Source organism: Micromonospora fulviviridis (assembly GCF_014648395.1).
Lineage (GTDB): Bacteria > Actinomycetota > Actinomycetes > Mycobacteriales > Micromonosporaceae > Micromonospora > Micromonospora fulviviridis.
The window spans coordinates 89,129-204,471 of the sequence record NZ_BMRA01000012.1 but is presented as its reverse complement, the minus strand read 5'-3'; the positions used below and the strand labels follow the sequence as shown (position 1 = coordinate 204,471).

The window sequence follows — 115,343 nt, the reverse complement described above, 5'->3', positions numbered from 1 at the left end:
GTCCTCGGTGGCGCCGAACTCGGCGTTGTCCAGCCCGTCGAGGCTGACCACCTCGGCCGCTCCGACCGGCCGGGCCGGCACGTCCGGCCCCTGTGGACGGACGCCGCTGCCGGCGATCGAGGCGGCCGCCATCAGCGCGGCGATGAATCCGAATTGTCGCAATCTCATGCAATCCCCCAGTCCCCAACGGGACCGGAGCGATGAGGTTGCTGGTGCTGGTCGGATTGCCGCAGTTCCCACTCCTCGGCCAGCTCGTCCCAGTAGTCCGCGGAAAGTCCGCGCCGCCCGTGCGCCAGCCAGCCGGCCGTGTCGCGCTCCAGGTGCAGGCCCAGTTCGGCGAACGGGTCGATCCACGGCCCCGGCTCGGCGCCGAGGCGGGCGAGCGCCGCGTTGATCGGCCACTCGGCGCGCGGCCGGTCCAGCCGGTCGTCGAAGCAGGGCCCCCAGCTCGGCTCGCCGCCCAGCCAGACCGCCGCGGCCTGGTGGCCCAGCCCGCCGGCGAACTCCGCCTCCAGGTACGCCACCGGCCCCCGCCGGGACCAGCGGGCCAGCAACTGGCTCAGGGCGGGCGAGAGGACGAGCTGGAACGGCTGCTCCGCCGAGGGCTCCCCGGTGGCGAAGTCCGGCAGCCGGCCGGTCAGCTCCTCGACGAGCTGCGAGGTGACCGGCAGCAGCGCGAAGTCCTGGCGGAGCGCCGCGAGCACCGCGTGGTCCAGGCCGGCGGTCTGCTCGCGGAGCAGTTCGATGTCGGCGACCACCGCGCTGAGCTGGTAACTCATCCGCTCCCCTCGGCGTCCACAGGCTGTGGATGGAACATGTGTACGACGGCTGGTCAGTCCTCCTCGGCGGCCGGTGGCGGGTCGGTCATCTCGAAGGCCATGAGGGTGGCGCCCACCCGGACCGTACCGGGCGCGTGCGGCGGCTGGGCGGCGTCGTGCAGCTCCGTCATGATCGCGTGCAGCCGCCGGCGCGCCGCCGCCCAGGCGTCGGGGGAGACCCACAGCTCCGCGTCGGTGGTGACGCCGGCCGTCCCCGGGGCGCGCCCGGCCACCCGGTCGAGGAGGTTGCGGGCGAGCGACTCGGCGAGCAGTGGCTGCCCCTCCTGCTGCTCGGTGAGCCAGGGTCCGCGTACCGCCCGGTAGCGGCGTTCCCGGCCGCCGCGCCGGGCGCGCACGTCGGCCAGCTCGACCAGGCCGGCGGCGTCCAGCCGGCGCAGGTGCTGGCTGGCGAGGGCGTGGGAGATGGCCAGCTCCCGGGCGAGCGCGGCGGCCGAGAGCGGCGCGCTCCACAGCAGCGAGAGCATGCGCAGTCGTACCGGATGGGCCAGCGCGCGCAGGCGCGGGTCGGTGGTGCTCACGGCCGCCATTGAACCGTACCCGCCCGCCGCATCCACCCCCAAGCATTGACTTGGGGGTCGGGTGTGGACAGAATCGCACCGCACGGGGGAGGTGCCATGAGCTGGGGTACGACGAGGGTGCTGGGCAACCGCGACGCCGGGCGCTACCTGGCCGGGGTGCTGGTGTCCGGCTTCGGCACGGCGGCCATGCTCCTCGTGGCCGGGATCTGGGTGAAGGACCTCACCGGGTCGAGCAGCCTGGCCGGCCTCGTCACCCTGGGCACCTGGGGGCCCACCCTGGTCGCCCCGCTGATCGGGGTGCTGGCCGACCGGTTCCGCCGCCGGCCGCTGCTGATCGCCCTGCACCTGGCCATGGCCGCCCTGCTGCCGGTGCTGCTGCTGGTCGACACCGCCGCCCGGGTCTGGCTGATCTTCGCGGTGATGGTCGCGTACGGGGTCAGCTTCGTGCTCATCGACTCGGCCGAGGCGGCGCTGGTGCCGGCCGTGGTCCCCGGCGAGTTGCTCGGTGACTTCAACGGGCTGCGGATGACGGTCAACGAGGGCATGAAGCTGGTCGCCCCGCTGGCCGGCGCCGGCCTCTTCGCCGCGTACGGCGGGCACCCCGTGGTGCTCCTCGACGCCGCCACCTTCGCCCTCGCCGCACTGCTGCTCACCCTGATCCGGGTCCGCGAGGCGCCCCCGCCCCCGCCCGAGCCCTGGACCCGCCAGCTCGCCGAGGGACTCGGGCACCTGCGCCGGCACGCCCTGCTCCGGCACCTGGTTGCCTGCACGGGGGCCGCCATGCTGCTGATCGGGATCAACGGCGCCCTCGCGTACGCCGTGGTGGACGACGGCCTGCACCGGCCGCCGGAGTTCAACGGGGTGCTCGGCACGGTGCAGGGCGTCGGGTCACTGGTCGGTGGTCTGGCCGCCGGCGCCCTGTTGCGCCGGCTCGGCGACCGGCGGGTGACCGCCGTGGCGGCCGCGCTCCTGGCCGTCGGCCTGGCACTGCGGGCCGCGCCCGGCCTCGTGCCGGTGGTCGCCGGCACCCTGGCGGTCGGGGTCGGTGCGCCGCTGGTGCTGATCACCGTCTGGACCGCGGTGCAGCGGGAGACGCCGAACGCGCTGGTCGGGCGGGTGTCCGCCACCGTGAACACGCTCACCTTCGGCCCCGGCACGCTCGCGGTCCTGGCCGGCGCCGGCCTGCTGGAACTGGTCGACCACCGGGTGATCCAGCTGGCCGTCTGGGCGCTGCGCGGCGGCCCGCGTCCCGCTGCATCGGAGGGCCCGCCTGCCGCCGGCTTGGAGGAGGCCGCGCCGGCACCGGCCACCCCGCATGCCGCCGCCCCGGCCGCCGGGACGGCGGAGCGGGGCTGACGGCGTACCGCGGCAGGGGCCGACCCCGGTGGAGCCGGCCCCTGCCGCGGCGCCGGTCAGCCGGTGAAGCCGCCGTCGGCGTTGATCGTCGCGCCGGTGACGTAGCCGCCGTCCGGCCCGGCCAGGAAGGCCACCACGGCGGCGATCTCGGCCGGCGCGGCGTAGCGACCCAGGGCGGTGAAGCCGCGGATGGCGTCCGCGTTCGGCCCGTCCGCCGGGTTCGCGTCGGTGTCGGTCGGCCCGGGATTGACCAGGTTCACGGTGATCCCCCGGCCGCCCAGCTCCCGGGCGAGGCCCCGGGTCAGGCCGAGCAGGGCCGTCTTGCTCATCGAGTAGAGGGCGAGGCCGGGGAACACGGCCCGCTCGGCCACGTTGCTGCCGATGTTCACGATCCGGCCGCCGTCGGTCAGGTGCCCGACCGCCGCCTGGGCGAACACGAACGGCGCCCGCACGTTGACCGCGATGGTCCGCTCGACCTCGTCCGTGCCCAGCTCCGTCACCGGGCCGGTCAGGAACACCCCGGCGTTGTTGACCAGCACGTCGAGCCGGCCGAACTCACCGGCGACCCGGTCGACCGCCGCGCGCGCCGCCGCCGGGTCGGCGCTGTCCGCCGGCACCGCCAGGGCGCGCCGGCCCACCGCCTTGATCTGCTCCACCAGCTCGGCCGCCCGGTCGGCGCGCCGCTCGTAGGTCAGTGCCACGTCGGCGCCCTCCTGCGCCAGCCGCAGTGCCACCGCCGCCCCGATACCCCGGCTGCCGCCGGTCACCAATGCCACTTTTCCGTCCAGAACTCCGGTCATGCCACCAGCCTGCTCGGCGGCGGGCGGGGAGTCTGGCGGCGATCAGACGCCGCGTTGGGGGAAACGGCGAAGGGCCGGCCCCCGGACGGACGGGTGTGGCTGAACCGGCCGACGGGAGCCGTGCCGCTGGTGTTTTGCGTAACATCCATGCACTTCGGAGCGCCTTCTGGTCGGCGGGCCAGGGTCCGATTCCGGCCCGCGTCGCGTATCGGATCACGAACGGGGAACGATGAGCCGAACAGCACACAGGGGCCGGCGCGCACGAGTCTGGATGGTGGGGGTGGGCGTTCTCGCCCTCCTGGCCGCCGGTGCGGGCACCGCCGTGGCGGGTGGCGACCGGCCCGCCGACGGCAGGACCGCCGCGCCGCAACTGGTCGCCGCCGGTGGCACCACCGCCAAGGCCGACAAGACGACCAGGTCTCCGCAGCCGGGACGGAAGCCGCGTCCCACCGCTTCGCCGACGTCCAGCCCGACCACCAGCCCGACGCCGACGCCGACCCCGACCGCCACCACCCCACCGCCGAGCACCGACGTGAACGTGCAGATCCCGATCCCGGGTTACGTCACCAACTTCCGGTTCGGCGACATCGTCGTGGACGAGGCGCGCAGCAGGGTCTACATCACGGGAGGCAAGGGCACCGACGGTCTGATCGTCACCGACCTGGCCGGCAACGTCCTGCGTACCCTTCCGGGCATCGCGCCGGGGGCCGCCGGGATGACGCTGAGCCCGGACGGCAGGAAGCTCTACATCGCCGCCGGCGACCAGGACTGGCTCCGGATCGTCGACCTGGACACCTGGGAACTGGACGGGCAGTTCGCCGGGAAGACCGACGGGACCATGACGTGCCCGAAGGACATGGCCTTCGCGGCCGGCCAGCTCTGGGTCTCCTGGGGGTGCGAGAACGAGCCCACGGCGGGCATCGGCCGGGTCGACCTCGCGACCGGGAAGTTCGACGTGTACGCCGTCGACGCCATCGACCAGCGGATCACCTCGGCGATGCTGCTGGCCACCTCGCCCGCTCAGCCCGACATGCTGATCGCCGGGGCGACGGGCACCAGCCCGGCCCTGCTGGTCCGCTTCGAGGCCACCGCGACGGGGCTGATCCAACGGGCGATCAGCCGGACCGACGGTGGCTCGGTCGCGCAGCTGGCCCTCACCCCGGACGGCACCGAGGTGATCGTCCCCTCGGGCGCGCCGTACTACCACCCGGTCCTGCGCACGTCCGACCTCGTCGAGGTGCACCGGTACCCGACCGTGCCGTATCCGAATGCCGTGGCGATCCGGCCCGACGGCCTCGTCGTCGCAGGCACCGACTCGTCGTACGACAAGGACGTCTGGGTGTTCGAGTCGGGTGCCACCACGCCGACCGCCACGTACGAGTTCGGGCACCTGCCGAACCAGGAGACGTGGGCGCACAACCTGGTCAACGGCGGGCTGGCCGTGTCCGGCAACAAGATCTACGCGGTCACCGACCAGTTGGCCGAGCCGGAGATGGTGACCCTGCGGATCCGTACCCTGCCGTGACTGTGCCCTGAGTGACAGCGGAAGGGCCGGTCCCTGATGGGGCCGGCCCTTCCGTTTGTCCTGCTCAAGAGAGCGGAGGATACGAGATTCGAACTCGTGAGGGTGTTAACCCAACACGCTTTCCAAGCGTGCGCCCTAGGCCTCTAGGCGAATCCTCCGCGAGCCAGGATACAGGTCCCCGACGGCCGGGACACCCCACCACCCCCTGAAGATCCACCCCGGGTCGGGTAGGCTTGGCGGCACCCCCCGTGCGGCGTGCATCTCGTGAACCTCCCCAGGGCCGGAAGGCAGCAAGGATAAGCGGGCTCTGACGGGTGCACGGGGGGCCTTTCTGTCTCCGGGTGCCGGTAACGTCCCTGCGGGTCAGGTCACGGGGTGGTGGGTGGTCACCCGCGGCCGACCGGCGCAGAATGGCTCGGTCGAGAGGAGGCGGGACGGGTGGCACTGGCCCTTTACCGCAAGTACCGGCCCCGTACGTTCGCCGAGGTCATCGGCCAGGAGCACGTCACCGAGCCGCTGTCGCAGGCGTTGCGCAGCGGGCGGTTGAACCACGCCTACCTCTTCTCCGGCCCCCGGGGCTGCGGCAAGACCTCCAGCGCCCGGATCCTGGCCCGCTCGCTCAACTGCGAGCAGGGGCCCACCCCCGAGCCGTGCGGGCAGTGTGAGTCGTGCCGCTCGCTGGCCACCGACGGCGCCGGGTCGATCGACGTCATCGAGATCGACGCGGCCAGCCACGGTGGCGTCGACGACGCCCGTGAGCTGCGCGAGAAGGCGTTCTTCGCGCCGGCCCGCAGCCGCTTCAAGATCTACGTCATCGACGAGGCGCACATGGTCTCGTCGGCCGGCTTCAACGCCCTGCTCAAGCTGGTCGAGGAGCCCCCGGAGTACGTCAAGTTCATCTTCGCCACCACCGAGCCGGAGAAGGTCCTCGGCACGATCAAGTCGCGGACGCACCACTACCCGTTCCGCCTGATCCCGCCGAAGGTGCTCCGGCCCTACCTGGAGCAGCTGACCGAGGCCGAGGGGGTCAAGGTCGAGCCCGCGGTGTTCCCGCTGGTGGTGCGCGCCGGTGGCGGCAGCGCCCGGGACAGCCTCTCCGTGCTCGACCAGCTCATCGCTGGCGCCGGCGCGGAGGGGGTCAGCTACGCCCGGGCCGCCGCGCTGCTCGGCGTCACCGATTCCGCGCTGATCGACGAGATGTGCGACGCGCTCGCGGCCGGGGACGGCGCGGCCGCGTACGCCACCGTCGACCGGGTCGCCGAGGCCGGGCACGACCCGCGCCGGTTCGCCTCCGACCTGCTGGAGCGGCTGCGCGACCTGATCGTCCTGCAGCAGGTGCCGGACGCCGCCGCCAAGGGCCTGATCGACGGCCCCGCCGACCAGATCGAGCGGATGACGGCCCAGGCCCAGCAGCTCGGTCCGGCCACCCTCTCCCGCTGCGCCGACATCGTGCACAACGGCCTGGTCGAGATGCGCGGCACCACCGCGCCCCGGCTGCTGCTGGAGCTGATCTGCGCCCGGATGCTGCTGCCCGGCCTGGACGACTCGGCCGGCGGCCTGCTCCAGCGCCTGGAGCGGATGGAGCGCCGGCTGACGCTGGGTGGCACCGAGCCGCCGTCGGCCGCCGCCGGCTCCGCGCCGGTCGCTCCCGCCCCGGAGGTACGCCCGGCCACTCCCGCCCCGACGGCGGCTGCCGCCGCGCCCGACCCGGAGACCGCCGGCACGCCGGCGGGTGCCGGCACCCCGACCGGGGCGGCCGCCGCCCGCGCCGCCGCTGCCGCGGCGGCCGGTACCCGCTCGGTGCCGGCCCGCCCCGCCGACCCGGCCGCGACCGGCCCCGCCCAGCCCGGTCCGGGCGCCCGCCCCGGCTCGGCCCAGCCGGCCCCGGGCGGCTCCCCGACCGACCGGATGCCCGCAGGCCCTTCGGCCGACGGTCCGGCGTCCGGCGCTCCCGCCCGGCGTCCGGTGCCGGCCTCGGCGGTGCTGCCCGATCCGGCGACCCCCGAGCCGCCGCGCCCCGGCGCGGCCCCGGCCGGCGCGCTGGACGCCGTCGCGGTGCGCCGCGTCTGGCCGGAGGTGGTCGGCAAGGTCAACCGGAGCAACAAGCGGATCGCGGCGCTGATGCGCGACGCGGTGGTCCGCGACCTGGACGGCGACACGCTGGTGCTGACCGTGAAGTCGACGGTGCTGGCGAAGATGATGGCCGACCACGCGGCCGTGCTCACCGATGCGCTCTACGAGGAGCTGGGCGGCCGCTGGCAGATCCGGTGCGAGGTGGCCGGCGAGCGGGGCGCGGCCTCGCTCGGCGGTCCGTCCCGCCCCTCCGGTTCGTCCCGTCCGACGTCCTCCGATCCGGCCCCGGCGAGCCCGGCGTCCGAAGCGGTCCCGGCCCGTCCGCCGTCCGGACCGGCCGGCGCGGACGCCGCACCGGCTCGTCCGGCAGGGGGCCCGGCCCGCCCGGCCGATCCGTCCGACGCGCCGGGGAACCACGCCGGTGGCTCGGCCGGGAGCCGGCCCGGGAACGCCGCCGGCCTGTCCGGCTCCCCGGCGAGCGATGCCGGGGGCCGGCCCGGGAACGCCGCTGGCCCGTCCGGTGGAGACGCCCGCGCGTCGGAGCCGTCCGGTGGTCCGGCCCGGCGGCCGGCCGGTCCCGCTGCGGGGACGGCTGGCGGCGGGGACGACGACGAGGAGGACTGGCCGGAGCCGGCCCGACCGGGTGGCGCCGGGGAGCCGGCGGGTGCCGGGGCCAGCCCCACGGCCGCCGCCGGCGGGGACGACTGGCCCGAGGCCGCCCGTCCGGGCGGGGCGGCAGGCGTGACCACGCCCGCCGCGCCGGCCGCCGTCTCGACGACGGTCGCGGCACCGGCCGTACCGAAGCCGGCCGGACCACCGGTCGTGGCGCCGTCACCGGCGGCCGGTGGCACGCCGAAGAACAGCGCGATCGCGGCGGCCCGCGCGGCCGCCGCGGCGGCCGCCGCCGGTGGCGGGCCGAGCAAGGGCCCGCGGGCGGCGCAGGCGACCCGGAAGACCGCGGACGCCGACTGGGCCGGGGAGCCGCCCTACGACCCGGACTACGACGGGCCGGTCGGCGGCCGGTCGGCGGTGGCGGCCCCGGCGGCGCCCGCGTACGAGGGCTTCGATCCGGGCGACGAGCCGCTCGACGACGTGATCGACGAGCGGACCGCCCGGCAGTCCAGCGAGGAGCAGGCCGTGCAGCTGCTGCGCGAGGCGTTCGGGGCCGAGAAGATCAACGAGGTCGACGCGCGCTGAGCGCGCGTCGACCGCCGAGGAGCAGTGCCGCCGCCCGACTAGGCTGGGCGCGGCCGATCAGACGAGTGCGAGAAGGAGCCATCGTGCGCCCAGGTGGACAGCCGAACATGCAGCAGATGCTGAAGCAGGCGCAGAAGATGCAGCAGCAGATCGCCAAGGCCCAGGCCGAGCTGGCCGAGACCGAGCTGACCGGCACCGCCGGTGGGGGCCTGGTCACCGCCACCGTCGCCGGCACCGGTGAGCTGAAGTCGATCAAGATCGACCCGAAGGCGGTCGACCCGGAGGACGTGGAGACGCTGGAGGACCTGGTCGTCGCCGCCGTGCACAACGCCGCCGAGGCGGCCCGGGAGCTGACCGAGAAGAAGATGGGCCCGGTCGCGGGCGGGATGGGCGGCCTCGGCCTGCCCGGGTTCTGAGCCGGCAGATGTACGAGGGTGCCATCCAGGACCTGATCGACGAGCTGGGCCGGCTGCCGGGCGTGGGCCCGAAGAGCGCACAGCGGATCGCGTTCCACGTCCTCTCGGCGGATCCCGCCGACGTGAACCGGTTGGCCGGCGCGCTGCGCAAGGTCAAGGAGCTGGTGCGCTTCTGCACCACCTGCTACAACGTGGCCGAGTCGGAGCAGTGCCGGATCTGCCGCGACCCGCGGCGTACGGACGAGGTGCTCTGCGTGGTCGAGGAGCCGAAGGACGTCGTGGCGATCGAGCGGACCGGTGAGTTCCGCGGTCGCTACCACGTGCTCGGCGGCGCGATCAACCCGCTGGAGGGCATCGGCCCGGACAACCTGCGGATCCGGGAGCTGATGACCCGGCTGGGCGGCGGCGCGGTCCGTGAGCTGATCCTCGCCACCGACCCGAACACCGAGGGTGAGGCGACCGCGACCTATCTGGCGCTGATGGTGAAGCCGATGGGCATCGCGGTGACCCGGCTGGCCAGCGGCCTGCCGGTCGGCGGCGACCTGGAGTACGCCGACGAGATCACGCTGGGCCGCGCGTTCGAGGGCCGCCGAGCGGTCTGATCGCGGCGACGACCATGCCGGCCGGTCCCGTTCGAGGGGCCGGCCGGCGTCGTTCGCCCATCCGGAATGTGGGACGAGTGTGATTCGCCACCGGCTCACCGCCCGATCGGCGACTGACCTGTTTCGCCCCGATTCATCCGATCCCACTATCTGCTCCCGGCTGTGACAGTCCTGTTTGTCGGGAGATCCGCCGCTGTCAGACCCGGCCACTTGGTGTCGGCTTGGTAGCGATTGCCTAACGGGCGTTCCGCATTCTGTGTGTCGTGTCATAGCCTCCCGCACACGGACTGAGTCACAGCTCGGCGTGGACACATGCGCATGACAGAGGTGAGAGATGCAGGCGAGCAGGCTTAAAGCGGCCGTGGCCCTCGCGGCCGCCGCCGCTCTGGCGGTCGGGGCGTCCGGCTGCGCGAAGAGCGAGCGCGACGACGACAGCGGTGGGGCCAAGACCGGCGGCACCTTCGTCTTCGCGGGCGCCGGTAACCCGAAGAACTTCGACCCGATCTTCAACGACGACGGTGAGTCCTTCCGGCCGATCCGGCAGATGTACGACACCCTCGTGCAGAACAAGCCCGGCACGGCCGACCTGCAGGGTGCCCTGGCGGAGAGCTGGGAGCACGACCCGGAGGGCAAGGTCTGGACCTTCAAGCTGCGCAAGAACGTGAAGTTCCACGACGGCACCCCGTTCAACGCCGCCGCGGTCTGCTTCAACTTCGACCGCTGGTTCAACATGAAGGGCGCCGCCGCCCAGTCGCAGATGATCTACTACTCGGACGTCTTCGGTGGCTTCGCCAAGAACGAGGCCGAGGGTGTCGGCGAGCCGGTCTACAACAAGTGCGAGGCGAAGGACGACGGCACCGCCGTCGTCACGATGAACCGGTACAAGGGTGCCTTCCCGGGCGCCTTCGCGCTGACCGCGCTCTCGATCGCCAGCCCCGAGGCGCTGAAGAAGTACGACGCCGACACGGTGAAGCAGAACGGCGACTCCTTCGAGTACAGCGCGTTCGCCAACGAGCACCCGGTGGGCACCGGCCCCTTCACCTTCGGTGGTTGGGACAAGGCCAAGGGTGAGATCACCCTGAACCGGAACCCCGACTACTGGGGCGAGAAGGCCAAGGTCGACAAGCTCGTCATCAAGGTCATCGAGGACGAGAACACCCGCAAGCAGGAGCTGCGGGCGGGCACCGTCCAGGGCATCGACTTCCCGGCCCCGGCCGACCGGAAGGCGCTCTCGGGCGAGGGCTTCCAGGTCCTCGACCGCCCGGCGTTCAACATCCTCTACCTCGGCTTCAACCAGAAGAACCCGAAGCTGAAGGACCTGCGGGTGCGCCAGGCGATCGCCTACGCCCTCAACCGCCAGCAGCTCGTCCAGACCAAGGGCCCGGGTGGCACCAAGGTCGCCGACGAGTTCATGCCGGACACCGTGCTCGGCTACGCGCAGGACGTGCAGAAGTACGACTACAACGTCGACAAGGCCAAGCAGCTGCTCAAGGAGGCGGGCGCCGAGAACCTGACGCTCAACTTCTACTACCCGACCGACGTCTCCCGGCCGTACATGCCGAACCCGCAGGAGATCTTCACCGTCCTGGCCAACGACCTGCAGGCCGTCGGCATCAAGGTCAACGGTGTGGCCCGCCCGTGGAACGGTGGCTACAAGGACGACGTGCAGCAGTTCGGCAAGCACGACCTGCACATTCTCGGCTGGACCGGTGACTACAACGACCCGGGCAACTTCGTCGGCACCTTCTTCGGCCGCGCCAAGGTCGAGTTCGGCGACCAGGCGATGACCGAGATGTTCGACGCCATCACCAAGGCCGACGCCACGGTCGACGAGGCCGGCAAGAAGGCCGCGTGGGAGCAGGTCAACCGCGACATCGCCGCCAAGTGGCTGCCGGCCGTGCCGGTCTGGCACGCCCCGCCGGCCATCGTGGTCACCAAGGACGTCAAGGGTCTGGTCGCCAGCCCCCTGACCGACGAGCGGTTCAACACCGTCAGCGTCGGCTGAAGCGCTACTGACCGCTGACGCCGTACGCGGAATCGGCCCGGGCCGGGCTCTCTCTCCCGGCCCGGGCCGACCCGCTGTTTACCGAGAATCTGGTGTGTGAGAGATGTTGCGAGTCATAGTCCGCCGCCTGCTGCAGCTGGTGGTGACCCTGATAGGGCTGTCCGCGCTGGTCTTCGTCTGGCTGCGGAATCTCCCCGGCGGCCCGATCGAGGCGCTGCTCGGTGAGCGGGCCACGCCGGAGCGGCGCGCCCTGCTGGTCAAGGCCCTCGGCTACGACCAGCCGATCCTGGTGCAGTACGCCAAGTTCATGCAGCGGCTGCTGACCGGCGACTTCGGCAACTCGATCCGGAGCGGTGACCCGGTCACCGAGGTGATCGGCCGCGCCTTCCCGGCCACCATCGAGCTGGCCGCTGCCGCCATGATCATCGCCATCGGGCTCGGCGTGCCGCTCGGCTACCTCGCCGCCCGGCACCGCGGCCGGCTGCTCGACAACCTGAGCATCGCCGGCACCCTGCTCGGCATCTCGATCCCGATCTTCTTCCTGGGCTACCTGCTCAAGGACGTATTCACCCAGAACATGCACTGGTTCCCGCCCTCGGGCCGGATCAGCACCGGGGTGGACAACACCGACGTGACCGGGTTCTTCGTCCTCGACGGGCTGCTCACCCGGGAGTTCGACGCCGCCGGCGACGCGCTGTGGCACCTGATCCTGCCGGCGCTCACCCTGGCCACCATCCCGCTCGCGGTGATCGTCCGGATCACCCGGGCCAGCGTGCTCGACGTGCTCAACGAGGACTTCGTCCGCACCGCCGAGGCGAAGGGCCTGCGGCACAAGACCATCCGGGGCCGTCACATCCTGCGCAACGCCCTGCTGCCGGTGGTCACCACCATCGGCCTGCAGACCGGCGCGCTGCTCTCCGGCGCGGTGCTCACCGAGCGGGTGTACAACTGGGGCGGCCTCGGCACCCTGATCTACAACTCGATCAGCGGCGGCCGCGACTACCCGGTGCTCCAGGCGCTGATCCTGCTGGCCGCGTTGGTCTTCGTGGTCGTCAACCTCCTGGTCGACCTCTCCTACGCCTTCATCGACCCGAGGGTGCGTGTGCGATGAGTGATCCGATCACCCGGCCCGTCGTGGGCACCCCGCGCGAGAGCGTGGACCCCGCCGCCGTCGAGGAGAAGCGCGAGGGCACCCTGCCGCGCGGCCTCGACCGGCTCGGCGAGCGCAAGCGCGCCCGGCTGGAGCAGCTCGCCCAGGCCACCGCCGACAAGGGCGGCGTGAGCCTGGTCCGGGACGCGTTCCGTCGGCTGCGGCGCAACCCGACGGCGATCGTCGGCGCGTCCATCGTGGCGCTGTTCATCCTGGTCGCGATCTTCGCGCCGCTGCTCGCGCCGCACGACCCCGCGCAGCGCTTCGACGAGCTGACGAAGAACCTCACCGTCGACAACATCCCCGGTGCCAGCAGCGAGTTCCCGCTCGGCTCCGACCCGCTCGGCCGGGACTTCCTGTCCCGCATGATCCACGGCAGCCGGCAGACCCTCTTCGTCGGCGTGCTCGCCACGCTGATCGGTTTGGCCCTCGGCGTGCTGATCGGCGCGATCGCCGGCGCCTTCGGCGGTTGGGTCGACAACATCCTGATGCGCTTCACCGACGTGATGCTGGCCCTGCCGGCCCTGCTGCTGGCCATCAGCCTGGTGGCCATGGCCAGCCGGTCGAGCCAGTGGACGGTCATCCTGGCGGTGGCCATCGTCAACGTGCCGATCTTCGCCCGGCTGCTACGCGGTTCGATGCTCGCCCAACGGGAGAGCGACCACGTGCTGGCCGCCCGGGCGCTCGGCGTCAAGCAGGGGTCGATCGTGCTCCGGCACATGCTGCCCAACGCCATGACCGCCGTGATCGTGCAGGCCACGCTGACCCTCTCCACCGCGATCCTGGAGGCGGCCTCGCTGTCCTTCCTCGGTCTCGGTGACCCCGACATCAACCGCGCCGAGTGGGGCCTGATGCTCGGTGTGGACGGTCAGCGCTACTTCGAGGTCCGCCCGGAGCTGGCCTACTACCCGGCCGTCGCGATCATCGTGGTCGCGCTGGGCTTCACCCTGCTGGGTGAGGGCATGCGCGAGGCGATCGACCCGAAGAGCCGGCGGTGACGGCGATGCGGACCAAGGACCTGCACGATGAGGAAGTGACCCGATGAGCCTGCTCGACGTACGCGATCTGAGCGTGGTGTTCCAGCGTCGCGGTGAGCGGCCGTTCACCGCGGTCGACAAGGTCAGCTTCAGCGTGGAGCCGGGGCAGACCGTGGGCCTGGTCGGCGAGTCCGGCTGCGGCAAGAGCGTGACCAGCCTGGCGATCATGGGCCTGCTGCCCCGGCGGGGCAACAAGGTCACCGGCGAGGTCAACTTCGACGGCGCCGACCTGCTGAAGCTGCGCCCGGACGACATGCGGGACCGGCGCGGCCGGGACATCGGCATGATCTTCCAGGACCCGCTCTCCTCGCTGAACCCGGTCGTGCCGATCGGCACACAGGTGGCCGAGGTGCTGGAGCGGCACCGCGGGATGGACCGCAAGGCGGCCATGAAGGAGTCCCGGGAACTGCTCGACGCGGTCGGCATCCCCGACCCGATGCGGCGGCTCAAGGAGTACCCGCACCAGATCTCCGGCGGCATGCGGCAGCGCGCGCTGATCGCCATCGCGCTGGCCTGCAAGCCACGGTTGCTGATCGCGGACGAGCCGACCACCGCGCTGGACGTGACCATCCAGGCGCAGATCCTCACCCTGCTCAAGCAGCTCGTCGACGAGACCGGCACCGCGCTCATCATGATCACGCACGACCTGGGCGTGGTGGCCGGCCTCTGCGACACGGTCAACGTGCTCTACGGCGGCAAGGTGGTCGAGCGGGCCGCCCGCCACGAGCTCTTCGCCCGGCCGCGGCACCCGTACACGCACGGGCTGTTGAGCTCGGTGCCGCGGCTGGACTCGCCCCGGGGCGAGCGGCTGCACGCCATCCGCGGCTCGGTGGCCGACAACATCCCGTGGGTCGAGGGGTGCGCGTTCGCCCCCCGCTGCGACAACGTGGTGGACGCCTGCCTGGAGGGCACGCCCCCGCTCGACCCCACCGCGACCGGCGGCGACCTGCGCTGCAACAACCCCGTTTCCGAGGAGGTGGCGGTGCCGTGACCGAGTCGACCGAGCGGACCGGACCACTTGTCGAACTGCGCGACGTCAAGGTCCACTTCCCGATCAAGAGCGGTGTGCTCTTCGACCGCACCGTCGGCTACGTCTACGCCGTCGACGGCGTCTCGCTCTCCATCAACAAGGGCGAGACGTATGGGCTGGTGGGCGAGTCGGGGTGTGGCAAGTCCACCCTCGGCCGGGGCCTGCTGCGGCTGGTCGAGCCGACCGACGGCGAGATCGTCTTCGACGGCACCGACATCCGCGCACTCAAGGGCGAGTCGATGCGCCGGATGCGTCGCCGCATCCAGATGATCTTCCAGGACCCGCTGTCCAGTCTCGACCCCCGCCAGTCGGTGGAGTCACTGCTGGTCGAAGGGCTCAAGGCGCACGGCCTGGCCAAGGACAAGGCGGCCACCGACAAGCGGCTCCGGGAGGCGCTCGCCGCGGTCGGCCTGCCCGCCTCGGCGCTGAGCAAGTACCCGCACGAGTTCTCCGGCGGGCAGCGGCAGCGCATCGGCATCGCCCGGGCGCTGGTGCTCGACCCGGACCTGATCGTCGCCGACGAGCCGGTCTCCGCGCTGGACGTGTCCATCCAGGCCCAGGTGATCAACCTGCTGGAGGAACTGCAGAACGAGCACGGCCTGACGTACCTGATCATCGCCCACGACCTGGCGGTGGTCCGGCACATCGCCGACACGGTCGGGGTGATGTACCTCGGCGGACTGGTCGAGGAGGCGTCCAGCGACGACCTCTACCGGGAGCCCATGCACCCGTACACCAAGGCGCTCATGTCGGCGGTGCCGGTGCCGGACCCGCAGGTGGAGGACCGCCGGGAGCGGATCCTGCTCGCCGGCGACCTGCCCTCGCCGACTAATCCGCCGGCCGGCTGCCGGTTCCACACCCGCTGCCCGTGGGCCCAGCCGACCCGCTGTGCCGAGGAGCGGCCGGCGCTGCGCGAGGTGCTCGGCGGGCACCGCGTGGCCTGCCACTACGCCGAGGACATCGCGGCCGGCCGGATCCGGCCGCACGAGGTGGAGCCGGAACTGGTCCGGCCGGACGACGGCGCGGCGCCCGGCGACACCGGGGAGCTGATCCCGACCCCGTGACGTGACGACGCGAGGCCCCTTCCCCGGCGCGGGAAAGGGGCCTCGTCGCGTTCGGAGCGGTCAGCCCTCGGGACGGTTGAGCAGGGCCACCGCGACGGTGTGTACGGCGTCCAGCGCGGCCGGGTCGGCCAGCGGCACCCGGCCGCCGGTCACCGCGTACCACTCGTCGGCGTCCTTGTACTGCACCCGCAGTGTGACCTGGCCGTCGGCGTACTCGGTGCGCAGCGTCAGGTCGCCGGTCACCACGCCGGCCTCGTCGGTCATCACCCCGCCCGCGCCGGCGGTGATGTCGCTGGTCCGCTCCTGCGGCCCGGGTGCCGGCGGGGCGCCGGCGGGCGCGGGCGGGGTGGCGTCGGCGGACATCCCGGCCCCGGAGACGTCGGCGGGGGCGGCCGGCGTGCCGTCCGCCGTCATCCCGGCCGAGGTCGGGCCGGGCGCGGTCGCACCGCCGGCCGCCGCCGCGGCGTCCTCGCCGGTGGCGTCCGGCGTCCTCTCCGGCGCCGGTGTGTCGCCGGCACCGGTCACGGCTTGTTCGCCCATGTGCAGCCCTCCAACATGTCGGTGAGAGCGGCCTTCTCGGCACTGGTCACCGTCAGCCGCCAGTAGTGCTTGACCGTCACCCAGTCCGCGGCGTACTGGCACCAGAACGAGCGGTTCGCCGGCTTCCACTGGGACGGGTCCTGGTCACCCTTTGCCCGGTTGGAGCGGAGGGAAACCGCCATCAGCTGCGGCCGGGTCAGGTCGTTGGCGAAGTCGCCGCGCTTCGCGTCGTCCCACTCGTCGGCGCCGGAGCGCCAGGCGTTGGCCAGCGGCACCATGTGGTCGATGTCCACGTCGGCCGGATCGGTCAGCGCCTGCCCGTCGTACGGGCTCTCCCAGCGGCCACCGACCACGTTGCAGCCGGAGAGCTTGATGCCCTCCCCGTCCCGTTGCAGCACGGTGTCCCGCACGTCGCAGTTCTTGCCGGTGTCCCGCCAGTGCGGGAAGCGGGTCCGGCTGTAGCCCTTCATCGACCCGGCGGCGGCGACGGTCAGCTCACCGAGCTGCTGGTTGACGTTGCCGGCGCTGCTGGGTGGCGTGTCCGGCTCGTCGACCGGCACGCAGCCGGCCACGCCGAGGGCGAGCACCGCGGTGAGCGCGACGGCCATCCCGGCACGGGCTCCTGATCTCGTACGCACAGACGACACCTCTCCAGCTTGCGTGCTCCGGGCGAGTCCGCACAGTACCCGGCGACGGTTTCCGTGATTCGTGGCGTCGGAAGTGGAGCGCCGGGCAGAGTGGTTACCCATGACCGCACCCGCCCCCGCGCTGCGTATCGGCTCCACGGCCGGACGCGGCACGCTGCTCGCCGCGATCCTCGCCTCGGGCATGGTCTTCCTGGACAGCACCGTGGTCAACGTGGCGCTGCCCCGGCTCGGCGCCGAGCTGGGCGCCACCGTGGCGGGTCTGCAATGGACCGTCAACGGCTACCTGTTGATGCTGGCCGCCTTCGTGCTGCTCGGCGGCGCGCTCGGCGACCGGTTCGGGCGGCGGCGGGTCTTCCTGGTCGGGGTGGTGTGGTTCGCCGTGGCGTCGGTGCTCTGCGGGCTGGCCCAGGGCACCGGCTGGCTGATCGCGGCCCGGTTCCTCCAGGGCGCCGGCGGGGCGCTGCTCACCCCCGGCTCGCTCTCCGTGCTCCAGGCCAGCTTCGACCCGGACGACCGGGCCAGGGCGATCGGCACCTGGTCGGGGCTCTCCGGGGTGTCCACCGCGCTCGGCCCGCTCCTCGGTGGCTGGCTGATCGACACGCTCTCCTGGCGGTGGATCTTCTTCGTGAACCTGCCGCTGGCCGTCGGGGTGGTGCTCGCCGCGCTGCGCTGGGTGCCGGAGAGCCGGGACGAGGCCGCCTCGCGTACCGGGGCGGGCCGGCGGTTCGACGTGGCCGGCGCGCTGCTCGGCGCGCTGGGCCTCGGCGGCGTCACGTACGCCCTCATCGACGCCCCGGCGCGCGGCGCCGGCTCCCCGACGGTGCTGGTCGCGGCGCTGCTCGGGGTGCTCGGCGCGGTGGTCTTCGTGCTGGTCGAGCGGCGCCGCGGCGACGCCGCCATGCTGCCCACCGGGCTGTTCGGCAGCCGGCTCTTCTCGGTGCTGAACATCTTCACCGTGGTGGTGTACGCGGCCCTCGGCGGGTTCACCTTCTTCCTCGCCGTCTACCTGCAGAACGTGGTCGGCTGGTCGGCCCTGCTCACCGGCCTGGCCACCGTGCCGATGACGCTGCTGCTGCTTGTCGGCTCGGCCCGTGCCGGGGCGCTCGCCGCCCGGATCGGCCCCCGGCTGCCGCTCACCGTCGGCCCGGTGGTCGCCGCGGCCGGACTGCTGCTGCTGCGCCGGGTCGGCCCCGGGGCGTCGTACTGGGTGGACGTGCTGCCCGGGGTGGTCCTGTTCGGGGCGGGGCTCACCCTGGTGGTCGCCCCGCTGACCGCGTCCGTGCTGGCTGCGGTGGCGGACCGGTTCGCCGGGGTGGCGAGCGGCTTCAACAACGCCGCCTCCCGGGCGGGCGGCCTGCTCGCGGTGGCGGCGCTGCCGCTGCTGGTCGGCCTCTCCGGCACCGGGTACGAGCAGAAGACCGCGCTGGCCGACGCGTTCCGCGGGGCGATGCTCTGGTGCGCCGGCCTGCTGCTGGCCGGGGCGGTGCTGGCCGCCCTGCTGATCCACCGCCCCCGGCGGGAAGGGCCCCCGTCGGCGGAGGGCCCTTCCCGGAGCGGGATCAGGCGCGGGCGCGGTTGACCGCGCTGGTGACCGCCTTGATCGAGGCGGTCACGATGTTGGCGTCCACCCCGACGCCCCAGGCGGTCCGGCCGTCGACCTCGCACTCCACGTACGCGGCGGCCTGCGCGTCCCCGCCGGAGGAGAGCGCGTGCTCGTGGTAGTCGAGCACCCGTACGCCCACGCCCACCGACTGGAGCGCGTTGACGTACGCGTCGATCGGGCCGTTGCCGACCGCGGTGAGGGGGCGGACCTCGCCGTCGTAGCCGACGCGGGCCTCGATCTCGACCTTGCCCTCGGCGGTGCCGATGGCGTAGCCGGCCAGCGTGACCGCGGGGTCGACCTGGTGGTCGGCCAGGTAGTTGCGGGCGAAGATCTCCCACATGGTGCCCGGCTCGACCTCGCCGCCGTCGTGGTCGGTGACCTGCTGGACCACGCCGGAGAACTCGATCTGGAGGCGGCGCGGCAGGTCGAGCTGGTGCTCGGACTTCATGATGTACGCGACGCCGCCCTTGCCGGACTGCGAGTTGACCCGGATGACCGCCTCGTAGGTGCGGCCCAGGTCCTTCGGGTCGATCGGCAGGTAGGGCACGGCCCAGGTGAACTCGTCGACGGGCATCCCGGCCGCCGCCGCGTCGGCGTGCAGCGCGTCGAAGCCCTTCTTGATGGCGTCCTGGTGGGAGCCGGAGAAGGCGGTGTAGACCAGGTCGCCCGCGTACGGGTGGCGCTCGTGCACCGGCAGCTGGTTGCAGTATTCGACCGCGCGCTTGATTTCGTCGATGTTCGAGAAGTCGATCATCGGGTCGATGCCCTGGGAGAACAGGTTCAGCCCCAGGGTCACCAGGTCGACGTTGCCGGTGCGCTCGCCGTTGCCGAACAGGCAGCCCTCGATGCGGTCGGCGCCGGCCAGCAGGCCCAGCTCGGCGGCGGCCACCCCGGTGCCCCGGTCGTTGTGCGGGTGCAGGCTGAGCACCAGGCTGTCCCGCCGGGGCAGGTGCCGGTGCATCCACTCGATCGAGTCGGCGTAGACGTTCGGCATGGCCATCTCGACGGTGGCCGGCAGGTTGACGATCAGCTTCCGGTCCGGGGTGGGGTCGACCACGTCGATGACCTTGGAGCAGACCTCCAGCGCGTACTCCAGCTCGGTGCCCGTGTACGACTCCGGCGAGTACTCGTAGTGGATGTCGGTGTCCGGGGTGTGGATCTCCGCGTACTTCTGGCAGAGCCGGGCGCCGGTGGTGGCGATGTCGGTGATGCCGTCCCGGTCCAGGCCGAAGACCACCCGGCGCTGGAGCGTCGAGGTCGAGTTGTAGAAGTGCACGATGGCCCGGCGGGCGCCGCGCAGCGACTCGAAGGTCCGGTCGATCAGGTGCTCCCGGCACTGGGTCAGCACCTGGATGGTGACGTCCTCCGGGATGAGGTCCTGCTCGATCAGCTGGCGGACGAAGTCGTAGTCGGTCTGGCTGGCCGAGGGGAAGCCGACCTCGATCTCCTTGTAGCCCATCTGCACCAGCAGCTGGAACATCCGGCGCTTTCGCTCCGGGGACATCGGGTCGATCAGGGCCTGGTTGCCGTCGCGGAGGTCAACGGCGCACCAGCGGGGCGCGGTCTCGACGCGGCGGGTGGGCCAGGCGCGGTCCGGCAGGTCGAACCGGAACTGCTGGTGGTAGGGCAGGTAACGCTGGAACGGCATCCGGCTGGGGCGCTGCCGGGCGATCGGATCGGTCTCAGCGTCGGTGACAGGTTGAGCCATCTCGGAGTGCTCCCTGGGAACATGTGGCGTCAGCAGATCGGAAGGTGTCGGCGGAGTGCCGGGCGACGGTGCGCGGCGGTGCCGAGAAGAAGTTCGGATGTGCTGGACGGCGCGGTTCAACTCCGCGACGAGGTGCCGGCCGGTCAGGCCTCGTCGCGGCAGCCAAGGAGAAGGTACGCCCGCCACATGACAAGGTCACCCTACGTGGTGAGACCGGTGGTGGGAAGCCAGGTCCGGACTATGGGACCGGCGTCACGGCCTCGTCCGGCGTCACGGCCTCGTCCGGCGTCGCGGCGCCCAACCGCGGCGTCTGCCCGGCCCAGGCCACCACGGGTACGATCGCCAGCCCGATCAGCGCGAAGATCGCCGCGGTCGGGAACCAGCCCCAGCCACCGGTGGTGACCCCCAGCGCGGTCAGCCCCGCCGGGGCGATCAGGTACTGCACCTGCGTACCGAGCCGGAACGCCCCCACGTACGCGCCGCGCTGGGCGGCCGGCGGCAGGGTGGCGGTGAGCCCCCAGCTGCCGGCCGACTCGACCAGCTCGGCGACGATCAGCAGCGTCGCGGCGGCCACCAGCACCACCATGGTGAGCGCGCCCCGGGTCACCCCGGAGATCGGCAGGACCAGGCAGAACAGGGCGATCAGCAGCGCGCCCCGGCGGGACGCCCGGGCCGCGCCGGGCGCGGTGTCGGCGCCCCGGCTGGCGCGTACCTGGAGCAGCACGATCAGCACCGTGTTGAGCAGCACCAGCCCGGCGATCACCGTCTTCGGGGCGTCGGTGTGGGTGAGGATCCAGAGCGGCATCACGGTCAGGTAGAGCGTCTGGTGCGCGGTGAGCAGACCGGAGAGCAGGGCCACCGCCATGAACGGCCGGTCCCGCAGCACGGCGAGCCGGCTCATCGGCTCGGCCGGCCGGGCCACCTGCGGCAGCCGGGGCAGCCGCCGCACGAACAGCGACGTCACCAGGAACACCGCCGCGATGAACCAGACCATCCCCCGGTAGGCCGTGATCGTGTCCACGGCCAGCACCAGGCCGCTGATCACCGCGCCCAGCCCGAATCCGACGTTCAGCGACGAGCGCTGGTACGCCATCGCGGTGACCCGTTCGGCCGGGGGGAGCGCGTTGATCGAGTAGACCTGCCGGGCCACCCCGGTCGCGGCGTCCACGGCGGCCAGCGCCACCACCACGGCGAGGAACCCGGCGAAGCCGCCCACGAAGGGGTAGCTGGCGAAGAGCGCCGCCTCCAGCACCAGCCCGAGCACCCAGACCCGCTGCGGTCCGTACCGGTCGGTGAGCCCGCCCAGCGGCACCGTGCCCAGCAGCGACACCCCGGCCGAGACGGACAGGCCCAGCCCCACCTGGGCGGCGCTGAGCCCGAGCGCCCGGGTGAAGAAGACCGCGCTGCCGGCCTGGAACAGGCCGCTGCCGACGGCGTAGACCATGGCCTGCACGGCCAGGGCGCGGGTCAGCCCGGCGGGCGGTACGACGTGCCGGACGGCGGTGCGGATGGTATCTCTGGCCCCCATGGCCGGTGTGAACCGTGCCCCCACGGCCCCGGTCGAGCCTTTTAGTCTGAGGCGAATCCTGCGTCCGGGGGTGCGCGCGTGTCCGAGTTGCGGTTCAGCCTGGCCGATGTCGCGGGAGTGCGGCTCGCCGTCTCGCCGGCCAACGAGACGGTGATGAGCATGTGGGCACTGGCCGATCCGGTCCGCTACGCCGTGCATCTGCCGTGGATCGACCGGGCCCGGCTGACGCTGCGCCGCCCGGAGGTGTTCGACCGGGTCCGCCCGCTGGTGGAGCTGACCCGTCCGCGCCGCTGGCTACCCGACTTCCTCACGCCGGCGGCCCGGCCGGGCGTGGAGATGACCGAGCAGCTCGACCAGATCGCGGCGACGCCGCCGCACGTGGTGGTCCAGGACCTGTTGGCGACGACCCCACGAGGGCCGCTGAGTCCGTTCGGGCAGGCGCTGCTCGCCGATCCCCGGGGGCTGCTGCCGCAGGTCGTCGACGCGCTGCGGGTCTGGTACGACGAGGCGATCGCCCCGGACTGGACGCGGATGCGGGCGCTGCTCGACGCCGACGTCGCCTATCGCGCGGCCCAGCTCGCCGAGGGCGGTGCCGGTCGGTTGTTCGCGCAGCTCCACCCGAGCCTGCGTTGGCTGGGCGACCGAGTGGTCAGCGACGACCCGTTCGAGCGGGACTTCGACCTCCGTGGGCGCGGGCTGGCACTGAACCCGAGCGTGTTCACCGACCGGCGGGTGTTGTGGAACCTGCTGGAGGACTCGCTGCCGGCCGGCGCGTACCCGGTCCGGGCGGTCGGGACGCTCTGGGAGCCGGTTCCCGCCACGCCCGGGGATCCGCTGGCCCGGGTGGTGGGCGCCGGCCGGGCCGCGCTGCTGCACCTGCTCTCCGCGCCGGCCACCACCACCGACCTGGCCCGGCGTACCGGGATGTCGGGCGGGAACGTGTCGCAGCACCTGGCCGCGCTGCACGCCGCCGGCCTGGTCTCCCGGTCCCGGGAGGGCCGGCACGTCCGCTACCGCAACACCGAGGCGGCGACGGTGCTGCTCCGGGCCAGCGGCGGCGGCTGAGCCCGGCCGGGGCGGATCAGGCCAGGAGCAGGTCGGCGAGCGGCCGGCGGCGACGCAGCCCGGTCTCCCGGTCCCGCAGGTCCTCCTGCAGGGCGAACGGGTCGCCGAGCCGGCCGATCGCGACCACGACGGTGGGCCGGATGCCGACCGGCAGGTCCAGTTCGGTGGCGAGGCCGGCCCGGTCGAAGCGGGTGAGCTGGTGCGCGTGCAGGCCGAGCGCGGTGGCCTGCACGGTCAGGTGGGCGACGGCCTGACCCAGGTCGTACGCGGCCCGCTCGGGGTCGCCGCCGGTGTGCGCGCCGAGCAGCAGCGCCGCGGCGTGCCGGGCCCAGCGCTGGTCGTCGTCGGGGAGGCTGACCAGCAGCCGCTTCCAGGTGTCGTCGTCCCGGTGCCCGAGTGCGAACCGCCACGGCTGGGCGTTGCCCGCCGAGGGAGCCCAGCGGGCGGCCTCCAGCAGCGAGGTGGCCTCGTCGCCGGTGAGCTCGGCGGTCGGGTCGAAGGCGCGCGGGCTCCAGCGGAAGGCGAGCAGCGGGGTGAGGTCGAGCATGCGGAGAAGTTTCCTTGATGGGTGTTTTGCACCCTCGACCGCCCCCGGCCAGATGTGGCCAAGAGCACCCGTAACGGACATCGGGGTCAGGGCGTTCCCGCGCTCGGGCTGTCGGTCGGCGACGCCGCCTCCCGGCTCACCGGCTCGCCCTCGGTGACCGGCCCGGCCAGCTGCACGGTGGCCGGCGCCGCGCCCGGCTCGCCGGCCAGCCGCAGGGTGCCGAAGGCCGCCCGGACCGCCGCCGGGGTGCCGTCCGGCCGGTAGCAGTAGATGCCCACGTCCAGCGGGGCGTTCAGCGAGGCCGAGGTCGACTCGACCGAGTAGCACTCGCCGCTCACCCCCGGCAGCGCGCCGGCCGGCGAGACCGCGAGCGGGGCACGCCGGTCGGTGAGCACCTCCAGCCAGTCGGTGAACGGGTGCTGCACCCGCGGGTCCAGCTTCCGGGGCACGGCGTCGTCGGCGTCGCCGAGGCGTACGCAGCCCGCCGGCTGCGCCCAGCCGGCCGAGGGCAGGGCGCACTGGAAGAGCCCGTCGGCGTTCGCGGCGAGCGAGACGTCCACGGCGCCGCCCTGCCCCCAACCGGGCACGTCCACCCGCCAGGTGCCGTCGTTCGCGCTGGTCACCGCGACCGTCCGGGCCGCGCCTCCGGCTGGCTCGAAGGTGTACGTGGCGGTGAGGTGCCGGTCCTGCGCGGCGGCGGCCAGCGCGGCCAGCTCGTCGCGGGCCGCGTCCACCTCGGCCGGGACCGGATCGGCGGTGCTGGTCGGGGCCGGGCTCGCCGGGTCGGCGGTGCAGGCGGCCAGGAGCGCCGGCAGGGTGAGCGCCAGGGCGCCGGTCAGCCGCCGGGCCGCGCGTCGGTGTGCGTGCACCGGGTCATTCTGCGGTGCCGGCCCGGGTGCGGGGAGCCCGCCGTACGGTGTTCCGGCCGGCGTGTCGCGCGGCCGGGTCGGCCCCGGTGAGCCGCCCCACGCCGGGCCGGATGGTGGGATCACCCGACCCGGCGCCGTGCGGCGCCCGATACCCTGGGGTGGTCTGACACGCGCCGCCGGACCGAAGAAACCGGCGGCGCCGGCACGCTCAGGGTCGTCGCTGGGAGGGAGTGCACCGTCGTGGCACTCGTGGTGCAGAAGTACGGCGGGTCCTCCGTCGCCAACGCCGAGCGGATCAAGCGGGTGGCCGAGCGCATCGTGGCCGCCCGAAAGGCCGGCGACGACGTGGTCGTGGTGGTCTCCGCCATGGGGGACACCACCGACGAGCTGCTCGACCTGGCCAACCAGGTCAGCCCGCTCCCGCCCGGCCGTGAGCTGGACATGCTGCTCACCGCCGGAGAGCGGATCTCCATGGCGCTGCTCGCCATGGCCATCCACAACCTGGGGTACGAGGCCCGCTCGTTCACCGGCTCGCAGGCCGGCGTGCTCACCACCTCGGTGCACGGCAGGGCCCGGATCATCGACGTCACCCCGGGTCGCCTCAAGGGCGCGCTCGACGAGGGCGCGGTGGTCATCGTGGCCGGCTTCCAGGGCGTCTCGCAGGACACCAAGGACGTCACCACGCTGGGCCGGGGCGGGTCGGACACCACCGCGGTGGCCCTCGCGGCCGCCCTCGACGCGGACGTCTGCGAGATCTACACCGACGTGGACGGGGTCTTCACCGCCGACCCGCGGATCGTGCCGAACGCCCGGCACATCAAGCACATCACCTACGAGGAGATGCTGGAGCTGGCCGCCTGCGGCGCCAAGGTGCTGCACCTGCGCAGCGTCGAGTACGCCCGGCGCGCGGGGTTGCCGATCCACGTCCGTTCGTCATACTCGACCAACACCGGCACGATGGTCACCGGATCGATGGAGGACCTTCCTGTGGAACAGGCACTGATCACCGGGGTCGCCCACGACCGCAGCGAGGCGAAGATCACCATCGTCGGGGTGCCCGACGAGCCGGGCGCCGCCGCGCGGATCTTCGACACCGTGGCCGGTGCCGAGATCAACATCGACATGATCGTGCAGAACGTGTCCACCGAGGGCACCGGCCGCACCGACATCTCGTTCACGCTGCCCAAGACCGACGGCCCGACCGCGATGGCCGCGCTCAGCAAGATCCAGGAGTCGGTCAAGTTCAAGGGCCTGCTCTACGACGACCACGTCGGCAAGGTCTCCCTGATCGGCGCCGGCATGCGCTCGCACCCGGGTGTCGCGGCCGGCTTCTTCGCCGCCCTCGGCGCGGCCGGCGTGAACATCGAAATGATCTCCACCTCGGAGATCCGGGTCTCCGTGGTCTGCCGGGACACCGACCTCGACAAGGCGGTCCGGGCCATCCACGACGCCTTCGACCTGGGTGGTGACACCGAAGCCGTCGTCTACGCCGGCACCGGGCGGTAGTGCGGATGTCGTCGCTGCCCACCCTCGCCGTGGTCGGAGCGACCGGTGCCGTCGGCACGGTGATGTGCCAGATCCTCTCCTCCCGCCGCAACGTGTGGGGCGAGATCCGGCTGCTCGCCTCCGAGCGCTCGGTCGGCCGCCAGGTGCAGTGCCGGGGTGAGATGCTCACCGTCCAGGCGCTCACCCCCGAGGCGTTCGACGGGGTGGACGTGGCCATGTTCGACGTCCCGGACGAGGTCTCGGCCGAGTGGGCGCCGATCGCGGTCAGCCGCGGCGCGGTGGCGGTGGACAACTCCGGCGCGTTCCGCATGGACCGCGACGTGCCGCTGGTCGTCCCCGAGATCAACCCCGAGCAGGTCCGCAACCGGCCGAAGGGGATCATCGCCAACGCCAACTGCACCACGCTCGCGATGATCGTGGCGATCGCCCCGCTGCACCGCGAGTACGGCCTGCGCGAGCTGGTGCTCGCCTCGTACCAGGCGGTCTCCGGGGCGGGGCAGGCCGGCGTGGACGCGCTGCACGCCCAGCTCGGCAAGATCGCCGGGGACCGGGTGCTCGGCTCCCGGCCGGGCGACGTCCGGCAGGCGGTCGGCGACGAGCTGGGTCCGTTCCCGGCGCCGCTGGCGCTCAACGTGGTGCCCTGGGCCGGCTCGCTGGCGGACGGCGGCTGGTCGTCCGAGGAGCTGAAGATGCGCAACGAGTCGCGCAAGATCCTCGGGCTGCCCGACCTCAAGGTCTCCGCCACCTGCGTCCGGGTGCCGGTGGTGACCGGTCACTCCGTCGCGGTGCACGCCGTCTTCGCCACCGAGGTGGACGCCGAGGGGGCCCGCGAGGTGCTGCGCAACGCGCCCGGTGTGATCCTGGTCGACGACCCGGCCGCCGGCGAGTTCCCGATGCCGATCGACGCGGTGGGCACCGACCCGTCCTGGGTCGGCCGGATCCGCCGCGCCGTCGACGACCCCCGTGCCCTGGACCTCTTCGTGACGGGCGACAACCTACGCAAGGGCGCCGCCCTGAACACAGCCCAGATCGCCGAACTCCTGGCCAGGGAACTGACCCACTGACCCCCGCCCCTCCCGTCGATCTTGCACTTTGTGCCCGGGTGAACCGGGCCGAAAGTGCAGGATCGCGTGGGTGGGGTGGGGGGTTACGCGGCGGAGAGGTGTACGCCGTCTCGGCCCTGTTGTTTCACGGCGTAGAGGGCCTGGTCGGCGCGGCGTAGGGTGCGCTCCGGGGTTTCGCCGGGGCGGGGGAGGGCGACGCCGACGCTGATGGTCCGGCCGACGCGGCGGGCGGCCTCGGTGAGCCGCTCGGCGATCCGGACGGCCTCCTCGGGGCGGCTCACCTCGATCACCGCGACGAACTCGTCGCCGCCGGTGCGGTACAGCTCGTCGCCCTGGCGCAGCGCCGCCTCCAGCGCCCGGGCCAGCCCCACCAGCAGCCGGTCGCCGGCCTGGTGGCCGTACGTGTCGTTGACGTTCTTGAAGCCGTCCACGTCGATCGCCAGCAGGGCGGTACGCCCCGGCGTGGCGCTCGCGATCCGCTGCCCGAACGGCCCGGTGTGGCGCAGCCCGGTGAGCGGGTCCGAGCTGGCCTGCTCGCGCAGCCGGGCGAGCGTACGCAGCCGGTCGAGGCAGGTCCACGCCTGCCCGGCCAGCAGCTCGATCAGGTTGACCGTGGTCGGGTCGGGGCGCAGCAGCCGCTCGTCGGCGACCAGCAGCACCCCGCCGCCGTCCGGCGGGCCGACCGGCACCGCCACCAGGGTGCGCGCCCCGGCCCGGGTCAGCGGCAGGTAGTCCTCGGTCGGCGGGTGCCCCGCCTCGCCCAGCGTGTACGCCGAGCCGTGCCGGTGCGCCCGGGCGATCATCCGGCCGAGCGCCGCCGGCCCGGCCTCGGCCAGCTCGGCCCGGATCCGGGCCTCCAGCGGGCCGGGGGTGCCCGTCGGCGCGCCCAGCCGGGGCTCGCGCCGGCCGGCGAGGATCAGCACGGCGGCGGAGAGGGCCGAGACGTCCCGCGCCGCGGTGATCGCGGCGGTCATCAGGTCCCAGTCGGTGGGGGCGGTGGTCATCGCGGCGGCGTGCCGGAGCAGCTTCTCGCTGCGGCTCTCGGCCGGCGGACCGCCGAGCGCCCCGATCCGGGCGCCGAGCCGGTCGGCCAGCCGCTGTGCGGTCGCCCGCCACCGGTCGGTCTCGACCGGGCCGCTCCACTGGAGGTCCAGCACGCCGAGCGGCCGGCCCGCCCGGTCCCGCACCGGCACGCAGATCTCGGCGGTGACGTCGGGGCGTACCGGGAGGTAGTCGGGGTCGGCGGTCACGTCGGGGACGGTGGCGGGCTCGCCGGAGTCGTACACGCGGGCCACGATCGACGGCTCCGGTTCCCGGCGCGGGGTGCCGGCGTTGTCGGCCGCGGTCTTCAACGGCACGGTGGAGAAGACCTGCCAGGCGCCGGTGGCGGCGACGCAGCGGAGCCGGCCGTGGACCTGGAGCAGGATCGAGATCGTCGCCGGGGTGTGCCGGGCCAGCGCCGCGACGGTCCACTGGCACGCCTCCAGCGCGGTCGACGCCATCGGAAGGCGGACCGTGACGTCTCGGACGACTCGCTCGTGATCCACGTCGTTCCTGCTCGGAGGGGGCGGGGCGCGATCAAGGGTACTCATCGTGGGAGCCGGCGACCTTCGTACACATGTGCTATCCACAGGCTGTGGACGGGGCCTGTGGGTGCGCGGGGCCCCGCGGCGGAGGTCGGCGGCGATAGCGTGGGGGTCCCGGGCTCGTCAGGAGGCGCCGATGCTCATCGCCCAGCTCAGCGACCCGCACGTGACCACCGGCCCGCTCGCCGCCGAGCAGGCGTCCGGGCTGCACCGGGCGCTCGGCCGGGTGCTCGCTCTGCGCCCCCGGCCCGACTGCGTCGTGATCACCGGCGACCTGGTGAGCAACGGTCGCCCGGACGAGTACCTGGCGCTGCGCGAGATCATCGCGCGCTTCCCGCTGCCCGTCCACCTCGCCGCCGGCAACCACGACGACCGGGAGTCCCTGCTCGACACCTTCGGTGGCACCCCGTACCTGGGTGGCGGCTTCTCGGCCCACTACCACGTGGACCAGTCGGACGGGACGCTCGTGGTGCTCGACTCGCACGCCCCCGGCGACGACGCCGGGCGGCTCGGCGACGACCAGCTCGGCTGGCTGGACGGCGTGCTCGCCGGCCGCCCCGAGGCACCCGCCGTCGTGTGCCTGCACCATCCGCCCGTCGCGGTCGGCGTCCCGGCCATGGACGCCATGGGGCTCACCGACGCGGACGCCCTCGCCGAGGTGATCGGGCGCCACCCCCACGTGGTCCGCGTCGCCGCCGGCCACCTGCACCGGCCGGTGACCAGTGCCTTCGCCGGCACGGTGCTGACCACCGCGCCGAGCACCTGGATGCAGGTGAGCCTGGCCATGGCGGACGACGCGGAGATCGGGTGGGTCGCCGAGCCGACCGCGTTCCTGCTGCACCTGGTGTCGGCCGGCGGCTGCGTGACGCACACCGTCCAGGTCAGCCACGCCGCCGGGCGGACCTGCTGGTTCTGACCGAGCGGCTCCTCTGGTACGTCGCGTACGGCTCCAACCTGCACGCGGCGCGGCTCGACCGGTACCTGCGCGGCGGGCGCCCGCCCGGTGGGCTGCGCACGTACCCGGGCTGCCGGGACTGCCGCCCACCGCGCCGGACGGTTCCCGGGCTGATTCCCGGCGGCGTCTACTTCGCCGGCGAGTCGCGCGCCTGGACCGGCGGGATGGCGTTCTACGACCCGGACCTGCCCGGCCGGGCGGCCGTGCGGGGCTACCTGGTGACGGTCGAGCAGTTCGCCGACGTGGCGGCGCAGGAGATGTACCGGCCGCCCGGCGCGGACCTGGACCTGATCCGGGTGGCGGTGGAGACCGGCCGCGCCACCCTCGGCCCCGGCCGCTACGAGACCCTGCTCCGGGTCGGTACGCGCGACGGCCTGCCGATGCTCACCTTCACCGCCCCGCACCGGGCGTCCGAGGTGGACTGGGCGTCGCCCGCCCCGGTCTACCTCGGCATGCTCGCCCGCGGGCTGCGCGAGGCGCACGGCTGGGGCGTCGCGAGGATCACCGGCTACCTGGCGGCCCGGCCCGGGGTGCGGGGCAGGTGGCCCCGGACGCGGGTCCGGCACCTGGCCGTGGAGGCGGTCGCCGAGGCGGGACGCGGCGGAGGCCACCGGGACCGGGTCCCGATGGCCTCCGCCCTCAGCTCCGTGAGGTCGAGGTGGATCAGAGCGCCCCGAGGATGCGGTTGAGCAGGGCGACCAGCCCGTTCAGGGCCCCACCGGCACCGCCGGTGTTGTCGAGCAGGCCGGCGACGGCGCAGAGCAGGTTGCCGAGCAGGTTGCCCGGGCCCTGCTGCGCGGTGATGTCGAGCACCACCTCGTCCAGGTGCACCTGAAGACCGAGCAGGTTGAGGTCCAGCGGGCCGAGGTCCAGGTTGAGGATGTCGCAGGTGGCACTGGCCTGGACCGGCACGGTGATCTGCTGGCTGATCGCGCCGAGCGACGTCCCGGCGGAGTTGGTCAGGGTGCCGGCCAGCGTGCCGACGGCGGCCAGCTGACCGTCCTGGTTGACGAACCGGGTGGGCGTGAAGGTGCCGGCGAAGCTGCCGGCTCCGCCCAGCGCGTCGGTGAAGCTGCCGGTGACGGGCGTGCTCACCGCGGGTGCGGCCGCGGGTGCGGCGGCCGGTGCCTGCTGGCTGACCGGCGCGGCCTGCGCGACACCCGTCGTGGCGAGGACCATTCCTACGCTCGCGGCCAGGGCGACGGAGGCGGTTCGGAGACGTGCTGCATGCATGAACTCTTCCTTCCTCTGGGTCTCTCGTGCGTCCACCCGGTACCCCTGACCGACCCAGCGAATCGAATAAAATTCTTCACTTTCGATCTGTTTCGGACAGCTCGCCGCAGGTCAGGCGCCTGTCGACTCCTCGCTCCGTGCGCCCGCTCCGTGCGGTGCGGGTGATGGTCGAGAGCGGACAGTCGGCCTCTGCCGACCGGCCGTCGGTCGTGGCCCACCGATCGGTCACGATCGGCTCGTCCGGCGATATATTTCCGCCGGGGAAGGTTGTGCGGGCAAGCGTCTCCGCATGACATGGACGGTGTCCTCGCCCGTGGGGTCACCGGAGGCCGCTCCACGCACCAGGTGCGGCTCCGGCTTCGGCCCGTACGCCGACAATCGGGCCAGCCCTCCCGGCTGGCGAGTGGCGGCGGACAGCGGGGACGGCCACACCGCCGGCGGGTCCGCCCGGCGCACGGCGCCGGCTCCCTGGTCCCTGGGAGTCGGTGCCGTGGGCGCACCGCGATCGCGGCGGAACGGTCGGGACGGGTGGCTTCAGCCGAGCAGGGCGTCGCGCAGCGCGGGGGCCAGCACCTCCGGCGGCACCTCGTGGAAGCCGCCCGCCAGGCTGAGGTGGGTGGCCCCGGGGATCGCCCCGGCGGTCGCCACGGCCGCGTCCCGCAGCCACGGCGGGCTGCCGGTGCTGTCCAGCACCACGGTGGGCACGGTGATCGTCTTGAGCCGGTCGGCGGGCAGGCCGGCGTAGCCGGTGACCGTGGTGTCGTAGGCCAGGGTGTGTGCCAGCCCCGCCATCCAGGCCCATTCCGGGGCGCCGCGCATCCCGCCGACCGCCTCGGCGGGCACGCCGACCGCGTCGGTCAGGAAGAGGGCGACGGCGTCGTCGCGCCGGCCGGCCGCGACCAGTTCGCTCAGCCGCTCGGCCAGCCCCGGCTTCGCGCCGCCGTGCGGGCCGGCCTGGAACGGCGGCTCGAAGAGCGCCAGCCCGCTGACCGGCACCCCCTCGGCCACCGCGTACGCCGCGAGGATCGCGCCGGACGAGAGGCCGTAGAGGTGGGCGCCGGGGCCCGCCCGGTCGATCAGGGCGGCCACGTCCTCGATCTCGCGCTGCACCGCGTACGGACCGGTGTCGCCGCTGTCGCCGCGACCCCGCCGGTCGTAGCCGTAGACGGTGAAGTCGGCGGTGAGCGCGGCGGCCAGCGGGCGCGTGGTGCTCCGGTCGTTGAAGGCCCCGCCGACCAGGAGGATCGGCGGCCCGTCGCCGGCCGTCTCGTACGCGATCGTGGTGCCGTCGGCGGACCGCACCGAGTCCACCGTCCAGTTGGTCCCGCTCGACTCCATGGCTACATTCCTAGCCCATACCTCCGACAGGGGCGCGGCGTGAAGGAATTCATCCCCCGGTCATGTCCGACTAGTCGGACGTACCGGCGCAGGTTGCTGTCGATATCCACAGTTGAGATGCACTGCCCCGGTCGACCGATCGCTTGACGGGTGGCAAGCTTGCTTCGGCAGGCGGCGTCCCCCCGACCGCCGTCATCCGCGATCGACCCCTGTCACGGCACGTCCAGGGTTACCGGTGCGAACCATCGCCCGGACAGCCACGCGCCGAGTCTCACGAGGAGTTCCATGTCCGTCCCCGGGATGCGCCGGGCCGCCGTCGGCCTGGCCGCACTCGCCGCGACCGCGTTCACCGCGGTCGCCGTCAACCCCAACCAGGCCGAGGCCGGCCCGAAGCCGGTCGACGTCAAGCTGCTCGCCATCAACGACTTCCACGGCAACCTCGAGCCGCCGACCGGCTCCAGCGGCTCCATCGCCGGGCAGCCCGCCGGTGGCGCGGCATACCTGGCCGCCCACCTCGACGCGCTGCGCGGCACCACCGAGGAGGAGCGGGAGCGCACCATCACGGTCGCCGCCGGTGACCTGATCGGCGCCTCGCCGCTGCTCTCCGCCGCGTTCCACGACGAGCCCACCATCGAGGAGATGAACCTCGCCGGGCTCGAGTTCACCAGCGTCGGCAACCACGAGTTCGACGAGGGCGCCACCGAGCTGCTCCGGATGCAGAACGGCGGCTGCCACCCGGTCGACGGCTGCGCCGACGGCACGCCGTTCGCGGGCGCCGAGTTCCAGTACCTCTCGGCGAACGCCTTCAAGACCGCCACCGGCAAGCCGCTGCTGCCGCCGTACGGCATCAAGAAGGTCGACGGCGTCAAGATCGGCTTCATCGGGATGACCCTGGAGGGCACCCCGCAGATCGTCAGCCAGCAGGGCGTCGCCGGCCTCTCCTTCGCCGACGAGGCGGACACCGCCAACAAGTACGCCCGCATCCTGCGCGCCCAGGGCGTGCAGGCCATCGTCGTGCTGCTGCACGAGGGTGGCGTGCAGAACGGCGGCGGCATCAACGACTGCGTCGGCTTCAGCGGCCCGATCGTCGACATCGCCAACCGGATGGACCCGTCCATCGACGTGATCGTCAGCGGGCACACCCACGCCGCGTACAACTGCAACATCAACGGCAAGCTGGTCACCAGCGCAAGCTCGTTCGGCCGCCTGGTCACCGACATCGACCTGAAGGTCGACCGGCGCAGCGGTGACATCGTCAGCGCGTCGGCGAACAACGTCGTGGTGACCCGGACCATCGACCCGCACGGTGCCACGAACGACCTGATCACCCACTACAAGACCGCCCTCGGCCCGGTGGCCGACAAGGTCGTCGGCGAGACCACGAGCGTGATCAACAAGACCCAGGAGAACCTGTACCAGACCGGGGTCGACGTCAACGGCAAGCCGACGTACCAGACCGGTGAGTCGCCGCTCGGCAACCTGATCGCCGACGCCCAGCTCCTGGCCACCGACAACGAGCAGAACGCGGTCGCCGCGTTCATGAACCCCGGTGGTGTCCGCGCCGACCTCGACGCCGGCCCGGTCACCTACGCCGAGGCGTTCACCGTCCAGCCGTTCGCCAACAATTTGGTGACCCTGGACCTGACCGGCGCTCAGCTCTACTGCCTGCTGGAGCAGCAGTTCACCACCGCCAAGGTGCTGTACGCGTCCTCGACCGTGCACTACGTCGTCGACGTGAACGGCACCACGGCGCCGGCCGGCACGCCGTGCAGCGGCACCCGCGTGGTCCGGGGCAGCCTCACCATCAACGGCACCCCGGTCACCGACACGGCGACCTACCGGGTCACGGTGAACAACTTCCTCTCCGGCGGTGGTGACGGCTTCAGCGTCCTCACCGGCGGCACGAACGCCGTCACCGGCATGATCGACCTGGACGCCTTCACCGCGTACCTGACGGAGAAGTCGCCGGTCTCCGCGCCGGCCCTGGACCGGATCCAGACCACCGCGGAGGTCCCCGCCGCCTGACGGCCGACCGCACGACGACGGGCCCCCGGAATGCTCCGGGGGCCCGTTCGTGTGCTGACGACGGCCGCTATGCGTGCGCGGGCTCCGGCTCCCGGACAAGGGCGGCGGCGCGGCCGTCCTGGGCGGCGGTGAGCAGCGGGCGCAGCGACAGGGCCAGCACCGAGGCGGCCAGGCAGCCGCCCACCACGACCGCCACCCAGAGCCGGCCGTGCGCCGCGCCGATCAGTGGGCCCGCGGTGACCGGGCCGATGACCCCGCTGATCCCGAAGATCATCGAGCTCATGGCGTTGTACCGGCCGCGCAGCTCGTCGGTGGCGAGCGCGTTGGTCAGCGCCGGCATCACCGGCGACAGCATCGTCTCGCCGAACCCGAAGATCGCCGAGCAGGCCACCACGCCGAGCGCCGCGAGCAGCGCGTTGCCCGTGCCCACCACGCCGGCCGCGCCGAGGACCAGCCAGGCGGTCGCGAAGACCGCGCCCACCGCGGCGAGCGCGCCGGTCCGGCTCCGCCCCTCCATCCGGCGGATCACCAGCAGCTGGGACAGCACGATCATCACGGTGTTGCCGGCGAGCGCCCAGGCCACCACCCGGGGCGACACCTCCACCACCCGCACCGAGTACGCCGCGAAGCCCACCTCGATCTGCGCGTAGCCGCAGGTGGTGAGGACCAGGCCGAAGAGGACCAGCCGGCGGAACGGCCGGTCCCGCAGCACGGTGAGGTAGCCGCCGGGCGCCGTTCCGGTGTCCGCCGCCCGGTCCTGGGCCAACCGGTGCCCGACGTGCGGCAGGGTGAGCAGGATGAGGCCCGGCATCAGGTAGCTCACCGCGTCCAGCACGTAGATGGCCTGGAAGGTGACCGGGCGGGCCACGTCGACCACCGCGCCGGAGATCAGGCCGCCCACGCCGATGCCCAGGTTGAGCAGGGCGAAGTTCAGCCCGAACACCCGCTGCCGCTCACCGTCGCCGGTGAGCGAGGCGAGGATGGTGTTCTGGCCGGCCCAGATCGCCGAGCTGCCGATCGCGATCAGCGTCATCACGCCGAAGGCCGACGCGGTCGAGTCGACCAGCGCCAGTGAGCCGGTGCCTATCGCCTCCACGAGCAGACACGGCAGCACCACCCGACGGGCGCCGAACTTGTCGATCAACGTGCCGCCCAGCGGCGACAGCGCCAGTGTCACCGCCCCGAACCAGCCGATCACCAGGCCGGCCCGGGCATCGCTCAACCCGCGTACGTCGGTGAGGTAGATGAAGAGGAAGGGCAGGGTGAGGCCGCGCCCGACGGCCGACAGCAGGGTGCCGATCATGATCCGGCGGGCTTCGGGACGGGCGGGCAGGGCGCGGCGCAGCATGGCTGCATTCTTGGCGGCGGGTACGACGACCCGCGACCGGATTTGGGCCGGCCACGCGCTCGGCGGAGCCGCCGGGTGACCAAGCTAACCCCGTCTGCCATGCTGGCGCGGTGACCAGCACCTGGCGCCACCTGCCCGCCCCGGCCCGCGAGATCGCGCAGGCGGCCACCGAGGCGGTCGGGGCCGCGCAGGCCCGGGACGCCGGGGCGTACCAGCCGGCCGTCGAACGGCTCGCCGCCGCGGACCGGGCCGGGCTGGTGCTCGGCGGCGTGGTCCGGTTGCTGCTGGAGGAGGGCCACCCGGACGGGCTGGACGGCGACGACGTCCGCCAGGTGCTGGAGCGCTGCGTCCGGTCCACCGCGGCCTGGCTGCCCGACGTCGACCCGCACGTGCTGCTGGTGCTGCTGGCAAGCGCGCTCGGGGTGTACGACCCGGGCGACGACGACGCACCACCGGATCCGGCCACGATCGCCCGGCACGCCCCGCTGCTCGTGGCCGACCTGCTGGCGGCCACCGGGCGGCCCCTGGCCGACTACCTGTCGGCGGCGTTCGCCGAGGTCGCCCGCACCGAACTGCAGGACTGACCGCCGCCGCCGGCGCCGGTCACGGGCTGGCGGCGAGGAAGACGAACGCGGCGAGCAGCACCAGGTGCACCCCGCCCTGGAGCACGGTGGCGCGACCCGGCACGACGGTGAGCACGCCGGTCACCGCGGTCAGCGCGAGCAGCGTCAGCTGGGTGCCGCCGAGGCCCAGCAGCAACGGGCCCTCCAGCCAGATCGAGGCCAGCGCTATGGCCGGGATGGTCAGGCCGATGCTGGCCATGGCCGAACCGAGCGCCAGGTTGAGGCTGATCTGCACCCGGTCCCGGCGGGCCGCTCGGGCGGCGGCGAGGGTCTCCGGCAGCAGCACCAGCAGGGCGATGACCACGCCGACGAACGCCTGCGGGAGGTTCGCCGCCTCGACGCCCGACTCGATCGCCGGGGAGATGGTCTTCGCGTCGCCGACCACCGCGACCAGCGCCACGACCAGCAGCGCCAGGCTGGCCAGGGCGGTACGTGTGGACGGCGGGTCCGCGTGCCCGTCGCCGTCGGCGTCCTCGGGCATGATGCTGCCCTCCTGCGTCACCGGCAGGAAGTAGTCGCGGTGCCGGCCGGTCTGCACCATCACGAACAGGCCGTACAGGGCGAGCGAGGCGACCGCCGCGAAGGCGAGCTGGGCGGGGGAGAACTCCGGTCCGGGCCGGCTGGTGGTGAAGGTCGGCACCACCATGCTGAGGGTGGCGAGCGTGGCCACGGTGGCCAGCGCCCCGCCCGTACCCTCCGGGTTGAACACCGCCACCCGGCGGCGCAGCGCGCCGAGCAGCAGGGACAGGCCGAGTATCCCGTTGCAGGTGATCATCACGGCGGCGAAGACGGTGTCCCGGGCCAGCGCCTGCGTCTTGTCGCCGCCGCTGATCATCAGCGTGACGATCAGCCCGACCTCGATCACGGTGACCGCCACCGCGAGCACCAGCGAGCCGAGCGGCTCGCCGACCTTGTGCGCCACCACCTCGGCGTGGTGCACGGCCGCCAGCACGGCCCCCGCGAGCAGCGCGGCCACCACCACGATCAGCGGGCCGGGCAGGTGGCGGCCCCAGGTGGCCGCGAGCACGAGGACCGCGATCAGGGGTAGGAGGGTGGTCCAATCGGTCAAGCGGGATCGAATCAGTGCCGGCATGCTGTCAACTGTGCCAGCCCGGACATTCTCGGAAGCCTCTGCGTCGCCATGGCACATCAACCATGACGGCCGGAGGGAGGCCGCCCCTCACGCAGTGGTCCCTGAAACGGGTGGACCATGCCCGCATCCCCCGGTTCGGACAAGCAGGATCGACGAGATCGGGACGGCCCACCACTGTCCTCGATAGAGCTGCTCGAAATGACAATGAAATTGGACCGCCGATTCAGCTTAATCCGATCGGCGGTCCAATTCATTGTCGTTATCGGTAGGCCGACACGATCAGCAGGTCGCCGAATCCATGATGCGAATCTTGTCGACGGTCCAGAACCCCGTCGGGGTGTTGCTGTTGTTGACGCCCGAGTTGGGACGCAGGCAGTAGGTGTAACCGTTGGTGTAGTGCAACAGGGCTCCGTCGTCGTTGCGGGTGTTGTAGACGTAGTAGGAGCCGTAGGCTGATGAGCTGAGGGTTTGGTACGAGCTGGTGATGTCCTTGTAGGCGGCCGTCCACCTGCGAGCGTCCCAGTCGGCCTTGGTCTTGTAGAAACAGACCTGGGGATAACCGCAGCCGTTGGCCGTTCCCGCGCTGGCTGGCGAGGCAGTCACCACGCCTACTGAAATTGCCGCAAAGGCCCCCGCCGCCAGGGCGCCGACGATCCGCTTGACCCTCATTCTTTCCCCCGCTTTCGTAAGAGCAACTGCAGTGAACATAGCCGATGTCGCTGCTCTTGAGAAGGGTTCAAATGACGGAACCTTGTCCCCGCTGCTAAGGCCCGGTCACAGCTGTTCGGCGTCGGCAAAAGTGTCGCCCCTTTGTGGAGGGATGGGCGGGGCGGCGGCCCGCCTCGTCCAACGAGGTGCGGTGGGGCGGCGGCGTAGGTGAGGCGAAGGTGGGGTTGGGAGTTCGGCGGCACACCAGAGGTGGCCGGGAAAGGGGATGGCTGCCTTCGGCGGCTGCAGCGGCTGGTCAGTCGGATGCCGGCGCAGCTCGACGTGATCGACGCCACAGAGTTCCGCGGTCGTTGCTACCTTCTCGCCGCGTCCGCCGAGTGATGATCCCGGAAACGGATCAAGGCCCTTCCGCGGAGGGGCCTTGACCTGCTGTCACCTCTGGTCGGGGTGGCCGGATTCGAACCGACGTGGCGGTGGTGGTCCCGGAAACGCCGGAGGCCGCACCCGGTGGAACCGGCTGCGGCCTCTCACCACCTGATGCCGAGGGCGCGCTCGCGAGTCACTGGCGGCGGACGTACATGCCGAGGAGGACGGCGAGGCCCGCCAGGGCGACGAGGCCGGCCAGGACGATGAGGACCACCCCGATCAGCAGAAGCGGCGAGAAGACGGCGTTCCTTACGACCGCCGCGGTGTTGGCGTCGGTGTCGTTGGCGGAGGTGTTGCCGCTGCCGGCGGCGGCGGCGCTCGGCGTGCTGGTCGGCGTGGCGCTGGGCCTGCTGGTCGGCGTGGCACTGGGCCTGCTGGTCGGCGTGGCGCTGGGCCTTCCGGTCCCGGCGTTCGGGCTGGTGGTCGCGGCGCGCGGCCTGGTGGTGGCGGGCTTGGGCGCCGCCCCGGATGGGGGTGGCCGGTTCGAGATGTGGACCTCACCACGCGCCGCCGGGTCCCCTCCCTCGCAGTGCTGTTCGAACGTAGCGTCGAAGGTCTGCACATAGCCCTGGGGACCGAAGACCGCTTTGATGATCGTGAAGGAGCCGGTCAGCTCGTTGCATCCCCGCCCTTCGCCGCTCAGGTCCAGGCCTGGGCCGGTCCCGTTGAACGGGTGCCGGTGCGCGGCGGTATAGGTGCGCGGGACGAGAACCTGCGTGCCGGGTGCGTCGAAAGTGAGGGTCCACCAGTCGCCGTTGTAGGCGTTTACCGAGATGCTGACCGTGCTGCCGGTCGAGCTGGAGACGGTCAACCCGTCGCCGTTGCCGGTGGAGTACGAGTACGACTTACCTTGGCTGATGTAGTCACCGCTGTCCCCCCTGAAGCTCAGGGACCCGGTGGAAACCGTCTGCGCCTGGGCCGTGCCGGCCACGAGTAGGCCGCCGACGGCCGCCGTGAGCGACAGGGCAGCGGCCAGGACGCGCCGCCGCCAGAGCACCTTCATGGTCTGTCTCCCCACCGGCCCAACCGGCGCTGCGCACGGTCCAGCCGTCCGAATATGATCCAAACCAGCACTAGATCAGACACTCCAGCGAGACCCGGTGTCAACGATCGTGTGAGGTCTTCGTCAAGGATCATGTGGGACGGGACCGGCGAACCGCTCAAGCGCGGCACTCGCGTGACCGGGATCGCAGGGCACCTGCGTGGTTTGCTGCCTTCTCGCTGTCTCCGCGAGCGCACTGATACCCCGGAACGAATCAAGGCCCCTCCGTGGAGGGGCCTTGACCTGCTGTTACCTCTGGTCGGGGTGGCCGGATTCGAACCGACGACCTCTTCGTCCCGAACGAAGCGCGCTACCAAGCTGCGCCACACCCCGAGGCGTGCCGACAAATAGTAGCCCACCCGGTCCGATGGTCAAACTCGGTACCCCCCGCCCCGGGACGCGGGTCGCTCAGCGCGAGATCAGGGTGAGCACGCTCGCCTCCGGGGGGCAGGCGAAGCGCACCGGCGCGGTGGGGTGGGTGCCCAGGCCGGCCGAGACGTGCAGCCAGGAGTCGGAGCCGGGCCAGCGGTGCAGACCGCGCGCCATCGACCGCGGCAGCCCGCAGTTGGTGACCAGCGCGCCGTAGCCGGGCACGCAGACCTGCCCACCGTGGGTGTGGCCGGCGAGCAGCAGCCCGAAGCCGTCGGCGGCCATCCGGTCCAGCACGGCCGGCTCCGGGGAGTGGGCCAGCGCGATGGAGAGCGCCGCGCCCGGGCTGACCGGCCCGGCCACGGCCGCGTAGTCGTCCCGCTCGATGTGCGGGTCGTCCACGCCCACCAGCTCGATCTCCCGGCCGCCGGCCTTGAGGGTGGTCCGCGCGTTGTTGAGGTCCACCCAGCCGGCGCCGGTGAAGACGTCGCGCAACTCCTCGTACGGCAGTGGCACGCCCTCGGTGTACTCCCGGTCGGGCAGGAAGTAGGTGAATGGGTTCTTCAGGACCGGTCCGGTGTAGTCGTTGGAGCCGAAGACGAAGGCGCCGGGCAGGTCGAGCAGCGGTTGCAGGGCGCGCAGCACGCCCGGCACGGCGTCCGGGTGGGCCATGTTGTCCCCGGTGACCACCACCAGGTCCGGGTCGAGGGCGGCCAGCGAGGCCACCCAGTCCTGCTTGCGCCGCTGGTCGGGCATCATGTGCAGGTCCGACAGGTGCAGTACGCGCAACGGCTCGGCGTCGGTCGGGAGCACCGGTACGTCGTACCGGCGCAGGGTGAACATGTTGCGCTCGATGAGCGACGCGTAGGCCAGGGTGGCCGCCCCGGCGGCGACGGTCCCGGCCGCGAGCCGGAATAGTGTGCGCTTTCGCATGGCGTTCAGGGTAGTTTGACCGTCCATGAGCACGCTGAAGGACCGTCTCACCGCCGACATGCGCGCCGCTCTCAAGGCGCGCGACGAGCTGACCACCTCCACGCTGCGGATGGCCCTCGCGGCCGTCGGCACCGCCGAGGTCGCCGGGAAGGAAAAGCGCGAGCTCAGCGACGACGAGGTGCTCGCGGTGCTGACCAAGGAGGCGAAGAAGCGGCGCGAGGCGGCCACCGCCTTCGCCGACGCGGGTCGCGCCGAGCAGGCCGGCAAGGAGACCGCCGAGGGCGAGGTGCTGGAGCGCTACCTGCCGAAGCAGCTCTCCGACGACGAGCTGACGGGGCTGGTCTCGGGGGCGCTGGCCGCGGGCGGCTTCACCGGCAAGGCGCAGATGGGCCCGGCCATGAAGGCGGCCCAGGCCGCGGTGGCGGGCCGGGCCGAGGGCGGCCGGGTCGCCGCCGAGGTACGCCGGCAGCTCGGTCTCTGACCGCCCTGGTACGACGAAGCGGGCGGGCACCCACCAGGGGTGCCCGCCCGCTGTCGTCTGCTCGGGTCAGCCGCGTGGTCGGCCCGGTTTGGTGGGACCGGCCGGCGGCGGGACCACGGGGCCCGTGCCGGTGCCGGGCTTCGGCTGGCCGCCGCCGGCGCTGACCTCGATGGTCACCACGCCGCCCTTGATGGTGCGCCCGTCCGGGCTGGTGCCGGCCGCGGTGTCCACCGGGCATTCCGACGGGGTCTTCTGGCTGGCGACCACCGGCTCGAATCCGGCGCCGCGCAGCCGCGACTTGGCGGTCTCGATGGACTCGCACTTCACCCCTGGAATCGCGCGTTGGTCACCCTCGATGATCTTCCCGCTCGGCGGGGTGAAGTTGATCCGCTCCTTGCCCACCATGGCGTCGCGCAGCGTCTGGTAGACCGCCGGGTTGATGCCCCACGGCACCTCGTTGTGCCTCATCCGCTGGTTGGTCTGCGCCCAGTCCGGGTCGGCCTGGATGCCGGCCACCGCGTACTGCTTGGTCATGGCGACCAGCGCGGAGGTCTTGTCCCCGTCGGTGGTGCCGGACTTGCCGGCCACCGGGGCGTTGACGACGCCCCGGACGTTGCGGGCGGTGCCGTTCTTGCACTTCGAGGTCGAGGAGTGGTCACCCACCGGGCAGCGAGCCGCGTCCACGGCGGCCCGGGCCACCTCGGTGCTGATCCGCTGCTCGCAGTGCGGGTTGGCGATGTCCAGCTTCTCGCCGTCCGGGCCGCGGATCTCCTGCACCGGGATCGGCTCGCAGTACTTCCCGTCCGCGGCCAGGGTGGCGTACGCGTTGGCCAGTTCCAGCGGGGTGGTCTGCGAGACGCCCAGGGTGAACGCGCCCCACTGGTGCGCGGCGTCCTTGTTGGCGGCGAACTTGGCGTCGTTGGCCGCCCGGAAGGTGATGCCGAGCTTCTGCGCGGCCTTCACCACGTTCTCCGCGCCGACCCGCTGCTGGAGGTCCACGAAGAAGGTGTTGACCGAAGCGCCGAAGGCGCTCCACATGTTGTGCACGCCGGCCATCGACTTCGAGGCGTTCTGCGGGCAGTAGAAGTGCGTACCCGGGCAGGCGGCATCGTTGCCCGAGTCGATGATGTATTCGGACTTGAACTGCGGCTGCGCGTTGATGGTGTAGCTGAGCGGGTAGCCCTTCTCCAGAGCCGCCACCAGCGTGAAGATCTTGAAGGTCGAGCCGGCCTGGTAGCCGGTGATGCCGGCGCCACCGCTGATCAGGGGGTTCACCGTGTTCGGGCGGTTGCCCCGGATCTTCTTCGCGGCCTTCTTCGGGTCGCTGGAGATCTTGTTCTGCGGGTGATCCGGGTCGTCGAGCTTGAAGTTCCGGTTGACCGCGATGGCGCGGACCCGCCCGCTGCCCGGTTCGATGGCGGCCACCATCCGGGCGGCCGTGGCGTCCTCGCTCAGTTGGTTGCGGACCGCCTTGTCGGCGCCCCTCTGCGCCTGCACGTCGAGCGTGGTGGTGATGGTGTAGCCGCCGCTCTTCAGCCTCCGCTCCCGGTCGTAGGAGGTGGAGCCGAAGGTCTCCTGCTGGAGCCACCAGCGGTAGAAGTAGTCGCAGAAGAAGCCCCAGGACCGGGTGTTGGTGGCGACGCAGCCGTTCGGGGTGCGCTTCTTCGCCACCTTCAGCTTGATCTTCTTGGCCTGGTCGGCCTGCTCCTGGGTGATGGCGCCGATCTGCACCATGTTGTTGATGACATAGTCGCGCCGGTCGACCGCCTGGGGGTAGCCGATCGGGTTGGTGGGGTCGAACGCGGTCGGCGCCTTCACCATGCCGGCCAGCATGGCCGACTCCTGGATGTCGAGCTTGCTCGGCGGCTTGTTGAAGTAGACCTGGCTGGCGGCGTAGATGCCGTACGCGCCGTTGCCGAAGGCGGCGATGTTCAGGTAGCGCCGCAGGATCTCGTCCTTGGAGAGTTCCTTGTCGATCTGGAGCGCGTAGCGCATCTCGCGCAGCTTGCGCGCGCTGGTGTCCTCGGTCGCGGCGACCACGTCGGCCGGGTGGGTGGCCGAGTAGGAGATGGCCAGCCGGACGTACTGCATGGTGAGCGTCGACGCGCCCTGCCGCTGGGCCCCGGACTGGTTGTTGACGAACGCCCGGGCCACGCCGTTGAGGTCCACGCCGTTGTGCTTGTAGAAGTCGTGGTCCTCGGCCGCGATGATGGCCTTCTGCATGATCGGCGCGATGTCCTTGAGTTCCACGTCGCGCCGGTTCTCGTCGTACATCGTGGCCAGCGGGGTCTTGCCGTCGGAGGCCAGCAGGTAGGTGATCTGCGGGGCCCGGGCCACCGTCAGTTCCTTGGGCAGAGCGCCGAAGGTCTCGGCTCCCGCCTTGGCGGCAAGTCCGGACATCGCCACCGCGGGGAAGGCCGCCGCTGCGACCACCACGCCGGCCAACAGGCCACAGATGAGTAGCGATGCGGCGTTGGTCAGCACGTTGTGGTCACGTTTCCGCATCCAGGTCACCTCGACAGGGTACGCGAGTAGGGAACGAGGGGCGCGCGGGGAAGTTTCCCCATTTCCTGCGCGCGCCGACCTCGTTGTGCTAAACGCACGAACCCCGGTGCGTGGTTGCGTGAAACCTGGCAGAAGTCTCCTCCGAACGGGGGAGCGGCGCAGCGTTTTCACGTTCTCGGGCCGGGTAGACGGCGGGCGAAGGCCCGGGAAGCCGGGAGTGTCCGGAATGATGGATTTCGCCGACAACGTTGCGTAATCGGGCGACTACACAGCATGATGGTGGCGGCGACAGCAGCCACACGTCGTCCGCGCCGCCTGGGGAGGCCGGCCCGGACGACCGGGGGGAATTCGACGGCTGGTCGCGCGAAGTCGGTAGGTACTGCAAGGGGGGACGTGTACAGATGGGCATGATCACTGACTGGCCGTCACTGGCGGCGTGTCAGAACGGGGACCCGGACGCGTTGTTCGTACAGGGCGCCGAACAGAACGTGGCGAAGAGGATCTGCCGGAGCTGCCCAGTTCGGTACGAGTGCCTGGCCGACGCGCTCGACAACCGGATCGAGTTCGGTGTGTGGGGTGGCATGACCGAACGCGAGCGCCGGGCGTTGCTGCGCCGTCACCCGCAGGTGACCAGCTGGCGCAAGATGTTCGAGGCGGCCATGAAGAAGAACGCCAGGGAGAAGGCCGGTCGGGACAAGGTCCTCGTGACCACGGCCAACTGACCGGCGCGCCGGCCGGCGGTGCTCACCGCCGGCTGATCGCCTCGCCGATCGTCCGCAGCCCGTCGACGTCGTGCACGTCGGCGGGCTGCGCCGTCACCGACACCGCCGGCACCTCCGGGAACGCCTCGGTGAACCGGGCCGCCACCCGCTGCTCGCGTACCGCCTGCTCGGCCAGCGCGGCGTGCGCCCGCAGCACCTCGGCGGTGCTCTCGTGCCCGCCCGCGGAGGCCAGCCGCTCCGCGGCGGCCAGGCTGTCCGCCGCGGACAGCTCCGGCACCGCCGGCCGGTGCACCCGGTTGAGCACCAGGCCGGCCAGCGGCATCCGCTCGGAGCGCAGCCGGCCGGCGAAGTAGGCGGCCTCCCGGACCGCGTCCGGCTCCGGCGCCGCGACCAGCAGGAACGCCGTCTCCCGGGCCTGGAGGATGCGGTACGTCTGCTCGGCCCGCTGCCGGAAACCGCCGAACATCGAGTCCAGCGCGGCGACGAAGCCGGACAGGTCGGTGAGCAGCTGCGCGCCGAGCACCTTCTGCACCACCTTCGAGAACATCCCGAAGCTGGCCGTCACGAAGCTGAACATGCTCCGCCCGCCGCTGCGGGCCGGTGCGAGCAGCAGCCGCAGCATCCGGCCGTCGAGGAAGCGGGAGAGCCGGGCCGGCGCGTCCAGGAAGTCCAGCGCCGAGCGGGACGGCGGGGTGTCCACCACGATGAGGTCCCACTCGCCCCGGGCGTGCAGCTGGCCCAGCTTCTCCATCGCCATGTACTCCTGCGTGCCGGCGAAGGTCGAGCTCATGGCCTGGTAGAAGGGGTTCGAGAAGATCTCCGCGGCCTTCGCCGGATCGGTGTGCTGGAGCACCACGTCGTCGAAGGTGCGCTTCATGTCGAGCATCATGGCGTGCAACTGGCCGCCGCTGTCCTCGACGTCGATCCCCTTGACCTGGCGCGGCGTGTTGTCCAGCTCGGTCAGGCCGAGCGACTGGGCCAGCCGGCGGGCCGGGTCGATGGTGAGCACCACCGTCCGCCGGCCGTGCCGCTCGGCCGCCCGCAGCGCCAGCGCCGCCGCGGTGGTCGTCTTGCCCACTCCGCCCGCCCCGCAGCAGACCACGATCCGCACGCCCGGATCGGCGAGGATCTGGTCGACGTCCAGCGGTGGCGCCGCGTCTTCGGAAGGCACCAATCGAGCGTATCGGTCTCGAGGGTGTCTCTGCTCCGTGCCGGCCGCAGGTGTGAGTCAATCCGCCCGGACGAGCGTCTCGGCCAGCGTCTCGAGCCCCGCCCGGTCGACCCCGGCAGGCAGCAGCGGCACCTCGGTCAGCGGCAGGCCCAGCTCCACCAGCTCGGCGCGGAGCGAATCCTCCAGCTCCCGGCGTACGTGCTGGTCGCGGGCCTCGGCGGCGAGGCCGGCCACGGTCCGGGCGTCGGTCGGCAGGCCGGCGGCGGCCAGCCCGCGCTTCAGCTCGGCCGCGCTCACCGGACGGCCGGCCGGCACCGGGGGACGGGCCCCGTTCACGATCACCCGGCCGATCGGGAAGCCGAGCTTGGTCAGCTCGGCGATCGCGTCGACGGTCTCCTGGACCGGCATCTCCTCCAGCAGCGTGACCACGTGCACGGCGGTCATCGGCGACCGGAGCAGCGCGGAGACGCCCTCGCTCTGGGTCTTGATCGGACCGACCTTGGCCAGGCGCGCGGTCTCCGCCGTGACGTTGAGGAAGCGGCCGATCCGCCCGGTCGGCGGCGCGTCCAGCACCACCGCGTCGTACACCCGGCGCTGCCCGCTGGTCCGGGTGGTCGCCTCCTTGACCTTGCCGGTGAGCAGCACGTCCCGCAGGCCTGGCGCGATGGTGGTGGCGAAGTCGATGGCGCCCAGCTTGCGCAGCGCCCGCCCGGCCGCGCCGAGCTTGTAGAACATGTCCAGGTACTCGAGGAGCGCCTCCTCGGCGTCCACCGCCAGGGCGCGCACCTCGCCGCCGCCCGGTGCGTCGGCCAGGTGTCGTTCCTCGTAGGGCAGCGGGTCGGTGCCGAAGAGCTGGGCGATGCCCTGCCGCCCCTCCACCTCGACCAGCAGGGTGCGCCGCCCGCCGACGGCCAGCCCGAGGGCCAGCGCCGCCGCCACGCTGGTCTTGCCCGTGCCGCCCTTGCCGGTCACCACGTGCAGGCGGGCCGGCCATCTGCCGGCGGACTCGGCCGGCTGCTCAGTCGCTGCCACCCGTCGAGCCTATCCAGCCGCCGGGGTCAGGCGACCTCGCAGACCCACCAACCCGTCTTCCGCACCACGGTGAAGCGCAGCTCCTGGTCGGCCACCTTCTCGTCGGCGGTGGTCATGGTCACCTTGGTGCTGACCGTGGCCCGGTCCCCGGTCTGGTTGTCCACCTTCGGGCTGGTCCACCGGAACCGCGGGTTCTGGTACTGCCCCGCGTACTTCCGCACCTCGTCGACCTTGGCGGCGATCTTGTCGTCGTCGCGCGACGCGGAGCAGACGAAGGTGGCCGCCTTGCGGGCGTCCCGGTCCTGGTAGACCGCGGTGAGGAAGCCGTCCACCGCGACCGTCGGCTCCTTGGCGCCCTGGCCGTCCTCGGCTTGCCGCAGGGTGAAGAACGCGGCCGTGCCGCCGCCCCCGCAGAGCAGGATCGCCGCGCCCAGCACGATCGAGGCGATCAGCAGGCCGCGCCGCTTCTTCGGGGCCGCCGGCTGCGGGTACGGCGGGTAGCCGGGCGGGGGCAGGGCCCCGGGGGCCGGCGTGGCGCCGGCGGGTGGCTCCTGGTGTGCGGGACCTCCGGGCGAGCCGGCGGCGCCACCGATGGGCGGTTGGGTCATGTGCTCCCCCGGAGTGCGGCGCGCCGTCGCCGCCCCAGGCGACGGACACGTGATCGAGCGTGGCGGGCGAACGTGGGCGCTCGTCCAGACCGGAAGGGTAGCGGTCGGCGGGCGGCTTGCCAGCCCCGCGTCCGCCGCGCCGCGCCACACCGGACGTGAAGCCGCCGTCGCATTCCGGATCAGCAATGTGTCGCATATGTGACTGGAGGTGATCAGCCGTGCGCGTCCCGTTGCCGGGACTCCGCGCAGGTCCTACGTTCGTCGCGACGCGGGGGCCGGACCGGGCAGGGTTCCGAGCCGGATGGTGGTGACTGTGAACAGGTACGAGGCCCGGAGGCAGCGGATGCGCGACGCGGAGAACATTCCCCGAGCCCAGTTCTCCCCCGGTGAGCGGGCGGGACGGCCCGGCGACGCCGAGGGGCCCGGTACGGGAGTGCCGTTCAACGAGCGGTCCTACCGACCGCCGGCCGAGGTGCTGCGCACCCTGGTCCGGCCGGGCGGGCGGGGCCGGGACGAGGACGAGCCCGGCTACGTCATCCACCTGCCGGTCCGGGTCCCCGACCTCGCGGCGGCCACTGCGCTCGCCGGCACCGTGGCCACCTCGCTGGGCTTCCTCACCGAACTCGACGCCGGCGAGACGACCGTCTCCACGGCCGACGACCAGAACAACCGGCACCGGGTCTTCTGCGACCTGCTGCTGCCCGACCGCACCCGGTGCCCGCAGCGCTACGACCACGAGGGCCCCTGCGGCGAGCCGTCCGGTACGCCCGAGCAGCGTCCCGCGTCCCCGTAGCGGCGCCGGACCGTAGGCTGTGCCTGACCGCAGTCCATGTCAGGCAAGGGAGCCTTCACCCGATGCAGAAGTGGGAATACGCCACGGTCCCGTTGCTGGTCCACGCGACCAAGCAGATCCTCGACAACTGGGGCGAGGACGGCTGGGAGCTGGTCTCCGTGGTTCCCGGCCCGAACCCGGAGCAGCTCGTCGCCTACCTGAAGCGTCCGAAGGGTGCCGGGGCATGAGCAACGGACCGCACGCGAAGCTCGCGGAACTCGGCCTGACCCTTCCCGAGGTGGCGGCGCCGCTGGCCAGCTACGTGCCGGCCGTCCAGTCCGGGCAGCACGTCTACGTCTCCGGCCAGCTCCCGCTCGCCGAGGGCAAGCTGCTCGCCACCGGCAAGGTCGGCAACGGCGTCTCCGCCGAGCAGGCGAAGGACCTGGCGCAGCGGTGCGCGCTGAACGCCCTCGCCGCGATCGACTCGCTGGTCGGCCTGGAGAAGGTCGTCAAGATCGTGAAGCTGACCGGTTTCGTGGCCAGCGCGCCCGGCTTCACCGGCCAGCCCGGCGTGGTCAACGGCGCCTCCGAGCTGTTCGGCGCCGTCTTCGGCGAGGCCGGCCGGCACGCCCGCAGCGCGGTGGGCGTGGCCGAGCTGCCCCTCGACGCCCCCGTCGAGGTCGAGGTCATCGTCGAGGTGGCCTGACGCTCCGTACCCGCGATCTTGCGGTTGCCGGGCGGGCAGACAGCCCGCAGGGGGACATAACACCTGGCGGAGCCGCAAGATCGCGGGGAGTGGCGGGCGGGGTCGTACGATCGCTGCCATGGGTGGGCGTGTGACCGGAGCCGCAGCCGCGCTCGCGGACGAGCTGCCGGAGTGGGTGACGCTGGTGCGTGCCCCCAACCCCGGGCCGATGACGCTCGACGGCACGAACAGCTGGGTGCTGCGCGCCCCGGGCGCGGCGCACGCCGTGGTGGTCGACCCCGGCCCGGCCGACGAGGAGCACCTGGCCGCGCTCGCCGCGCACGGCCCGATCGGCCTCGTGCTGATCACCCACGGGCACGCCGACCACACCGAGGGCGCGCCGCGGCTGAGCGAGCTGCTCGGCGGCGCCCCGGTCCTCGCCGTCGACCCGGCGCACACCGTGAACGGCGCGCCGCTGACCCGGGACACCGCGCTCGACGCCGGCCTGGAGATCCGCCCGCTGACCACCCCTGGGCACACCGCCGACTCGGTCTGCTTCCTGGCCGGGCACGGCGACGAGCGGGTCGTGCTCACCGGCGACACCATCCTCGGGCGGGGCACCACCGTGGTCGCCCACCCGGACGGGCACCTCGGCGACTACCTGTCGAGCCTGGAGCTGCTCGCCACGTACCGGGGGATCCCGGCGCTGCCGGGGCACGGCCCGGCGCTGGCCGACTGCGGCGCGGCGGCCGAGTTCTACCTGGCCCACCGGCGGGCCCGGCTCGACCAGGTCCGGGCGGCGGTCGCCGCCGGCGCGACCACCGCGCCCGAGGTGGTCGAGCGGGTCTACGCGGACGTCGACCGGTCGCTGTGGTGGGCCGCCGAATGGTCGGTCCGGGCCCAGCTGGAGTACCTCGGCGTGACCACCCGGGAATCCGGCGCCGGGGGTGCGGGGTTGGAGCAACCGTGACCTGCCCGGTGTGTGGCACCGTCGCCGTACCCGGCGCGCGGTTCTGCCACAACTGCGGGGCCGCCCTGCCGGCCGCCGCCACGCTGCCCGCCGCCGAGCGGCGGGTGGTCACCGTTCTCTTCGGTGACCTCTCCGACTTCACCTCCTGGTCCGAGGACCTCGACCCGGAACGGGTCGGCGCGGTCACCGACCGGGTGCTGGCCGCCCTGGCGGGCGCGGTCAAGACCTTCGGCGGGCACGTCGACAAGCTCACCGGCGACGGGATCATGGCGGTCTTCGGCGCGCCGGTGGCGCACGAGGACGACGCCGAGCGGGCCGTCCGGGCCGCGCTCTCCATGCAGCGGGCGGTCCGCCGGGTGCTCGACGACGAGCGGGGCGGCGGCGCGCCGCTCGGCCTGCGGGTCGGGCTCAACACCGGCGACGTGATCGCCGGCATCCAGGCCGCCATCGAATACACCGTCATCGGCGACACGGTGAACACCGCCGCCCGGCTCGCCGACGCCGCCGCCGTGGGCGCGGTCTACGCCGGGGCGCGCACCTCCGCCGCCACCCGGCACGTCGCCTCCTGGCGGGCGCTGCGCCCGCTGCGGCTCAAGGGCAAGCGCGAGCCGGTCGAGGCGTACGAGCTGCTCGGCCTGTTGGACGCGCCGGGCACCCGGTCCGGCCTCGGCGACGAGGCGCCCTTCGTGGGCCGGGAGACCGAGATCGGCCGGATCGCCGGCCGGCTCGCCGAGGTGATCGACCGGAGCGAGCCACGGGTGCTGCTGATGACCGCCGAGGCGGGGATCGGCAAGTCCCGGTTCGCCGCCGAGGTGGAGCGTCTCGCCGCCGGCTACGACGTCGGCGCCGGCCGGTACGCCGCGCACACCGGCGCCCGGGTGCTCTCCGTCCGCTGCGCCGCGTTCGGCGAGCGGCGCCGGCTCGCTCCCCTCGCCGACCTGGTCCGGGCGGCGGTCGGCCTCCCCAACGACGCCGCCACCGCGCTCACCCGCCCGGCCGTCGAGGAGCGGCTGCGCCGCCTCGGGCAGCGCCTCGGCCGGCTCCCCGGCGACCCGCCCCCGCTCGCCGTGGACCAGCTCCTGGCCCTGCTCGGCTACGCCGAACTTCCCGCGGCCAGCGAGAACGGCGAGTGGAACGTCGCCGCCCCGCCGGCGGACGCCGAGGCGGTGCCCAACGCGGTCGCCGAGCTGCTCAGCGCGCTCGCCCTGGAGGCGCCGCTGGTCATCGTGGTGGACGACCTGCACGACGCCACGGCCGAGACGATCAAGGCGCTCGCACTGACCCTCAACCGGCTCAGCGGCCCGGTGCTGGTGCTGCTGCTCGGCCGGCCCGAGCTGGTGCGGACCGCCGGCGCGCTGACCCGGGTCGCGGACGCCGAGGTCCACGCGCTGCCCCCGCTGCGCGGCGCCGACGCCTCCCGGCTGCTCACCAGCTATCTGAGCGGCGGCAAGCTGTCGCCGGCCGACGCGGACCGGCTGCTCGCCACCGCCCAGGGCAACCCGTTCTACCTGGCCGAGCTGGTCACCCTGCTGATGGAGCGCGGGGCCCTGACCGCCGGCCCGGGGCGGGACGCCAACGTCGGCTGGCGGCTGGCGCCCGGCTCGCTGGGCAGCCGGCTGCTCTCCCGGGACCTGGCCGCCGTGCTCGCGGCGCGTATCGACGCGCTGCCGCAGGACGCCCGCTCGGTGCTGCGGGACGCCGCGGTGGTCGGCGACACGGTGCCCGGCGGCACGCTGGAGGCGCTGCGCGAGCAGCGCGTCGGGCGGGACGGCCGGCCGGCCGCGGTGGCCGCGGTCGAGCTGGACCGGGCCGTGGAGGAGCTGCTGCAACGCCGGATGCTGCACCGCACCCGCACCGGTTTCGCCTTCGCCACCCCGCTCATGCGGGAGGCCGCGTACGCCGGGGTGAGCAAGGCCGAACTGGCCGAGCGGCACGCCGCGCTGGCCCGCTGGGCCGCCCCGGAGAGCGCCGACGGCGCCACCGCCCCGCCCGGCGCGTTCACCGAGTCCGCCCGGGACGACTTCGTCGCCGAGCACGTCGAGCGGGCCGCCGCGCTCGCCGACGCGGTCAAGCTCCGTCCGGACGCGCCGGCCCGGGCGGTGGTCCCGCTGGGCGTCGCCGCGCTGGGCCGGGCCGCCCGCCGCGCGCTGCGGTCGGGGGAGCCGGCGATGGCCGTCGAGTACGCCGAACGCGCCGCCGAGCTGGCCCGCGACAGGGTGCCGCTGGCCGATCGGGTGGTGCACGCCCGGGCGCTGCTCCAGATCGGCCGCCCGGCCGACGCGCTCGCCTTCGCCGAGAAGATCGCCGCCAACGCCGGTGACGCGGCGGCCACCCGGACCAGCGCGCTGCTGCTGGCCGGGCAGGCCCACCAGACGCTGGGCGACGCCGCCCGGGCCGAGCGGAGCTGGCAGGAGGCGTTGCAGGTGGCCACCGCGGCCAACCTGCCCACCCTGCGCGCCTCGGCGATGCGCCGGCTCGGCATGGCCGACTTCATCGCCGGCCGCCTGGGCCAGGCGAGCAGCCGGCTGGCCGCCTCCTACCAGGTCAGCCTCGCCGCCCGGGACCCGCGCGGGCAGGCCTGGTCGTTGCAGAACCTGGCCTGGGTGTCCACCACCCGGGGCGACTTCGCCGGCACCGACGCGGTGCTCGGCCGGGCCGCCCGGCTCTTCGCCGAGCTGAAGGACCCGTACGGGCGGGCCTGGCTGCGCGGCACCACCGCGTTCGCCCGGCTGCTCGCCGGCCGGCTGCGCGAGGCGTGCCGTCTGGCGCAGGTGTTCCTGCCGTTCGGCGAGCGGGTCGGCGAGGCGTGGGCGGTGGGCACGCTCCGCGCCGTCGAGGCGTACGCCACCGCCGAGCTGGGTGAGCTGGGCGAGGCGGACCGCGCGGCGCGCCGGGCGTACCGGGAGTTCGCCGAGGTCGGCGACGACTGGGGTCAGGGCTTCGCGCTGGTCGTGCGCGGGGTGGTGGCGCGCGGGCTGGGCGAGCCGGAGCACGCCGCCGACCTGCTCACCGACGCCCTCGCGTACGCCGATCGCACCGCGCACCCGCTGCTCACCGGGATGGCCGGGACGCTGCGCGGATTCGTGGCGCTGGACATGGGCGACGCCGAGACCGCCGAGCGGGAGGCCCGGTCGGTGCTGACCACTGTGGAGCCCCACAACCCGCAGGCCCCGGCCCAGGTGGGGCCCCGGGTGCTGCTCGCCGTGGCCCGGCTCGCGGCCGGCGATTCGGCGACCGCCGTGGGGTTGCTCGCCCCGGTCGCCACCGCCGCCGCCAACACCCCGTCGCTGCTCTTCTCCCGCCGGCAGACCATCGCCCGGTACGCGTCCGCGCTGCTGGCCCACGGCCAGCGGGAGCAGGCGCTGGACTGGGCGCAGCGGGCGGTGTCCGCTCCGGCCGAGGACGTGCGCAGCCAGGTCGTCGCGCGGATGGTGCTGGCCGAGGCGCTCTCCGCCTGCGGCCGTCCCGCCGAGGCGCTGGCCAGCGCCGAGGAGGCGGTACGGCTGGCGTACGCCACCGAGCAGCGCAGCGAACGGGCCGTCGCCGACGCGCTCCGCGCCCGCCTCGCCGGGCACTGATCCCGCCCCCAGTTCTGCCGGTTCCGGGGATGTGTCCGTCGGAGGGGGCGGTTAGCGTGGGGGCCAGGGCCGTCCACGCCGACGGCCGCGGGTTGGGGAGGAACGGATGAGGCTGCCGCGCTCCGGCGCCGGCTGGACGATCGCGGTCTTCGGGCTCCTGGCGCTGGTGCTCGGCGCCCTGGGGCTGATCTGGCCGGAGACGCAGCTCCGCCTGCTCGGCTTCGAGGTGCCGGCCGAACGCGCCCCCGGTGACTACACCGGCACGTTCCTCACCGCGTCCTCGATGGCCTCGTTCAACATGGGGGTCTACTACCTGCTCGCGGTGGCCACCGAGTGGCGGCCGTTCTACCGGTTCACCGTCTGGTTCCGCCTGGTCACCTTCACCGTCTTCAGCATCGCGGTGCTCTCCGACGTCGCCCCGGACCGGTTCTTCGGGGTGGCCGCCTGGGAGGGCCTGGGCGCGGTCGCGACCGCCGTGGGCCTGTGGTGGGATTCCCGCCGGGCGGCCACCGGGTCGGCCGGGCCGGGTGCTGCGGACGACACCGTTCCGGGCCCGGGCGCGGTGCCGGCGACCGACGCGGTGCGCTGAGCGACCGGGACTGTTGGGTATTTTCGAGCCGTGACCGAGACCCCGCCCGGCGCCCTGCGGCTGCCCATCGTGCCCGGTCTGACCGACCTGGAGGTCTTCGCCCGGGGCGGCTACGCCACCGTCTACCGGGCCACCCAGATCTCGGTGGGGCGCGAGGTCGCCGTGAAGGTGGAGAACCGCACGCTGGCCAGCGAGCGGGACCAGGCGCGCTTCCTGCGTGAGGCGCGGGCGGCCGGCAAGATGTCCTCCCACCCGCACGTGGTGGACCTCTTCGACGTCGGGGTCACCGTCGACCAGCACCCCTACCTGATCATGGAGCTCTGCGACGGCTCGTACGCGGAGCGGATGCGCCGGCGCCCGTTGGGCGCCGTGGAGGCCCGCGATCTCGGCGTGAAGATCGCCGACGCGCTGGCCCACTCGCACGCGGCCGGGGTGCTGCACCGGGACGTCAAGCCGGCCAACATCCTCTACTCGCACTTCAACCCGGCGGTGCTGGCCGACTTCGGCCTGGCGGTGCTGGCCGAGGTGCGCGACGCCTCGGTCACCCTGGAGGTGCTCACCCCGGCGTACGCGCCGCCGGAGATGTTCAGCCACAGCCCGCCCAGCCCGGCCGTCGACGTCTACGCGCTATGCGCCACCCTCTACGCGGTGATGCACGGCCGCCCGCCGCGCTGGCAGTCCGAGCGCAACCCCAGCCTGGTCACCGTGCTGGAGATGTTCCAGCAGCCGATCCCCGGCCTGCCCGGGGTGCCCGACGAGCTCGTCGACGTGCTGCGGCTGGGCATGGCGAACGACCCGGGCGAGCGCCCCTCCGCCGTCGAGCTGCGCGGCCTGCTCGCCGCGCTCCCGCTGGACCCGGCCGCCGCCCCGGTGAGTGGCGCGCCCTACCCGGGTGCCCCGGTCAGCGGCGGTCCGACCACCGGCGGCAACCCGCTGAGCCGCACCGGCCAGCCGGGGCCGCGCCCGCCGTCGGAGGACACCCACCCGACCGTGCCGACCCGCGGCCGGCGGTGGCCGCGCCGCTGGTTCCTCGGCGGTGCGGGGGTGCTCGCGCTCGCCGCCTCGGCCGGCGCCGGGGCGTGGCTGGCCGGCGGTGCGCCGCCCGTGGTGTCGCCGACGCCGGTGGCCAGCGGTGCGGTCGAGCCGTCCGGGGCGAAGGTGCTGCCCGGCTGCGCGGCGGGCGACGTCCGGCTGCCGGCGGGCGCCCACTGCGCGTCCGAACTGGAGTGTTACGGCCCGGTCCGGCTGCGCCGCGACCGGGCCGAGGCGACCCGGGTGCCCTGCGACGGCCGGCACACCTGGGAGACCTACGCCGAGGGCGACCTGCCGGCCGCGCTGGCCGGGGCGGGCCACGACGCGGTCGTCGCCGACCCGGCCATCCAGCAGGTCTGCAACCTCAGCACGTTCCGGCTGGTCAGCGGAATCCGGCAGGCGACCGGCTGGAACCTGGAGGTGCTGCCACCGGCCGGCACGGAGCTGGACCGCACCTACCGGTGCCTGGCGGGGCGGGGCGTGGACGCGCTGGCCGTGCCCACGCTCACCGGTCGCTGACGCCGTTCGCCGTCCGCCGTTCCCGCACCGCCCGGGGGTCGAGCGTCGCCAGGGTGTCGGCGTCACCCGCGTAGCCGCCGGCGGGCGTGCGGAGCTGCCGTACCGCCCGGGGGTCGATCGCCTCCAGGGTGTCGGCGTCACCCGCGTAGCCGCCGGCGGGCGTGCGCAGTTGCCGCACCGCCCGGGGGTCGATGGCCTCCAGCGTGTCGGCGTCCACTCCGTACCCGGCGGGGGCCGGCCACTCCTCGGCCGGGGCGTCGGCACGGGGAGGGGCCTGGCGGGCGGCGGTCACCGTCACCCCGGCGACCATGCCGAGCAGGACACAGATCAGGGCCAGCACCACCGACAGGATGCCGGCGGGGCGCCACACCACCAACGTGACCAGCGCCGCCACCGCCGCCAGCGATGCGGCGACGGCCTTGACCCGCGCATCGGGCTTCGGGAACGAACTCACCCGACAAGCATGGCCCAGCGCGTCGACCTGTCAACCGCGGGGTTGGGACGGCTTCCCGTCAGAAGCGTTCCCCCGCGGCTCACTCTCCCCGTTGGAGGGCTAAAAGCGTCGATCGAGAAAAATTCGTTACATCAATCGGCAATCTGTCGCTTCTGCCCGCGTTTGACGGGCGGCTCCGGTTGGGCTTGATCCCTAAAGTGACGGGGGTCGAGGTCTCCTCGACGGACCCCGTTCCCCACCGGAAGGCAGCCACATGCCACGTGCAATCCGGTCCCTCACCGCAACAGGGATCGCCGGCCTCGTCCTCGCCGGATCGGCGGTCGCGCCGGCCGCGGCCGCGGCCCGCACGCCGCAACCGCCGACGTACGACCGGACCAGCGCCGCCGAGGCGCGCCGGGTCGACCGCGTGCCGACGCCGAAGCTCGACTGGTACGCCTGCTACGACTACGCCGAGTGCGCCACGGTCCGGCTCCCGCTGGACTACGACAACCCGAAGGGCGCCACCACCGAGGTGGCGGTGCTCCGGGTCAAGGCCCGCGACCAGCAGCACAAGATCGGCAGCCTGTTCCTCAACCCGGGCGGCCCGGGCGGCTCCGGCACCAGCATCGCGCTCGCCGCGCCGTACTTCCTCGGCGACGATCTGCTCGACCGCTTCGACATCGTCGGCGTCGACCCGCGCGGCGTCGCCGCCAGCGACAACGTCAAGTGCTTCCCGTCGGTGAAGGACCAGACCCGGGCGTACGCCGGGCTGAACGTCGCCTTCCCGTACACGAAGGCCGAGGAGAAGGCGTACGTCGCGGCGTCGAAGGCGGTCGGCAAGGGCTGCTCGACCACGGGCCGGCCGCTGACCGGCGCGGCGTCCACCGCCGAGGTGGCCCGTGACATGGACGTGCTGCGCCGCGCGGTCGGCGACAAGAAGCTCAGCTACCTCGGCTTCAGCTACGGCACCGCGCTCGGGCAGTACTACGCCAACATGTTCCCGGACCGGTTCCGCGCCCTGGTGGTCGACGGTGTGCTCAACCCGAACGCCTGGGTCGGTCAGGGGAAGGCCCGCAACCAGCTCCAGGAGACCCGGCTGCGCAGCGCCGACGGCGCCTACCGCGCGCTGCACGAGATCCTGGTCCGGTGCGCCAAGGCCGGTGCCGAGAAGTGCGCGCTGGCGTCCGGCGGCGACCCGGTCGCCGCGTACGAGACGGTGGCGCAGCGGCTGCGCAAGAAGCCGCTGGTGGTGGACGACCCGGACCTCGGGCAGTTCACCGTCAGCTACGCCGACTTCGTGAGCGCGACCCTCGGCAACCTCTACGACCCGAACGGCTGGCAGTACATCGTGGAGCTCACCGGCGAGCTGCTGGTGCTGACCGACCCGGCCGCGGCGGCGCCGGCCCGGGCGCAGGCGCGCACCGAGGTGGCCCGCCGGGCCGCCCAGGCCCGCCAGCAGCGCGGGTACGACTTCCCGTACGACAACGGGCTGGAGACGTTCCTGACGGTGGACTGCACCGACGCGTACCACCCGAAGAGCGCGGACGCCTGGCCGGCGCTCTCGGCCAAGGAGGACAAGCGGGCGCCGTACTTCGGGCGGGCCTGGGCCTGGGGCACCGCGCCCTGCGCCCGCAACACGTGGACCGTGCGCGACGAGGACGCCTGGACCGGCCCGTTCGACCGGACCACCGCCGCCCCGGTGCTGGTGGTCGGCAACTACTGGGACCCGGCGACCAACTACCAGGGCGCGGTCAGCTCGGCCCGGCTGCTGCCGAACAGCCGGCTGCTGAGCAGTGACAGCTGGGGGCACACCGCCTACGGCACCTCGGCCTGCGTGACCGGCGCGGTCGACGCGTACCTGCTCAAGGGGACGCTGCCCGCCAAGGGCACGCTCTGCACCGGCGACGCCCAGCCGTTCCAGGACGAGCCGGCGGCCACGCGGGCGGCGGCGTCGAAGAGCGACCTGGCCCGGGCCGGTGAGCCCGGCCGGGGCGAGCCGAAGCGGCTGCCGCCGGTGGTCGCCCCGCTGCCGGCGGTCGGCACGCTGACCGTCCGCTGACGGACCCCCGGGGTACGGCGGATGATCGGGCATCCGCCGTACCCCGGGCCGGACGGCACGCAGCGGATCGCCGTCCCGGGTGGGGAATCGCCGGCGTCGATCGGTCGGGACATCGCACTGCCGGTTCGGCGGGTTAGAGTACGGCCGCACCTCCGCTGCGGCCGATCCCCGGCCCGAACGCGAGGAGCGCTCCGCCGCCGTGATCCGCCCCTCTGGCGAACGGCGGCCCTCGACCTCCCGAGCAAGGAGATTCTCGACAGCCATGTCAAGAAGATGGATCTCTGTTCTGATGTCCGCCGGGCTCGCGCTCGGCGCACTCGGCATGTCCCAGCCGGCCAGCGCGGTCGACGCCGCTCCCGACGGTGGTGGCCGGGCGAACGCCGGCGTCAAGCCGGGCGCGCGCACCACCTCGGCCACCGCGAGTGCCACCATCCCGGCCGGCTACACGATCCGCGGGATCGACGTCTCCAGCCACGACCACAACCTCGGTGCCATCGACTGGCCGGGCGTGGCGGCCAACGGCTACAAGTTCGCGTACGTCAAGGCCACCGAGGGGCAGACGTACCGCAATCCCTACTTCGCTCAGGACTACGCGGCGGCCAAGGCCGCCGGCCTGCTCGTCGGCGCCTACCACTTCGCCCGCCCGGACGGGCGTGACCCGGTCACCGAGGCGAACTTCTTCATCGACAACGCGCAGTTCGCCAAGGACAGCCAGACGCTCGTGCCCATGGTCGACATCGAGTGGCCGTACTGGAGCGGCGCGCCGACCTGCTACGGGCTGAACACCACCGAGATGTCGAACTGGATCCGGTCCTTCACCGACCAGGTCCAGGCCCGCATCGGGCGACCGGTGATGATCTACACGAACACCAACTACTGGAATCCGTGCACCGGCAACAACGCCACCTTCGGCGCCAACCCGCTGGACATCGCCGGCTACACCAGCACCCGCCCGCCGCTGCCCGCGGGCTGGACGACCGAGACCATCTGGCAGTACGCCGCCGGCGACCCCGGCACGCCCGGTAGCTACAGCCAGAACGTGTTCAACGGCGACTACGCGGCCCTCACCCGGCTCACCGGCGCTCCGGCTGCCGCGGCGCCGATCGCCCTCCGCGCCCGGGTCAACAGCCGCTACGTGGTGGCCGAGAGCGCCGGAGCCAAGCCGCTCATCGCCAACCGGACCGCGGTCGGGCTGTGGGAGCAGTTCGACCTGGTCGACGCGGGTGGCGGGTTCGTCGCCCTCCGCTCGCGGGCCAACGGCCGGTACGTGGTGGCGGAGAGCGGGGGCGCCAAGTCGCTGATCGCCAACCGCACGTCGATCGGCGCCTGGGAGAAGTTCACCGTCGTGAACAATTCGGACGGCAGCATCAGCCTCCGGGCCAACGCCAACGGCCGGTACGTCGTGGCGGAGAACGCCGGCGCCCTGCCGCTGATCGCCAACCGCACGTCGATCGGGCCGTGGGAGAAGTTCGACAAGACCGCCACGTCCTGAGCCGCCGCCGTTGCCCGGCGCCCCGAACGAGGGGTGCCGGGCAACGGCGTTCGAGCCGTCAGTAGGACTTGTCCTGGCCGAGCACGTGCTGGGCGACGAAGTTGAGGATCATCTCGCGGCTGACCGGGGCGATCCGGCCGGCCCGGACCGCGCCGAGCAGGGTGGCCACGCCGTACTCGGTCGTCATGCCGGCGCCGCCCAGCGCCTGCACGGCGGTGTCCACGGCGAGCGCGGCGGCCTCGCCGGCCGCGTACTTGGCCATGTTGCCGGCGACGCCGGCCTCCAGGTCGCGGCCCGCGTCGTAGAGGGTGGCCGCCTTGTGGATCATCAGGCGGGCCAGTTCCACCTGCACCGCCGCGTGCGCGAGCGGGTGGGCGACGCCCTGGTGCGTGCCGATGCTCCGGCCGCCCCACACCTTCCGGGTGGCGGTGTACGCGCTGGCCCGCTCGATGGCGTACCGGCCGGTGCCGGCGCCCATGGCGGCGACCGTGATCCGCTCCGGGTTGAGGCCGGCGAAGAGCGCCGGCAGCCCGGCGTCCAGCGATTCACCGACCAGCGCGTCGGCGGGCAGCCGGACGTCGTCCAGGTAGAGCAGGAACTGGTTCTCCGGGGAGAGGATCTCCATGTCCAGCTTGGACTTCTCCAGGCCCGGCGCGGCGGTCGGAACGATGAACAGCGCCGGCTTCAGTTTCCCGGTGGAGGAATCCTCGGTGCGCGCCACCACCAGCACGTGCCCGGCCTCGTCGACGCCGGAGATGTAGCACTTGCGGCCGGTGAGCAGCCAGTCGTCGCCGTCGCGGCGGGCCACCGTGCCGAGCCGGTGGAAGTTCGACCCGGCCTCCGGTTCGGTGATCGCGAAGACGATCTTCTGCGAGCCGTCGGCGAGGCCGGGCAGGTGCCGCTTGCGCTGCTCGTCGGTGCCGTGCTTGTTGATCACGGTGGCCGCGATGGCGGGTGAGACCACGAGCAGCAGCAGCGGGCAGCCGGCCGCGGCCAGCTCCTCGCAGACGATGGCCAGCTCGGTGATGCCGCCGCCCCCGCCGCCGTACTCGGTGGGGATGTTGACGCCCAGGTAGCCGAGCCGGCCGGCCTCCTGCCACAGCTCCGTGGTGTGGCCGCCGGCCCTGGCCTTCTCGACGAAGTAGCCGTGGCCGTACTTCCGGCCCAGCGCCCGGACGGCGTCGCGGAGCTGGTCCTGCTCGGGGGTCAGGTCGAAGTTCATCGCGGGTCCTCCTCAGTGACCACGGCCAGCACGGCCCCGGTGTCGACCTGGCCGCCGGCCGGCACCGGCAGCTCCGCCACCACGCCGTCGGTCGGGGCGAGCACGGGGTGTTCGAGCTTCATCGCTTCGAGGGTCAGCAGCAGGTCGCCGGCGGTCACCCGCTGGCCGACCTCGACGTGCACCCGGGTCACCGCGCCGGGCAGCGGCGCGAGCAGCGACCCGGCCGCCAGCTCCGCGGTGGGCAGGGGGAAGCGCGGCAGCTCGGTGAGGCTCGCCGCCCCGGCCGGGCCGTCCACGAAGACCTCCGACCCCACCCGGTGTACGCGGAACGCCCGCCGCGTCCCGTCGACGTCGAGCACGACGCGGTCGGGAGCGGCCTCGACCACGGTCACGTCCGGCGCCCTGTCGCCGTCCGCCGCCGACCCGTCCTGGCCGGTCGGCACGGTGGCGGGCGACACCGACCAGTCGGCGAGCGCGCCCGTCCGGTCCAGCCGGTACCGGACCTCGATCTCGCCGTCCGGGCCGTCGAGCCGGGTGACCTGCGGGAAGGCCGGCACGTTGCGCCAGCCCGAGGGCAGCCCGCCCAGTACGGGCGCGGACGCGCGACGCCCGGCGGCGCCCGCCAGCGCGGCGGCCAGCGCGGCCAGGGGGAGTTGGTCGGCCGCGAGCAGCGGCGCGAAGACCTCCTCGTGCCGCTCCAGGAAGCCGGTGTCGGCCTCCGCCGCGCCGAACTCCCGGCTGCGCAGCACCCGGACCAGCAGGTCCCGGTTGGTGGCGACGCCGTGCAGCTCGGCGCGGGCCAGCGCGCCGGCCAGGGCGCGGGCGGCCTCGGCCCGCGTGGGTGCCCAGGCGATCAGCTTGGCGAGCATCGAGTCGTAGTGCACGCTCACCGCCGAGCCGTCCACCACGCCGGAGTCCAGCCGTAGGCCCTTCGTCGGGGTGAACTCGCCGACCACACCCGGGATCGTGAAGCGGTGCAGGGTGCCGGTGGCCGGGCGGAAGCCCTGGGCCGGGTCCTCGGCACAGAGCCGCACCTCGATCGCGTGGCCGTCGGCCGGCGGGGTGCCCGTCAGCGGCAGCGGTTCGCCCTCGGCCACCAGCAGTTGCAGCCGGACCAGGTCGAACCCGGTGACCGCCTCGGTGACCGGGTGCTCCACCTGGAGGCGGGTGTTCATCTCCAGGAAGTGGACCTCCCCGTCGGGCGCGAGCAGGAACTCGACGGTCCCCGCGCCGACGTAGTCGACCGCCCGGCCGGCAGCCACCGCCGCCTCGTGCAGCCGCTCGCGCACCCGCGGGGGCAGGACCCCCGGCGCCTCCTCGACGATCTTCTGGTGGCGGCGCTGGATCGAGCAGTCCCGCACCCCGAGGGCCACCACCGTGCCGTGCGTGTCGCCGAAGATCTGCACCTCGACGTGCCTGCCGCGCTCGACGTACCGCTCGATGAAGACCGTGCCGTCGCCGAACGCCGCGGCCGCCTCGCGGCGTGCTCCCGCCACGGCCTCGGCGAGCCCGGCGGCGTCGCGGACCACCCGCATGCCCCGGCCGCCGCCGCCCGCGGTTGCCTTGACCAGCACCGGGAAGCCCGTCACCTGGTCGGCCTCGGTCCAGGTCGGGAGCATCGGCACGCCCGCGTCGGCGAGCAGCGCCTTGGCCGCCATCTTGTCGCCCATCGCGGCGATCGCCTTGGCCGGCGGGCCGACCCAGGTCAGCCCCGCGTCGGTGACGGCCGCCGCGAAGTCGGCGTTCTCGGCGAGGAAGCCGTAGCCCGGGTGGACCGCGTCCGCGCCGGCCCGCCGGGCCGAGTCCAGGACGAGGTCGATCCGCAGGTACGTCTCGGCCGGCGTGTTCCCGGGCAGCCGGACGGCCAGGTCGGCCTCGGCGACGAAGGGCGCGTCGGCGTCCGCGTCGGAGTACACGGCGATCGTCGTGATGCCGAGCGTCCGGCAGGTGGCGAAGATCCGGCGGGCGATCTCACCCCGGTTGGCGACGAGAAGTCTGGTGATCACAGCGCCTGCCTTTCGTTCGCGACTGCGGTACTCCGCTTCGCTGCGTTCCTCGCGCTCACAGGGGAGCCCTCTCACATCCGGAAGACGCCGAAGCCGTCGGCGCCCTTCACCGGTCCGTTGTGGATCGCCGACAGGCAGAGCCCCAGGACGGTACGGGTGTCCCGGGGGTCGATCACCCCGTCGTCGTAGAGCCGGCCGGAGAGGAAGAGCGCCCCGGACTGGGACTCGATCTGCTGCTCGACCATCATCCGCATGGCGGCGTCGGAGTCCTCGTCGTAGTCGCGGCCCCGGGCGGCGGCGGCCTGCCGGGCGACGATCGACAGCACCCCGGCGAGTTGTGCCGGCCCCATCACCGCCGACTTGGCGTTCGGCCAGGTGAACAGGAACCGCGGCTCGTACGCCCGGCCGCACATGCCGTAGTTGCCGGCCCCGTAGGAGGCGCCGAGGTTGACCGTCAGGTGCGGGACCGTCGAGTTCGACACCGCGTTGATCATGAGGGCGCCGTGTTTGATGATGCCGCGCTGCTCGTACTCCGTGCCGACCATGTAGCCGGTGGTGTTCTGGAGGAAGACCAGCGGGGTGTCGGCGGCGTTGGCGAGCTGGATGAACTGGGCCGCCTTCTGCGCCTCCTCGCTGAACAGCACGCCGCGGGCGTTGGCCAGCACGCCGATCGGGTAACCGTGCAGCTCGCCCCAGCCGGTGACCAGCGCGGTGCCGTAGTTCGGCTTGAACTCGTCGAAGGCGCTGCCGTCCAGCACCCGGGCCAGCACCTCGCGCGGGTCGAACGGCACCTTGAGGTCGGCGCTGGCGATGCCGAGCAGCTCCTCCGGGTCGTACTTGGGTGGCTGGGGGAAGGGGTTGCGCGGCGGCGGGCCCTGCTTGCGCCAGTTGAGCCGGCGTACGCACTGCCGGGCCAGCCGGATGCCGTCCCGCTCGTCCTCGGCGAGGAAGTCGGCCAGGCCGGACTTCGTGGCGTGCATGGCCGCCCCGCCCAGCGACTCGTCGTCGGTGACCTCGCCGGTGGCCATCTTCACCAGCGGCGGCCCGGCCAGGTAGACCTGCGACCGGTCCCGGATCATGATCGTGTAGTCGGACATACCCGGCACGTACGCGCCACCCGCGGTGGCGTTGCCGAAGACTACGCTGACCGTGGGGATCTTCGCCGCGGAGAGCCGGGTCAGGTCCCGGAACACCCGGCCGCCGGGGATGAAGATCTCCGCCTGGGTGGGCAGGTCCGCGCCCGCGGACTCGACCAGGTTCACCATCGGCAGCCGGTTGGCCAGGGCGATCTCGCCGGCCCGCCGGGTCTTGGCGAGCGCCCAGGGGTTCACGGCCCCGCCGCGTACCGTGGGGTCGTTGGCGACCACGAGGCACTCCACGCCCTCGACCACCCCGATGCCGGTGACCGTGCTGGCGCCGACCGGGAAGTCGGTGCCGTAGGCGGCCACCGGCGACAGCTCCAGGAACGGGCTGTCCGGGTCCAGCAGCAGCTCGATCCGCTCCCGGGGGAGCAGCTTGCCCCGCTTGTGGTGGCGGGTCACGTACTTTTCCCCGCCACCGGCCCGGGCCTGGTCGAACGCGGACTCCAGCTCGGCGAGACGCTCCAGCAGCGCCTCACGGTTGGCCCGGTGGGCCGGCGAGGACGGGTCGATCGCGCTGTCCAGTGTGCTCACAGCGATCCTTTCGTTCGTGACTGCCGGGCTCGCAGACCCGGCTCACTCCTCGCACTCACAGGCCCATGCCCTTCGCGATGATCTCGTTCATGATTTCCGTGGTGCCGCCGCCGATGCCGAGGATCCGGGCGTCCCGGTAGTGCCGTTCCACCTCGGCGTCACGCAGGTAGCCGAAGCCGCCGTGCAGTTGCAGCGCCGCGTCGACGACGAAGTCGCACGCGGCCACCGCGACGTTCTTCGCCATCGCCACCTCGGTCACGACCGGCTCGCCCGCGGCGACGCGGGTGGCCACGTCGTGCACGTACGCCCGGGCGGCCTCGGTGCGGGTGTGCATCTCGGCCAGCCCGTGCCGGACGAGCTGCCGGCTGGCCAGCGGGCGGCCGAAGGTGGAGCGGTCCCGGCACCAGCGGGTGGCCAGTTCCACGCAGCGCTGCGCGGTGGCGTAGGCCTGGGTCGCCAGGGAGAGCCGCTCGGTGGCGAACTGCTGCATGATCGCCAGGAAGCCGGTGTCCTCCGGGCCGATCCGGTTCGCCACCGGCACCCGGACGTCGACGAAGGAGAGCTCGGCGGTGTCCGAGCAGTGCCAGCCCAGCTTCTCCAGCCGCCGGCCGACGGTGAATCCGGGCATGCCCTTCTCGATCACGAGGAGGCTCAGCGAGCCGGAGCCGGGGAAGTCGGTGCAGACGGCGGTGGTCACGAAGTCGGAGCGGACACCGCTGGTGATGTAGGTCTTCGACCCGTTCACCACGTAGTGGTCGCCGTCCCGCCGCGCGCAGGTGCGGATGCCCGCCACGTCGGAGCCGCCGTCCGGCTCGGTGATCGCCAGCGAGCCGATCATCGTGCCGGCGAGTGTCGGGCGCACGTATCTCTCGATGAGACCGTCGTCCCGCGCGGCGACCATGTGCGGCAGCGCGATGCCGTGGGTGAAGAGCGCGGCGATCAGCCCGGACGAGCCGCCCGAGCGGATGATCTCCTCGGTGACCAGGATCGAGTCGAGCAGGTCGCCACCGCTGCCGCCGACCGACTCGGGGAAGCCGATGCCGAGCAGCCCGATCTTCGCGGCGGTCTCGTGCAGCGAGCGGGGCACCTCGCCGGCCCGCTCCCAGTCGTCCAGGTAGGGCAGGACCTCCTTGGTCACGAAGGCCCGGGTCAGCTCGCGGAGCTGCCGCCGCTCGGGAGTGTCCACGATGGTCACGACGGCACCCCCGGGGTCAGGTCGGCGGGCAGGTCGACGATCCGGGAGCGGAGCAGCTCGCCGAGCGCCTTGGCCTGCGGGTCGAAGCGGGTGGAGGCGGCCACGCCCTGGCCGAGCAGCCCCCGGATCACGAAGTTGACGGCGCGCAGGTTCGGCAGCTCGTACCGCTCGACGGTCAGCGGGCCGGTCTCCGGCAGCAGCTCGGCCAGCCGCGCGACGGTCAGCCAGCCGCGTAGCCAGGCCCAGGTGGCGTCGGTGCGGGCCCAGACGCCGAGGTTGGCGTCCCCGCCCTTGTCGCCCGACCGCGCCCCGACCAGCTCGCCCAGCGGCGCCCGCCGGGTCGGCCCGGTGTCGACCTCCGGTGCGGCCACCGACTCGTACGGTCGCGGTGCCGCCGTCCGCGCCGGCGGGGCGATCGGCACCCGGACCCCGTCCGGCAGCACGGCCACGTGCGCGACCGCGTCCTGCGGCACGGCGTCGGCGGTGAAGACCCCGTACGGGGTGGCGTCGCCGGGCAGGGTGGTCAGCGTGCAGCCCGGATAGGAGGCCAGCGCCAGCTCCACGGCGGCCGCCGAGAAGGCCCGTCCGGCCCGCGCCTTGTCGCCGTCCCGCAGGTGTACGTGCAGCAGCGCGCTCGCCGCCTCGGTGTCGGTGGCGTCCGGGTGGTCGGTCCGGGCCAGCGTGAACTCCAGCCCCTCCTTGCCGACCGCCTCCTCCAGCTGCCCCCGGACCAGGGCCGCCTTGGCCGGGATGTCCAGCCCGCAGAGCACGAACGTCATCGAGTTGCGGAAGCCGCCGAGGTTGTTGACGCCCACCTTGAGGGTGTCCGGCGGGGGCGTGCCCCGGACGCCGGTGACCCGTACCCGGTCCGGCCCCTCCTGGGCCAGCTCCACGGTGTCCAGCCGGGTCACCACGTCCGGCCCGAGGTACGCCGGCCCGCCCACCTCGTACAGCAGTTGGGCGGTGACCGTCTCGACGGTGACCGCGCCGCCGGTGCCGGGGTGCTTGGTGAGCACCGCGGAGCCGTCCGGGTGCAGCTCGGCGATCGGGAAGCCGGGGCGGTGACCGCCGTCGGGCAGTTCGGTGAAGAAGCTGTAGTTGCCGCCGGTGACCTGCGCCCCGCACTCGATGAGGTGCCCGGCCACGGTCGCGCCGGCCAGCGCGTCCAGGTCGTCCCGGGTCCAGCCGAAGCGGGAAATGGCCGGGCCGACCGCCAGCGAGGCGTCGGTGACCCGCCCGGTGACCACCACGTCCGCCCCCGCGTCGAGGCAGGCCGCGATCCCGAACGCCCCCAGGTAGGCGTTCGCCGTCAACGCGTCCGGCCGGGCGAGGGCGTCGCCCTCGACGTACCCGATCCGCACGGTGAGGCCGAGCCGGTCGGCGAGCGCGCCGATGGCGGCGGCCAGCCCCGCCGGGTTGAGCCCGCCGGCGTTGGTGACCAGCCGTACCCCGCGCTCCAGCGCGGTGCCGAGGGTGCCTTCCAGCTGGCGCAGGAACGTCTTCGCGTAGCCGAGGGAGGGGTCGCGCATCCGGTCCCGACCGAGGATCAGCATGGTCAGCTCGGCCAGGTAGTCGCCGGTCAGCACGTCAAGCTCGCCGCCGTCGAGCATCTCCCGCCAGGCGGATAGGCGGTCGCCGTAGAAACCGGACGCGTTGCCGATGCGCAGCACGGTCACCGGACCACCCCGCTGCCCTCCGCCGCCCGCTTCCCGCCGGGCGGCCCCGCGAACGCCTGGGCCACGTCCAGCCACTCGTCGGCGACCGGCCCGGTGGCGACCAGCGCCAGGTCGGCGCGGTGCCGGCGCTGGGTCACCAGCAGGCAGAAGTCGACCGCCGGGCCGGTGACCCGGTCGGCCGCGTCCGCCGGCCCGAAGGCCCAGGTGTCCCCGTGGGGTGCCACCAGCTCGACCCGGACCGGCGCCGTCGGCACGGCGCGGCCGTGCGCCGCGAAGCTGTGCCCGAGGGTACGGAAGCCGAGGTGCGCGACGTGCCGCAGCCGGGCCGTGGGGGTACGCCGGACGCCCAGCGCGTCGGCCACGTCCTCGCCGTGCGCCCAGGTCTCCATGAGCCGGGCGGTCGCCATCGAGGCGGGCGACATCCGGGTGCCGTACCAGGGCAGTTTCTCCCCGGCCGGTGCGGCGGCGAGCGCCGCCGCGAGCGCGGCCCGGCCCGCCCGCCAGCGGGCCAGCAGCGCGGCGGGTGGGGCGAGGAACGCCTCGGCGCCGTCGTCGACCAGCCGGGACGGGTCCGGGGCGCCGGTGACCGAGGCGAAGAACGCCGCCGTGTCGGTCGCCGCCAGGTGGGCCACGTGGTCGGTCCAGGCCAGGTGGGCGATCTGGTGGGCGACGCTCCACCCGGGAGCCGGGGTCGGCCGCGCCCAGGCTTCCGGCGGCAGCGGCGCGACGAGGGCGTCGAGCTGCTCGGACTCGGCGGCCAGGTCCGCGAGCAGGGCTGTCAGGTCGACCATGGGGCCTCCGGGGAGTCAGTGCGCCCGCGCGCTCCCGGGCGTGGCGTCGGGGGTGAGCAGGGCGGCGAGCTGGCGCTTCCAGGTGTGCAGGAGTGCGGCGCGGCGGGCCGAGTCGTCGCTGAGCAGGTTGGCCACGCCGAGGCCGCGGAGCAGGTCGAGGGTGGCCTGCACCGCCTCGCGGACGCCGGGCCGCCGCTCGTCCACGCCGAGCAGTTCCACGGTCAACCGGTGCATCTCCCGGCCCACCCGGGCTTCGAGGGGGACCAGGGCGTCGCGCAGTTCGGCGTCGGTGCGGGCGGCCACCCACAGCTCCAGCGCGGCGACGAAGAGCGGCCCGGTGAAGGCGGCGGCGAGCAGGTCGACCACCCGGTCGAGTCGCCGCGGGCCGGCCGGCAGTGCGGCGGCCTCGGTGCGCAGCTCCACCGCCCGGCGCTCGGTGAGGTGGGTGACCGCGGCGGTGACCAGGGCGGCCTTGGTCGGGTAGTGGTGCAGCTGGGCGCCCCGGGAGACGCCCGCCCGGGCCGCCACCACGGTCGTGGTGGTGCCGGACCAGCCGTGCTCCACCAGGCACTCGACGGTCGCCTCCAGCAGCCGGGCCTGGGTGGCGCGGCTGCGCTGCTGTTGAGGGACGCGGGTCGATGCGGCGGGCACGGGGACAGCGTGCCGCCCCCGAAACAAACAGTCAAGCCTGACTTTTTCTGAGCTGGGACTGAGCGATGTTTTCAATCCAGGCACATAGATCTAGCTGTCCGTCGATGGCTGGGCTACCGTGCGGCCACCAGATCAAGGAGGCGTGCCGTGACTCAACCTCCCGACCCATCCGAGACAGGCGCCCAGGTCGAACGGTTCGGCTACCGGCAGGAACTGAGCCGGACCCTCAGCTTCACCGACCTGCTCATCTACGGACTGATCTTCATGGTGCCGATCGCGCCCTTCGGCATCTTCGGCAGCGTCTACGCCGGCTCCGGCGGGATGGTCGCGCTCGCCTACATCATCGGCATGGTGGCGATGATGTTCACCGCCCTGTCGTACGCGCAGATGGTCCGCGCGTTCCCCATGGCCGGTTCCGTCTACAGCTACACCGGCCGCGGCATCGCGCCGCCCGTCGGCTTCCTCGCCGGCTGGGTGATCCTGCTCGACTACGTCCTCGTGCCCGGTCTGCTCTACCTGGTGGCCAGCGTGGCCATGCACTCCCTCGTGCCCGGCGTGCCGGTGTGGGCGTGGCTGGCGGCCTTCGTCGTGCTCAACACCGTCGTCAACTACTTCGGCATCCGGATGACCGCCCGGGTCAACCGGGTGATGCTCGCCGCCGAGGTGGTCATCCTCGCGATCTTCCTGGTCGTCGGCGTGATCGCGCTGGCGCAGGGCAAGGGTGCGGGCTTCTCGCTCCGGCCACTGTTCGACGCGGACACCTTCTCCTGGCCGTTGGTCTTCGGGGCGGTGTCGATCGCCGTGCTCTCCTTCCTCGGCTTCGACGGAATCTCCATGCTGGCGGAGGAGAGCCGCGAGGAGGCCCGGCAGATCGGCCGGGCGATGGTCGCGGCCCTACTGCTGGCCGGTGCCCTGTTCGTCGTGCAGACCTGGGTCGCCGCCCTCCTGGTGCCGGACGCGGCCAGCCTGCTCGACAACGGCGACCCCGAGGGAACCGCGTTCTACGACGCGGCCCGCGCGGCCGGCGGAGGCTGGCTGGCCGGGCTGACCGCCCTGGCCACCGCGATCGCCTGGGGCTTCGCCAACTCCCTGGTCGCCCAGGCCGCGACCTCACGCCTGCTGTACGCGATGGCCCGCGACCGGCAGATGCCGCGCTTCCTCGCCCGGATCAACCCGAAACACAAGGTGCCGGCCAACGCCACCCTGCTGGTCGCCGCGATCTCCCTGGCGCTCGGCCTCTACATGGCCAGCCGGGACGACGGCATCTCGCTGCTGTCCACACTCGTCAACTTCGGCGCCATGACGGCGTTCCTGGCGCTGCACGTCTCCGTCGTGACCCACTACGTGGTGCGCAACGGCAGCCGGGACTGGTTGCGGCACCTGGTGGTGCCGGTGATCGGGTTCCTGATCCTGCTCTACGTCGTGATCAACGCCAAGGTCGCCGCCCAGGTGCTCGGCTTCGTCTGGCTGGGCGTCGGGCTGCTGGTCCTGCTGGCCTTCTACCTGACGGGCCGGCGTCCAGAGCTCGCCGCGCTGGTCGAGGTCGCCCACGAAAGCACCGACGAGCCGGTGAAGGAGCCGCAGTGATGATGGACGTGGTGAAGTACCGGCCGGAGCCGGACGAGCTCTCCTACACCTTCGGCGGGCGCGAGGCGGTGCTCCGGGTGCGCCCGGGCACGATCCTCGAGCTCTACACCGAGGACTGCTTCGGCGGGCGCGTCCGGAGCGTCGACGACCTGCCGTCGCAGGTCTGCCAGTTCCCGTACCTCAACCCCGTGACGGGACCGATCCACGTCGAGGGGGCCGAGCCCGGTGACACCCTCGCCGTGCACTTCATCTCCATCGAGCCGGCCCGCGACTGGGCCGTGTCCACCACCTTCCCGCACTTCGGCGCGCTCACCAGCACCCACACCACGGCGACCCTGCAACCGCCGCTCGACGAGGTGGTCTGGCGGTACGACGTCGACGTCGCGGCGGGCACGGCGACGTACCGGGCCCGCCGGGGCGACTACACCGTGGCGCTGCCGCTGGACCCGATGCACGGCACCGCCGGCGTGGCGCCCGGTGCCTTCGAGGCGCGGATGACGATCACCCCGGACGCGCATGGCGGCAACATGGACACCCCGGAGCTGCGGGCCGGAGTCACCGCGTACTTCGGCGTGAACGTGTCGGGAGCGCTCTTCGCCCTCGGCGACGGGCACTGCCGGCAGGGCCACGGCGAAGTCTGCGGCACCGGCATCGAGGCGGCCATGAACACCACCGTCGTGGTGGACGTCGTCAAGGGGGTCGGCACCCCGTGGCCGCGGCTGGAGTCGGACGACGCGCTGATGTCCACCGGCTCGGCCCGCCCGCTGGAGGATGCGTACCGGATCAGCCAGCACGACCTGGTCACCTGGACCGCCGAGCTGGTCGGCCTGGACCAGCTCGACGCGTACCAACTGGTCAGCCAGGCCGGCGAGGCGCCGGTCGGCAACGTGTGCGACACGAACTACACGATGGTGGCGAAGGTGGACAAGCGCTACCTGGGTGGGACCGGCGGGTACGACGGGGTGCACGCCCGGCTGCGTGAGACGGCCCAGCACTACCTGACCCACCGCTGACGGGCGCCGGGGCCGGCCGGGCCACCCCCGGCCGGTCCCGCTGCCCGCGGCGCCACTGTCGGATCGCGACGCACAAACTTCACGATCTCGCGCGGGCGTGGCCCGTCAGCGGCCGTCGCGCGGGCCGAAGACGGTGAGCGCGTCGGCGTCGGAGTGGCGCGAGCGCAGGTACTCGTCGGCCCAGTCGGCGGCGTCCGGGAAGCCCGACTCGGCGGCCACCCGGGCGCAGGCGGCGTCCACGTCGAAGGCGGTCCGGCGCAGCTGCACGCCCGGCCCGAGCAACGCCCACCAGGCGCCCGCGCCCCCGTACGGCATGCCGACGCTGCCCGGGTTGACCACCAGGCGGCGGTCCACCAGCCGGGTGAACGGCATGTGGGTGTGCCCGCAGACCACCGTGCCCACCTCGGCCGGCAGCCCGGCGAAGACCTCGGCCCAGCGCTCCAACCGGGAGTCGACCAGCACCACCTCCTCGTCGTCCCGGGGCGTGGCGTGGCAGAAGAGCACCTCGCCGAGGCCGGCCACCGGCAGCGTGACGGTCGGAGGCAGCGCGGCGAGCCGGGCCACCTGGTCGTCGCGGAGCTGGGTCGCGGCCCAGTTGGAGACGTCGACGGGGGAGGACTTCCCGGCGCGTGCCTCGACCAGCTCCCGGTCGGCGTTGCCGCCGACCCAGCAGGCCCGGTCGCCGAGCGAGGCGAGCAGGTCGAGCACCTCGACCGGCTGCGGGCCGGCCGCGATGTCGCCGGTGAGCACGATGAGGTCGGCGGCGGCCACGTCCGGCTCGGCCAGGACGGCCTCCAGCGCCGGCAGCGCGCCGTGGATGTCGGAGAGGACAGCTACCCGCTCGATCATCGCCCCAGCCTCCGCCGCGCCGGGCGGCCGGTCCAGCGATTCTGCGGCCGGCAGAGACGGAACCGGCCCGGACCCGAGGATTCACCGCGCCGAGCCGCGCCGGCGGAACGCAACCGGCCCGGACCCGCGGAGGCGGGCCGGGCCGGGACGCTTGGTGGCGGTGTCAGACCCGCGCGCGGCGGGCCAGGCGCTCCGGGTCGAGGATGATGATGCTCTTGCCGTCCAGCCGCAGCCAGCCGCGCGAGGCGAAGTCGGCCAGGGCCTTGTTGACGGTCTCCCGGGAGGCGCCGACGAGCTGGGCGATCTCCTCCTGGGTCAGGTCGTGGGTCACCCGCAGCACGCCGCCGTCGCGGGTGCCGAACCGGCCGGCCATCTGGAGCAGGTTCTTGGCGACCCGGCCGGGCACGTCGGTGAAGATCAGGTCGGCCAGCGAGTCGTTGGTCCGGCGCAGCCGGCGGGCCAGCACCCGCAGCAGCTGCTCGGCGATCTCGGGCCGGTTGTTCAGCCACGGGCGCAGCGCCTGCTTGCGCAGCCGGACCAGCCGGGTGTCGGTGACCGCCGTGGCCGTCGCCGTGCGCGGCCCGGGGTCGAAGAGTGACAGCTCGCCGACCATGTCCGACGGGCCCATCACGGCGATCAGGTTCTGCCGGCCGTCCGCCGCGCGGCGGCCCACCTTGATCTTGCCGGACAGGAGGATGTAGAGACTGTCGCCGGGCTCGCCCTCGTTGAAGACGACCTCGCCCTTGCGGACCTCGATCGTCTCCATCTCCTTGGCGAGCGCCTCGGCAGCCTCCGGGTCGACACCCTGGAAGATCCCGCTGCGGGCCAGTACCTCGTCCATCGCGCACCTCCGCTTGCGCGTGCCGTCCGTCGGCCGGGTCCGCCGTCCGCTGATCCCTCGCGCGCCGCCAGTCTAGGCGCACATGAGCGGGAATCAGAGGTGCACCCCTGGAATCTTGATCGTTGGGCGTAACCTGCCCGACCCGGTCAACGACTAGGATCCCGCCTCCGGTGCGGGCCGCCACCACCCGTTCCCACCTGTGATCGTAGGGTGACCGGCGTGCTGAGCGAGCCGTTCCTGACCAGCCGGCCCGAGGACGGGTCGGACATCCCGCTGCTGGTCTGGCGGGCCGAGGCGCCGCTGCTGGCGGTCGGCTCCGCCCCGCTGGGCGGGGGGATCGGCGTACGCCGGTGGGTGGTGAACGCGACCGTGCCGATGTCGTACGACCGGGACGACCCGGCCGCGCACCTGGCCGAGCTGGCCGACGGCCTCGGCCTGGCCGGGCCCGGTGTCGGGCTGCTGACCGGGGTCGACGTGACCGAGGTGGTGGCCCGGACGGACGGCGGCGTACGCGTCTGGGCGACCGTCGGCCTCGGCACCCCGGTCTGGGCGGCCGAGCCCGAGCCCGCCGCGCCCGCCCAGCGGGTCGGCACGGTCAACATCGTCGTGCACGTCCCGGCGCGGCTCGGCGACGCCGCCCTGGTCAACGCCGTGGCCACGGCCACCGAGGCGAAGGCCCAGGCGATCTGGGAACTGGGGTTGCCGGCCACCGGCACCCCCACCGACGCGGTCACCGTGCTCTGCCCGGCCGACGGCGAGCCGGCCCCGTACGGCGGCCCCCGCTCGGCCTGGGGCGCCCCGCTGGCCCGGGCCGTGCACGCGGCCGTCCTGGCCGGCGGCGCCGGCACGGTCGTGCCCTGGTCCGACCGGCGGGCGGGCTGAGCGTGGACCGGCCCCGCCCGGCCGATCGGGTTTTCCGACCGATCGGCCCTCGTCGTGGCATTCCCGGGCCGGTAGCGTCGCGCACGATGTACGCTCCCGCCCGCTCCCTGCCTCGTCCTCTCCGTCGCCGCTCCGCGGCCGGCGGCGCGCGCCGCTCTCCGGCCCTCGGCCAGCGCCTCGCCGCGGCCCTCGGCGCGCTGCTCGTCGTGGTGCTCGCCGCCGGGTGCGGCGACGATTCCGGCGACGGGCCGATCTGGCAGCCGGGCCAGGGCGGGGGGTCGACCGCGTCGGCGGGCCCCGCCGAGGCCGACCAGCCCGACGCGTCGGGTGAGCCGGCGGAGAAGTCGATCTCGCTGACCGCGACCGGCGACGTGATCATGGGCAACGCGCCGTCCAAGCTGCCCGCCAACGGCGGGAAGGGCTTCTTCGACGACGTCAAGGCCGCGCTCAAGGGCGACCTGGTGATGGGCAACCTGGAGGAGCCGCTCACCGACGACACCGGCGCCGGCAAGTGCGGCCCGCAGCCGAAGAACTGCTACCAGTTCCGGGCGCCCCCGGGTTGGGCGGCGCACCTGCGCACGGCCGGGTTCCAGCTGCTCAACCAGGCCAACAACCACGGCTACGACTACGGCCAGCAGGGCTACGAGAACACCCAGTCGGCGCTGGAGGCGCACGGGCTCAAGCACACCGGCGCGCCCGGCGAGATCACCGTGGTCGACGTCAAGGGCATCAAGGTCGCGGTGGCGGGCTTCTCGTCGTACCCCTGGTCGAACAGCCTGATCGACCTCGACGCGGCGAAGCAGGTCATCACCATGGCCAAGGGGATGGCCGACCTGGTCGTGGTGCAGGTGCACATGGGCGCCGAGGGCGCCGACCGGTCCCACGTGAAGCCGGGCACCGAGATGTACGTCGGGGAGAACCGGGGCGACCCGATCCGCTTCTCGCACGCGGTGATCGACGCCGGCGCCGACCTGGTGATCGGGCACGGCCCGCACGTGCTGCGCGGGATGGAGTTCTACAAGGGGCGGCTGATCGCCTACAGCCTGGGCAACTTCGCCGGGGGCGGGAAGTCGCTGAACAGCTCGGGTCGGCTCGGCTGGGGTGGCGTGCTGAAGGTGTCGCTGACCGCCGAGGGACGCTTCGTCGGGGGCGAGTTCACCTCGACCGCGATGAACAGCGTGGGCCGGCCGGCCATCGACCGGCAGGACCGCGGCCTCGGGCTGGTCCGCGAGATGAGCCGGGCCGACTTCCCGCAGACCGGCGCGCGGCTCGACGGAACCGGCAAGATCAGCGCTCCGGCGGGTGGCTGAGGCGCACCGCCGCCGCGTGGGCCCCGCCGGGACGTCGTCCCCGCGACGTAGGCTGGCCGGCGTGACCACGCGCTTCCCCGAGACCGACCTCGGCCGCACGCGCCGCGCCCGGCGGATCGGCCGGGTGCTGACCGAGACGCACCCCGACGCGCACTGTGAACTCGACCACTCCAACGCGCTGGAGCTGTCCGTCGCCACGATCCTGTCGGCCCAGTGCACGGACAAGAAGGTCAACGAGGTCACCCCGAAGCTGTTCGCCCGCTACCGCACGGCGGCGGACTACGCCGGGGCCGACCGCGCCGAGCTGGAGGAGCTGATCCGGCCCACCGGGTTCTACCGGAACAAGACCAGCTCACTCATCAACCTCGGCCGCGCCCTCTGCGAGCGCTACGACGGCGAGGTCCCCGGCCGGCTGGCCGACCTGGTCACCCTCCCGGGGATCGGGCGCAAGACCGCCAACGTGATCCTCGGCAACGCCTTCGACGTCCCCGGCATCACCGTCGACACCCATTTCCAACGGCTGGTGCAGCGGTGGGGCCTGACCACCGAGACCGACCCGGTCAAGATCGAGCACGCGATCGGCGCGCTCTACCCGAAGCGCGACTGGACGATGCTGTCGCACCGGATCATCTTCCACGGCCGGCGGGTCTGCCACGCCCGCAAACCGGCCTGCGGGGCCTGCACGCTGGCGAAGCTCTGCCCGGCGTACGGCACCGGGCCGACCGATCCGGTGGCCGCGGCCAAGCTGCTCAAGGGTCCCCGCGCCCGGGACCTGGCGGCGGCCGTCGGCATCGACCCCGAGCTGGTGCCGCAGCAGGCGGTCGCGGCGGAGGTGCCGTGACCCGCCGGCTCGCCTACCTGCTCGTCCCGCTGCTGCTCACGGTGGCCGGCTGCACCGCCAGCACCGAGGAGCCGGCGGGCCCGGCGCCGGCCACCCGGGCCGAGCGCCCCTCGCCGTTCGCCGACTGCGCCCCGCTGACCGCCGTGCCGCCGTCCGCCCCGGCCCCGTCCGGCGCCTCCGGTGATCCCCTGCCCGACCTGGCCCTCTCCTGCTTCACCGGCGGCGCCCCGGTGAAGGTGAGCGACATCCGGGGGCCGGCGGTGATCAACGTGTGGGCGTCCTGGTGCCCGCCGTGCCGCAAGGAACTGCCCGCCTTCCAGCGGCTCAGCGAGCGGGCCGGCGGCCGGTTCCAGGTGATCGGGGTCAACAGCCGGGACAGCCGCGGCGGCGCGCAGTCCATCGGCGAGGACTTCGGCGTCCGCTTCCCCATGCTGGTCGACCAGGGGGACGCGTTCGAGCGGGCGCTCGGCCGCAACGCCTTCCCGCTGACCGTCCTGGTCGACGCCGACGGGCGGATCCGGCACACCGACTCGACCGGCGCGCTCGACGACGCCCGCCTCGCCGAGCTGGTCCGTACCCACCTCGGGGTGCGGCTGTGACCCGACCGCCCGGCTGGCTCGACCCGCTGCTCGGCCGCCTCGGCACCGCGCGGGCCGAGGACTTCACCCGGCTCACCACCCCGGAGAGCGGCGGCCGGGAGAGCGCCGTGCTGGTGCTGCTCGGCGAGGAGCCGGGCGCTGGCCCGGACGTGCTGGTCCTCCAGCGCGCCGCCACGCTGCGCAACCACGCCGGGCAGCCGGCCTTCCCCGGCGGCGCGGCCGACCCGGAGGACGTCGACGCCAGCGCCACCGCGCTGCGCGAGGCGAACGAGGAGGTCGACCTCGACCCGTCCAGCGTGACCGTGCTGGCCGAGCTGCCCAAACTCTGGATCCCGGTCAGCGACTTCCTGGTCACCCCGGTGCTCGCCTGGTGGCGCGACCCGCACCCGGTGCACCCGCGCGAGCCGGCCGAGGTGGCGCACGTCGCCCGGCTGCCGATCGCCGAGCTGGTCGACCCGGAGAACCGGATGCGGGTACGCCACCCGAGCGGCTGGATCGGCCCGGCCTTCTCGGTGCGCGGCATGCTCGTCTGGGGCTTCACCGCCGGCGTGCTGAACACGCTGCTGGAGATGGGCGGCTGGGCCCGCCCGTGGCCGCGTTCCCGGGTGGTGGAGCTGCCGCCGACCGGCGCCGCCCCGGCCCCCTCGGCCGGCACCGACGCGGTCGACGAGAGCCCGGTGCGCTGAGCCGACCGGGATCACCGGCGCGGATCTGAAGGTCACGTTCAGCGAGCGGTCAGCCGGTACCGGGCACCGTGCCCGTACCCTGGGGGCGTGTCCGCCGTGGATCTCGTACTGCTCCTGCTCATGCTCGTGTTCGCGATCAGCGGATACCGTCAGGGCTTCGTCATCGGGGCGCTGTCGTTCTCCGGCTTCTTCCTGGGCGCCCTGCTCGGCCTGCAGGTCGGGCCGCTGGTCGCCCGGCAGTTCGCCGACAGCGGCACCCGCGTGCTGATCTCCCTGGTGGCCATCTTCGGGCTGGCCGTGCTGGGGCAGGCGCTGGCCGGCTGGCTCGGCTCCAACCTGCGGGCGGCGATCACCGGACCCTTCGGGCGGAAGGTCGACGACGCCGGCGGCGCCGTCATCTCGGTCTTCGCCGTCATGCTGGTGGCGTGGCTGGTCGCCGTGCCGCTCGGCTCCTCGTCGGTGCCCTGGCTGGCCTCCTCGGTGCGCAACAGCGCGCTGCTGACCGTGGTCGACCGGGTGCTGCCCGACAAGGCGCAGGAGCTGTCCACGGCGCTCCGCGACACGGTCGACACCAACGGCTTCCCGGACGTCTTCGGCGACCTCGCCCCGACCCGGGCCCGGCAGGTCTCCCCGCCCGACCCGGCGCTGGCCAACTCCCAGGTGGTGAAGAACAGCCAGCGGTCGGTGGTGAAGGTGCTGGGCTCCGCGCCGAGCTGCGCCCGCCGCATCGAGGGCTCCGGCTTCGTGTACGCCGACGACCGGGTGATGACCAACGCGCACGTGGTGGCGGGCACCCGTTCGGTGGCGGTGGAACTGCGCGGCGAGCGCTACGACGGCGAGGTGGTCGTCTACGACCCCGCGCGGGACCTGGCCGTGCTGCACGTGCCGGGGCTGCCCGGGCCGTCGCTGCGCTTCGCCGCCGGGGAGGCCGGCAGCGGGGCCGACGCCATCGTGCTGGGCTTCCCCCTCGACGGCCCGTACGACGCCCGCCCGGCCCGGATCCGGGACGTCGACCGGATCACCGGGCCGGACATCTACTCGTCCGGCGACGTGACCCGGGAGATCTACACGATCCGGGCGCTGGTCCGCAGCGGCAACTCGGGCGGCCCGCTGGTCTCCTCGAACGGGCTGGTGCTCGGCGTGATCTTCGCGGCCGCCGCGGACGACCCGAACACCGGCTTCGCGGTGACCGCCGCCGAGGCCCGGTCGGTGGCGCTGGCCGGCGCGGAGCGTACCCGGGGAGTGGCCACCGGCGAGTGCACCTGAGCCGGCGGCGGGCGACGGTGGTCAGCTGGCGGTGGCGCCGGCCGGCTTCACGTCGTCGCCGGAGCGGCCGACCGGCAGCTTTGCCCGGCCCCAGGTGAGCGTGCGGTCGAGCACCGCCCGCGCCATGATCGCCACGCAGACGCCGCCGTTGAGGAAGGACGCCGCCACGTCGCTGGGGTGGTGCATCCCCCGGTACATGCGGGTGAGCGCGACCCCGACCGGCACCAGCACCAGCAGCGTCCACCAGGTGACCTTGGCCGGGGTGCTCCGCGCCCGCAGCGCGAGCAGCACGGCGATGCCCACGTAGAGCGCCATCGCGGCGGACGTGTGCCCGGACGGGAAGCTGGAGGTCGGTGGCGAGCTGTCCATGTGCTCGACGGCCGGGCGGCGCCGGTCGATGGCCATCGTGGTGAAGAGGAAGATCAGCGCCTGCGCGCTCACCGCGGCGCAGAGGAAGATCGGCTCCCGCCAGCGGTGCAGGACCAGCCGCAGCACCAGGGCCACCAGCACGGTCACCACGACGATCACCTGGGTGCTGGCGAGCGTGCTGAACACCAGCGAGACGTCGTTCCAGCCCGAGGTCCGGTGCGCGGCCAACTCGCGGTTGACCGTGTCCTCCACGGTGAACGGCCAGGTCTTCGCGAGCACCTGGGTGACCAGGAGACCCAGCGCGACCATGACGGAGAAGAGCAGGGCCACCGGCAGCAGGATCCGCCGGGCGATCTGGACCGCGACATCGGACATGAGCCGCCCTTTACCCCGGCGGGTGCCGGACTACGCGTGCCGGCCGTCCGGCCCCGGTTCGGCCAACTCCGGCTCGACCCCCTCCCGGGCGGTACGCGCCGGCCGCCGGCCGATCCGGGTCCGCCAGGTGGCGAAGGCGGCCGAGGTGGCGGCGACCACCGCCACGCCGAGCAGCCAGCCGCCGACCACGTCGCTGGTCCAGTGCACGCCCAGCGCGATCCGGCTGAGCCCGGTCACCACGGCGATCAGCACCGCGACCGTCCAGAGCACGCCGCGCAGCGGCCGGCTGTGCCGGGCGAACGGCAGGAAGACCAGCAGCAGCACCCCGGCGGCGAGGGTGGCGTTCAGCGCGTGGCCGGACGGGAAGGAGTAGCCGGCCGCCCGCGCCACCGGGTCGAGCAGGTCCGGCCGGTGCCGGCCCACCAGCAGCTTCAGCAGCGCGCCGAGCAGCCCGCCGACGGTCATGGTGGTGACCACCCAGAGGGCCAGCCGGGGCGCGCCGCGCAGCAGCAACCAGACCACCGCCCCGGCGGCGGCCACCCGGAGCGGACCGGGCCCGAAGACGTGGGTCCAGACCTCCATCAGCCGGACCCAGGCCGGGTGGTCGAGGGCGTACCCGTGCAGGGCGTCGGTGATCGAGGCGTCCAGCCGGGACAGCGGCGACCAGGCGTCCAGCACCAGCAGTGCGAGCAGGGCGAACGGCACCAGCACCAGGAAGGTGGCGGTGGCGGCCAGGGTCAGCCGGAGACCCAGCGATCGGTCCCGGTCGAGGCGGCGGCGCCGCCAGGACCGCTCCTGCGGGGAGATCAGGTCGCCGGAGGTTTTCATGCGCTGTTCACTACCCAGGGTGGGGGGCGGTCAGACGGGCGGGACCGACCGACGGCTCCAGGTCGCGGCGCGGCGAAGACGCGCCGAGGTGGAGTCGTCGCCGGTCAGCGGCGGGACTGCCGGAACCGGCGGACCATCAGCGCGGCGCCGGTGACCAGGGCGACGAACAGGGCCAGCCCGGTCCAGAGCCGCTCCGGCGCCGAATCGTCGGCCTGGCCGGCCGGGCGGGCCGACCAGCGGGGCTGCGTCGGGTTGTAGCCGAACGGGTCGCCGCCCTGCCCGGCCGCGGCGGCCCGGGTGTCCCGGCCCGCGCCGGGGGCCGGCCCGAAGCCCACCACGCCGGGGGAGTCGTTGTCGTCGAGCGGGTTGCGGCCGACCGACGGCACGTCGGTGGTGAGCGCGGCCACCGGGTCGACCAGGCCGTAGCCGAACCGGTCGTCGCGCCCGGTGGGGCCGAGGTCCCGGGCCGTGGTGATCAGCCGGTTGACCACGTCCCCGGCGGACAGGTGCGGATAGCGGGCCCGGACCAGCGCGGCCGTCGCGGCGACCAGCGGGGCCGCGAAGCTGGTGCCCTGCACCCGCCAGTAGCCGCCGTTGGTGCGGGCGCCGTAGAGCGCGGTGGCCGGCGCGCTGAGCACGGTCTGGTGGCCGGTGATCGAGCCGGACCAGAGGTTCTGGCTGTTGCGGTCCAGGCCGGCGACCGCCAGCACGCCCGGCTCGCGGGCCGGGTACCAGACCTTCGGGCTGTTCGAGGTGGCCAGGTTGCCGGTGCAGGCGACCACCACGACGTCCCGGGCGAAGGCGTAGTCGAGGGCCGCGGCCAGGGCCGGGCTGTCCCCGCCGCCGCCCAGGGACAGATTGATCACGCGGGCGCCGTTGTCGACCGCCCAGCGCACCCCCTTGGCGACGATCATGGCGTCGTCGTACCGGTTCTCGTCGTCCAGCACGCGGACCGGGAGGATCCGCGCGTCCGGGGCCAGCCCCACGACGCCGCGGTCGTCGTCGGCCCGCCCGGCGATCAGCCCGGCCACCGTGGTGCCGTGGCCCACCGGGTCGGGCCCGTCCGCGCCGTCCGGCGTGACCAGGTCCAGGCCGGGGAGCACCTGGCCGGCCAGGTCGGGATGGGAACCGTCCACCCCGGAATCGATCACGGCGACCACCACCCCGCGGCCGGTCGACGTGCGCCAGGCGGTCGTCGCGTTCAACTCTTCGAGCTGCCACTGCTCCTCGCGGACCGGGTCCGCGAGGGCCAGCGTGTTCACCGGGGCGAGCCGGGCGGATTCGCGGATCGTGACGGACGGGGCGGCGTGCGCGGGCGGGGCCGGCGGGCCGGCCACGGCGGCCAGGACCGCCGCCGCGCCGAGCAGCGCGCGTCCGGCGAGACGCCGGGGTAGCGCGCTGGGAACTCCCTGCCGATCCCTGGTCACATTCCCCAGCCATTCATCGCGTCAGACACATGCCGCTCGGAGATTACCGGGTTTCCCGCGTGTGACGGTGCAACTCGGTGAGACCGGTCAGCCGGGCGGGAGATGGGCCAGCTGGACCAGGCGTACGCCCTCGCGCCGGGTGACCAGGCGACCGCGGCCCGGTGGTAGCGGGCCGGCCTTCACCTGACCGACGAGCGGCCCCTCCTCCGGGCCGCCCGACATCACCAGCCCGGCCGTGGACAGCTCCCGCAGCCGCTGGATGATCGGCTCGAACGAGGTCCGGCCGGCGCCACCGGAGCGGCGGGCCAGCACCAGGTGCAGGCCGACGTCCCGGGCGTGCGGCAGGTGCTCCTCCAGCGCGCGCAACGGGTTCGTCGGCCCGCCCGCCACCAGGTCGTAGTCGTCCACCAGCACGAACAGCTCCGGCCCGGTCCACCACGACCGGGTACGCAGCTCGGCCGGGGTGACCTGCGGCCCGGGCAGCCGCCCCTGGAGGTAGCCGGCCGCCGACTCGATCAGCTCGGTCGTGTGTGGCGCGGCGGTTCCGTATCCGATGAGGTGCGCCGTCTCGACGGCGCCCATCAGGCTGCGCCGGTAGTCGACCAGGATGACCCGGGCCTGCTCCGGGGTGAACCGTTGGACGATCGAGGTGGCCAGCGCGCGCAGGAACGAGGACTTGCCGCACTCGGCGTCGCCGAAGACCACGAAGTTCGGCTCGGTGGCGAAGTCCAGCACCACGGGGCGCAGGTCGGCCTCGGCCACCCCGATCGGGAAGGCCAGCCCCGTGGTCGCGGCCTGGTCCAGGTCGGCGTAGGGCAGCACCGGCGGGAGCAGCCGCACCCGGGGCGCGGCCGGCCCGGCCCAGGCCCCGGCGACCGCCTTGACCAGATCCCCGGTCTCGGCGCCCAGGCCGGCGACCCGGGGCTCGGCGGCGAGGAAGTGCAGCCCGCCCGCGGTGATCCCGCGCCCCGGCCGCTCCTCCGGCACGGTCGCCGCCAGCGCGCGCTTGACCACCACCGAGTCGGCCGGGTCGCCGAGGCGCAGCTCCAGCCGCGAGCCGAAGAGGTCGCGGATCGCCGGCCGGAAGTCCGACCAGCGCAGCGCGCTCGCCACCACGTGCACCCCGTACGCCAGCCCCCGGGTGGCCAGCTCGGTGACCAGCGGCTCCAGGTCCTCGTACTCGCCGCGCAGGGTGTTCCAGCCGTCGACCACCAGGAACACGTCGCCGAACGGGTCGGTGCCGGGCCGGCCGCCGGCCGTCGCCGTGGCCCGCCGCCGGCGCCAGGACGCCATCGACTCCACCCCCGCCTCGGTGAACCGCCGCTCCCGCTCGGCCAGGAGGGTGACCATCTCGCCGACGGTCCGGCGTACCGCGGTGTCGTCGGCCCGCCCGCTGACCCCGCCGACGTGCGGCAGGTCGCGCAGCGCGCCGAGCGTCCCGCCGCCGAAGTCCAGGCAGTAGACCTGCACCTCGGCCGGGGTGTGGGTGAGCGCCAGCGCGCAGACCAGGGTGCGGAGCAGGGTGGACCGTCCGCTGCGGGTGGTGCCGACCACCGCGACGTGCCCGGCCGCCCCGTCCAGGGCCAGCCAGAGCAGGTCACGGCGTTGCTCGAACGGCTTGTCCACCACGGCCACCGGCACCTGGAGGGCGCCGTGCAGCTCCGGGTTGCCCACGGTGAGCCCCCGGGCCGGGTCGGCGCCGACCGGACCGAGCAGCTCGTCGAGACAGGGCGAGGCGTCCAGCGGGGGCAGCCACACCTGGTGCGCCGGCGGGCCCTGCCCGGCCAGCCGCCCCACCAGCAGGTCGAGCAGTGTCTCGCCGGTCTCCTCCTCGGCGGGGAGGGCGGCCGGGGTGGCCGGCTCGGGCGCCGGCACCAGGTGGGTGGAGAAGGCGAGCAGCCGTGGGCTGCCGGCGCCGGCCGCGCCCGCCGGCCCGCCGCGGCGGGGCACCGCGCCGGAGACGTACGCGGCCTTGAACCGGACCAGCGGGTCGGTGCCCGAGCGCAGGTAGCCGTGCCCCGGGCTGCGCGGCAGCTCGTGCGCGTCGGGCACCCCGAGCACCGTCCGGGACTCCAGCGCCGAGAAGGTCCGCAAACCGATCCGGTACGACAGGTGGGTGTCCAGCCCGCGCAGCCGGCCCTCCTCCAGCCGCTGCGAGGCGAGCAGCAGGTGTACGCCGAGCGACCGGCCCAGGCGGCCGATCTGCACGAAGAGGTCGATGAAGTCGGGCTTGGCGGAGAGCAGTTCGGAGAACTCGTCGCAGATGAGCAGCAGCGACGGCAGCGGGGCGAGCGGGGTGCCGGCCGCCCGGGCCCGCTCGTAGTCGCGTACGCCGGCGAAGTTGCCGGCCCGGCGCAGCAGCTCCTGGCGGCGCATCAGCTCGCCGTTGATGGCGTCGACCATCCGGTCGACCAGGGGCAGCGCGTCCGCCAGGTTGGTGATCACCGCGGCCGTGTGCGGCAGCCGTTCGAAGGGCGCGAAGGTGGCGCCGCCCTTGAAGTCGACCAGCACGAAGTTGAGCTGCTCCGAGCTGTGCGTGGCGGCCAGCCCGAGCACCAGCGTGCGGAGCAGCTCCGACTTGCCCGAGCCGGTGGCGCCGATGAGCAGCCCGTGCGGGCCCATCCCGTCCTGCGCCGACTCCTTGAGGTCCAGCTCGATCGCCCCGCCGTCGGCGCCCACCCCGATCGGCACCCGCAGCCGGTCCCGGGCCGCCCGGGGCGTCCAGCCCTGCTCGGCGGTGAAGTTCTCCGGGTCGCCGAGGCCGAGCAGCTCGGGCAGGCCCGGCTCGGCGCCCGGCGGGGCGTCCGGTCCGCGTACCGTGCCGGCCAGCCGCAGCGGCGCGAGCCGGCGGGCGACCGCCTCGGCGTCGGCCGCCTCCAGCGCGTCGGCCGCGCCCACCTCGGCGTGCCCCTCGGCGGAGTGCGAGTGCAGCCGGCCGTCGACCAGGTCGAGCAGGAGGGCGTACCGGTCGAGCAGGCGGGGCGGCGGGGTGTCCAGGTCGAGGACGGTGACCGCGTCGATTCCGCCGTCGCCGGCCAGGTCGGTGGCTCCGGTCAGGTCACCGCCGTCGAGCACCACCACCACGTGCGGCCCGTCGGTGGCCGGGCCGGCCGGGCTGAACCGGGACCGGCTGCCCAGCACGTCGTCGAGGAGCCGCTCCAGCTCGGCTGCGGAGCTGGTGACGAGCCGGACCGGGCCGAGCGCGTCGGTGCGCACCGGGTGGTGGGCGTGCGGCAGCCACTTGACCCACTCCCACCCCGCCCGCCGTTCCGGCCCGGCGCACACCGCGATCAGCAGCTCGTCGGGGGCGTGGAAGACGGCGAGCTGGGTGAGCACGGCCCGGGCCAGCGCCTGGGCGTCCGGCGAGCCCGCCCCGGGGACGCCGACGGCTCCAGGTCGCCGCGCGGCGTCGGACGCGCCGAGCTGGAGCTGTCGCGCGGAAGGGCCGCGCACGAAGACCCGGGCGAAGCTGCGCAGCGAGAGCGCCACCGGCAGGTCGGGAACCACCGAGTACGCGTCCAGGAAGCGCCGCAGCGCCCCCGCGGTCATCGGCTCCAGCTCGTCCAGCGGCCGGGTGACCGGTGGGACCAGCGGGGTGGCCAGCGTCTGCGGCCCGACCCCGACCCGGACCACGGCGAAGTCGGGGTCGGCCGGCCGGCGCTCCCAGACCCGGTGGCTTTCCACGGTCGACCAGAGCCGCCCCGGGTCGGGGTGCCGGTAGTAGAGCCCCGCCCGCTGCGCTCCGGCGGTCTCCCGGACCCGGCGGCGCAGCGCGGCCAGGTGCCGCAGGTACTCCCGGCGGGCGGCCATCATCTCCGACTTCTTCGGGCCGGCGCTGCCCCACGAGGTCACCAGCATCGCCACCGAGGAGAGCCCGAACATGCCGCCCACCACGTACGAGTAGGCCCCGCCGCCCCGGCCGAACATCATGGCCATGGCCACCGTCCCGCCGAGCATCGGCAGCACCATCAGCGCCTGCTGCCAGCGCCCGCCGGCCACCGCGGGGATCTCCGGCGGCGCCTCCACGGGCAGCTCACCGGCCGGGATCTCCGGCGCCGGGCGGCGTGGCGGCCGCTTGATGACGACAGTGGACACTGAGCCTCCCCATGGCTCTCGGTAACCCGAGCCTGGCTCATAGTAGGTAAAGTCCACTCGTCCGTCAGCCACCGTTCCCGCTCGATATGGAGAAGCATCGATGACAAGCGGGCTGGCCCGGGTCACGATCAGCGCGCCCCGGCGGCGGGTCGACGTGGCCCTGCCGGAGCAGGTCCCCCTGGCCGAGCTGCTGCCCGAGGTGCTCCGGCACGCCGGGGAGGGGCTGGCCGACGACGGCGAACGGCACGGCGGCTGGGTGCTACGGCGGACCGACGGCGCCGTGCTGGCCACCGCGCAGGCGCTGCTGCCCCAGGGCGTCCGCGACGGCGAGGTGCTGCATCTCGTCCCGGCCCGCGCGCAGTGGCCCGAGTTGGAGTACGACGACGTGGTCGAGGCGATCGCCGACGGCGCCCGCCGCCGGGGCGCCGCCTGGTCGCCCCGGGCCACCCGGGCCGCCGCCCTGGCCGGTGCGGGCGTGCCGCTGGCCGTCGGGCTGCTCGCCGTGCTGACCGCCGGCCCCGGGCCGCGCGACGGCTGGCCGGTCGCCGCCGTGGTGGCCCTGCTCCTGGTGCTCGCCGCCACCGCCGCCTCCCGGGCGTACGGCGACGGGCCGGTCGGCGCCACCCTCGGCGGGTACGCGCTGCCCTGGGCCGCCGCGGCCGGCGCCCTGGCGGTCGGCTCCGGCGACCCCGTCGGCCCGTTCGGGGCGCTCGGACCGCTGCGCTGGATCGGCGCGCCCGAACTGCTCGCCGGCTCGGTGGCGCTGCTGCTGGTGTCGGTGCTCGGCCTGCTCGGGGTGGCCAGCCGGTCCCGGGTCTTCCTGGCCGGCGCGACCACCGGAGCGGCCGGCGCGGCGGCCGGCCTCGGCGGGCTGTTCCTCGACCCGGCCGGCACCGCCGCCGTGCTGCTCTGCGCGCTGGTCTTCGCGCTCGGCGGGCTGCCGCTGCTGGCCATCCGGCTCGGCAAGGTGCCGCTGCCGCCGATCACCCTGCCCGCACCGGCCGGCGGCCCGCCCGGCGTCCGTGACCTGCCCGACCGGGGGCGGGTGCACGCGGCCGTGGCCCGCACCGAGGAGATGCTGACCGGGATGTTGCTCGGGCACGCGGTGCTGGCCGTCGCGGCCGCGGCCGTGCTCGCCACCACCGGCGGGCTCGCCGGGCGGCTGCTGGTGGCGGTCGGCTGCGGGGTGCTGCTGCTGCGCTCCCGGCTCTTCGTGGCGGTCCGCCACCGGGTGCCCGGCGTCGCCGCCGGGCTGTCCGGGTACGCGCTCCTCGGCGCGGTGCTCGCCGACCGGTCCGGTCCGGCCGGCCGGCTGGCCCTGACCCTCGGCGGGCTGGCCCTGGCCCTGGTCGCCGTCGCGGCCGGCGCCACGTACGCCCGCCGGCCGGTCTCCCCGTACCTGGGCCGGCTGGCCGACCTGACGGACACCGCGCTGGTGGTCGCGGTGGTCCCGGTGGCCTGCGCGGTGCTCGACCTCTACGACCGGGCCCGCGGCCTGCTCGGCTGACCGGCACGCACGAGGGCCCGGGTCGCTCGGTGGAGCGGCCCGGGCCCGTCGCGCGGATCAGGTCAGTGCAGGGTCTCGCCGCGCTCGGCGGCCTCCTTGGCGCGCTGGTACGAGGCCACGATCTCGGCCTCGGCCTCGGTGCGACCCACCCAGGTCGCGCCCTCGACCGACTTGCCCGGCTCCAGGTCCTTGTAGACCTCGAAGAAGTGCTGGATCTCCAGGCGGTCGAACTCGCCCAGGTGGTGGATGTCCCGCAGGTGCTCCTGGCGCGGGTCCTCGTAGGGCACGCAGAGGACCTTGTCGTCGCCGCCCTTCTCGTCGGTCATCCGGAACATGCCGATGGTGCGGCAGCGGATCAGGCAGCCCGGGAAGGTGGGCTCGGGCACCAGCACAAGCGCGTCCAGCGGGTCGCCGTCCTCGCCCAGGGTGCCCTCGATGAAGCCGTAGTCGGCCGGGTACTGCGTGGAGGTGAAGAGGGTGCGGTCCAGCCGGATCCGGCCGGTCGCGTGGTCCACCTCGTACTTGTTGCGGTGACCCTTCGGGATCTCAACCGTGACGTCGAAATCCATCTCCCACGCTCCCTCGTTTGCCCACGCTGGCTAACGGAACCAGTGGCGTCGCCCACCGGACGGGGTGAACGGCCCCCGCCGGCTCCGACCGCCGCATAGTGTTCGGACCGAAGTAGTGTCACCCAAGGCGCTTTGGAGCGGGGGAGGAGGGGGTCGTGGGGAGGGAAGATTCACACTACCGCCCCGAGGGGGTTGACGGGCGCAGGTCCGCAGGTTCCGGTTCCGGCGGGGCCACCGGCCGCGTCTCGGTGCCCGGCGCCGGCCCCGCCCACCGCCCCGGGCCGCCCGTCGGGTCCGCCCCGGTCGGCCGCGCCAACCCCGGGCAGTACGGCCACCCCGGCCCCGCCGAGCACGGCCGCCCCGCCCCGCAGGAGTACGGCCGCCGCCCGCAGGAGTACGGCCGCCCGCAGGAGTACGGCGGCCCGCAGGAGTACGGCCGCGCCGCCCCGCGCGAGTACGGCCACGCCGACCCCCGGCAGTACGGTCACCCGGATCCCCGGGATCACGGCCCGGGTGCGGCCGCCCCGGTGAGCTGGCCCGGTTACGACGCGCCCGGTGGCATCCCGGTGAGCCCGCCGGTGCCTCCGGTCGGGGCCGCCCCGCTCCCGCCGGCGCCCCCGCCGCCGCGCCGGCGCCCGGTCCGGCTGCTCGCCGTGCTGGCCAGCGTGCTGATCATTGCCCTGGCCGCGGTCGGGGTCGCCGTGGTCCGCCCCGGCCCGGTGGCCGGCTGGCTGGGCGGCGAGGACGACCGGACCGCCGCCGCGCGGTCGCCCGAGCCGCCCCCGCCCGCCGTGCTGGCCGGCGCCGACGGCAACGCGCCGGTGCCCACCCCCGAGGGGGTACGCGCCGCGCTCGAACCCCTGGTCCGCGCCGCGGCGCTCGGCGACCGGGTGAACGTGTCGGTGGCCGACGTGACCACCGGCCAGGCGCTCTACGGCAGCGGGCAGGACGCCCCGACCGTGCCGGCCTCGGTGACCAAGCTGGCCACCGGGGTCGCCGTGCTGGCCGCCCGCGGTCCGGCGTACCGGATCCCCACCAGGGCGGTGGCCGGCGCGGCCCCCGGCGAGGTGGTCCTGGTGGGCGGCGGCGACCCGACCCTCGCGGTCGACAAGAACGGCTTCTACCCGGGCGCGGCCCGGCTGGACGACCTCGCCGCCCAGGTGCGCAAGGCGCTCGGCGGCACCGCCCCGACCAAGGTCACGGTCGACTCGTCCCTCTTCAGCGGCCCGGTGTACGGGCCCGGCTGGGACTCCGACATCCCCACCGGCGGGTTCGGGGCGGCGATCACCGCGCTCATGACCGACGGCGCCCGGCGGGACCCGGCGGAGGCCCGCCGGACCGAGGAGGCCATGAACCACGCCGCCGAGCGGGTGCCCCAGCCGGACCTGACCGCCGGCCGGCAGTTCGCGAAGCTCCTCGGGCTCTCGGGGGCCGCCGGCGAGGTGAAACGGGGCACCGCGCCCGCCGACTCCGGCGCGTCCGCGGCCGGCACGCCCGCCCCCGGCGCCGAGCTGGGCAAGGTCCAGTCGCTGCCGATGGTCCGCCTGGTCGACATCATGATCAGCGACAGCGACAACGTGATCGCCGAGGCGATGGCCCGCCAGGTGGCGCTTGCCAAGGGCAAGCCGGGCTCGTTCGCCGGCGGCGCGGCCGCCACCGACCAGGTGCTCGGCGAGCTGGGGCTGCCGGCCGACGAGATCAGCCTGGCCGACGGCAGCGGGCTGTCCCGCACCAACCGGATCAGCCCGTCCCTGCTCACCGACCTGATCACGCTGGCCGGCAACGGCAGCCACCCCGAGCTGGCCGCGATCTTCGGCGGCCTGCCGGTGGGTGGCTGGTCCGGCACCCTGGACGAGCGCTACCAGGCGGCGGTGACGAAGGCCGGTGCGGGCGTGGTCCGGGCGAAGACCGGGACGCTGTCCGGGGTGAACGCCATCGCCGGGCTGGTCACCACGGCCGACGGCCGGCTGCTCACCTTCGCGGTCCTCACCGACCGCACGCCGGACAGCCTCGACGAGACCCGGCAGGCCCTCGACCGGATCACCTCCGCGCTGGCCGGCTGCGGCTGCCGCTGACCCGCTCACCCGCTGCGACCGGCGTCGATCGGCCGGCGCGAGCCCGGGTGGGGGTGTCGCGGCGCGGGTACGGTGGGTTCATGGCGCAGTTCGTGGACTGGGATCTGGCCGCCGCGACCGCGGGGGCGCTGGGCAAGTCGGGCCCCCGGGTGTCGTACGCCGAGGCCACCGACGTGGTGGGCGAGCTGCGCCGGCTGACCGAGGAGGCCGCCGGTCACGTCGCCGACTACACCGGCCTGCGCGCCCAGGTCACCCACCCGCCGGTACGCGTGGTCGACCGCCGCGACTGGGCGGCCGCCAACATCGCCGGCCTGCGCGAGGTGATCACCCCGCTGGTGGACCGGCTCTCCGGCGACAAGCGTCCCGGCCCGCTCACCGAGGCGATCGGTTCCCGGCTCACCGGCGTGCAGGCCGGCACCGTGCTGGCGTACCTCTCCGGCCGGGTGCTCGGCCAGTACGAGGTCTTCGCCGGCGACCCCGGCCAGCTGCTGCTGGTCGCCCCGAACATCGTCGAGGTGGAGCGGAAGCTGGGCTGCGACCCCCGGGACTTCCGGCTCTGGGTCTGCCTGCACGAGGTGACCCACCGCACCCAGTTCACCGCCGTGCCGTGGATGCGCGCGTACTTCCTCAGTGAGGTGCAGGCGTTCGTCGACGCGTCGCAGGGCGGCGAGCACGTGCTGGAGCGGCTGCGCCGCGGCGTGGCCACGCTCGCCGACGCGGTGCGGGACCCGAACAGCCGGGCCAGCGTGCTGGACATCGTGCAGACCCCGGCGCAGCGGGCCGTGCTGGACCGGCTCACCGCGCTGATGACCCTGCTGGAGGGGCACGCCGAGTTCGTCATGGACGGCGTCGGCCCGCAGGTCATCCCGAGCGTCGAGTCGATCCGGGCGGCGTTCAACCGCCGCCGCGAGTCCGGCAACCCGCTGGAGAAGGCGATCCGTCGGCTGCTCGGCATCGAGGTCAAGATGCGCCAGTACGCCGAGGGCCGCAAGTTCGTGCACGGCGTGGTGGACCGGGTCGGCATGGCCGGCTTCAACAAGATCTTCTCCTCGCCGCTCACCCTGCCCCGGCTCGACGAGCTGGGCGACCCGGACGCGTGGGTGGCCCGGGTGCACGGCGGCCCCGCGAGCGTCCCCCCGGCCGCCGGCTGAGTTGGCCGCGCTCGCCCCACCGGTCGCCGCGGTCCGGCTCGCGGTACGCCGGGCGCTGACCGGGCTGCCGGGGGCCGGGCCGGTGCTGGTGGCCTGCTCCGGCGGCGCCGACTCGCTCGCCCTGGCGGCCGCCACCGCCTTCGTGGCGCCCCGCCTCGACCGCCGGGCCGGCCTCGTGACCGTGGACCACGGCCTGCAAGCCGGCTCGGCCGAGCGCGCCGAACGGGTGGCCCGGTGGGCGGCCGGAGCCGGTCTCGACCCTGTCGAGGTGGTCCCGGTGACCGTCGCCGGCCGACCCGGTGGCCCCGAGGCGGCCGCCCGCGAGGCCCGGTACGCCGCCCTCGTGGCCGCCGCCCGCCGGCACGGCGCGGCCGGGGTGCTGCTCGGGCACACCCGTGACGACCAGGCCGAGACGGTGCTGCTCGCGCTGGCCCGGGGCGCCGGCCCGCGCGGCCTGTCCGGCATGCCGGTCCACCGCGAGCTGGACGGGGTGCCGCTGCTGCGCCCGCTGCTCGACGTCGCGCGCGACGACACCCGGGAGGCGTGCGCCGCGCTCGGGCTCACGCCCTGGACGGACCCGCACAACGCTGACCCCGCGTACGCCCGCTCGCGGGTCCGCGCCGACCTGCTGCCGGCGCTGGTCGAGGCGCTCGGGCCCGGGGTGGTGGGCAACCTGGCCCGGACCGCCCGCCTGCTGGCCGCCGACACCGCCGCCCTGGACGAACTCGCCGCCGCCGCGCTCACCGGGGTCCGGGCCGCCGGGGGCGGGCTCTCGGTCGAGGGCCTGACCGCGCTGCCGGCGGCGATCCGCACCCGGGTGTTGCACGCCTGGGCCCGGGAGCTGGGCGCCTCGCCGGCCGCCCTGTCGCATCGGCACGTGGCGGCACTGGACGCCCTGGTCACCGACTGGCACGGGCAGGGCCCGGCGTACCTGCCCGGCGGTCTCCCGGTCCGCCGCCAGGCCGGTCGCCTCACCACCTGACCCGCCCCGGTGGTCCGCACGCCGGAACGCCAGCTCGCTGGAGTGGCGGTGTGCGGCCGCGCGCGATACCGCCAGCTCGCCGAGCCGGCGGTGGCGGGCGCGGCGCGGGGTCGCCGGGAGCCGCCGGAGGCGGTAGACAGGGCCCATGGCGTACCCCCGACTGCCCTTGCTGGCCCCCCAGGGTGCCGTCGCGACCAGCCAGCCGCTCGCGGCGGCCGCGGGTCTGGCCGTGCTGCGGCGCGGCGGCAACGCCGTCGACGCGGCGCTGGCCACCGCGATCACCCTGACCGTGGTGCAGCCGCCCTCGAACGACATCGGCGGCGACCTGTTCGCCATCGTCTGGGACGGCGAGCGGCTGCACGGGTTGAACGCCTCCGGCCGCTCCCCGGCCGCGCTGACCCGGGAGCTGGTGCTGGCCGCGACGGATCGGCGCGGCGCGGCGCCGGTCGAGGCGCTCGGCGGGGCGCAGGGCGAGGGGCCCGCCGTGCCGGCCCGCGGCTGGCTGCCGGTGACCGTGCCGGGCGCCCCGGCCGGCTGGCGGAACCTGCACGAGCGGTTCGGCTCGCTGCCCTTCGCCGAGCTGTTCGCCGACGCGATCGCCTACGCCGAGCGCGGCTACCCGGTGGCACCGGGCACGGCGGCCACCTGGGCGCGCGGGGTGGCCGCGCACGACGGGCTGGCTGGCGCGGAGTTCGCCGAGTTCCGCCGGGTGTTCGCCGTGGACGGCCGGGCGCCCCGGCCGGGGGAGTGGTGGCGCAATCCCGACGCGGCCGGCACGCTGCGGCGGATCGCGGAGAGCGGCGCGGCGGACTTCTACCGGGGGCGGATCGCGGCGGCGATCGACGACCACGCGGCCCGGACCGGTGGCTTCCTCACCGGCGACGACCTGGCCCGGCACGCCTCGACCTGGGTCGATCCGGTCCCGGTGCGCTACCGGGGGCACGAGGTGTGGGAGCTGCCGCCCAACGGGCAGGGGATCGCCGCGCTGCTGGCGCTCCAGGTGCTCGACGGGGTGGACCTGGCCGCGCTGTCGCCGGAGGAGCGGCTGCACTGGCAGATCGAGGCCGTGAAGCTCGGCTTCGCCGACGCGCACGCCCACGTGGCCGACCCGGAGCGCGCCGAGGTGCCGACGGCGGCGCTGCTCGACCCGGGCTACGCGGCGGCCCGCCGGGCGCTGGTCACCCCGCGGGCGGGTGACCCGGTGGCCGGCGAGCCGGAGCGCGGCGGCACGGTCTACCTCTGCACGGCCGACGCCGGCGGCATGATGGTCAGCCTGATCCAGTCGACCTACCTGGCGTTCGGCTCGCACGTGGTGGTCCCGGAGCACGGCTTCGCGCTGCAGAACCGCGGCCTCGGCTTCCGCCTCGACCCCGGCCACCCGAACGTGGTGGGGCCGGGGAAGCGGCCGTTCCACACGATCATTCCGGGTTTCCTGACCCGGGACGGGGCGCCGGTCGGCCCGTTCGGGGTGATGGGCGGGCACATGCAGCCGCAGGGGCACGTGCAGCTCGTCTCGGCCACCGTCGACGCGGGTCGCGACCCGCAGGCGGCCCTGGACACGCCGCGCTGGTACTGGCACGCCGGCCGGACGGTGCTGGTCGAGCCGGACCTGGACCCCGCGCTGGTCGCGGGGTTGCGGTCGCGCGGGCACGAGATCACCGTCGCGGCCGAGCCGTCGGTCTTCGGGTACGGCCAGGCGATCTGGCGGGCGCCCGGGGGTGGCTACGTGGTCGGGTCGGAGTCCCGGGTCGACGGCGCGATGCTGGGCTGGTGATCAGGCGTCGACCCGCTCCCGGAAGGTGGTCCGGTACGCGTGCGGGGTGGTGCCGACCCGGCGCGTGAAGTGGTGCCGCAGCGCCGCCGCGTCCCCGAAACCGGCCTGGTCGGCGACGCTCTCCACGCTCAGCCGGGTCTCCTCCAGCAGCCGCCGGGCCAGCAGCACCCGCTGGTTGGTCAGCCAGTCGTGCGGGGTGGTGCCGGTCTCGGCGCGGAACCGGCGGGCGAAGGTACGCGGCGCCATCCCGGCCCGGGCGGCCAGCTCGTCCACGGTCACCGTCCGGTCCAGGTGCCCCATCAGCCACTCCAGCACCGGCTCCAGGGTGGGCGCCTCGGGCGCCTTGGGGATGGGCGCCTCGACGTACTGGGACTGGCCGCCGTCGCGGTGCGGCGGGACGACCATCCGGCGGGCCAGTCGGGTGGCCGTGGCGGAGCCGTGCTCCTGGCGGACCAGGTGCAGGCAGGCGTCGATCCCGGCGGCGGTGCCGGCGCTGGTGAGCAGCCGCCCGTCCTGCACGTAGAGCGAGTTGCACTGCACCCGGGCCGCCGGGAACCGCTCCTGGAGGTCGTCGACGTGCCGCCAGTGGGTGGTGCAGTCGCGCCCGTCGAGCAACCCGGCCTCGCCGAGCACGAACGCCCCGGAGCAGACGCTGAGCAGCCAGGCGCCCCGGTCGGCGGCCCGCCGCAGCGCGGCCAGCACGGGCTCGGGGACCGGCGTCCGCCCGTCGCCGTGGGCGGGCACGGCCACCAGGTCGGCGTGCTCGACCGGGGTCAGGTCGGCGGTCGGGGTGAGCAGGAAGCCCGAGCGGCTGCGGACCGGCCCGCCGTCGGCGGTGCAGACGTCGAACCGGTAGCCGGGGAAGCCGTCGGCGGTGCGGTCGGTGCCGAACACCTCCGCGACGACCCCGAGCTCGAACACGGCGACCTCTTCGAGGGCGACGACGGCGACGGAGCGAAGCATGTGACGAGGGTAACCCGACAGGTGGCAGGAAATCGAGGCTCACTGGCATTCCTGCCACTGTCCGAAGGGTACGGCGGCCCGCAGACTTGGTGGTGTCCGGTGCGCACCGGCGGCGAAAACCACATCAACCACGCGAAAGTGAGCGCCGCCATGACCGTTCTGCTGCTCCTGCTCTTCCTGCTCCTCCTCGTCGGCGCCAGCGCCTCCGGGCTGACCGCCGACACCCGGGACTCGGCCGACTGGAAGCCGACCGAGGACGGCCGCCGCTGGCGCTCCCGCACCTGCTGAGGTGATTTGCTCCATGTGCGCCGATAATCCCCGGCGGGACCGCGCCAAAAGGGGCGGCCCCGCCGACGGAGGCCATCCGGCGTACGGCAGGCTAGGAGCATGGCTGACGGCTCCTGGTACGACGCCGACATCGACCACGTGATCATCTCCGAGGCGCAGATCCGCGAGAAGACCGCGGAACTGGCCAAGCAGGTCTCGGCGGACTACGCGCACGTCGAGGACGGTCTGCTGCTCGTCTGCGTGCTCAAGGGCGCGGTCATGTTCATGGCCGACTTCGCCCGCGCGCTGGGCCGCCAGGGCCCGCCCGCCGAGCTGGACTTCATGGCCATCTCCTCCTACGGCCAGGGCACGACCTCCTCCGGCGTGGTGCGGATCCTCAAGGACCTGGACCGGGACATCGCCGGCCGGCACGTGGTGGTGGTCGAGGACATCGTCGACTCCGGCCTGACCCTCTCCTGGCTGCTCCGTTACCTGGAGTCGCGCTCCGCGGCGAGCGTCGAGGTGGTGGCCCTGTTCCGCAAGCCGGACGCGGTCAAGGTGCCGGTTCCCGTGAAGTACGTGGGCTTCGACATCCCGACCGAGTTCGTGGTCGGCTACGGCCTCGACTTCGGCGAGCGCTACCGCGAGCTGCCCTACGTCGGCGTGCTCAAGCCCGAGGTCTACGCCCGGGCCTGACCCCGGCGCCCCGGCGATCGTCAGCCGACGTTCAGCGGGCTCTCAGCCTTCCGGTCTACGGTAGAGGCCGGTGACGTGGAGGCACCCTCCACGCCCGACCCCTCGAACCGCGTGACCGGGCGGTCGGGTGGCCGGGTGGGGAGCTCCCCGCCACGCCGGCTCAAACCCGGGTTCGCCGTACGCGTAAGTGCCGGGCTCGCAAGCTCACATCTGGCACGAACGGTGTACCGTCGAATGACCGCGGCGCGGCAGTTCGCGCGTCTCGGGGTCGGGGCCGGCCCGCACGGCGGCTGCGGCCGCCGCCCGAGGCGGCGACACCATTCAGACGGTCAGGACGTCGATCAGGAGGATGCGGGCGCCTCGGTGCCCGACAACAGTATGGAACGTACGCGTTTCTTCCGCCGACCGGTGGTCTGGATCATCCTGGTCATCCTCGGCGCCGTTGTGCTCAGTCAACTTTTCACGGCTGGTCCCAGCTACCACCGCGTGGACACGTCGGTGGCGCTCGACCAGCTCCACACCGCGAAGATCAACAAGGCGGTCTTCCAGGACAAGGAGCAGACGCTCCAGCTCGACCTGGCCCAGAAGACGAAGTTCGGCGACACCACCACCGACCGGATCGAGGCCCAGTTCCCCTACGAGGTGGGCAGCCAGGTCTGGAACGAGGTCCTGGACGCCAAGGCGGCCAACCGGGTCACCGGCCCGGCCGACACCAAGGTCTCGTCGGACAGCATCTGGGTGAGCCTGCTGGTCAACCTCCTGCCCATCGCGCTGCTCGTGCTCCTGCTGCTGTTCTTCATGTCGCAGATGCAGGGCGGCGGCTCGCGGGTGCTCAACTTCGGCAAGTCCAAGGCGAAGATGATCACCAAGGACACGCCGAAGACCACCTTCGCGGACGTGGCCGGGGCGGACGAGGCCGTCGAGGAACTGCACGAGATCAAGGACTTCCTGCAGAACCCGGCGAAGTACCAGGCCCTGGGCGCCAAGATCCCGAAGGGCGTGCTGCTCTTCGGCCCGCCCGGTACCGGTAAGACCCTGCTCGCCCGCGCGGTCGCCGGTGAGGCCGGCGTGCCGTTCTACTCCATCTCCGGCTCGGACTTCGTGGAGATGTTCGTCGGTGTCGGCGCCAGCCGGGTCCGCGACCTCTTCGAGCAGGCCAAGTCGAACGCGCCCGCGATCGTCTTCGTCGACGAGATCGACGCGGTCGGCCGGCACCGTGGCGCCGGCATGGGCGGCGGCCACGACGAGCGGGAGCAGACCCTGAACCAGCTGCTGGTCGAGATGGACGGCTTCGACACCAAGGGCGGGGTCATCCTGATCGCCGCCACCAACCGGCCCGACATCCTCGACCCGGCGCTGCTGCGCCCGGGCCGCTTCGACCGGCAGATCCCGGTCGACGCCCCCGACATGGAGGGCCGCAAGGCCATCCTGCGGGTGCACGCCAAGGGCAAGCCGTTCACGCCCGACGTCGACCTCGACTCGGTCGCCCGGCGTACCCCCGGCTTCAGCGGCGCCGACCTGGCCAACGTGATCAACGAGTCCGCGCTGCTCACCGCCCGCAAGGATCAGCGGGCAATCACCAACGACTCCCTGGAGGAGTCGATCGACCGGGTGATCGCCGGTCCGCAGCGGCGGACCCGGGTGATGAGCGACCAGGAGAAGAAGATCACCGCGTACCACGAGGGTGGGCACGCGCTGGTCGCCTGGGCGCTGCCGCACGCCGCGCCGGTGCACAAGGTGACGATCCTGTCCCGGGGCCGGTCGCTGGGCCACACGCTGGTCCTGCCGACCGAGGACAAGTACACCCAGACCCGGGCCGAGATGATCGACACCCTGGCGTACGCGCTGGGTGGCCGGGCCGCCGAGGAGCTGGTCTTCCACGAGCCCACCACGGGTGCCGGCAACGACATCGAGAAGGCCACCCAGCTGGCCCGCGCGATGATCACCCAGTACGGCATGAGCTCCAAGCTCGGCGCGATCAAGTACGGCACCAGCGGCGACGAGCCGTTCCTCGGCCGCAACATGGGCCACGAGCGGGACTACTCGGACGCGGTGGCCGCCGAGATCGACGGCGAGATGCGGGCGCTGATCGAGCTGGCGCACGACGAGGCCTGGGAGATCCTGGTGGAATACCGGGATGTCCTGGACAACATCGTGCTCGAGCTGATGGAGAAGGAGACCCTCTCCACGGCCGACATGGCCCGGATCTGCGCCCGGGTGGCGAAGCGCCCGCCGATGGCCCCCTACCACGGCTTCGGCAAGCGTCAGCCCTCCACCGAGCCGCCCGTGCTCACGCCGGCCGAGAAGGAGACGCTGAAGGCGCAGGCCCAGGCCGACGGCGCGGCGGTCGGGTCCCCCTCCCACAACTCGGACGGTACCCACTGAGTACCGACCCGACGGCCAGCTCCCGCGACCGGGAGCTGCCCGTCTCCGCGACCGAGCCCGACGGGGACGACGCGCTCGACTACGTCGCCGCCCGCCTGATCAGCGGCAAGCTGACCGGGCGGCCGGTGGAGGAGAGCGTCGACCTGGCCCGCATCGAGAAGGCGGTCCGGGAGATCCTCGTCGCGGTCGGCGAGGACCCGGACCGGGACGGTCTCCAGCAGACGCCGGCCCGGGTCGCCCGCGCGTACGCCGAGCTCTTCGCCGGCCTGCGGGTCGACCCGGCGCAGGTGCTCAGCACCACCTTCGAGGCCAACCACGAGGAGCTGGTGCTCGTCCGGGACATCGACGTGATGAGCCTCTGCGAGCACCACCTGCTCCCGTTCCGGGGCAGCGCGCACATCGGCTACATCCCCGGGCCGGACGGCCGGATCACCGGCCTGTCCAAGCTGGCCCGGCTGGTCGAGGTGTTCGCCCGGCGCCCGCAGGTGCAGGAGCGGCTGACCTCGCAGATCGCCGACCTGCTGATGGCCAAGTTGGCGCCGCGCGGCGTCGTGGTGGTGCTCGAGTGCGAGCACATGTGCATGGCGATGCGCGGCATCCAGAAGTCCGGTGCCAAGACGATCACCTCGGCGGTCCGGGGCACCCTCCAGCACGACGCGAAGTCGCGCGCCGAGGCGATGGCGCTGATCATCCCGCGCTGACCGCAGCGAGACAGGGCCCTTCCCAAGCGGGGAGGGCCCTGTGCCGTGTCCGGGGTCAGTCGGCCAGCATGGCCAGCAGCAGGCCGGCCGTGGTCAGCACCGCCGGAACCAGGCAGACCAGCGCGCCGAAGCGGGGCGTCCGGTCCACCCGGTCGGCCGGGCGGGGCCGGAACAGCCGCCCCACCGTGAGCCAGCCCAGCATGAACGCGACCGCCGGCAGCGGCAGCCCCACCACCAGCATGAGCACGGTCAGCGGGCCGGTGCCGGTGACGAGGAAGAACACGAGCTGGACCAGCGGCACCAGCAGCGCCAGGGGACCGTAGACCAGCAGGTTTCGGGGGTGCGCCGGCCAGCGGGCCAGCCGGGGCAGGCCGCGCGCGGCGAGACTGTCGTCCGCCGAGTCCGCCCAGCCCCGGGCGGACCGCAGGGCGGCCAGCACGGCCGCCGGGCCGGCCGCCATCGGCCGGGTCGCCTCGGTCACCTCGGGTGGCGTCGGGACCAGCGAGATCGCCGGCACGCCCAGCTCCCGCAGCCGTGACTGCTGCGGGGCGAGCCGCTCGCGGACCGCGGTCAGCTCCTCCCGGGCCGCCGCCACCGACCGGGCCTGCTCGCTCGCGGCGGTCGCCGCCGCCCGGCGTACGCCGTCGAGCTGGCGGGCGGCGGCCACGTAGTCCGCCCAGGCCGCCCCGGCCGGGTCCACGTCGACCGTGGGGCCGCCGGACCGGGGCGCCGGCACCGCCGTACCGGTCTCGCTCATGACCCCACACCCTCGCCGAAGGGGACCAGCACGGTGCCCTGCTCACCCGGGCCGTCCCAGAGCACCGCCCGGGCCGGCCGGGGTCGCCAGAGCACCGGCCGGTCGAAGAGCTGCTCCAGCCGGGCGCCGGGCACGTCGGTGACCACCACGGCGGTGAGCTTGTCCACCTCGCCCTCCGGACCGAGCAGCCCGGCCAGCGGCGCCACCGTGCGCCACCAGCCGAGCAGGTGGCGGCCGGCGGGCGGGCCCTCCAGCAGCAGCGCGCGCAGCAGCTCGGGCGGCAGCTCGGTCGCGTCCGGCACGTCCAGCCCGAACACCACGAGGTAGCCCGGCTCGTCCGCCGCCATCGCCGCCCGCAACCCGGCCACGTCGACGGTCTCCACCCGGTGCCGCCCGGCCAGCTCGGCGGCGAGCACGCCGGCCGGCTCGGCCGAGCCGTTGGCCAGCGGCGCCAGCACGAACCGCGCCGCGCCCGGGTGCGCCGCCGCGGCGCTGCGGACCGCGGTGACCAGCAGCCGCTCGGCCTCCTCGTCCCGGCCCAGCACGGCCAGGTTCCGGCCGGCGGCCGGGCCGAGCGGCACGGCCACCGTGGAGCGCCGGATGTCCACCGCCCGGCCGAGCAGCGCGGCCGGCGCGTGCGCCCGGCCGCTCAGCGCGGCCCGGTGTCGCGGGTCGTTGGCGAGCAGCGGGCGGGCGAACCCGGCGAAGACCACCGGCGGGGCGGCCCCCTCGGGCCGGGCCGACCAGAGCCGGTGCCGCAGGTCGGCGAGGACCGCGGGGTCCTCGTGCGGGTCCGGGAACCGGATCATCCGCTCGTGGCCCCGGGTCGCGCCGCGCGGGCCGCCCAGCCCGCCGGCGGTGTTCACCACCGCGCTGCCCACCGGCAGGCCGGCCGCCGAGTCGTTGGTCGGCTCCAGCACCGCCGAACCGCCGGGCAGCGCCACCCGCACCGGGAACTGGCCGAGCAGCGGGTCGCGCGGGCCGCCGATGCCGAGGTCGCCCTCGCCCGCGAGGACCAGGTGGATCCCGTACGACCGGGCGGCGCGGGCCAGCCCGTCCAGCCGGGCGAGCAGGTCGGTGGCGAGCCGGTCCCGCTCACGCAGCAGCAGCGGGAAGTTGTCGATCACGCAGACGATCCGGGGCAACGACTGGTGCTGGCGCAGCTCGGCGTAGCGCTGCCCGCCGGCCCGCCGGGCCGCCTCCTCCCGGCGGCGCAGCTCGGCCTCCAGCTCGCCGAGCAGGTCCGCCACGTACTCGCGGTCGGCGGCCATCCCGGCGGCCCGGACCTGCGGCACCCAGGACCGGTCCCGCTCGGTCTGGAGGAACTCCACGAAGGACTCGCCGTCGTCGAGGTCGGCCAGGTAGAGGACCAGCTCGTCCGGGCCGTAGCGGGCGGCCAGGCCGAAGAGCGCGTCGGTGAGGAACGCCGACCGGCCGGCCTGCGAGCGGCCGCTGACCAGCCAGTGCGGGGTCAGCTCGGTGAAGCCCAGGCTGACCGGCCGCCCCGCGGCGTCACCGACCGTCGTGGTCAGCCCGTCGACCGAACCCTCCGCCCAGAGCTCCCCGTCGGGCAGCAGGTCGGTGAGGGCGAGGCGGGAGCCGTCCTCGATCTGCCGGACCAGCCGCCGGCACACCCCGGCCACCAGTTCCTCGGGCGGGTCCTCGTCGAGGAAGACCGGGGAGTTCAACCCGCCCGGCGGCTCCGACCCGGGGCTGCTGAAGCCGGCGGCGGGCGGATCACCGACCAGCGCGTACGCGGTGCGCACCGCGAGCGGGGTGGCCTGCGGCAGCGGCACCGTGTCGGGCCAGCCGGCCACCACCAGGTGCAGCCCGGCCCGGGGACCCTGCGCCGCCAGCTCGGCGAGCCGGTCGAGATCGGACGGTGCGGCCCCGTCGGGCAGGGCGGCCACCATGAGCAGCAGCGTACGGTCGTGCCCGCGTTGACGGGCGGTGCCGGCGGCCACCCACTGCTCGGCCTCGGCCAGCACCGCGCGGAGCCCGGTCAGGTCGGTGGCGGGCGGTGGCAGCAGGCCCGCGTCGGCCAGGGGCGCGTAACCGGCCAGGGTGGCGTCCGGGCCGCCGTCGACCGCGCGGGCCAGCAGGGCGCCGGCCGGGCTGGCCGCGAACAGCCGCAGCAGCAGGGCCCGGAGCAGCCCGGCCACCCGCGGGTCGCCGGCGTCGGCGTCCACGCTCAGATGTCCGCTGCCGAGCAGCGGCACCAGCGCTGGGAACCGGGCGTCGTCCAGCGGCGCGGCGGTCCCGACCCGGACGAAGGCGGGCGGGCCGTCCCCGGGCGGCGTCGTCGGGGTCAGTGTCTCCAGCGGGTCGCCGGCCCAGCCCGGTGCGGCGAGCGCCGCCGCGGCACGGAGCCGCTCGGCCAGCTCGTACTGCCGGTGGTGATCGGCGGGCGCGGGCCGGATCTCGTCGAGGATCGCGGCCGCCGCGGTCGCGGTGGCCTCGGCCCTGCGGTGCAGCGCGGCGGCCCGGCCGGCGCGCGCCTTCGGACTCGCCACCCGTCCACCTCTCTTCCCGAGGCCGACATCTCCTCCCCGATGGTGACGGTATCCCAGCCGGGGGCCGTCCTCCGGGATGTCGGTCGGCGCGGTGCCCGGCTCAGCGGTGAGCAGCCTCACCCGGCAGCCAGCCCCGCCGGGCGGCCTGGTAGCCGAGCTGCATCCGGGTCTGCACCCGGGCCAGGTCCATCAGCCGGCGCACCCGGCGCTGCACGGTCCGTAGCGAGGTACGCAGGTGACCGGCGACCGCCTGGTCGGTCAGGCCGGTCAGCAGCAGGGTCAGGATCTGCACGTCCAGGTCGTCCACCCCGGTCCCGGCGAAGTCGTCCGCCGAGGTGGTCACCTCCATGGCGGCGGCCCACTCCAGCTCGAAGAGCGCGATGAGGGCGTCCAGCAGGCCGCTCTGGTGCACCAGCAACGCCCCGGCGGTTGCCACGTCCGACGAGGTGATCAGCGGGACGATGGCGATCTCGCGATCCACGATGAACAGCTTCAGCGGGAGGCTCTCCGCGATCCGGATGTCCTCGCCGGCGTTGCGAGCGGCCACGATGCCGTCGATGTCCACGTCCTCGTCGAGCATGCCCCGCTCCAGCAGCACCCGGTAGTGCACCCCCCGGGCCACGGCGGCGTCCTCCGCGGTGTTCTCCGCACCGCTGATGATCGCCACCGGTGCCTTGACGAAGGTCATCACCTCGCTGCGCGCGCCGAGTTGGAGCTGTTCCAGGCGTTGCCGCAGGGCGGGCACCCCGACGATCACGTCCACCACCTCGGCGACCCCCCGGCCGGCGCTCGCCGCCCGGTACAGCTCGGTCAGCGAGCCCAGCTCCAACTCGGCCAGCCGCAGCTCGTTCTGCCGTTGCAACAGCAGCGCGCCGAACGCGGTGGCCGGCGGGGAGGCCACGAACCGGGCGGTGTCCCCGACGCTGCGCGCCGCCAACCCCTTGCCCTCCAGCACGCCCAGCAGTTGCGCGGCCTCGTCCTCGTCCCCGCCGACCTGGCCGGCGAGCTCGGCGGGGGCCGCCGAGGGCAGCGCGACCAGCGCCCGGTACGCCGCCGACTCCTTCCTGCTCAACCCCAGCACGTCCAGCACCATGTCACGCCTCCGCCGTCTCGCCCGCGAGAGAGTCTGGCGGTTTTGCGTCATGGAAGGAAGCCGCCGTGGTGGATCCGTTGCCCGGCCGGGCCGGCCCGTCGGATGGTCTGCCATATCCACGCTCTTCATGGAGAGGCCCACACATGCGACGAAGTCCACGCCGCCTGATCGCCGTCACCGTCGCGGCAGCCCTGGCCGCCGCGCCTGGTTCGCCGGCCGCCGCAGGCGAACCACCGTCACCCACGGCACCGGCACCGGACGCCTCCGGCGTCACCGACACCGTCACGCTGGTCACCGGGGACGTCGTCCGGGTCACCCACCCGGGCTCCGGTCCCGACGTGGTCACCGTCGACCAGCGCGCCGGCTCCACCGGTGGCGTGCAGACCCAGACCGTCGGCGGTGACCTGTACGTCATCCCCGACGCGGTGCTGCCGTACCTCGCCGCGAACCGGCTCGACCGCGAACTGTTCAACGTCACCGACCTCATCGAGGACGGCTTCGACGACGGGCACGCCGCCGAGCTTCCGCTGATCACGACGTACCCGGGGAACGCCACCGCCCGGAGCGCGGCGCGCACCGCGCCGGCGAAGGCCCACAAGGTGCGCGACCTGCGCAGCATCAACGGCATGGCGATCAGCACCGCGAAGAAGGATGCCGCCTCGTTCTGGCGGGCCCTCGCGCCGGAGACCACGCCGGGCCGGTTCGCCGGCGGTGTCGGCAAGGTCTGGCTCGACGGCCGGGTCAGCGTCGACCTGGCCGACAGCGTCGCCCAGGTGGGCGGGCCGACGGCATGGGCGGCCGGGTACGACGGGACGGGCAGCACGGTCGCCGTCCTGGACACCGGAGTCGACGCCGCCCATCCGGACCTCGCCGGGAAGGTCAAGGACGCGGTCTCCTTCGTGCCCGGCTCGGACACCGGCGACCGCCGCGGGCACGGCACCCACGTCGCCTCCACGGTGGCCGGCACCGGCGCCGCCTCCGGTGGAGCCGAGAAGGGTGTCGCCCCCGGCGCCGACCTGGTGATCGGCAAGGTGCTCGACGACAACGGTTCCGGCCTCAACTCGTGGATCATCGCGGGCATGGAATGGGCCGCCCAGCACGCCCGGGTGGTCAACATGAGCCTGGGGTCGCAGGAGCCGAGCGACGGCACGGACCCGATGGCCCAGGCCGTCGAGCGGCTCACCGCCGAGACCGGCGCCCTCTTCGTCATCGCCGCCGGCAACAGCTACGGCGAGGCGACCATCGGCAGCCCCGGCGCCGCGGACGCCGCCCTCACCGTCGCCGCCGTCGACGGGAAGGACGTCCGCGCCGCCTTCTCCAGCCAGGGCCCTCGCTTCGGCGACAACGGCCTGAAGCCGGACCTCTCCGCTCCCGGCGTGCAGATCCTCGCCGCCCGGGCCGCGGCAAGTCCCGGAACCGGCAGCTACGTGAAGATGAACGGCACCTCGATGGCCACCCCGCACGTGGCCGGCGCCGCGGCCATCGTCGCCGCGCGGCACCCCGACTGGTCCGCCGACCGGATCAAGGACGCTCTCATGTCGGCGTCGAAGACGCTCACCGGCACCACGCCGTACCAGGTGGGCTCCGGGCGGCTCGACGTCCCGGCCGCCCTCGGTGACCTGCAGGCCACCGGCTCGGCCGACCTCGGCTTCCATGCCTGGCCACACTCCGACGACCAGCCGGTCAGCCGGACCGTCACCTACCGCAACAGCGGCGACAACCCGGTCACCCTCGACCTCGCGCTGACCGTCACCGGTCCGGACGGCCAGCCGGCCGCCCTCGGCACGGTCACCCCGAAGCAGGTCACCGTGCCCGCCGGCGGCACCGCCACCGCGACCGTGACCGGCGACCCGAACGCCGTCAGCGGCACCGGCCGCTACACCGGCACCCTGGCCGCCACCGACGGGACCGGCTCGGTGGGCGTGCACACCGCCGTCGCCCTGGTCAAGGAGGAGGAGCGCTACAACCTCGCGCTGAAGGGCACCGACCGCGACGGCACGCCGATCGGCGGGTACGTGACCGTCTACCGCTACGGCGACACCTTCACCCGCACCGTGGCGCTCGACCCGGCGACCGGCACCGCGCCCGCGCTGCGCCTGCCGCCCGGCGAGTACACCGTCACCGGCTTCCTGCCGGTCGCCGGCGACGGCGGACCCGACTCGCTCGGCGCCGCCCTGCTGGGCACCCCGAGCCTGAAGCTCGACGCCGACCGGGCCCTGGAGCTGGACGCCCGGCAGGCGCACAAGGTCACCGTCACCACCCCGCGCCCCAGCGAGGACAGCTACCGGCGGATCCAGTACTTCCGGGACTCCGGCATCGGCGGTCAGTACGCGGCCTTCAGCGCCCTCTACGGCGTCTCCCCCCAGGTCGACGACGTGTACGTGGCCCCGACCGGCCCGATCACCGGCGGCAGCTACGAGTTCGCGGCCCGGTGGGACCGGGGCGTGGCGCACCTGAAACTCGCCGGGCACACCCCCGCCACCGTCAACCTCGACCCGCTCTACCAGTCCGGCTCCGCCCGGCTCGACGGCAAGGTCGAGCTGACCGGCGTCGTCGCCGGCACCGGCCGGCCCGAGGAATACCAGGGCCTCGACGTCAAGGGCAGGGCCGTCCTGGTGACCCGCGACGACACCGTCACGCCGGCCGCCCGGGCGCAGGCCGCCCAGGCCGCCGGGGCCGCGCTCCTCGTCGTGGTCAACAACCAGCCGGGCCGCTACTACCAGCAGGCCGGTGGCACCGACGTGCCGGTGATCTCGCTGACCCACGCCCAGGGAGAGCCGCTGCTGGCCGCCGCCCGCGCCGGCACCCTGGTCCTGCGGGGCACCGCCGTGGAGTTCACCCCGTACCAGTACCACCTGCTCCGGTCCTGGCCGGGCGAGGTGCCGACCGACCCGACGTACGCGCCGACCGAGGAGGAACTGGCCCGGGTGGACCAGACCTTCCGCGCCGGCACCCCGTCGCTCGTCTTCGACCTGGCCGCCGACTGCCGCCCGTACTACTGGCCGCCCTGCCAGGGCCCGAACGAGCCGTTCGCCGCGCCGTCCACCCGGGTCGACTACTTCTCCACCCAGCAGGGCACCTCGTGGTACGAGAAGGCCGACCTGCTGCCCGGCTGGGAGCAGCGGCACCAGCAGATGACCTACCGGCCCGGTCAGCAGCTGACCCGCAACTGGTTCGCGCCGGTCACCCGGCCGCGCCTCGGCCCCGGTTTCTGGCTCCCGTACCGGGACCGCGACTTCCTGGCCGTCAACGTGCCGCCGCGCAGCGGTGACACCGACATGACCGGCATCGACGACGCGGCCACCGTGAAGTCCCGGCTCTATCAGAACGGCGTGCAGGTCGGCAGGGAACAGCTGTCCCAGGCGGTGCAGACGAGCGTGCCCGCCACCGACGGGGCGGCCGAGTACCGCTTCGAGCAGGAGAGCACCCTCCCGGCCGGTCCGTGGCTGGCCCCCACGAGCACCCGGACGGCGTGGACCTTCCGGTCCGCGAGGCCGGCCGCCGACGTGCGGGTGCTGCTGCCGCTGCTCCAGCTCGACTACCGGATCGACACCGACCTGACCGGCTCGGTGAAGGCTGGTGGCCAGCAGAAGATCGGCCTGACCGCCACGCACATCGACGGCGTGACCGGAGCCGGCAAGCCGACCGGCGGCACCCTCAGCGTCTCCTACGACGACGGAGCCACCTGGCAGCCGGTGACCCTCACGGCCGACGGCACCGGAGCCTGGTCCGCGATGCTCAAGCACCCGTCGACCGCCGGGTTCGTCTCGCTCAGGGCCACCGCCTGGGACGACGCCGGCAACAAGGTGGAGCAGCAGCTCATCCGGGCGTACCGGATCCGCTGACCGCCGCGGCACGACCGCCCGGCACGACCCCGACCAGGGCCGTGCCGGGCGGCGCCCGTCCGGCGGTTCGCCACGATCCGCCAGTTCTCAGGCATTGGGTACGCGGCGCGCAGCCGATAGCCTCAGAAGGTGGAATCAGTGCAGCCCCCCGCCGGTTCCCAGGTCTCCCGGGTACCGGCGCAGCGGACCCCGCCCGAGCAGTTGGCGCCGCCCGCGCCCGCTCCGGCGCCGGTACGCCCGAAGCGGCGGCTGCGCACCGTTCTCGCGATGGTCGCCGGGGTGCTGGCGCTGCTCTGCGCCGGCGGCGCGATCGTCGGCTTCGTGCTGTACGACCGAGCAACCGCTCCCGACCGCAGCGCCCCCGATGTCGTGGTGGCCAACTACATCCAGACTTTCCTGGTGGACCGCAACGACACGAAGGCGCAGGAGTTCACGTGCACGTCCGGAGCCGACCTCGATGCGGTCCGCGCTCTGCGGACCGAGCTGGAGCAACGAGAGGCCAACTTCGACGTTGTCGTCAAGGTGAGCTGGGGTCCCCTCGCCCGTGCAAAGGACGGGGAGGGTGAGTCGGTGACGACGACGCTGGCCATCTCAAGCTCGTCGAGCGGCCAGCCGCGGAGCAGCCGCCGGGAGATCTGGCGTTTCCACGTCGTCAATACAGACGGGTGGCGGGTGTGTGGCGCCAGCAAGATCGGCTGATTGCCCATCACTCCAACCAGAGCAGGTGGACCGGTACCTCCATGGTGGTCGGTGCCTGGCCGCGCCAGGCCCACCGGTACCACTCCAGTTCCGGGGCCACCCGGACGCAGATGTCCCCGTCCGCGCCGGAGTAGGCCTCGGTGACCGCGCGGAGGTCGCGCTGCTCGGTCGCCCCGGTCACGTGCACCACCCGCCGACCGGTGACCGAGTCGGCCTCGAAGACCGGCGTGGGCGGGCGCCGGGTGGGCGCGTCGAGCGAGACCAGCCGGATGCCCGGCTCGGGCGGGCCGGCGCTGGCCCGCCGCTCGCCCACGGTCTCCACCCAGACCCGCTCCACCGGCACCAGCGGCGCGAAGACCTCCACCTGCTCGGACTCGGCGCGGTACCACTCGTGCTCCGGAATGACCGGCACATAGGTCCGGCTGCCCTGCACGACCCGCTCGTCGGCGCGCAGGTCACCGCGCCAGCCGAGGCCGGGCAGGCCGACCAGCACGCGGCGGCCCCGCAGTTCGATCCGGCCGGTGGCGGGGACGATCTCGACGGGGCGGGGCGGCAGCGGTGCCCAGTCGGGCCGGTCCGCGAAGGGGTCGGGCAGCGGGTTGCTCATGTGCCGGTGCGCCTCACGCGGTCCCGTCCACCGGGGCGCCCCGCTCGCGCATGAACGGGACCGGGTTGATCGCGCCCCGGCTGGACCGGTCGCTGTCGACGTGCACCTCGAAGTGCAGGTGCGGACCGGAGGAGTTGCCGCTGGTGCCGGAGAGACCGATCACCTCGCCCGCCTCCACCAACTGGCCGGGCGTCACCCGGGGGCGCTCGATCATGTGGCAGTAGCGGGTGATGTAGCCGCCGGCGTGCAGGACGTCGACGAACCAGCCGCAGCCACCCTTGCCCGGCCAGCCGTCCCGGTCGCAGTCCCGCTTCCCTGAGTGGTCGGGATCGCAGCGGGCCACCAGCACGCGGCCCGCGGAGGCGGCGTGGATCTCGGTGCGCTTGTCGGCGGCGAGATCGACCCCGTTGTGGCTGGGCCGCTCGGTGGTGCGGAAGCCGGAGACCACGCCGCCGGGCAACGGGGCGGTCCAGCCGGAGGCGGCGATCCGGGCTCCGGCGGCGGCGTCGCAGACCGCCTTGCCGGCGATCTCGACGGTCCGCGCGGCCCCGCCGGCGAGCGCGTCCACGATCCGGCCGGCCAGGTCCTCGTGCTTGGCGTAGGCGTCCGGGAAGGCGCTGACCTGCACCCGCTGCGCCACCACGGTCAGCGGCCGCTGCTGCCAGTTCCGCACCTTGACCATCTTCTCGTAGAACTTCCGGGCCGCGTAGGAGGGCGTCATCCGCTGCTCGACGCTGCCCCAGCCGGGCCGCTGCTGGAACAGGCCCAGTGAGTCGTGGTCGGCGCCGACGCCCTCGTGCGGCAGGGCCAGCGAGGCCGGAATCGTGCTGTTGGCGAGGTTGCGCAGCGCGGACTCCTGCATGGCGGTGGCCAACGCGATCACCCAGCCGCGGGCGGGCACCTTCATGTCCTGGCCGACCTTGATGATGACGGCGGCGTTGCGGAGCTGGCCGTCGCCGTACTCGGTGAAGCGCGGCATGTCCCCCGTGAGGTTGACCTGGTAGGCCGGGTCACAGTTCAGGCCGGCGAGCACGCCGTCCTTCTGGTCGCCGCCGAGTTCGGTGAGGAGGAACGCGCCCGCCCCGCCGACGCAGCAGAGCAGGGTGAGCACGGTGGTGACCGCGGTGACCAGGACGCCGACCCGCAGCTTGCGGCGGACCGGCGCGGCGACGCCGGACGCCGTGCTCACGGCCGCTCCCAGTCGACCACGTCCACCAGCCAGAGACCGTCCGGGGCCACCAGTTCGAGCCGGAGCCGGCCGTTGTCGAGCGGGATCAGCGCCTCCACGAAGGACTCCGTCCGGGGCCGGAGGGTCACCGCGCCGGCCGTCCGGCGGGCGGGCACGCTCTCCGGGTCGGCGCCGGTCATCTTCTCGATGAGCGCGGGCGTGGAGAGCGGCCGCAGCCGGGCCTGCCAGGCGTCGCCGCTGCTGCCCGGGCCGGTGAGCCACGCCGTGGTGAACCGGCTCGCGGTCTGCTCGGGGGTGGCCTCGCCCGGTCGCGTCTTCGGAGAGACCGCCGCCGGTGGGCTCGACAGCACCCCGTCGTCACCGGCGTGCGGGTCCACCGTGCTGATCGGCTGGCTCGGCCGGACGCTCAGGCCGGTGGTCGAGTCGACCGGGCCGGAGACCAGCCGGGCCGCGCCGATCACGCCGAAGATCAGCACGGCGATCACCAACGCGATGCCGAGCCGGGACCGCAGCACCCGGGTGAACAGGAACTCCAGCGCCCGCCGCACCGGTGTCACCGTGCCTCGGAGCGGACCCGCGGCGCCGGCTTGGGCGCCGGGGCGCGGTCGGCCGAGTCCGGCCGGTAGACGGCGAAGGACGGTGCTTCCTCGGGCACGTCCGGTCCGGTCCAACCCGCCGGCTGGCGGCGCGGCCGGGGCGCACTGCCGGCTCGCCCGGACCCGGACTCGGTCGCCGGCGCCTGCTCGGGACGCTCCCGCCCGTCCGGCCGTTCCCGCTCGACCACCGCGACGGTGTGCGCCGGGTCCTCGTGCCGGGCCTCCGGCCGGAGGCTGCGCTGGTCGGCCGGCACGCCGCGCCGCCGCCCCATCGCGGGCTCGGCCGTGCCGCCCGGCTCGGCCACGTCGAGGCGGGCCGCGACCCGCATGTCGCGGAAGAACCGCCGGTGCCAGGAGCCGGCCGAGCTGACCGCCTCGCTGCTGTCCTTGCCGCCGAGCTGCGTGATCCGCCGGTACGGGCGGAGCAGCAGCCAGCCCACGACGCCGCAGAGCCAGACCAGGACCACCTGGAGCCAGCCGGGCAGGGTGGGCGTGTTCATGATCAGATCCACCGCGAACAGGTAGATGGCCGCACCCGTGCCGAAGATGGCGATGTTGAACACCGCGGCGACCACCGCGTTGGCCAGCCGCCGGAGGCCGGCGCTGGCCGGGCGCATCAGCCCGACCGTGCCCAGGATCGGCGCGGCGATCACGGCCCACCGGAAGATCAGGAAGCCGAGCAGCACGAGCAGCGAGGCGGTCAGGTCGAACATCGCGAAGAGCAGCGAGGCCAGCACCGCGATGAAGCCCGCGCCGATCCGGTCCATGTCCCGGACGCCCTGGAGGTACTCGTACGCCTCCGGGTCCTCCGACTTGATCTGTTCGGCGACCTTCGCCCACTGCTGCTGCTTGGCCTTGATCACCACGTCGCGAGTGGCGGGATTCGCGCGGATCGACTCCGCTTCGTCCCAGGTCAGCGACTTGGCGTCGTAGAGCGCCGGACCGTACTTCTTGGCGGTCTCGCTGTCGGCCGAGCCCAGCACGCCGCGCAACCAGTTGCGGTAGAGCATCGTCTCGGTCGCGGTGTCGCTGGCGCGCACGGCCGGGGGTCGGTGGTCCTTGCACGCCGCGGGGTTCGGATCGTCGCACTGGCCGGGCGGCGTGTCCCTCGACGCCGGACCGACGGCGTCGTGCACCACACCGAGGGTGGTGATCAGGGTGTTGTCGGCGATGTTTGCCGACTTCACCGGCCAGGCGGCCAATGCGGTCACCGCCACCATGACCAGGATCGCCCAGCCGGCTGTGGTCATGGCGTTGCTCATGTCCGACTGGCGGGAGCGCCAGAGCAGGTAGAGGCCGACCACGCAGATGGTGATGATGCCGAAGACGCTGAACACCTTCTGGTAGACGGCCTTGGTGGCCTGCTCGACCAGCGGGTCCGCCCAGCGCCACATCGTGCGCGGGTCCCAGGCGCGTTCGCGCAGCGCGTTGGACGCCCCGATGATTGCGTTGGCGAACATGAACTCGCCGTTCGCCACCATCGTGGTAAACCGGTAGTCCGGATGCAGCACCGAGGAGGCGCAGCCGCCGTCGACGTCGTACGTCGTGTAGCTGTATCCGGCGTAGCCGTAGTCGCTGTAGAGGCCCTTCGGTCCGGGCTGCTTCGCGGAGTCGGGGCGGGAGGCGAACCAGCCGGCCAGACCCGAGTCCGGTGCCCCGGGTACCGGCGCGTTGCGGCACTCGACCTGGTCCTCGCTGACCGCCTTGAGCTTGGCCACGCAGGCGCGGAAGTCGGCCTGCCACTCCTTGGTGCTGCACAGCTCGGCCCGGGCCTGGGCGGCCGGCACGGCGGCGTACGCGGGTGTCGCCCCGACCAGCGGCCAGGAGATGGTGGCCCCGGCCAGTACGCCGAGCGCGATGAGGAGCGCCGCGATCCGTGCCCGGGCCCTCGCCATGTCACGCCTCCAGATCAGCCAGGACGGTCGGCAGCTGCCCGGCGGCCTGGGCGACCGCGGCGGGGGTGGTGTCCAGGTGCTCCAGCAGCCCGTCGACGTACGACACGTCGACCCGGACCTTCTGCACGCGACCGTCGACGTCGCGCATGACGAACTCGCGGAAGCCGAGCCGGGCGGCCGAGCCGCTGTCGGCCTGGGACAGCGAGGCGAGGGTGGCCTCGTAGCCGTCGTTGACCGGCACCCGGAGCAGCCGCAGCGCCTCGGAGGCGATCTCGGTGTCCTCGGCGATCCGGCCCACGAAGACGGTGGAGACCAGGTTCTGCACGTCGAGACCGAGGATGTCCTTCGGGTTCTGCGAGGCGACCAGCGCGGCCAGGTTCCACTTGCGGGAGTCGCGGGCGAGGCGGACCAGGAACGACCGGCCGGAGCGCCAGCCCTCCATGAAGTGCGCCTCGTCGAGGCCCACCAGCTTCCGCGAGGACATCGAGCCGCCGTAGCAGCGGCGGACGGCCAGCCGGTGCGCGGTGTGCAGCATCGGCAGGGCCAGTGCCTCCTCGGCCGACCAGTACTCCCGCTCGATCTTGAGGTCGGGCAGCCGGAGCCCGGCCATGGTGATCACGGTGAGCGCCGCGTCGGCGCCGAGCAGCCCCTCCGGCGGGCGGCCGAAGAAGAGCATGGCCAGCGGCATCTCCGCGGTGTCGAGGAGCAGGTTGGCCAGCTCCCGGCCGGCGTCGTCGTCGAGCCCCTGGAGGCAGGCGACCACGTCGTCCAGGGTGGAGGTCTCCTCGGCCGGAACCTGGCGTACGGCGTGCCGGAAGAGGGTGGCGGTGGACGCCTCCCGGGCCACCTGCGGCGGCACCAGCATCATGCAGATGTCCTGCACGAGCATCCGGCGCTCGGCGCGGGCGTTGGAGACCGCGATCTCGAACTCCCGGTCGCCGGCCGCCCCGGCGCCGAACTCGCTGCGCAGCGGCGTCGGGATCAGCGCGTACGGGGCCAGGGTGCCCTGCTCCGACCCGGTCAGGTTGAGCACCCGCGAGTACGGCGCCAGCTCGGGCATGGCGCAGAGCCGGGCCAGCGGGCCGGACGGGTCGAGCAGGGTCACCTGCACGCCCCGCCGGGCGGCCAGGTAGCCGAGCGCGCCGAGCAGGGTGGACTTGCCACCGCCCGGCTCGGCGACGAAGACGGCGAGGCCGGAGCGCTCGCGTACCTCCATGGGGAAGTGCAGGTCGAGGAAGACCGGGCGGCGGCAGGTGCCGGCGGTCCGGCCGATCAGGTCGCCGCGCCGGTCGCCGACCGTGGACGCGGCCTGGGGCAGCGCGGCGGCGAGCAGGTTGACCGGCATCCGCCGGACGTAGCCGGTGTTGGCGATCGGCTCGCCGGGGATGAACTCGCGGGCCAGCCAGTCCTGGTTCTTCGGGTGCTGGAGCGAGATGCGCAGCTCGCGCGAGTAGAGCTGGATGAGCCGGCGGGCCCGTTCCAGGCACTCCTCGCGGGTGCGGCCGCCGACCGCGATCCGGTGCCAGCCGTGCGCGCGGGCCGAGTCCACCGGCAGGCCGGTGGTCATCTCGTCGCCGATCACCAGTGCGCGCTTGGCCAGCCGCTCCAGCTCGGGCGGGGCGTCGATGCCGTGCTCGGCGTAGTCGAGCTGCTGGGAGCGGATCATCCGGAGCCGATGTTCGAGGTTCCGGAAGGAGTCGCCGGGGCCGAGGATGTCGACGCGGGTGGAGAGCTCCATCGGCCACGGCAGCCGCTCGTGGAAGTGCAGCCAGGGCTCGTGCCGCTCGGGGATCTCCAGCGGTTCCATCCGGCCGACCGCGAGCACGGCCACGTGCCGCTCCTCGCCGGTCATCCGGTTGACCAGCTTGACGGTGGAGCCGTAGGGGGTGCGGTAGCGCTCGACCTGCTCGGTGAGGGCCAGCAGGTCACCGCGTTCCCACCGGCCGTTGGTGATGGGGGAGAGCACCCCGGGCGGCGCCATGCAGAGCGCCACCGAGCGGTAGAGCAGCCATTCCAGTTCCTGCGCGGTGACCCGGCGGCCACGCATGCCGAACGCGCCGAGCACCTCGTCGAACTGCTCGACGGTGCGACCGAGCCGGCGCCGCTCGCCGTCGGCGGTGCCCCGGCCGAAGGTGCGCAGCAGCCGTTCGGTGAGCGAGTCCCCGAGCGACCTGCGGGCGAAGGTGACGCCCAGGTAGGTCTGCCCCTCGGCGTGGTTGACCGCCATCAGGTGCCGCTGCGCGGCGACCAGGTGGTCGGCCCAGCCGGTGGTGCCGGGCACGTCGGGCAGCGGGGCGGCGGTGTGCGCGTCGATGGTGCGGGCCCACTCGTCGGCCGGGAACGGCCGGGTGGTGCGGCGCAGGTGCAGCCGGAAGCCGGCCAGGCCGGCGTACTGCTCGGAGATGGCGGAGAGCAGTGCCTCGCGCTCGGCGTCGGGACGGAACGCCCAGCGCACCTCGGGCAGCCAGTACCAGGCGGTGACCGTGTTGGGAGTGAAGGTGAGGTGGCCGGCGATCTCGGTGATGGCCAGTTCGACCGAGGGGTCCCGGTCGCCGAACTTGATCTTCGGGGCCCGGACCCGGACCGGCTTCATGGGCCGGCCGCTGCGCTCCGGGGACCGCTGCCGGGGCGGGGCCACCTCGCGCGCGGGCTGCGGGGTCACCTCGCGGGCGGGCGCGGTGGCCATCTCGCGCCCGTTCGACCGGGCCGGCTCGGCCGTGCGCCGGTCGGCTCGGCGGGTGGGGCGCCCGACCGGGCTCTCGGGCTCGGCCGGCTCGGGCTCCACGGTGGACGGGAGCGCCGGGAGCCGGTCGCCCACCTGGTGCGGCACCCGGGTCCGGGTGACCGGCGCCGGTCCGAGGGCGGGCTGCTCCGGCGGCTCGGGGGCGGCGTGCACCGCCGGGCGGGCGGCCTCCGGCGCCTCGCGCGGCCGGCCCACCGGGCGGACGCCGGGCGCGCCCTCCGGGAGCCGGGCCGCCGGCGGCTGCCCCTCGGGCAGGGCGGGCACGGCCGGCGGGGCCGGCTCTGCCGGAGCGGCCTGCGGAACCGGCAGGGCCGGCTCGACCGGAGCGGCGTGCTGGTGCGGGATCGGCAGCGCCTCCCGGCCGACGCCGCGCCGGGGCGGCGCCACCACCGGCTCCACCGGGGCCGGCGGGCCGGCGGGCGGGTTGGCCGGCCGGCGGACGCGGGGCTGCGCGCCCCCGAAGAGGTCGAGGAAGGGGGAGTCGATGTCGCCGCTGTCGGCGGCCACGGGCTCCCGCTGCTCGCCGCGCGGGGCCAGCGGCCGGGGCGGCTGGAAGACCCCGACGCGACCGTGCTGGGGGCTGGTCACCAGGGCCGGGTCGAGGGTGACCTCGTCCAGCTCCTCGTCCGCTGGGTAGTCGAACGACCGCGCACGGTTACCGTAGGGCCCGGCCGGACGTCCGGCCGGGGGACCCGGCGTGGAAGAGCGACTCATGCGACCGCCTCACCCGCGTCGTTCGTCTGCGCCGTCTGCGTACGCCCGGTCATGCCAGTTCCTCCCGGATCCTGATCCGGCTCGCGACGAGGCGCGGATCGCGCAGTTCGGCGGCCGGCTCCCGGGTGCGTCGCCAGTCCGTCAGCGCGGTCCGGATGACCATGCGCGCCGGCCGGTCCGGGTCGACGTACCGGAAGATGAACGAGGTCGTCACGATGGCGAGCGAGATCTCCCAGGCGGGGAAGAGCTCGACCTGGAGCGTGAACAACCAGTGGATGAACATGTAGAGGGGTACGAGCAGCATGAACAGGCCGTACTGGGCGTACGGCAGGTGGACGGGAAGGGTGTAGCCGGGCGGCCCCAGGTAGACGAGGCGAGCCCGGTAGATGTCGTCGTCGGTGCGCAGCCGCATCGTCGCCCAACGCCTATTCGAAGATCAGCTTGATCAGGTAGTCGCCGACGA

General features: G+C 73.8%; 95 protein-coding genes, 2 tRNA genes and 1 other RNA gene (1 of these 98 cut by a window edge). 49 read left to right on the top strand and 49 right to left on the bottom strand.

Going from position 1 to position 115,343, the window contains the following annotated elements:
• The 3 genes in view from IEY96_RS27660 to IEY96_RS27650 are tightly spaced (at most 53 nt apart) and all read right to left on the bottom strand, a layout consistent with a single transcriptional unit that may run on beyond the window.
• Positions 1-132, bottom strand: partial view of a hypothetical protein gene (locus IEY96_RS27660; protein WP_373293659.1) — the 5' end (the start) only. It extends 363 nt beyond the left edge of the window; only the first 132 of its 495 coding nucleotides appear in the window; its start codon is at positions 130-132; the stop codon falls past the left edge of the window.
• A 32-nt stretch (positions 133-164) separates the two neighbouring features.
• Complete coding sequence (locus IEY96_RS27655) at positions 165-779, bottom strand: hypothetical protein (protein WP_189197731.1); 615 nt, start codon at positions 777-779, stop codon at positions 165-167.
• Between the two features lie 53 nt (positions 780-832).
• Complete coding sequence (locus tag IEY96_RS27650; RefSeq protein WP_189197730.1) at positions 833-1,357, bottom strand: ArsR/SmtB family transcription factor; 525 nt, start codon at positions 1,355-1,357, stop codon at positions 833-835.
• A 96-nt stretch (positions 1,358-1,453) separates the two neighbouring features.
• Between IEY96_RS27650 and IEY96_RS27645 the strand changes: the two genes are divergently transcribed.
• Complete coding sequence (locus tag IEY96_RS27645) at positions 1,454-2,713, top strand: MFS transporter (protein WP_189197729.1); 1,260 nt, start codon at positions 1,454-1,456, stop codon at positions 2,711-2,713.
• A gap of 56 nt (positions 2,714-2,769) precedes the next feature.
• Here the strand turns inward: IEY96_RS27645 and IEY96_RS27640 are convergent, their stop codons facing one another.
• Positions 2,770-3,513 (bottom strand): SDR family NAD(P)-dependent oxidoreductase, encoded by a 744-nt coding sequence (locus IEY96_RS27640; RefSeq protein ID WP_189197728.1) that lies wholly within the window; start codon positions 3,511-3,513, stop codon positions 2,770-2,772.
• 271 nt (positions 3,514-3,784) lie between these two features.
• Between IEY96_RS27640 and IEY96_RS27635 the strand changes: the two genes are divergently transcribed.
• On the top strand, positions 3,785-5,038 hold the full coding sequence (locus IEY96_RS27635) for a WD40 repeat domain-containing protein (protein ID WP_189197727.1): 1,254 nt from the start codon (positions 3,785-3,787) through the stop codon (positions 5,036-5,038).
• Between the two features lie 73 nt (positions 5,039-5,111).
• Here the strand turns inward: IEY96_RS27635 and IEY96_RS27630 are convergent.
• A tRNA-Ser gene (locus tag IEY96_RS27630) sits at positions 5,112-5,196 on the bottom strand.
• Between the two features lie 82 nt (positions 5,197-5,278).
• Between IEY96_RS27630 and ffs the strand changes: the two genes are divergently transcribed.
• The 9 genes from ffs to IEY96_RS27585 all read left to right on the top strand — a co-directional run bounded on the left by ffs (position 5,279) and on the right by IEY96_RS27585 (position 15,612).
• An RNA gene (gene ffs / locus IEY96_RS27625) (signal recognition particle sRNA small type) lies at positions 5,279-5,369 on the top strand.
• 107 nt (positions 5,370-5,476) lie between these two features.
• Positions 5,477-8,308, top strand: coding sequence for a DNA polymerase III subunit gamma and tau (locus IEY96_RS27620; protein ID WP_189197726.1), 2,832 nt, complete (start codon positions 5,477-5,479; stop codon positions 8,306-8,308).
• A gap of 107 nt (positions 8,309-8,415) precedes the next feature.
• Complete coding sequence (locus IEY96_RS27615; protein WP_229791943.1) at positions 8,416-8,724, top strand: YbaB/EbfC family nucleoid-associated protein; 309 nt, start codon at positions 8,416-8,418, stop codon at positions 8,722-8,724.
• An 8-nt stretch (positions 8,725-8,732) separates the two neighbouring features.
• Positions 8,733-9,326, top strand: a complete 594-nt coding sequence (recR, locus tag IEY96_RS27610; protein ID WP_151462313.1) for a recombination mediator RecR — start codon at positions 8,733-8,735, stop codon at positions 9,324-9,326.
• Between the two features lie 334 nt (positions 9,327-9,660).
• Positions 9,661-11,331, top strand: a complete 1,671-nt coding sequence (locus tag IEY96_RS27605) for an ABC transporter substrate-binding protein (RefSeq protein WP_189197724.1) — start codon at positions 9,661-9,663, stop codon at positions 11,329-11,331.
• Positions 11,332-11,434: 103 nt separating this feature from the next.
• Positions 11,435-12,442, top strand: coding sequence for an ABC transporter permease (locus IEY96_RS27600; RefSeq protein WP_189197723.1), 1,008 nt, complete (start codon positions 11,435-11,437; stop codon positions 12,440-12,442).
• Positions 12,439-13,479, top strand: coding sequence for an ABC transporter permease (locus tag IEY96_RS27595; protein ID WP_189197722.1), 1,041 nt, complete (start codon positions 12,439-12,441; stop codon positions 13,477-13,479). Before IEY96_RS27600 ends, IEY96_RS27595 begins: the two co-directional genes overlap by 4 nt.
• A 43-nt stretch (positions 13,480-13,522) precedes the next feature.
• Complete coding sequence (locus tag IEY96_RS27590; RefSeq protein WP_189197721.1) at positions 13,523-14,509, top strand: ABC transporter ATP-binding protein; 987 nt, start codon at positions 13,523-13,525, stop codon at positions 14,507-14,509.
• Positions 14,506-15,612 carry an ABC transporter ATP-binding protein gene (locus IEY96_RS27585; protein WP_189197720.1) on the top strand — a complete coding sequence of 369 codons (1,107 nt, stop codon included), beginning with the start codon at positions 14,506-14,508 and terminating at the stop codon, positions 15,610-15,612. Before IEY96_RS27590 ends, IEY96_RS27585 begins: the two co-directional genes overlap by 4 nt.
• A 60-nt stretch (positions 15,613-15,672) precedes the next feature.
• Here the strand turns inward: IEY96_RS27585 and IEY96_RS27580 are convergent, their stop codons facing one another.
• Both IEY96_RS27580 and IEY96_RS27575 read right to left on the bottom strand, forming a co-directional pair.
• The gene (locus tag IEY96_RS27580; RefSeq protein ID WP_189197719.1) at positions 15,673-16,152 is read right to left on the bottom strand and encodes a hypothetical protein; all 480 of its coding nucleotides are present in this window, start codon (positions 16,150-16,152) and stop codon (positions 15,673-15,675) included.
• Positions 16,134-16,760 carry an HNH endonuclease family protein gene (locus IEY96_RS27575; RefSeq protein ID WP_229791938.1) on the bottom strand — a complete coding sequence of 209 codons (627 nt, stop codon included), beginning with the start codon at positions 16,758-16,760 and terminating at the stop codon, positions 16,134-16,136. Before IEY96_RS27575 ends, IEY96_RS27580 begins: the two co-directional genes overlap by 19 nt.
• Before the next feature lie 139 nt (positions 16,761-16,899).
• Between IEY96_RS27575 and IEY96_RS27570 the strand changes: the two genes are divergently transcribed.
• On the top strand, positions 16,900-18,378 hold the full coding sequence (locus tag IEY96_RS27570; protein ID WP_189197717.1) for an MFS transporter: 1,479 nt from the start codon (positions 16,900-16,902) through the stop codon (positions 18,376-18,378).
• Here the strand turns inward: IEY96_RS27570 and leuA are convergent.
• Both leuA and IEY96_RS27560 read right to left on the bottom strand, forming a co-directional pair.
• Positions 18,359-20,110 carry a 2-isopropylmalate synthase gene (gene leuA / locus IEY96_RS27565; protein WP_189197716.1) on the bottom strand — a complete coding sequence of 584 codons (1,752 nt, stop codon included), beginning with the start codon at positions 20,108-20,110 and terminating at the stop codon, positions 18,359-18,361. The genes IEY96_RS27570 and leuA overlap by 20 nt on opposite strands.
• A gap of 238 nt (positions 20,111-20,348) precedes the next feature.
• Complete coding sequence (locus IEY96_RS27560) at positions 20,349-21,638, bottom strand: MFS transporter (RefSeq protein WP_189197715.1); 1,290 nt, start codon at positions 21,636-21,638, stop codon at positions 20,349-20,351.
• Positions 21,639-21,716: 78 nt separating this feature from the next.
• On the opposite strand from IEY96_RS27560, the gene IEY96_RS27555 reads away from it, so the two are divergent.
• On the top strand, positions 21,717-22,703 hold the full coding sequence (locus IEY96_RS27555) for an ArsR/SmtB family transcription factor (RefSeq protein ID WP_189197714.1): 987 nt from the start codon (positions 21,717-21,719) through the stop codon (positions 22,701-22,703).
• Positions 22,704-22,719: 16 nt separating this feature from the next.
• On the opposite strand, the gene IEY96_RS27550 is transcribed toward IEY96_RS27555, so the two are convergent.
• Both IEY96_RS27550 and IEY96_RS27545 read right to left on the bottom strand, forming a co-directional pair.
• The gene (locus IEY96_RS27550) at positions 22,720-23,250 is read right to left on the bottom strand and encodes a nitroreductase family protein (protein WP_189197713.1); all 531 of its coding nucleotides are present in this window, start codon (positions 23,248-23,250) and stop codon (positions 22,720-22,722) included.
• A gap of 86 nt (positions 23,251-23,336) precedes the next feature.
• Positions 23,337-24,119 carry a hypothetical protein gene (locus IEY96_RS27545; protein WP_229791937.1) on the bottom strand — a complete coding sequence of 261 codons (783 nt, stop codon included), beginning with the start codon at positions 24,117-24,119 and terminating at the stop codon, positions 23,337-23,339.
• A gap of 240 nt (positions 24,120-24,359) precedes the next feature.
• On the opposite strand from IEY96_RS27545, the gene IEY96_RS27540 reads away from it, so the two are divergent.
• Together IEY96_RS27540 and IEY96_RS27535 are read left to right on the top strand one after the other, a co-directional pair.
• The gene (locus tag IEY96_RS27540; RefSeq protein WP_189197712.1) at positions 24,360-25,625 is read left to right on the top strand and encodes an aspartate kinase; all 1,266 of its coding nucleotides are present in this window, start codon (positions 24,360-24,362) and stop codon (positions 25,623-25,625) included.
• Between the two features lie 5 nt (positions 25,626-25,630).
• Positions 25,631-26,689: an aspartate-semialdehyde dehydrogenase gene (locus IEY96_RS27535; RefSeq protein WP_189197711.1), complete on the top strand. Its 1,059-nt coding sequence runs from the start codon at positions 25,631-25,633 to the stop codon at positions 26,687-26,689.
• An 83-nt stretch (positions 26,690-26,772) separates the two neighbouring features.
• Here IEY96_RS27535 and IEY96_RS27530 read toward each other — a convergent pair whose 3' ends face one another.
• Positions 26,773-28,281 (bottom strand): diguanylate cyclase domain-containing protein, encoded by a 1,509-nt coding sequence (locus IEY96_RS27530; RefSeq protein WP_373293656.1) that lies wholly within the window; start codon positions 28,279-28,281, stop codon positions 26,773-26,775.
• 130 nt (positions 28,282-28,411) lie between these two features.
• On the opposite strand from IEY96_RS27530, the gene IEY96_RS27525 reads away from it, so the two are divergent.
• Together IEY96_RS27525 and IEY96_RS27520 are read left to right on the top strand one after the other, a co-directional pair.
• A complete protein-coding gene (locus tag IEY96_RS27525; RefSeq protein WP_189197709.1) occupies positions 28,412-29,191 on the top strand; it encodes a phosphodiesterase in 780 nt (259 codons plus the stop codon).
• The gene (locus IEY96_RS27520; protein ID WP_229791936.1) at positions 29,083-29,919 is read left to right on the top strand and encodes a histone deacetylase; all 837 of its coding nucleotides are present in this window, start codon (positions 29,083-29,085) and stop codon (positions 29,917-29,919) included. The genes IEY96_RS27525 and IEY96_RS27520 overlap by 109 nt, the downstream gene beginning before the upstream one ends.
• Here the strand turns inward: IEY96_RS27520 and IEY96_RS27515 are convergent.
• Positions 29,894-30,463: a hypothetical protein gene (locus IEY96_RS27515; protein ID WP_189197708.1), complete on the bottom strand. Its 570-nt coding sequence runs from the start codon at positions 30,461-30,463 to the stop codon at positions 29,894-29,896. The two genes, IEY96_RS27520 and IEY96_RS27515, sit on opposite strands and share 26 nt — an antisense overlap.
• A gap of 534 nt (positions 30,464-30,997) precedes the next feature.
• Positions 30,998-31,801, bottom strand: a complete 804-nt coding sequence (locus IEY96_RS27510) for an alpha/beta fold hydrolase (RefSeq protein WP_189197707.1) — start codon at positions 31,799-31,801, stop codon at positions 30,998-31,000.
• Between the two features lie 285 nt (positions 31,802-32,086).
• On the opposite strand from IEY96_RS27510, the gene IEY96_RS27505 reads away from it, so the two are divergent.
• Complete coding sequence (locus IEY96_RS27505; protein WP_189197706.1) at positions 32,087-33,826, top strand: bifunctional metallophosphatase/5'-nucleotidase; 1,740 nt, start codon at positions 32,087-32,089, stop codon at positions 33,824-33,826.
• A gap of 67 nt (positions 33,827-33,893) precedes the next feature.
• On the opposite strand, the gene IEY96_RS27500 is transcribed toward IEY96_RS27505, so the two are convergent.
• Positions 33,894-35,174 carry an MFS transporter gene (locus IEY96_RS27500; RefSeq protein WP_189197705.1) on the bottom strand — a complete coding sequence of 427 codons (1,281 nt, stop codon included), beginning with the start codon at positions 35,172-35,174 and terminating at the stop codon, positions 33,894-33,896.
• Positions 35,175-35,284: 110 nt separating this feature from the next.
• Between IEY96_RS27500 and IEY96_RS27495 the strand changes: the two genes are divergently transcribed.
• A complete protein-coding gene (locus tag IEY96_RS27495; protein WP_189197704.1) occupies positions 35,285-35,758 on the top strand; it encodes a hypothetical protein in 474 nt (157 codons plus the stop codon).
• Positions 35,759-35,777: 19 nt separating this feature from the next.
• Here IEY96_RS27495 and IEY96_RS27490 read toward each other — a convergent pair whose 3' ends face one another.
• The 5 genes from IEY96_RS27490 to IEY96_RS27470 form a co-directional block, all read right to left on the bottom strand.
• Entirely contained in the window at positions 35,778-36,890 is a 1,113-nt protein-coding gene (locus tag IEY96_RS27490) for a calcium:cation antiporter (RefSeq protein ID WP_189197703.1), read from the bottom strand.
• A 279-nt stretch (positions 36,891-37,169) separates the two neighbouring features.
• Complete coding sequence (locus IEY96_RS27485) at positions 37,170-37,559, bottom strand: hypothetical protein (protein ID WP_189197702.1); 390 nt, start codon at positions 37,557-37,559, stop codon at positions 37,170-37,172.
• Between the two features lie 559 nt (positions 37,560-38,118).
• Positions 38,119-38,988 (bottom strand): hypothetical protein, encoded by an 870-nt coding sequence (locus IEY96_RS27480; RefSeq protein ID WP_189197701.1) that lies wholly within the window; start codon positions 38,986-38,988, stop codon positions 38,119-38,121.
• Between the two features lie 295 nt (positions 38,989-39,283).
• Positions 39,284-39,360 (bottom strand) — tRNA-Pro (locus tag IEY96_RS27475).
• 75 nt (positions 39,361-39,435) lie between these two features.
• Positions 39,436-40,329 carry a metallophosphoesterase gene (locus tag IEY96_RS27470; RefSeq protein WP_189197700.1) on the bottom strand — a complete coding sequence of 298 codons (894 nt, stop codon included), beginning with the start codon at positions 40,327-40,329 and terminating at the stop codon, positions 39,436-39,438.
• Between the two features lie 25 nt (positions 40,330-40,354).
• Between IEY96_RS27470 and IEY96_RS27465 the strand changes: the two genes are divergently transcribed.
• Positions 40,355-40,810 carry a GatB/YqeY domain-containing protein gene (locus IEY96_RS27465; protein WP_189197699.1) on the top strand — a complete coding sequence of 152 codons (456 nt, stop codon included), beginning with the start codon at positions 40,355-40,357 and terminating at the stop codon, positions 40,808-40,810.
• A gap of 66 nt (positions 40,811-40,876) precedes the next feature.
• Here the strand turns inward: IEY96_RS27465 and IEY96_RS27460 are convergent, their stop codons facing one another.
• Positions 40,877-43,315 carry a penicillin-binding protein gene (locus tag IEY96_RS27460; protein ID WP_189197698.1) on the bottom strand — a complete coding sequence of 813 codons (2,439 nt, stop codon included), beginning with the start codon at positions 43,313-43,315 and terminating at the stop codon, positions 40,877-40,879.
• 401 nt (positions 43,316-43,716) lie between these two features.
• On the opposite strand from IEY96_RS27460, the gene IEY96_RS27455 reads away from it, so the two are divergent.
• A complete protein-coding gene (locus IEY96_RS27455; RefSeq protein WP_107075389.1) occupies positions 43,717-44,037 on the top strand; it encodes a WhiB family transcriptional regulator in 321 nt (106 codons plus the stop codon).
• Between the two features lie 22 nt (positions 44,038-44,059).
• Here IEY96_RS27455 and bagB read toward each other — a convergent pair whose 3' ends face one another.
• From bagB to IEY96_RS27440, 3 genes are read right to left on the bottom strand one after another with little or no spacing between them, the layout of a single operon-like run.
• Positions 44,060-45,211, bottom strand: coding sequence for an ArsA family ATPase (bagB, locus tag IEY96_RS27450; protein ID WP_189197697.1), 1,152 nt, complete (start codon positions 45,209-45,211; stop codon positions 44,060-44,062).
• Between the two features lie 54 nt (positions 45,212-45,265).
• The gene (bagA, locus tag IEY96_RS27445) at positions 45,266-46,240 is read right to left on the bottom strand and encodes an ATPase BagA (protein WP_189197696.1); all 975 of its coding nucleotides are present in this window, start codon (positions 46,238-46,240) and stop codon (positions 45,266-45,268) included.
• A 26-nt stretch (positions 46,241-46,266) separates the two neighbouring features.
• On the bottom strand, positions 46,267-46,848 hold the full coding sequence (locus tag IEY96_RS27440) for an Rv0361 family membrane protein (protein WP_189197695.1): 582 nt from the start codon (positions 46,846-46,848) through the stop codon (positions 46,267-46,269).
• 343 nt (positions 46,849-47,191) lie between these two features.
• Here IEY96_RS27440 and IEY96_RS27435 point away from each other — a divergent pair, with 343 nt between their 5' ends.
• The 7 genes from IEY96_RS27435 to IEY96_RS27405 all read left to right on the top strand — a co-directional run bounded on the left by IEY96_RS27435 (position 47,192) and on the right by IEY96_RS27405 (position 54,993).
• The gene (locus IEY96_RS27435) at positions 47,192-47,641 is read left to right on the top strand and encodes a hypothetical protein (protein WP_189197766.1); all 450 of its coding nucleotides are present in this window, start codon (positions 47,192-47,194) and stop codon (positions 47,639-47,641) included.
• 62 nt (positions 47,642-47,703) lie between these two features.
• Positions 47,704-47,868, top strand: coding sequence for a Sp36 family protein (sp36, locus tag IEY96_RS27430; protein WP_091316921.1), 165 nt, complete (start codon positions 47,704-47,706; stop codon positions 47,866-47,868).
• On the top strand, positions 47,865-48,326 hold the full coding sequence (locus IEY96_RS27425; protein ID WP_189197694.1) for a RidA family protein: 462 nt from the start codon (positions 47,865-47,867) through the stop codon (positions 48,324-48,326). Before sp36 ends, IEY96_RS27425 begins: the two co-directional genes overlap by 4 nt.
• A 118-nt stretch (positions 48,327-48,444) precedes the next feature.
• On the top strand, positions 48,445-49,275 hold the full coding sequence (locus IEY96_RS27420) for an MBL fold metallo-hydrolase (protein ID WP_189197693.1): 831 nt from the start codon (positions 48,445-48,447) through the stop codon (positions 49,273-49,275).
• Positions 49,272-52,853: an adenylate/guanylate cyclase domain-containing protein gene (locus tag IEY96_RS27415; RefSeq protein WP_189197692.1), complete on the top strand. Its 3,582-nt coding sequence runs from the start codon at positions 49,272-49,274 to the stop codon at positions 52,851-52,853. Before IEY96_RS27420 ends, IEY96_RS27415 begins: the two co-directional genes overlap by 4 nt.
• Before the next feature lie 106 nt (positions 52,854-52,959).
• On the top strand, positions 52,960-53,442 hold the full coding sequence (locus tag IEY96_RS27410) for a hypothetical protein (protein ID WP_189197691.1): 483 nt from the start codon (positions 52,960-52,962) through the stop codon (positions 53,440-53,442).
• Positions 53,443-53,472: 30 nt separating this feature from the next.
• Complete coding sequence (locus IEY96_RS27405; protein ID WP_189197690.1) at positions 53,473-54,993, top strand: serine/threonine-protein kinase; 1,521 nt, start codon at positions 53,473-53,475, stop codon at positions 54,991-54,993.
• Here IEY96_RS27405 and IEY96_RS27400 read toward each other — a convergent pair.
• Complete coding sequence (locus IEY96_RS27400; RefSeq protein WP_189197689.1) at positions 54,980-55,447, bottom strand: hypothetical protein; 468 nt, start codon at positions 55,445-55,447, stop codon at positions 54,980-54,982. The two genes, IEY96_RS27405 and IEY96_RS27400, sit on opposite strands and share 14 nt — an antisense overlap.
• A gap of 253 nt (positions 55,448-55,700) precedes the next feature.
• On the opposite strand from IEY96_RS27400, the gene IEY96_RS27395 reads away from it, so the two are divergent.
• Together IEY96_RS27395 and IEY96_RS27390 are read left to right on the top strand one after the other, a co-directional pair.
• A complete protein-coding gene (locus IEY96_RS27395; RefSeq protein WP_189197688.1) occupies positions 55,701-57,485 on the top strand; it encodes an alpha/beta hydrolase in 1,785 nt (594 codons plus the stop codon).
• 289 nt (positions 57,486-57,774) lie between these two features.
• On the top strand, positions 57,775-58,977 hold the full coding sequence (locus IEY96_RS27390; RefSeq protein WP_189197687.1) for a GH25 family lysozyme: 1,203 nt from the start codon (positions 57,775-57,777) through the stop codon (positions 58,975-58,977).
• A gap of 58 nt (positions 58,978-59,035) precedes the next feature.
• Here the strand turns inward: IEY96_RS27390 and IEY96_RS27385 are convergent, their stop codons facing one another.
• From IEY96_RS27385 to IEY96_RS27355, 7 genes are all read right to left on the bottom strand, one after another.
• Positions 59,036-60,199 (bottom strand): acyl-CoA dehydrogenase family protein, encoded by a 1,164-nt coding sequence (locus IEY96_RS27385; RefSeq protein ID WP_189197686.1) that lies wholly within the window; start codon positions 60,197-60,199, stop codon positions 59,036-59,038.
• Positions 60,196-62,205, bottom strand: coding sequence for an acetyl/propionyl/methylcrotonyl-CoA carboxylase subunit alpha (locus IEY96_RS27380; RefSeq protein ID WP_189197685.1), 2,010 nt, complete (start codon positions 62,203-62,205; stop codon positions 60,196-60,198). The genes IEY96_RS27385 and IEY96_RS27380 overlap by 4 nt, the downstream gene beginning before the upstream one ends.
• A gap of 71 nt (positions 62,206-62,276) precedes the next feature.
• Positions 62,277-63,878, bottom strand: a complete 1,602-nt coding sequence (locus IEY96_RS27375; RefSeq protein WP_189197684.1) for an acyl-CoA carboxylase subunit beta — start codon at positions 63,876-63,878, stop codon at positions 62,277-62,279.
• A 55-nt stretch (positions 63,879-63,933) separates the two neighbouring features.
• Complete coding sequence (locus tag IEY96_RS27370) at positions 63,934-65,073, bottom strand: acyl-CoA dehydrogenase family protein (RefSeq protein ID WP_189197683.1); 1,140 nt, start codon at positions 65,071-65,073, stop codon at positions 63,934-63,936.
• Entirely contained in the window at positions 65,070-66,749 is a 1,680-nt protein-coding gene (locus IEY96_RS27365; protein ID WP_189197682.1) for an acyclic terpene utilization AtuA family protein, read from the bottom strand. The genes IEY96_RS27370 and IEY96_RS27365 overlap by 4 nt, the downstream gene beginning before the upstream one ends.
• Positions 66,746-67,540, bottom strand: coding sequence for a TIGR03084 family metal-binding protein (locus IEY96_RS27360; protein ID WP_189197681.1), 795 nt, complete (start codon positions 67,538-67,540; stop codon positions 66,746-66,748). The genes IEY96_RS27365 and IEY96_RS27360 overlap by 4 nt, the downstream gene beginning before the upstream one ends.
• Positions 67,541-67,555: 15 nt before the next feature.
• A complete protein-coding gene (locus tag IEY96_RS27355; protein ID WP_189197680.1) occupies positions 67,556-68,191 on the bottom strand; it encodes a TetR/AcrR family transcriptional regulator in 636 nt (211 codons plus the stop codon).
• 147 nt (positions 68,192-68,338) lie between these two features.
• Here IEY96_RS27355 and IEY96_RS27350 point away from each other — a divergent pair, with 147 nt between their 5' ends.
• The gene (locus IEY96_RS27350) at positions 68,339-69,778 is read left to right on the top strand and encodes an APC family permease (RefSeq protein WP_189197679.1); all 1,440 of its coding nucleotides are present in this window, start codon (positions 68,339-68,341) and stop codon (positions 69,776-69,778) included.
• On the top strand, positions 69,778-70,791 hold the full coding sequence (locus IEY96_RS27345; RefSeq protein ID WP_229791935.1) for an acetamidase/formamidase family protein: 1,014 nt from the start codon (positions 69,778-69,780) through the stop codon (positions 70,789-70,791). Before IEY96_RS27350 ends, IEY96_RS27345 begins: the two co-directional genes overlap by 1 nt.
• A 105-nt stretch (positions 70,792-70,896) precedes the next feature.
• On the opposite strand, the gene IEY96_RS27340 is transcribed toward IEY96_RS27345, so the two are convergent.
• A complete protein-coding gene (locus IEY96_RS27340; RefSeq protein WP_189197678.1) occupies positions 70,897-71,640 on the bottom strand; it encodes a metallophosphoesterase family protein in 744 nt (247 codons plus the stop codon).
• Positions 71,641-71,803: 163 nt separating this feature from the next.
• Positions 71,804-72,481 carry a Crp/Fnr family transcriptional regulator gene (locus IEY96_RS27335; RefSeq protein WP_007073398.1) on the bottom strand — a complete coding sequence of 226 codons (678 nt, stop codon included), beginning with the start codon at positions 72,479-72,481 and terminating at the stop codon, positions 71,804-71,806.
• Positions 72,482-72,700: 219 nt separating this feature from the next.
• Here IEY96_RS27335 and IEY96_RS27330 point away from each other — a divergent pair, with 219 nt between their 5' ends.
• From IEY96_RS27330 to IEY96_RS27305, 6 genes are all read left to right on the top strand, one after another.
• Positions 72,701-73,363, top strand: coding sequence for an adenosylcobinamide amidohydrolase (locus IEY96_RS27330; protein ID WP_189197764.1), 663 nt, complete (start codon positions 72,701-72,703; stop codon positions 73,361-73,363).
• A gap of 86 nt (positions 73,364-73,449) precedes the next feature.
• A complete protein-coding gene (locus IEY96_RS27325) occupies positions 73,450-74,673 on the top strand; it encodes a CapA family protein (protein ID WP_189197677.1) in 1,224 nt (407 codons plus the stop codon).
• Positions 74,674-74,734: 61 nt separating this feature from the next.
• A complete protein-coding gene (gene nth, locus IEY96_RS27320) occupies positions 74,735-75,514 on the top strand; it encodes an endonuclease III (protein WP_189197676.1) in 780 nt (259 codons plus the stop codon).
• Entirely contained in the window at positions 75,511-76,113 is a 603-nt protein-coding gene (locus IEY96_RS27315; RefSeq protein ID WP_189197675.1) for a TlpA family protein disulfide reductase, read from the top strand. The genes nth and IEY96_RS27315 overlap by 4 nt, the downstream gene beginning before the upstream one ends.
• The gene (locus IEY96_RS27310; protein ID WP_189197674.1) at positions 76,110-76,799 is read left to right on the top strand and encodes an NUDIX hydrolase; all 690 of its coding nucleotides are present in this window, start codon (positions 76,110-76,112) and stop codon (positions 76,797-76,799) included. The genes IEY96_RS27315 and IEY96_RS27310 overlap by 4 nt, the downstream gene beginning before the upstream one ends.
• Before the next feature lie 87 nt (positions 76,800-76,886).
• Positions 76,887-78,065 (top strand): MarP family serine protease, encoded by a 1,179-nt coding sequence (locus IEY96_RS27305; protein ID WP_091316984.1) that lies wholly within the window; start codon positions 76,887-76,889, stop codon positions 78,063-78,065.
• 21 nt (positions 78,066-78,086) lie between these two features.
• Here IEY96_RS27305 and IEY96_RS27300 read toward each other — a convergent pair whose 3' ends face one another.
• From IEY96_RS27300 to eccCa, 4 genes are all read right to left on the bottom strand, one after another.
• On the bottom strand, positions 78,087-78,809 hold the full coding sequence (locus IEY96_RS27300) for a phosphatase PAP2 family protein (protein WP_189197673.1): 723 nt from the start codon (positions 78,807-78,809) through the stop codon (positions 78,087-78,089).
• Positions 78,810-78,839: 30 nt separating this feature from the next.
• Complete coding sequence (locus IEY96_RS27295; RefSeq protein WP_189197672.1) at positions 78,840-79,637, bottom strand: phosphatase PAP2 family protein; 798 nt, start codon at positions 79,635-79,637, stop codon at positions 78,840-78,842.
• 104 nt (positions 79,638-79,741) lie between these two features.
• Complete coding sequence (gene mycP, locus IEY96_RS27290) at positions 79,742-81,064, bottom strand: type VII secretion-associated serine protease mycosin (protein ID WP_373293655.1); 1,323 nt, start codon at positions 81,062-81,064, stop codon at positions 79,742-79,744.
• Between the two features lie 87 nt (positions 81,065-81,151).
• The gene (gene eccCa, locus IEY96_RS27285) at positions 81,152-85,159 is read right to left on the bottom strand and encodes a type VII secretion protein EccCa (protein ID WP_189197671.1); all 4,008 of its coding nucleotides are present in this window, start codon (positions 85,157-85,159) and stop codon (positions 81,152-81,154) included.
• A gap of 100 nt (positions 85,160-85,259) precedes the next feature.
• On the opposite strand from eccCa, the gene eccD reads away from it, so the two are divergent.
• Positions 85,260-86,666: a type VII secretion integral membrane protein EccD gene (eccD, locus tag IEY96_RS27280; RefSeq protein ID WP_189197670.1), complete on the top strand. Its 1,407-nt coding sequence runs from the start codon at positions 85,260-85,262 to the stop codon at positions 86,664-86,666.
• 62 nt (positions 86,667-86,728) lie between these two features.
• Here eccD and IEY96_RS27275 read toward each other — a convergent pair whose 3' ends face one another.
• Entirely contained in the window at positions 86,729-87,235 is a 507-nt protein-coding gene (locus tag IEY96_RS27275) for an inorganic diphosphatase (protein ID WP_091266984.1), read from the bottom strand.
• A gap of 578 nt (positions 87,236-87,813) precedes the next feature.
• Between IEY96_RS27275 and dacB the strand changes: the two genes are divergently transcribed.
• From dacB to IEY96_RS27255, 4 genes are all read left to right on the top strand, one after another.
• Positions 87,814-89,310, top strand: a complete 1,497-nt coding sequence (gene dacB / locus IEY96_RS27270) for a D-alanyl-D-alanine carboxypeptidase/D-alanyl-D-alanine endopeptidase (protein ID WP_373293658.1) — start codon at positions 87,814-87,816, stop codon at positions 89,308-89,310.
• An 80-nt stretch (positions 89,311-89,390) separates the two neighbouring features.
• A complete protein-coding gene (locus IEY96_RS27265) occupies positions 89,391-90,461 on the top strand; it encodes an Rv3626c family coenzyme F420 biosynthesis-associated protein (protein ID WP_189197669.1) in 1,071 nt (356 codons plus the stop codon).
• A 1-nt stretch (position 90,462) separates the two neighbouring features.
• A complete protein-coding gene (tilS, locus tag IEY96_RS27260; RefSeq protein WP_189197668.1) occupies positions 90,463-91,443 on the top strand; it encodes a tRNA lysidine(34) synthetase TilS in 981 nt (326 codons plus the stop codon).
• A gap of 145 nt (positions 91,444-91,588) precedes the next feature.
• Positions 91,589-93,217, top strand: coding sequence for a gamma-glutamyltransferase family protein (locus tag IEY96_RS27255; RefSeq protein ID WP_229791933.1), 1,629 nt, complete (start codon positions 91,589-91,591; stop codon positions 93,215-93,217).
• On the opposite strand, the gene IEY96_RS27250 is transcribed toward IEY96_RS27255, so the two are convergent.
• Complete coding sequence (locus IEY96_RS27250) at positions 93,218-94,180, bottom strand: GlxA family transcriptional regulator (protein WP_189197667.1); 963 nt, start codon at positions 94,178-94,180, stop codon at positions 93,218-93,220.
• Positions 94,181-94,330: 150 nt separating this feature from the next.
• Here IEY96_RS27250 and IEY96_RS27245 point away from each other — a divergent pair, with 150 nt between their 5' ends.
• The 4 genes from IEY96_RS27245 (at position 94,331) to folE (ending at position 98,229) form a co-directional block, all read left to right on the top strand.
• Positions 94,331-94,468, top strand: a complete 138-nt coding sequence (locus IEY96_RS27245; protein WP_168215455.1) for a hypothetical protein — start codon at positions 94,331-94,333, stop codon at positions 94,466-94,468.
• A 99-nt stretch (positions 94,469-94,567) separates the two neighbouring features.
• The gene (hpt, locus tag IEY96_RS27240) at positions 94,568-95,143 is read left to right on the top strand and encodes a hypoxanthine phosphoribosyltransferase (protein WP_091317014.1); all 576 of its coding nucleotides are present in this window, start codon (positions 94,568-94,570) and stop codon (positions 95,141-95,143) included.
• A gap of 378 nt (positions 95,144-95,521) precedes the next feature.
• Positions 95,522-97,528, top strand: a complete 2,007-nt coding sequence (gene ftsH, locus IEY96_RS27235; RefSeq protein WP_189197666.1) for an ATP-dependent zinc metalloprotease FtsH — start codon at positions 95,522-95,524, stop codon at positions 97,526-97,528.
• Positions 97,529-97,563: 35 nt separating this feature from the next.
• Positions 97,564-98,229: a GTP cyclohydrolase I FolE gene (folE, locus tag IEY96_RS27230; protein WP_189197760.1), complete on the top strand. Its 666-nt coding sequence runs from the start codon at positions 97,564-97,566 to the stop codon at positions 98,227-98,229.
• A gap of 55 nt (positions 98,230-98,284) precedes the next feature.
• Here the strand turns inward: folE and IEY96_RS27225 are convergent, their stop codons facing one another.
• From IEY96_RS27225 to IEY96_RS27215, 3 genes are all read right to left on the bottom strand, one after another.
• Complete coding sequence (locus IEY96_RS27225; RefSeq protein ID WP_189197665.1) at positions 98,285-98,986, bottom strand: hypothetical protein; 702 nt, start codon at positions 98,984-98,986, stop codon at positions 98,285-98,287.
• The gene (locus IEY96_RS27220) at positions 98,983-101,499 is read right to left on the bottom strand and encodes an FtsK/SpoIIIE domain-containing protein (RefSeq protein ID WP_189197664.1); all 2,517 of its coding nucleotides are present in this window, start codon (positions 101,497-101,499) and stop codon (positions 98,983-98,985) included. The genes IEY96_RS27225 and IEY96_RS27220 overlap by 4 nt, the downstream gene beginning before the upstream one ends.
• 100 nt (positions 101,500-101,599) lie before the next feature.
• The gene (locus IEY96_RS27215) at positions 101,600-102,592 is read right to left on the bottom strand and encodes a TrmB family transcriptional regulator (protein ID WP_189197663.1); all 993 of its coding nucleotides are present in this window, start codon (positions 102,590-102,592) and stop codon (positions 101,600-101,602) included.
• A 143-nt stretch (positions 102,593-102,735) separates the two neighbouring features.
• Here IEY96_RS27215 and IEY96_RS27210 point away from each other — a divergent pair, with 143 nt between their 5' ends.
• Entirely contained in the window at positions 102,736-106,437 is a 3,702-nt protein-coding gene (locus tag IEY96_RS27210; protein ID WP_189197662.1) for a S8 family serine peptidase, read from the top strand.
• 138 nt (positions 106,438-106,575) lie between these two features.
• Positions 106,576-107,136, top strand: a complete 561-nt coding sequence (locus IEY96_RS27205; protein ID WP_189197759.1) for a hypothetical protein — start codon at positions 106,576-106,578, stop codon at positions 107,134-107,136.
• 7 nt (positions 107,137-107,143) lie between these two features.
• Here the strand turns inward: IEY96_RS27205 and IEY96_RS27200 are convergent, their stop codons facing one another.
• The 6 genes from IEY96_RS27200 to IEY96_RS27175 are packed head-to-tail and all read right to left on the bottom strand — an operon-like array spanning position 107,144 to position 115,292.
• Positions 107,144-107,743, bottom strand: a complete 600-nt coding sequence (locus IEY96_RS27200) for a hypothetical protein (RefSeq protein WP_189197661.1) — start codon at positions 107,741-107,743, stop codon at positions 107,144-107,146.
• Between the two features lie 13 nt (positions 107,744-107,756).
• Positions 107,757-108,932, bottom strand: coding sequence for a M23 family metallopeptidase (locus IEY96_RS27195; RefSeq protein WP_189197660.1), 1,176 nt, complete (start codon positions 108,930-108,932; stop codon positions 107,757-107,759).
• Positions 108,929-109,489 carry a hypothetical protein gene (locus IEY96_RS27190; protein ID WP_189197659.1) on the bottom strand — a complete coding sequence of 187 codons (561 nt, stop codon included), beginning with the start codon at positions 109,487-109,489 and terminating at the stop codon, positions 108,929-108,931. Before IEY96_RS27190 ends, IEY96_RS27195 begins: the two co-directional genes overlap by 4 nt.
• Complete coding sequence (locus tag IEY96_RS27185) at positions 109,486-111,423, bottom strand: MraY family glycosyltransferase (protein WP_189197658.1); 1,938 nt, start codon at positions 111,421-111,423, stop codon at positions 109,486-109,488. The genes IEY96_RS27190 and IEY96_RS27185 overlap by 4 nt, the downstream gene beginning before the upstream one ends.
• Position 111,424: 1 nt before the next feature.
• On the bottom strand, positions 111,425-114,880 hold the full coding sequence (locus tag IEY96_RS27180; protein WP_189197657.1) for an ATP-binding protein: 3,456 nt from the start codon (positions 114,878-114,880) through the stop codon (positions 111,425-111,427).
• Between the two features lie 49 nt (positions 114,881-114,929).
• The gene (locus tag IEY96_RS27175; protein WP_091317037.1) at positions 114,930-115,292 is read right to left on the bottom strand and encodes a hypothetical protein; all 363 of its coding nucleotides are present in this window, start codon (positions 115,290-115,292) and stop codon (positions 114,930-114,932) included.
• Positions 115,293-115,343: the final 51 nt, after the last annotated feature.

Excerpts from the sequence above, each read along its gene's own strand:
- IEY96_RS27655 (WP_189197731.1), bottom strand. The coding sequence starts at position 779 with ATGAGTTACCAGCTCAGCGCGGTGGTCGCCGACATCGAACTGCTCCGC.
- IEY96_RS27645 (WP_189197729.1), top strand. The coding sequence starts at position 1,454 with ATGAGCTGGGGTACGACGAGGGTGCTGGGCAACCGCGACGCCGGGCGC.
- IEY96_RS27640 (WP_189197728.1), bottom strand. The coding sequence starts at position 3,513 with ATGACCGGAGTTCTGGACGGAAAAGTGGCATTGGTGACCGGCGGCAGC.
- IEY96_RS27635 (WP_189197727.1), top strand. The coding sequence starts at position 3,785 with ATGGTGGGGGTGGGCGTTCTCGCCCTCCTGGCCGCCGGTGCGGGCACC.
- IEY96_RS27615 (WP_229791943.1), top strand. The coding sequence starts at position 8,416 with ATGCAGCAGATGCTGAAGCAGGCGCAGAAGATGCAGCAGCAGATCGCC.
- recR (WP_151462313.1), top strand. The coding sequence starts at position 8,733 with ATGTACGAGGGTGCCATCCAGGACCTGATCGACGAGCTGGGCCGGCTG.
- IEY96_RS27605 (WP_189197724.1), top strand. The coding sequence starts at position 9,661 with ATGCAGGCGAGCAGGCTTAAAGCGGCCGTGGCCCTCGCGGCCGCCGCC.
- IEY96_RS27600 (WP_189197723.1), top strand. The coding sequence starts at position 11,435 with ATGTTGCGAGTCATAGTCCGCCGCCTGCTGCAGCTGGTGGTGACCCTG.
- IEY96_RS27595 (WP_189197722.1), top strand. The coding sequence starts at position 12,439 with ATGAGTGATCCGATCACCCGGCCCGTCGTGGGCACCCCGCGCGAGAGC.
- IEY96_RS27590 (WP_189197721.1), top strand. The coding sequence starts at position 13,523 with ATGAGCCTGCTCGACGTACGCGATCTGAGCGTGGTGTTCCAGCGTCGC.
- IEY96_RS27580 (WP_189197719.1), bottom strand. The coding sequence starts at position 16,152 with ATGGGCGAACAAGCCGTGACCGGTGCCGGCGACACACCGGCGCCGGAG.
- IEY96_RS27575 (WP_229791938.1), bottom strand. The coding sequence starts at position 16,760 with ATGGCCGTCGCGCTCACCGCGGTGCTCGCCCTCGGCGTGGCCGGCTGC.
- IEY96_RS27570 (WP_189197717.1), top strand. The coding sequence starts at position 16,900 with ATGACCGCACCCGCCCCCGCGCTGCGTATCGGCTCCACGGCCGGACGC.
- leuA (WP_189197716.1), bottom strand. The coding sequence starts at position 20,110 with ATGGCTCAACCTGTCACCGACGCTGAGACCGATCCGATCGCCCGGCAG.
- IEY96_RS27560 (WP_189197715.1), bottom strand. The coding sequence starts at position 21,638 with ATGGGGGCCAGAGATACCATCCGCACCGCCGTCCGGCACGTCGTACCG.
- IEY96_RS27550 (WP_189197713.1), bottom strand. The coding sequence starts at position 23,250 with ATGCTCGACCTCACCCCGCTGCTCGCCTTCCGCTGGAGCCCGCGCGCC.
- IEY96_RS27535 (WP_189197711.1), top strand. The coding sequence starts at position 25,631 with ATGTCGTCGCTGCCCACCCTCGCCGTGGTCGGAGCGACCGGTGCCGTC.
- IEY96_RS27530 (WP_373293656.1), bottom strand. The coding sequence starts at position 28,281 with ATGAGTACCCTTGATCGCGCCCCGCCCCCTCCGAGCAGGAACGACGTG.
- IEY96_RS27525 (WP_189197709.1), top strand. The coding sequence starts at position 28,412 with ATGCTCATCGCCCAGCTCAGCGACCCGCACGTGACCACCGGCCCGCTC.
- IEY96_RS27515 (WP_189197708.1), bottom strand. The coding sequence starts at position 30,463 with ATGCATGCAGCACGTCTCCGAACCGCCTCCGTCGCCCTGGCCGCGAGC.
- IEY96_RS27510 (WP_189197707.1), bottom strand. The coding sequence starts at position 31,801 with ATGGAGTCGAGCGGGACCAACTGGACGGTGGACTCGGTGCGGTCCGCC.
- IEY96_RS27505 (WP_189197706.1), top strand. The coding sequence starts at position 32,087 with ATGTCCGTCCCCGGGATGCGCCGGGCCGCCGTCGGCCTGGCCGCACTC.
- IEY96_RS27500 (WP_189197705.1), bottom strand. The coding sequence starts at position 35,174 with ATGCTGCGCCGCGCCCTGCCCGCCCGTCCCGAAGCCCGCCGGATCATG.
- IEY96_RS27490 (WP_189197703.1), bottom strand. The coding sequence starts at position 36,890 with ATGCCGGCACTGATTCGATCCCGCTTGACCGATTGGACCACCCTCCTA.
- IEY96_RS27485 (WP_189197702.1), bottom strand. The coding sequence starts at position 37,559 with ATGAGGGTCAAGCGGATCGTCGGCGCCCTGGCGGCGGGGGCCTTTGCG.
- IEY96_RS27480 (WP_189197701.1), bottom strand. The coding sequence starts at position 38,988 with ATGAAGGTGCTCTGGCGGCGGCGCGTCCTGGCCGCTGCCCTGTCGCTC.
- IEY96_RS27470 (WP_189197700.1), bottom strand. The coding sequence starts at position 40,329 with ATGCGAAAGCGCACACTATTCCGGCTCGCGGCCGGGACCGTCGCCGCC.
- IEY96_RS27465 (WP_189197699.1), top strand. The coding sequence starts at position 40,355 with ATGAGCACGCTGAAGGACCGTCTCACCGCCGACATGCGCGCCGCTCTC.
- IEY96_RS27460 (WP_189197698.1), bottom strand. The coding sequence starts at position 43,315 with ATGCGGAAACGTGACCACAACGTGCTGACCAACGCCGCATCGCTACTC.
- IEY96_RS27455 (WP_107075389.1), top strand. The coding sequence starts at position 43,717 with ATGGGCATGATCACTGACTGGCCGTCACTGGCGGCGTGTCAGAACGGG.
- IEY96_RS27440 (WP_189197695.1), bottom strand. The coding sequence starts at position 46,848 with ATGACCCAACCGCCCATCGGTGGCGCCGCCGGCTCGCCCGGAGGTCCC.
- IEY96_RS27435 (WP_189197766.1), top strand. The coding sequence starts at position 47,192 with ATGCGCGACGCGGAGAACATTCCCCGAGCCCAGTTCTCCCCCGGTGAG.
- sp36 (WP_091316921.1), top strand. The coding sequence starts at position 47,704 with ATGCAGAAGTGGGAATACGCCACGGTCCCGTTGCTGGTCCACGCGACC.
- IEY96_RS27425 (WP_189197694.1), top strand. The coding sequence starts at position 47,865 with ATGAGCAACGGACCGCACGCGAAGCTCGCGGAACTCGGCCTGACCCTT.
- IEY96_RS27420 (WP_189197693.1), top strand. The coding sequence starts at position 48,445 with ATGGGTGGGCGTGTGACCGGAGCCGCAGCCGCGCTCGCGGACGAGCTG.
- IEY96_RS27410 (WP_189197691.1), top strand. The coding sequence starts at position 52,960 with ATGAGGCTGCCGCGCTCCGGCGCCGGCTGGACGATCGCGGTCTTCGGG.
- IEY96_RS27395 (WP_189197688.1), top strand. The coding sequence starts at position 55,701 with ATGCCACGTGCAATCCGGTCCCTCACCGCAACAGGGATCGCCGGCCTC.
- IEY96_RS27390 (WP_189197687.1), top strand. The coding sequence starts at position 57,775 with ATGTCCGCCGGGCTCGCGCTCGGCGCACTCGGCATGTCCCAGCCGGCC.
- IEY96_RS27385 (WP_189197686.1), bottom strand. The coding sequence starts at position 60,199 with ATGAACTTCGACCTGACCCCCGAGCAGGACCAGCTCCGCGACGCCGTC.
- IEY96_RS27360 (WP_189197681.1), bottom strand. The coding sequence starts at position 67,540 with ATGGTCGACCTGACAGCCCTGCTCGCGGACCTGGCCGCCGAGTCCGAG.
- IEY96_RS27345 (WP_229791935.1), top strand. The coding sequence starts at position 69,778 with ATGATGGACGTGGTGAAGTACCGGCCGGAGCCGGACGAGCTCTCCTAC.
- IEY96_RS27340 (WP_189197678.1), bottom strand. The coding sequence starts at position 71,640 with ATGATCGAGCGGGTAGCTGTCCTCTCCGACATCCACGGCGCGCTGCCG.
- IEY96_RS27335 (WP_007073398.1), bottom strand. The coding sequence starts at position 72,481 with ATGGACGAGGTACTGGCCCGCAGCGGGATCTTCCAGGGTGTCGACCCG.
- IEY96_RS27325 (WP_189197677.1), top strand. The coding sequence starts at position 73,450 with ATGTACGCTCCCGCCCGCTCCCTGCCTCGTCCTCTCCGTCGCCGCTCC.
- IEY96_RS27300 (WP_189197673.1), bottom strand. The coding sequence starts at position 78,809 with ATGTCCGATGTCGCGGTCCAGATCGCCCGGCGGATCCTGCTGCCGGTG.
- IEY96_RS27295 (WP_189197672.1), bottom strand. The coding sequence starts at position 79,637 with ATGAAAACCTCCGGCGACCTGATCTCCCCGCAGGAGCGGTCCTGGCGG.
- eccD (WP_189197670.1), top strand. The coding sequence starts at position 85,260 with ATGACAAGCGGGCTGGCCCGGGTCACGATCAGCGCGCCCCGGCGGCGG.
- IEY96_RS27275 (WP_091266984.1), bottom strand. The coding sequence starts at position 87,235 with ATGGATTTCGACGTCACGGTTGAGATCCCGAAGGGTCACCGCAACAAG.
- IEY96_RS27265 (WP_189197669.1), top strand. The coding sequence starts at position 89,391 with ATGGCGCAGTTCGTGGACTGGGATCTGGCCGCCGCGACCGCGGGGGCG.
- IEY96_RS27255 (WP_229791933.1), top strand. The coding sequence starts at position 91,589 with ATGGCGTACCCCCGACTGCCCTTGCTGGCCCCCCAGGGTGCCGTCGCG.
- IEY96_RS27250 (WP_189197667.1), bottom strand. The coding sequence starts at position 94,180 with ATGCTTCGCTCCGTCGCCGTCGTCGCCCTCGAAGAGGTCGCCGTGTTC.
- IEY96_RS27245 (WP_168215455.1), top strand. The coding sequence starts at position 94,331 with ATGACCGTTCTGCTGCTCCTGCTCTTCCTGCTCCTCCTCGTCGGCGCC.
- hpt (WP_091317014.1), top strand. The coding sequence starts at position 94,568 with ATGGCTGACGGCTCCTGGTACGACGCCGACATCGACCACGTGATCATC.
- ftsH (WP_189197666.1), top strand. The coding sequence starts at position 95,522 with ATGGAACGTACGCGTTTCTTCCGCCGACCGGTGGTCTGGATCATCCTG.
- IEY96_RS27225 (WP_189197665.1), bottom strand. The coding sequence starts at position 98,986 with ATGAGCGAGACCGGTACGGCGGTGCCGGCGCCCCGGTCCGGCGGCCCC.
- IEY96_RS27215 (WP_189197663.1), bottom strand. The coding sequence starts at position 102,592 with ATGGTGCTGGACGTGCTGGGGTTGAGCAGGAAGGAGTCGGCGGCGTAC.
- IEY96_RS27210 (WP_189197662.1), top strand. The coding sequence starts at position 102,736 with ATGCGACGAAGTCCACGCCGCCTGATCGCCGTCACCGTCGCGGCAGCC.
- IEY96_RS27200 (WP_189197661.1), bottom strand. The coding sequence starts at position 107,743 with ATGAGCAACCCGCTGCCCGACCCCTTCGCGGACCGGCCCGACTGGGCA.
- IEY96_RS27185 (WP_189197658.1), bottom strand. The coding sequence starts at position 111,423 with ATGGCGAGGGCCCGGGCACGGATCGCGGCGCTCCTCATCGCGCTCGGC.
- IEY96_RS27180 (WP_189197657.1), bottom strand. The coding sequence starts at position 114,880 with ATGAGTCGCTCTTCCACGCCGGGTCCCCCGGCCGGACGTCCGGCCGGG.
- IEY96_RS27175 (WP_091317037.1), bottom strand. The coding sequence starts at position 115,292 with ATGCGGCTGCGCACCGACGACGACATCTACCGGGCTCGCCTCGTCTAC.